Below are 113,098 nucleotides of genomic sequence, written 5' to 3' on the forward strand. Positions count from 1 at the left end.
GATTCTTATTTTATATCACGAAAATCTTTATGTATGTGAATAAGTAAAGTTTGAGCATAAGGAGGAAATCGTGTGAGTCTTTCCATGCAATTAGAAGTAAAACGTGACGTCCTATGTGTGAGACTAGAGGGTGAATTAGATCATCATACGGCTGAAGAGTTGCGAACGAAAGTAACAGATATGATTGAGACACATGGTGTTCATCATATTGTTTTGAGCCTAGAGAACTTATCGTTTATGGATAGTTCTGGTCTAGGTGTTATATTAGGCCGATATAAACACGTAAAGGGATTAGGTGGAGAAATGGTTGTTTGTGCAATTTCACCGCCTGTTAAGCGTTTATTTGAAATGTCGGGCTTATTCAAAATCGTTCGCTTAGAAGAAAGTGAAGCGCACGCGCTCGCGACGTTGGGGGTGGCATAGATGAGAAATGAAATGAACCTTCAATTTTCAGCATTAAGTCAAAATGAATCATTCGCTCGCGTTACAGTGGCGGCTTTCATTGCACAACTAGATCCAACGATGGAAGAATTAACGGAGATCAAAACAGTTGTGTCAGAAGCGGTTACAAATGCAATTATTCATGGATACGAAGGAAATGCAGAAGGTATTGTTTATATTTCTGTAATTTTGGAAGAAGCAATGGTGAAACTCACGATTCGAGATGAAGGGATTGGAATCTTTAACTTAGATGAAGCGAGACAACCCCTTTTTACAACTAAACCTGAATTAGAGCGTTCCGGAATGGGATTTACTATCATGGAAAATTTTATGGATGAAGTAGAAGTTATTTCAAACGAATCTTTCGGGACAACAATCCATTTGACAAAATACTTATCAAATAGTAACGCTCTATGCAATTAAGGAGAATAGCCTATGGACATAGAGGTCAAAAATGAGAAGAAGAAACCTCAGTTAAAGGACCACGAGCTAAAAGCGTTAATTCAAAAAAGTCAAGATGGAGATCAACAGGCGAGAGATACAATCGTTCAAAGTAATATGCGTCTCGTTTGGTCGGTTGTACAGCGGTTTCTTAATCGAGGATACGAACCAGACGATCTATTTCAAATTGGATGTATTGGGCTCTTGAAATCGGTAGATAAATTTGATTTATCTTTCGACGTGAAATTTTCAACATATGCAGTTCCAATGATTATTGGAGAAATACAACGTTTTTTACGTGATGATGGATCAGTGAAAGTTAGTAGGTCTTTAAAAGAAACAGGGAACAAAATTCGAAAGATGAGAGATGAGCTTTCGAAAGAGTTCGGAAGGGCTCCAACGATTAATGAGGTGGCAGAGGCGCTAGAACTAACGCCAGAGGAAGTTGTTCTAGCACAAGAAGCGAGCCGGGCGCCTTCATCTATACATGAAACTGTATATGAAAACGACGGTGATCCAATCACTATTTTAGATCAAATTGCAGATCAATCTGAAACGAAATGGTTCGATAAAATTGCTTTAAAAGAAGCGATTAGAGAACTAGATGAACGAGAGCGCTTAATTGTATACTTGCGTTACTATAAAGATCAAACACAGTCAGAAGTAGCAGAGCGCATAGGTATTTCGCAAGTACAAGTTTCAAGACTTGAAAAGAAAATATTAAAACAGATGAAAGATCGAATAGACGAATAATTGTCTATTCGATTTTTTTATGAAGTTAATAGGAGAGAGATGTTAATTTTCGAAAAAATTAACAGAATTTATTGATAATTTAGTTAATTTAAAATATAATCCAAGTATGAACTTGTCATAAAGGGGGGAAGGAAACATGGAAACGAGGCAACAATGGGGAACGAGAGCTGGATTTATTTTCGCAGCGGTCGGATCTGCCGTTGGATTAGGAAACATATGGCGTTTTCCTTATACAGCGTATGAAAATGGCGGCGGGGCATTCTTTTTACCGTACTTATTTGCATTATTAACGACGGGTATTTCATTGTTAGCATTTGAGTTTGCTCTTGGTCATCGTCATCGTGGCTCAGCACCACTTACATTTTTCCGTATTAGCCCGCGTGCCGAATTTATTGGATGGTGGCAAATGTGCGTAACATTTATCGTTTCAACATATTATGCAGTGATTATTGCTTGGTCTATATCGTATACATACTTTGCAATTACTGGAGCATGGGGAAAAGACACGCAATCATTTTTATTTAAAGAGTACTTACATGTTGCAGATAAGCCAGGACAATTTGGAGGACTTGTACCGGAAGTATTAATTCCGTTAGCTCTCGTTTGGATTATTGTGCTTGGCGTTGCATTTAAAGGAGTTAAAAAAGGAATCGAAGTTGTTAACCGTATATTTATTCCTTTATTAGTTGTTATGTTCCTTATTATCGTCGTTCGTGCAGTGACGATGGAAGGTGCTATGCAAGGACTAGATGCATTCTTTAAACCAGATTGGAGTCGTATTTTTGATGGGAAAGTATGGCTTGCTGCTTATGGTCAAATATTCTTTAGTTTATCTTTAGCATTTGGAATTATGATTACGTATTCTAGTTATTTACCGAAAAACTCTGATACAACAAATAATGCCTTTATTACTGGATTCGCAAACTCAGGATTTGAATTATTAGCAGGTATTGGAGTCTTTGCAGCTCTTGGATTTATGGCAAATAATATGGGAGTACCGGTTGATAAAGTAGCAAGTGCTGGCGTTGGACTTGCGTTCGTAGTATTTCCGCAAATTATTAATGAGTTGCCGATGTCACCGTTGTTTGGTGTATTATTTTTCTTATCGTTAACGGTTGCTGGAATCACATCACTTATTTCACTTGCGGAAGTATGCTTTGCCGCTGTATCTGAAAAATTCAGTTTAAGTCGTGAAAAAACCATTGGAATTATGGGAACCCTTCTCGTGTTAGTTTCTCTTGTTTTTGCAACACGTGGTGGACTTATGTTCTTAGATGTTGTCGACTATTTCGCTAATAATTTCGGATTAATTACAATTGCACTTGCGGAAGTAGTTACGATAGGGCTCATTTTACGTCGTTTACCAGTTTATCAAAATCATGCAAACTTTGTATCTGATATTAAATTAGGAACGTTTTGGAGAGTGAGTTTACTCGTTATTACTCCGCTTATGTTAGGGTATATGCTAATTGATGGTACAATCCAAAATATTAAAAAGAACTATGGAGATTATCCGACTGAGTTTGTTGTAACGTATGGTTGGTCGATAGCAGCAGCATTCCTCATAGTTGCAATAATCATTGGTCTGAAAAAATGGGATGCACAAATTCATTCGGACTCTGCCAAACTTGAAAAAGAATGGAAAGATCGAGGTGTTTCATAATGAGTGGATCAGCGATTATGATGATGGTTATTGGAATCGTAGTCATTTGGGGAGGGCTTGCATTAAGTATTGCAAACTTATTTAAGAAAAAGGCATAAGTAAAAAACATCTGCACCAAAATGGTGCAGATGTTTTTTTATGAAAAAATTGTATTAGAAAAAAATTCAATAACCATACTACAACTACGAGGAAGAGTGAAGGGGTGAATGAAAGTTGGAACAAACGATTTATATTAAAATGCGCAATCGTTTAAAAGTTTCTCCTACTTATGAAGTAAAGCTGGGCGATGTTGCTCAACTTGCCGGAGATTCTTCCGTAGTTGAGTTGTTACAAAATGAGATAGTTTACAAAATAACAGCGCATGATAAGACGCATGTTGTAATTGATGTTATGAAAGTAATTGAGATTATTCAACAGAAAGCATCTCATGTACAAATTAATTTACTCGGTTCTGGACAAACTCTTGTTGAAATTATATACGAAAAAAAGAAGGCGCATCCAGTTTTTTTCGGGCTTGTATGGCTGTTACTTTTCATTGGAGCGGCCCTTGCGATCATTTATTTCCATGAAGATGTAAGTATGCAACAAGTACATCAACGGTTATATTACATGATTACTGGAGAATTTAATGCGCAACCACTTTTATTTCAAATTCCTTATTCTTTAGGTCTTGGCTTAGGGATGGTTTTATTCTTTAATCATGTATTTCAAAAGCGAATTAATGAAGAGCCAAGTCCGCTAGAAGTTGAGATGTTTCAATACCAACAGTCGCTTGATCAATATGTAATCGTTAATGAAAACAAGGATAATATGAAACAACTTGCCGATGATTGAGTCTGGATTTGTTATTTTAATTGGTTTAGCTGGAGGGATTGCGGTAGGTAGCGGGTATGTCGCATTTTTAGCTGTACTTGGTATAATCCCCCGTTTAGCTCAATTAACGAGAAGTGGAAAGCATATTCAATATTTTGAGTGGGCAGTCATTGCAGGTACTTTAACAGGGGCTTGGTGTAGTTTGAAAAACATTACATTTCAAACATCGCAATATTGGCTCGTTATATTAGGGATATTTTGTGGCACGTTCATTGGAATGCTTGCTGCGGCATTAACAGAGGTGTTAAATGTTCTACCTATTTTAGCGAAACGAGTAGGGGTAGAGGGGAAGATTGTTGTTTTACTCATTGCTATTGTACTTGGGAAAGTAATAGGATCGTTGTTTCACTGGATTTATTTCGTAAAGTAGGAGGCAGTATATAAATGACAAGTCAGAAATTGAAGGATGATTACATAAATAAAGTGAAGGAGTATCATCCAAAGCCAAACTATTTACTAAATTGTATCAAAGCATTTCTTGTAGGTGGACTCATTTGTACAGTTGGAGAAGTATTGATGAAATTTTATATACATTATTTTCACTTCAGTGAACAAGAGGCAGGAAACCCAACTGTTGCAACGCTTGTTTTATTATCCGCGATTTTAACAGGATGTGGTGTATATGATAAAATCGGTCAATTTGCTGGAGCAGGATCAGCGGTGCCGGTGACAGGATTTGCAAATTCTATGGCGAGCGCTGCCTTAGAGCATAAGAGTGAAGGGATTGTTCTAGGGATTGCTACAAATATGTTTAAACTGGCAGGAAGTGTAATTGTATTTGGGGTTGTTGGTGCATATATCATTGGGTTAATAAGGTATACCTTTAAAGTTTTTATGTCTTAAAGGAGGGGCTAGTATGAGGTTGACCGGAAAACAAACGTGGGTATTTCAAAATGATATATATGTGAATGCAACGGGTACTGCTGTCGGTCCGAAAGAAGCTGAGGGCCCTCTTGGAAAAGATTTTGATATTTCATACGATGACTTGCATTGTGGAGAGGAAAATTGGGAGCTCGCCGAACGAAGATTAATGTCAGACTCAATTCAACAAGCAGTGCAAAAAGGGAATATAAAAACATCGCAAATTGATTTCTTTTTAGCGGGAGATTTATTAAATCAAACAGTGACAGCAAATTATGTTGCGCGTAAGTGGGGCATTCCTTTTTTAGGAATGTTTAGCGCTTGTGCGACGTCTATGGAGACTTTAGCAGTTGGCTCAGCTTTTATAGACGGTGGATTTGCAAATCGTGTCTTAGCTACAGTAAGTAGTCATAATGCAACGGCTGAAAGACAATTTCGCTATCCAACAGAGTATGGTGGGCAAAAGCCAGGGACAGCAAATTCAACTGTGACTGGTGCAGGATCTATATTAATTAGCAATGAAAAAAGTGCGATTAAAATTACGGCGGCTACAATCGGAAAAGTGCAAGATTTAGGAATCACAAATCCTTTGGATATGGGGGCAGCGATGGCTCCAGCAGCAGCTCATACAATTCAACAGCATTTTGAAGATTTAAGAAGAAGTGCCGATGATTATGATTTAATTGTTACGGGTGATTTATCAGCTGTTGGGACGCCGATTGCAAAACAACTTTTACTTGAGGAAGGTTACGATCTTGGGCATATATACAATGATTGCGGATTGATGATTTATGAATCAAGTCAAGAAGAAGTGTTTGCAGGTGGTAGTGGTTGCGCTTGTTCAGCAGTTGTCACATATGGCCATTTATTACACGAGATGCAAAAAGGGAATTTACAACGAATTTTTGTCGTTGCCACTGGCGCATTATTAAGCCCGATGATGATGCAACAGAAAGAAACGATTCCAACAATTGCACATGGTGTCGTATTTGAAAGAGTTAAAGGAGAGTGAATTGTGGATTTTATATATGCATTTCTTGTAGGTGGAGCTATTTGTGTAATTGGGCAACTATTGTTAGATTTCGCAAAGTTAACACCAGCTCATTTAATGGCAACTTTTGTAGTCATCGGAGCAATTTTAGATGGATTTGGATTGTACGATAAACTAATAAAGTTTGCAGGTGCTGGAGCAACAGTCCCTATTACAAGTTTTGGATATTCACTATTGCACGGAGCAATGCATGCAGCAGAAAAACATGGATATTTAGGAATTGGTATTGGCATGTTTAGTTTAACGTCTGCGGGCATTTCCGCAGCGATATTGTTTTCGTTTTTTATAGCACTTATATGTAAACCGAAAGGATAAATCAAATGAGACGAAGGGTTGTTTTGGTCACAGATGGAGATGAATATGCAAAGCGGACAATTGAGCTTTTAACAAAGGAATTTGGGGGAAGGTGTATTTCAGCATCACAAAGTAATCCAACCAAATTGACAGGGAAAAAAGTTGTTGAGCTTATTATGCAAACGCCATATGACCCTGTATTTGTCATGTTTGATGACAGTGGATTTATTGGAGAAGGATCTGGTGAGAAGGCTTTAAAATATGTGGCTACCCATAAACAAATTGATGTGCTCGGAATTTTAGCAGTAGCGTCTAATACGCATCATTGGGAATGGGCACGTGTAGATGTAAGTGTAGATCGGAATGGGAATTTAACCGAATACGGTGTTGATAAATTTGGACTTCCAGATGGTGAAATTGGCAGGATTAGTGGAGATACAATATATTGCTTAGACGATTTAAATGTTCCTGTCATTGTTGGAGTTGGTGATATTGGTAAAATGTGCGGGAATGATGAATGGGAGAGAGGGTCACCTATTACTAGAAAAGCGATTCAATTAATTTTGGAAAGGAGTGGTTTTTATGACGAAGCCTAAAAAGGTGGATATCCCTATATCAACTTTCATAAGTGACAATGAAAATTATTTAAAGCAGACAGTTGGACTAGGCGTTACATACGATGTTGGCATTCGTAAATTTCAAATTTTGAATAAAGAAATTGGTGTGTTATTTGTAAACGGACTTTGTGATACAAATTATATTATCCCTATTTTAGAAGAAGCGGTGGATACAAATGAGATAAGGGATGTAGAAGAAGATACAGTGAAGCTTTTAGAGAATCGCTTAATCCATCAACAAGTAAGCAAAGTGAAAACGATGGATGAGGTAATGCTCCAAGTATTATCAGGACTCATTGTGATATTTGTGGAAGGTGAAACGGAAGCGTTCGCGATCGATGTTCGTAGTTATCCAGGGCGAACACCGACAGAACCAGATACCGAAAAGGTAGTACGCGGTGCGAGGGATGGGTTTGTTGAAAATATCGTTGTAAATACAGCATTAATTCGTAGAAGAATTCGAGATCCACGTCTTCGAAATGAAATTATTCGAGTAGGAGATAGATCACAAACGGATATTTGTATTACATACGTTCAAGATGTTGCAAATCCAGACTTAGTAAAGATTATAAAACAAGAATTAAATAACATCGATGTAGATGGAATTACGATGGCGGATAAAACAGTAGAAGAATTTGTTGTAAAGCAAAGCTATAACCCATTCCCACTTATTCGATATACAGAAAGGCCAGATGTAGCAGCAAATCATCTACTAGAAGGGCATGTGTTAGTGCTCGTTGACACATCACCAAGTGCTATGATTACACCGACAACATATTTTCATCATTTACAGCATGCGGAAGAATTTAGACAAAATCCAGCTGTCGGTACATTTTTACGCTGGGTGCGCTTTTTAGGTGTTATATTCTCGTTATTTTTATTACCATTTTGGCTAGTGTTTGTATTTGATCCAACTCTTTTGCCAGCAAATCTTGCTTTTATTGGACCGACTAAGATGACGCATTTACCAATTTTATTACAGGTGTTAATGGCAGAGGTCGGACTTGAGTTTTTAAGGATGGCAGCCATTCATACTCCAACGCCGTTATCGTCTGCAGCAGGGTTGATTTCCGCTATATTAATTGGTCAAATTGCAATTGATGTAGGTTTGTTTGTGCCAGAAGTAATTTTGTATGTAGCGGTTTCGATGATTGGTGCATATGCAACACCGAGTTATGAATTAGGATTAGGGAATAAGGTTGGGAAATTGTTTGTTATTATTTTAACAGGTCTCTTCCATGAGATGGGATTTGTAATTGGTATGACGATATTAATTTTATTTTTAACGTCTATAAAAAGTTTACAAACACCTTATTTATGGCCGTTTTTACCATTTGATTGGGGCGCGTTAACAAAAATTTTACTCCGTCCAACAATGTCTAGTTTAAAAGTACGACCAAGTATTGTAAGACCTCAAAATGTAAAAAGACAAAAATAAACGGGATTATACACCCGTTTATTTTTTTTAGCAAAAATTTATTGTTTTTTAACAAAAATCACACATTTTTTGTGTACACTTAGAGTAGATATTGTGTATGGAAGGGGAAGAGGACATGATTAAATTATTTGTAAGTGATTTAGATGACACGCTCGTTTACGATGTGAATCATATGCAAAAAGAAGATGAACGTGCGCTGTGTTGGTTAGCTGAGAAAGGGACAAATATTTGTTTTGCCTCTGGCCGCTTTACACATAGAATTGATGAAGTTGTAAAAAGGTTTTCATTCCCATATTACACAACAGGCTTAAATGGAGCGACAATGTTACTTCCGGATGGGGATTTATTCCATGAATCGAGTTTTGAAAATACGGTTGCCCAGGAAATATATCGATATATACATAAAAAAGGACTAGCGGATATTGTTTGTGCAAATGAGCAGCGATATACAAAAAGGAAAAATGAACAACACCATAATTTTGAAGCGTATATGGGTGTGCATATCGCTGAAATTGAAGCGTTAGAAGAAGAGTTTGGTAAGACTGTGCACCCTGCAAAATTGTTTGTTTTTGGAGAAGAAGAGAAAATTGTGACGTTAGATCAAGAGCTACGAGATACGTTTCAAGGCGAAGCGGAAGTTTTTATATCAGGTAAACGCTATGTTGATATTATGCCAAGAGGCGTGAGTAAGGGTAGTGCTCTAAAGCGACTAATGGACCATTTGCAAATTGAAGCAAATGAAGTTGCTTGTATTGGAGATTCTTTCAATGATATTTCTATGTTTGAAGTAACCCCGCATTCATTTACTCTTCATCATGCCCATCCATATGTAAAGGAGAAAGCAAATCATATAGTGCGTTCGGTTGAAGAGGCTGTTATGAAATTACCGTTACTTGTATAAAAAAGAAGCCCGTCACTGGCGGGCTTCTTTTTTACTTGAATAAAGATTTAACAAAATCAATGATACTTGAGAAGAAATCTTTCACTTTATCTAGAAAACTTTGTCCTTCTTCAGATCCTAAAAAGGCAGAAACGTGTTCTTTTGCTTTGTTTAATTGACTACCAACTTGATTCCAATCGATATTAAGATTTTTCATTTTATCAAATAACGATACTAAGTTATCTAACTGTTCATCTGTTAATGTAATGCCTAATTGATCAGCAATTTTTTTAATTAATGAACGTAAATCTTCTGTTGTTTTTGGCTGTTCTTTTGCAATTTCTTCTTTAATTTTTGCAACAAGTTGAACTGCTTTTTCTTCACCAATTTTATCACCAAGCTGGGCTGTTTGTACCATTTCTTCATTCGCTACTTTTTTAACTTCTTCAGGAATTTGTTTATTGGACGCAGTTTCATATGCTTTCATTAATCCAGTTAAAGCTGCAGTTCCTGAAACTTTAAAAGGTGCGTTAATTTGAATTTCTGCATCTTTTACACCTGCTGTAATCAAAGCGTTAGTGTACATTGCATCTGTTACCCAGTTAATGTTCTTTGATCGTACAATAAGACCAGATCCTGGTTTAGTGTATGTAATCATAGAAGAAGAAATTGCTCTCGTACCAATTTGTGCTTTTGGAACAATGCCTTCTAGAAATTTATGTTCTTCCGCATTAGATACAGTAATAATTGTAGCATCTTTCGGTGCTTTCATTTCTTTTAACAGATCTTGTTTTTGTTGTTCGGATAAGTTCTCTCCTAGTGTAACAATTGATTCTCCCTCGATGATGTCTGCAAATGAAGCTGTTGGCATCATAAATACCGTTACAGCTAATAGCAGAGCTAATAATTTCGTTCTCACGAAAAATCGCTCCCTTTCTCTTTCTAAAATTTTCGGGCAACAAAGTTATTATAGTATATATTTCTTATTTGTCACCTAGCTTTTTCCACATTTCAAAAAAGAAGTATCTAGATTGTCGGATTCTTTTTGTTTCTAGTCATGAATGTGGTAATATAGTGCTGAGATAGTTGAAAGGAGACATATACATATGAAAACTTTAGGATACATATTAATGGAAAACGGTGAAAAAATCGACTTGGAATTTTTCCCAGAAGAAGCACCGAAAACAGTAGAAAACTTTAAAAAATTAGCAGAGCAAGGATTTTATGATGGTGTTACATTCCACCGTGTTATTCCTGGCTTCGTAAGCCAAGGTGGAGACCCAACAGGTACAGGTGCAGGTGGCCCAGGTTACTCTATTCCATGTGAAACTGATGGAAACCCTCATAGACACCTTGTCGGATCACTTTCTATGGCTCATGCTGGCCGTAACACAGGCGGTAGCCAATTCTTTGTTGTTCATGAGCCACAGCCACATTTAGATGGCGTTCATACTGTATTTGGTAAAGCAACAAGCGGTATTGAAACAGTATTAAAAATGCGTCAAGGCGATGTAATGAAAGAAGTTAAAGTTTGGGAAGAATAAGGTAAGGGAAAAGAGAGCTTTTGCTCTCTTTTTTTACTTTTAAATGGGACGGGGTACTTCTTCTGCAGCTCATCATACAAGTAGTATTGTTGCTAAAATATATTGCTTGTGAGAACAAACCTTTAACAAATTACATAGAATACATTACATTATATGTTTCAATAAATATTTTTTGTTATATTAATTTTGCTAGAAGTGTGCTGCTTTAGGGTAACTATTAATGAAGTGATATTGAATGATATGTTTCTTTCCATTCCATATAAAATTTTCTTTTTTTAACTCTATTTATTAAAGGAATAGTGCTGAAACATAGATTTGACTTTCTTCTTTTCGCTTTGTATGATTATCAAGTTGTTTTAGGCTCTTCTCACTCTGTTGAAAATATTGTAAAATGAATATGATATGAAAAGAGTGATTGAGGGGATTACTAGTTTGTAACTTTTGTAAGAAGGGATAAGGGTTATGTTAATTCGTTTTAAAAAAAGTTATGAAAAAATTGCAATGGGGCTTCTTTCGTTTATGCCAACTGAAAAAGATGTGAAAACATTACAATTGACAATGAAAGAATATGAAGCAAAAGATGATTGGCAATTGTATTTGTGGAAAGAGAATGAAGATTTTGTTGGAATAATGGGGATTGTAAAAAAAGAGAATCAAGTATTAGAAATTCAGCATTTGAGTGTCAACCCATCTCACCGTCATGTAGGGATTGGGACAAAGATGGTTCAAGAGTTAAAGAGTAAATTTCTTGAGTTTACAATTTGCGGAAATGAGCAAACAGCAAGTTTTTGCGAAAAATGTAAAGGGCTAGAACAAAATATACATTCGTGAAAGCAGGGATAAGTAGTTTATTATCTCTGCTTTCTTTTTTGTAATTGTTCATTTCGTTCAGTAATGACTTCTGTGCGATCACGCATAGTATGCTTGTTTATAATATATTCACTTGGGATAGCATTCAAATCTTTCCAAGGGAGGTTTTGTTTTTGACATAACTCTGTGCACTGCTTCTCTAACGATGGATCTGATAAGGGTAAAAATAAAGGTACAAAACGTTCTTTTTTATGGATAGATTGCAATCTTTCATTGAGCAAGGAAAGAAGTTGTACTTGATTAATTCCTAAACGTTGTAAAGACACACCGCTTTTTTCTAAAATTGTGATTGCGCTTTTCATCATTTTTGTAGAACCATTCCAGTTATCACGTCTTTGGTGGTATAAAGAAACTGCAATTTGAATGAGACCAACTAAGTAATGATCACGATTTCCTCGTGGTTTTGTCTTCCAGTACTCTTCTAGTATTTCGTGGCATTCAAAATAGTCGTAATCTCCTTGGAAATGAATTAAAAATTGTATGTATTCGGTAGGATACATGTTTTCTCGCCCCTATCTAACGGTTATACATATAAGTGTATCATAGAAATATGAACAATAAACGACTAGGAGATTTCCCCCTAGCCGTTATTGTTCATATTAGCAGAAGCAAGCTGCTCCTACAATAATTAGTAAAATAAACAGTACAACAAGTAATGCGAACCCACCGCTAAAACCACAATCAACGTGACCCATAGTTTTTTGACCTCCTACATTGTTCTTACTACACTGTTATCATATGAAGTGGTGGGCATGATGACATAGGCATCGGTCTATTTTTAATTAAATTTCTTAAAAAGGTTGGATAGAACATGAGTATGCTCTATACTTATGTTGTTATAGAAAAAATGTGGTGGGATGCTTTGTGCAATATAATTTTAAAGTAGAGGCTTTTGAAGGGCCTTTAGATCTATTGTTACATTTAATACATCGTTATGAAATTGATATATATAATATTCCTGTAGCAGATATTACAGAGCAATATTTATCTTATGTGCATACGATGAAAGAACTTCAATTAGATGTTGCAAGTGAGTATTTAGTAATGGCCGCAACGTTATTACAAATTAAAAGTAAAATGTTGTTGCCGAAACATGAAGAAGATGTACTTGATAACGGTGATGATTTTATAGATGATCCTCGTCAAGAATTGATGGAGAGGTTAATTGAATATAAGAAATATAAGCAAGTTGCTACTGAGTTAAAAGAAAGAGAACAAGAAAGAGCACAGCTATATACACGTCCACCAATTGACTTTACATCGTTGCAACAAGAAGAAGAGACAAGCTTGCCTCTTGATGTTACGTTATATGATATGCTAGCGGCATTTCAAAAATTAATGCGCCGTAAAAAGGCAAAAAAACCTGTAACAACACGTATTACTCGTCAAGAAATACCAATTGAACAGCGAATGACTGATATTTTAAAGCAGTTAAAAATAAAGGGTGGTCGCCAAAGTTTTTATGATTTATTTGTTGATGATGAACGTGAAATAATGGTCGTAACATTTTTAGCAGTTCTGGAACTTATGAAAAATCAACAAATCATAATTGAGCAAGAACATAATTTTGATGAAATTTTCGTATCAAGCTCTAATAAATCTGCATAGGGCAAGTATGTGAAATTGGGATAAAAACACTTTATCTCATGCTATGTTTTAATGTATCGTTTGGAACAAGAGAAAAAATATTGAACCGAACGCATTGATTGTGATTCGGTTTTTTGATGTGTATTTTTATGGGAAAATAGAAGGAAGGAGCTCGTGAAATGGATAGGAAAGAACAAAAGTCAATTATTGAAGGCCTTTTATTTGTTTCTGGTGATGAAGGGATTTATCCAGAACAAATAGCGAAAGTTCTTGAAATTGAAATGAATGAAGTAATGAATATTTTAGAAGAAATGCAACAAGAATGTGAAGGTGCAAACCGTGGTTTGCAAATTGTACAGTATGCAAAAGTATATCGTTTTGCTACAAAGAAAGAACATGCTTCATATTATCAAAAACTAATAGATACACCAACAGCTGCTTCGCTCTCACAAGCTGCCCTTGAAACGTTAGCGATTGTTGCATATCGTCAACCAATCACAAGGACTGAAATGGAAGAGATTAGAGGAGTTAAAACCGATAAGGCGTTACAAACGTTGGTTTCACATTTACTTATAAAAGAAATGGGAAGGGCGGAAGGACCAGGGCGTCCTATTTTATACGGAACAACAAAAGAATTTTTGGACACATTTGGATTGAAAACATTAGATGATTTACCGCCGCTTTCTGAAGAGAATGAACAAATGAATGAAGCAGATTTATTCTTCGGTTCCTTACAAGAGATATCGAAATAAAAGCTTAGCATTTTGCTAAGCTTTTTTTGTATATCAATTATTTACAGTGCCATACTAAATGAAAAAAGGAGACGAGTTATGAGAGGTATGCGGATTATTCTATTATTAGTTTCTGTTTTATTATGTTTTTCTTTAAATAGCGCATCAGCTAAAAGGTATATGATGTCCATTCATACTACGTCTCCTTTACATATGCATCGGCAACATCTTAGTAAAATGAAAGTGAGCTTTTTAAAAGTGGGACAAGGTGATGCAACACTTATCATAATGCCAAACGGACAAACAATGTTAATTGATGGAGGACCTTATGAAGCAGGAGAGGTTATTATTCAGAAATTAATTGAGAAAGGGATTAATCATTTAGATGTAATTGTCAGTACGCATCCCGATATGGATCATATAGGGGGGCTAATTCCAATTGTAGAGCAAATGCCGGTATCGCTTATATTAGATAGCGGAAAAACATATAGTTCTCTTACTTATCATACATATCGGAATAATATTAAAAAAAGAGGGATACCTTTCGTTTCAGTAAAGGAAGGGCAATATATACCGCTGGATCCACATGTTTCTATACAAGTATTAAACAATGGGAAATCAAAAGATGAAAATAATGAATCCTCAATTGTTTTGAAGGTACGATATGGAAAAGCGGATTTTTTATTAATGGGTGACGCGGATGTACGGACAGAACATGAAATATTAAAACAATTTGATGTACATGCAGATGTTTTAAAAGTGGGGCATCACGGCTCGTATACTTCAACAAGTGAAACGTTTATAAAAAAAGTGGAACCGCAGTTTGCTATTCTGTCTTATGGGAGTAGTAATCCGTATGGACATCCTCATCAAAGTGTAGTAAAACGCTTAAAAAGGCACGGTATAATGGTATATAGAACGAATAAACGTACAGTAGAAATAGAAACAGATGGTGAACATGTTATGTTAGAGTCTAGTGGGTTAATGCCATTGTTGAAGTGACTTCTATATTAGGGGTGGATACTGTCCCTTTTGGGAAAAATGAATACTATATATTATAATTATAATGGACGTAAGAAATTTCCTTTTTTGTTGAATAAAAAGGAAATTTCATTAGAATGTATAGACAACTACTCGTGCATATATTAAGATGGAACTAGGCGAATAAGGTAATAATAACAAGTAGGTATTTCATGGGAAAGGATCGATGAAAATGAAAACGCAAATTGTCATCAATGCCAAAATTTACACAGGTCAAGAAATAGTGGAAAACGGATTTATTCGTTACGCAGAAACCATTAAAGAAATTGGTTTGATGGCTCAATATGTACCACAAGAAAATGAAACTGTTTTTGATGCTACAGGGAAGATTGTAATTCCAGGTATGATCGATGTTCATATTCATGGTGGATACGATATTGATGCGATGGATGCAAATAGCGATGGGTTAGTAACTCTAGGTAAAGAAATGTTAAAAGAAGGGGTTACAACTTACTTCCCAACAACAATGACACAAGCTCCAGAGGCAATTGAAGCAGCGCTAACTGCTGCGAAAGAAGCAAAAGAAAAAGGAGCACATTTCGAATATATTCACTTAGAAGGACCTTATGTTTCAAAGAAACGTGCAGGTGCACAACCACTTGAACATATCGTTCCTGCAAATATTGAGCAATTTAAACAATGGCAAGAAGCAAGTGGGAATTTAATTAAATTAGTAACATATGCACCAGAAGAAGAGGGAGCGTTAGAGTTTGAACAATATCTTACTGAAACTGGTGTAGTTGGCACAATGGGGCATACAGATGCAATTGATGCGCAACTAAAAAATAGAAAGATTACACATGCGACACATTTATACAATCAAATGCGTGGATTACATCACCGTGAGCCAGGAGTTGTTGGTCATGTGTTATTAAATCCAGATGTAATGGTTGAAGTAATTACAGATGGTATTCATATTCACCCTGATATGGTGAAATTAGCATATAAGTTAAAAGGACCGAAAAAAGTAAGTGTTATTACTGACGCAATGCGCGCAAAAGGTCTTGAAGATGGATTATATGAGCTTGGCGGACAGCCGGTACATGTAAAAGATGGTAGTGCTCGATTAGAAGATGGAACGTTAGCTGGTAGTATTCTAAAAATGGATCAAGCTTTCCGAAATGTAATTGAATTTACAGGTTGTTCAATCGAAGATGCAGTACTGATGACATCAGTTAACCAAGCAGAAGAGTTTGGATTAAATAATAAAGGTGCATTAGCGGTAGGAAAAGATGCAGACTTTGTTGTGATGAATGAAGATTTACATGTATATGATACGGTTCGTTTAGGAATTCATATGAAGGAAGGGAAGTAATTAAATGAATATTCTTGTTGTAAAAACTCCAGAAGAACTAGCAGAAGCAGGTTATAAATTAATTGAAGAAGTTGTAAAAACAAAAGAAAATCCAACATTAGGAATGGCTACAGGAAGCTCTCCATTAGGTATTTATGCAGAAATGCGAAAAAATAAACTTGATACAAGCCGTGTAACCACTGTAAACTTAGATGAGTACGTAAATTTACCACATGAAGATAAAAACAGCTATCACTATTTCATGCAAGAACAGTTGTTTGATCATCTTCCATTTAAACAAACTTATGTACCAAACGGGATGGCAAGTGATTTAGAGGAAGAATGCAAACGTTACGAGGGCGTTCTAGTTGCTAACCCAGTTGACCTACAGATTCTTGGAATCGGTGAAAACGGTCACATCGGATTTAACGAGCCAGGAACACCGTTTAATTCTCCAACGAACATTGTTGAATTAACAGAATCTACACGCCAAGCAAACCTTCGCTTCTTCGAAAAAGAAGAAGATGTGCCAACTCATGCGATTACAATGGGAATTGGAAGCATTATGAAAGCGAAACAAGTTCTACTTGTAGCTATGGGTGCTAAAAAGGCAGAAGCTGTTAAAGAATTATTGCAAGGTGAATATAGTGAAGAGTGTCCGGCTACAGTTTTACAACGTCATCCGAATGTAACCGTAATCGCAGATCAAGAAGCTCTATCTTTATGCAGTGAGGCGATTGCTGATGAACATCGACAAGTATTCACCATTTCCGATCTATTATCAGATTCAAGAGTGGGTGAAACAGCTAATTGAGGACGGCGAATGGAAGCCGGGAGATAAAATCCCATCTGAGAATGAACTTTGTGATAAGTTCGAAGTGAGTCGTATGACAATCAGACAGGCGATTAATAATTTAGTGGAACAAGGCTATTTATATCGGAAGCGTGGAATTGGAACATTTGTCCAACTTCCGAAAGTGGAACAAAAATTGCAAGGAATGACGGGATTCACAGAAGACATGATTTCTCGTGGGATGAACCCAAGTAGTCAATTACTTAGTTTCCGCCTAGTTCCAGCTACTGCTAAAATAGCAGACCGGTTGAGAATACAGGAGGGGGAATCGGTTTATGAAGTGAGGCGTATTCGCTTAGCTGATGATGAACCGATTGCTTTTGAGACGACATATTTGTCGCCAGCTCTTGTAAAAGATATTAACGAAGAGATATTGCAACAATCTTTATATGAACATTTAGAGAAAAAACTGGGCTTTAAACTTGTTAGCGCTACTCAGTCAATTGAAGCTTCTGTTGCAACGGAAAATGAAGCTGAACATCTGCATATTCCTAAAAAGGCGCCTGTACTTGTAATGCGTCAATGGTCATATTCAGAAGGTGAGATACCGCTAGAGTACGTGAAATGTATTTATCGTGGAGATCGTTATAAATTTATTACGAATATTGCACGTAACAAATAGTATATTTCAGTTTGTGAAGTACAGTGGAAATGAAAATGGATAACATGTAAAGAAATAAAAATACGACTCATCCTTATAAGGAATGAGTCGTATTTTTATTATGAGCAATTACGTGGTTAACAGCATCTTTGACGTGATTTACTACATAGTGAGCGTGTTTTTTCACTGCATCATCGGCTTGCGACATAGCAAAACTGTGAGGAGTTAAAGAAAACATAGGAATATCATTGTAAGAATCCCCTATACAAGCAATTTCCTCAGGTTTTATTTGAAACTCATTTAATAAAACAGAAATGGCAGAGCCTTTACTAACATTCGGTGGCATTACATCTAAACATTGTTCTGCTGAGATGAAAGTACTAACTTTCCCGTGGAATTTTTCATCAATTTTTTTCTGAAGGAGTTGTAAGCTCTCCTTTGTTCCACCGACAGAAATTTTATTTGGGAAAATTGTATCATCAATCTTCTGTAGTAAGTTTGGTTCTTCAACAGAAGTCATTGTTACTTGTTGTTCAAGTTCTTGAATAAAAGGTGTTTTCTCTTCAATGTAATAATTATGCTCATCACTTACATAACGGAAATAAGGATTTTCATTCGTCATAGCTAACAAATCGGGAAGTATGCTGGAATCAAAAGTTGCAGATAATAGTTGTTTATTTTCATGTGTATATACAAAAACACCATTTACACTAATACGATGAAAATTTGTATTTACAGCTTTCATTAAGTCTGCAATTTCATTATCAAGTCTTCCGGAAGCGAAGCAAAGAATAACATTTTGCTCGGCGAGGCTGCGTAGTGCCGCAACATCTTGCTCATCAATAAGACCTCCGTGTTGCATCATTGTACCATCGATATCACTTACAAACATTTTAATCATGTTGTTATCTCCTTTCTATGTACAGTTGCTCTTACATTATACGCATCATATATAAACATGTCTAAAAAATGAATTTTTATTAAATGGCAGATGTTTTACATTGACGACAAAGAAGAATATTCTGTAACATAAAAGTAGGCTATTTAAGTACGAGGGTGGTGTTATATGAATAATTATCTAGAAATTAAAAAAGTTTTAAATAATAATGTCATCATTGCTAGCCATCCTGAACACGAGGAAGTAGTAGTGATTGGTAAAGGAATTGGATTTGGGAAAAAAGCGAAAGATGTATTGGAGCAAGAACAAATCGAAAAAATGTTTGTCTTAAAAAATGAACGTGATCGTGAACAATATAAATTATTAGTGCCGCATGTTAGTGAAAAATTAATTGAATTGATGAACGATATTATGCTGTACATTCAAGAAAAAGCAAAATCTCCACTAAATGAACATATTCATATTGCGTTAACAGATCATATTTCATTTGCAATTAAAAGGTTAAAACAAGGACTTACAATTGATAATCCTTTTTTAGTTGAAACAAAAATGCTGTATCCAGAGGAATATGAAATTGCTGAAGGTGTTGTAGAACTTTTAAATTCTCGTTTGCAAATTACATTGCCAGAAGGCGAAATTGGTTTTATTGCACTTCACATTTACAGTTCGCTTACAAATTCTGATTTATCTTCAGTTAATCAAAACTCCCGTCTCATTGCACAACTTGTATCTTTAATTGAGACAAACTTACAAATTACATTAGATCAAGAGAGCATTCATTATTTACGCCTTATTCGTCATCTTCAATATGCTATTGAGAGGGTGAAAAAAGGAGAAAAAGTAGAGGAATCGCAAAGTTTTGCTGATTTATTAAAGGCGGAGTATCCAGTTTGCTATAACGTGGCTTGGAAGCTAGTTAAGGTCATGCAAAAAGAGTTGCAACTACCTGTATATGAAGCTGAAAGTATTTATTTAACGATGCACTTGCAACGCTTAGTAAAGGCAGAGCATGTGTAAAAAGTCATATATTTTTGTCTAAAATGAAAACGTTAAAAAAAATGATTGAATCGCTTACAATAGTTATGTATAATAACTATTGCAAAGTTATACAAATTTCGACAAACAGATTAAGGAGAGTAACGAAAACGTTTGCCTTAATTATAGTGAACTTATACGTAAACCTATTTTTGACACGTGTTACTGATTCGATCAGGCATGAGTGGAGAAAAGTAAGGAATGTAAGCTAGAGAAAGGGATATACTACCCTTTGTATAGCTATCGTTCTATCTTTTTTTCCTCATGTCTTTTTGGCGTTTGTCGGAAGGTATCAATATAGATAAGAGAGGAAGGGTTTCCATGTTTAAGAAGATCTTTGGTGTTCTTCAAAAAGTCGGAAAAGCGTTAATGCTTCCAGTAGCGATTTTACCGGCGGCAGGTATTTTACTTGGATTTGGTAATGCATTTCAAAATCCACAGTTAACAAATGTTATTCCTGCTTTAAAAGCAGATTGGTTCGTAATGGTTGCAAAAATTATGGAACAATCTGGTGATATTATTTTCGCTAACCTTGCATTATTATTCGCAGTTGGGGTAGCAATTGGTTTAGCTGGTGGAGACGGAGTAGCTGGTTTAGCAGCATTCGTCGGCTACTTAATTATGAACAAAACGATGAGTGTGTTCTTAGAAGTAGATAAGCTAGTGAAAGTAACAAGTTCTGGAGCAGACCCAGTAAAAATTGGATTTGCAGATCCAGCGTATGCAAACGTATTAGGTATTCCGACGCTACAAACAGGGGTATTTGGTGGTATTATCGTCGGTATAGTAGCGGCATATTGCTATAATAAATACTTCAACATTGAATTACCATCATACTTAGGTTTCTTTGCAGGTAAGCGTTTCGTACCGATCGCAACTGCAACATTCTCTTTAATAGTAGGTATTATCATGTGCTTCGTTTGGCCATACATTCAAGGTGGCTTAAACACGTTCTCACATCAAATGATTGATGCGAATAGAACAATCGCAGCATTTATATTCGGTTTAATTGAACGTTCATTAATTCCATTTGGACTACACCACATTTTTTATTCACCGTTCTGGTTCGAATTCGGTCAGTATACAAATGCAGCTGGCGAATTAATCCGTGGTGACCAAAAAATCTTTATGGCACAGTTAAAAGACGGTGTAGAATTAACGGCAGGTACATTTACAACTGGTAAGTATCCGTTCATGATGTTCGGTCTTCCAGCAGCAGCTTTAGCAATGTATCATGAAGCACGTCCAGAAAATAAAAAATTAGCAGCAGGTATTTTAGGTTCTGCAGCATTAACATCTTTCTTAACAGGTATTACAGAGCCACTTGAATTTTCATTCTTATTCGTAGCGCCAGTATTATTCGGAATTCATGCTGTATTTGCTGGTCTATCATTTATGACAATGCAAATTTTAGGTGTTAAAATTGGTATGACATTCTCTGGTGGTTTAATTGACTTCCTATTATTCGGTGTACTACCAGGCCGTACAGCATGGTGGTGGGTAATTATTGTTGGTCTTGTACTAGCAGTTATTTACTACTTCGGATTCCGCTTTGCAATCCGTAAATGGAATCTAAAAACACCTGGTCGTGAAGAGGCAAATGCGAATGACGGTGCAGGAAAAGCAGAAGCAGGCGAACTTCCTCGTGAAGTATTAGTAGCACTTGGTGGTAAAGAAAACATTGCTTCTTTAGATGCTTGTATTACTCGTTTACGTGTTCAAGTTAACGAACAAAAGAATGTAAACAAAGACCGCTTAAAAGAACTTGGAGCAGCTGGTGTACTTGAAGTTGGAAATAACATTCAAGCTATTTTCGGACCGAAATCTGACACGTTAAAATCACAAATTCATGATATTATGTCAGGTCGTACACCTCATGCTGAAAAAGAAGAACCTGTAAAAGTGGAAGAAACTCCTCAAAAAGTTGATGAAAATGAAACAATTGTATCACCAATTGAAGGGAAAATCTTACCAATTACAGAAGTACCTGACCAAGTATTCTCAGGAAAAATGATGGGAGATGGATTTGCAATTGAGCCAACTGAAGGAACAGTAGTTTCTCCAGTTAACGGTGAGATCGTTAATGTATTCCCTACAAAACATGCGATTGGTATTCAATCTGAAGGCGGAAAAGAAATTTTGATCCACTTCGGTATTGATACTGTAAAATTAAATGGTGAAGGTTTTGAAGCGCTTGTAGCACAAGGCGACAAGGTGAAACAAGGCCAACCATTATTAAAAGTAGATCTTGCATTTGTAAAAGAAAATGCACCATCTATCATTACACCAATTGTCTTTACAAACTTACAACAAGGGCAACAAGTCGAATTGAAAAAAGATGGAAATGTTAAGAAGGGCGAAACCGCTATTATTGACATTCAGTAGGAATTTGACGCAAAATGTTTATAATTATAATAGGCGATGTGGTTGACCGAACATCGCCTATTATATACAATAGATGATGTAGTACTCACGTCTATACAACTAAAAAATACTGTAATTTAAAGGAGATAAATTATCATGGAAAAAATCTTTAAAGTAACTAGCGACTCAGGAATTCATGCTCGTCCAGCAACTCTACTTGTAAACACTGCAAGCAAATTCGGTTCTGACATTAACTTAGAGTATAACGGAAAGAACGTTAACTTAAAATCAATTATGGGCGTAATGTCTTTAGGTATTCAACAAAACGCAGAAATTAAAATCACTGCAAATGGTGATGATGCAGCTCAAGCACTAGCAGCTATCGAAGAAACTATGAAAAACGAAGGATTAGGAGAATAATGACTCTTAACATTCAAGGGATCGCTGCATCAAGTGGGATTGCTATTGCAAAGGCTTTCAGACTTGAAAATCCTGAGTTTAACATCGAAAAGAAATCAATTACAAACGAAGCTGCAGAAATTGCACGCTTAGACGCTGCGCTTGAGAAAGCAAAAACTGAATTAGAAGCTATTAAAGACCACGCATTTGCTGAGCTAGGAGCTGACAAAGCTGCGATCTTTGAAGCACATTTATTAGTGTTAAATGATCCAGAACTAGTAAACCCAGTAAAAGATAAAGTGAATAGCGAAAAAGTAAATGCTGAATTTGCAATGGATGAAGTTGCATCAATGTTTATTTCTATGTTTGAAAACATGGATAACGAATATATGAAAGAACGTGCTGCAGACATTCGTGACGTAACAAAACGCGTTCTTGCACATTTACTAGGAATTAACTTCTCAAATCCTGGTACAATTTCTGAAGAGGTAATCATCATTGCTGAAGATTTAACACCATCTGATACAGCTCAGTTAAACCGTAAGTATGCAAAAGGTTTCACTACTGATATCGGTGGACGTACATCTCACTCTGCAATTATGGCTCGTTCTATGGAAATTCCAGCTGTTGTTGGTACAAAAGTTGTTATGGAGAAAATCCAAAACGGCGATATCGTTATCATTGACGGTTTAGATGGAGAAGTAATTGTAAACCCATCAGAAGAAACTCTTCGTTCGTTTGAAGAAAAGAAAGCGAAATTTGAAGAGCAAAAAATTGAATGGGCAAAATTAAAAGACCAAGCTACTGTAACAAGTGATGGACATCACGTTGAGCTTGTTGCAAATATCGGAACACCAAATGATGTACAAGGTATTATCGATAATGGTGGAGAAGGCGTTGGTTTATACCGTACAGAATTCTTATACATGGGCCGTGACAATCTTCCAACAGAAGAAGAGCAGTTCGAAGCGTATAAAGCAGTTCTTGAAGGTGTAAAAGAAGGTCAACCAGTCGTTGTTCGTACACTTGACATCGGTGGAGATAAAGAGCTTCCATACTTACATTTACCAAAAGAAATGAACCCATTCTTAGGATACCGTGCAATTCGCTTATGTCTTGATGAGCAAGATGTGTTCCGTACACAACTTCGTGCATTACTTCGTGCTAGCGTATACGGCAACTTAAAAATTATGTTCCCAATGATTGCAACTCTTGATGAGTTCCGTCAAGCGAAAGCGATTTTATTAGAAGAGAAAGCGAAACTTGTAGAAGCGGGTACAACTGTTTCTGATTCTATTGAAGTTGGTATGATGGTTGAAATCCCAGCTTCAGCAGTATTAGCAGATCAATTCGCGAAAGAAGTTGATTTCTTCTCTATTGGAACGAATGATTTAATCCAATACACAATGGCTGCAGACCGTATGAACGAACAAGTATCATACTTATACCAACCATATAACCCATCTATTTTACGTCTTGTAAAAATGGTTATCGATGCTGCTCATAAAGAAGGCAAATGGGCTGGCATGTGTGGTGAGATGGCGGGAGATTCACTTGCTATCCCATTATTATTAGGATTAGGTTTAGATGAGTTCAGTATGAGTGCAACATCTATTCTTCCTGCAAGAACACAACTAAGCAAGTTGTCAAAAGCAGAAATGGAAACATTAGCAGAAAAAGCATTAATGATGTCAACTGCTGAAGAAGTTGTTGAACTAGTTAAAAGCATATAATTAATAAAAAAACCTGAGTCGATTTGAAATCGGTCTCAGGTTTTTTCTATGAGAAAAGTAAATCTTGTTTTCTTACTATAGAGGATAAGACACAGAACTAGATAGCGATAGCAACGATATCAGTTGGGCATACACGTAAAATACCATTAAAAGTATTACGTTGACGGTGCTTATCATCTTTGTTGTCGTCTTTATTATCTTTATCATTATTGTTACGAGCTAAAGCGGAGAAAAGAGCAACACCGTTAGCGAAACCTTCAAAAATTACATCGTTGAAAGATCCGATACCTTTAATGCTTAAAAGAGAAAGCTCTGTTCCAACTGAAATGCTAGCAAGTACGTTACATACAGCTGGTTGTTGTGGTTTTACCTCTCTCTCTTTCTCGCGATGGTCACGATGGTCGCACTCTCTTTCACGATGATGACAGTCTCTAAAGTTATCACAGCATCCAAATGATCCAAACATAATCCTCATCACCCCCTTCACACTTATAATCTATGTAAGTTCGGTAGTTAGTGACTGGACAGAGAGTGGAATTTTTTCTAGGGGATTTTCTCATTTTAAATGACTAGCTGGGTGTTTAGTATGGAATGATGTTTAAAATAGGGGTAATATAACAAAAAAATGTAAAAACCACCAAAATAAACGAAATGGGTAGCCTTTACACTTTTTTACTTTTATATAAAACGATGATATATACAGGAAGAGCTAGGAGTAGTGGTACGATGGATCGTGCAGTATGTTTTTCTGATTCTAATTGAAATGCTTCTTCTTTTGGGAATTGTAAAATGGAGATGTTTGCGGCATCACCAATAAAATATAGAAGCAGTACAGTTACTATGTAACATAAAAGTGCGATCAAGCTTCCGTATGAACTCAATGAAAATCCCTCTCTTGTTATCTATTTGTTATCATTGTATCACAATTGTAATAAAAACACACGGGTATATTTCAATACCTTAACAAAATTCGACACAAAACGTCACGTTTGTTTATGATAAAGGAATAGAATATACTTTTCTATAAGTATAAATGTCGAATGATTTGTAGTAATATTACAAAAGTATGACAGGAAATAAAAAACGAAGGTAATGTAGTTACCTTCGTTTTTTATTATTTTGCCCACTCACTCACTTGCTCTACGCTCATACGTGGTGCAGGGTGACCTTTTAAAGTTGATTCACCAATTGTAATAAGCATAATTGGAACGTAACGAGATGAAACGTTAAATTCGTCTGTCAGTGCTTGTGGATTGAAGCCACCAATAGCACAAGTATCCCAACCAGTTGCTTTAGCTGCAAGCATAAGTTGCATTGCTGCTAAAGATGCATTTGAAAAGGCAGCATCTCTCGGGAATTGTTCACGAGCATATGCAGATTCAATATTTTTAGCTAAGCGTTCTTTTGCTTCTTCTTTCATAAATCCTTGTTCTACAATTGGACCATATACTGGCTCAACATTTTTATAAGCTTCTAAATCACCTAAAATAGCGACTACTGCAGAAGCATCAAGAATTTGTTGTTGGTTATAAGCTATTGGGTGTAATCGTTTTTGTACATCTTCACCTTGAAAAACAAGGAATTTCCAGTGTTGTAAGTTCCAAGCGGAAGGTGCTTGTGCTGCGGCTTTTAAAATCTCATGCAATTCTGTAGATGAGATTTCTTTATTTGGGTTGAATGCACGTGTAGATGTGCGTTCATATAAAACGTTAAAAAAGTTGTCGTTTGTCATTATATATCCTCCAAATTGTATATAAAATTATCAAGAAAACGCAATGTATATTACTTACATTTTGTAAGTTGTCGAATTTAAGAATATAATATCTTTATTTTAATTGTCAAGTTTTAAGAAATAAGCTAGGGCATTCATACAAACGATATAATTCCTATAATCATACACTAAAAAAGGAATTTATAGAGTGAAAAGGGAAGATAACATTCTCAATTAGCTTGTTAATATGTATCTCTTGCAAATTAAAGTTTATTAGAGAACAGTCTTTTAAAAATGTTTGTGAGGAATTCAGTAGAACAAGATATATGAAGTGAGTGAAGACTAGTGATGAACATACTACATTTTTTATTAGAGAATACGGTTTTCCAAAATGTGTTACAAGATTTGCAGTTAAATGTCCTTTATATAGAAAATGGATGTAAGCATCAACAAACGATAGAAAATATCCATCCAAAATGTATGTTTATAGCAAATAATTTTGAAGAGGGCGAACTATTATTTCAAAGAACGAAACCGCACATTATAATTATGTATGTAACAGATTATTCTCAAATCAAATATATAAAGAATATGTATACCCCGCAAAGTACATTCATTGTCATTTGGGATCAACAAATAACAAAAGAATTTACAGATGTACTTGCATTAGGAATACGTAATATTGTAATAGCCCCTGTAACTCCACAAGCAGTATTAGAAGAAGTGAATAAGAGTTTGTATCAACTTTCTTTAGTAAGGCAAGTTAGTTTGCAACAGGAACTGCTTCAAACGATGTTTGATTTTCAAAATGATTTATTATTTATAGTAGAAGATGATGAAATTGTTGATTGTAATACAAATTTTTTAACTTTTTTCGGATATGAAAATTTGTTTGCCTATCGTGAGCAACATTTAGTATTTGCTGAACATTTTATTAGAGAAAATGGATACTACTCGACGACGCATGATATAACATGGCTAGACGATACTTTATCAAGTGGTAGAAGAATTAAGATGTCAAATTATGAAGGGGAAGTATCTACTTTTCTATTACGTGCGACACCATTGCCAGAAGATTTATCAAGATTTATTGTAAAATGCACGGAAATTACAGAATTAGATGAAATCTATCAAGAACAAGAAAGACTTGCTATGGTAGATTCATTGACAGAGATTTATAATCGTTTAAAGTTTCAACAAATACTAGAGGTAGAGTGGGAAAAGGTAATACGTAGTGATGAGAAAATAGCAATCATTTTATTTGATATAGATAATTTTAAAACAGTTAATGACACATATGGTCATGATTTTGGTGATTTGGCATTAATACAACTTGCAGAGCTTATGAAATCTAAAGTGGAGCAGCAACACGTATTTGCAAGATGGGGAGGAGAAGAATTCATTATATTAGTGACAAATACAGTAGAAAAGGAAGCATTTCAAGTTGCGGAGTCATTACGATTCTTCATTGAAACAAAGCAATTCACTGGAATTTCGAAGCTAACAGCTAGCTTTGGAGTTGCGTTATATGAACAAGGAACTACAAGAGAAGAATTAATGCAACGAGCGGACATTGCTTTATATGAAGCGAAAAAAAATGGAAAGAATCAAGTATGTGTGTACAGAAAAGAAAAAATGTAATTTTTCGCAACAAATTGTTGCGATTTTTTTTTATTGTTTGATAATAGAATAGGGGGACAATTTTTAGCGAAGGAATTATGGAGGATCGACATGATAAAAAAAGTAATGATAATGGCTTCACTGTCTGCTATAGTTGGCGGCGGAGTATACTATTTTCTTGTTAGCCCCAATATAAAGGAAAACACAGTATTAACAACTAAGGTGAACCCTACTATTGAACCAGAAGTGCAAGGGAATATAGAAGAAAAAGAAGAGCAACAAATTGATTATGCTAGCATATCTCAAAAATTAGATCAATATTTAGTCGGAAAGCAATTTAATGGAACAGTTTTGGTAACAGATAAAGAGCATGTTATATTGAATAAAGGATATGGCTATGCTGATGTTCAAAATAAAATTGAAAATACGCCTCAAACAAAATATCGTATCGGTTCTATTACGAAAACAGTTGTTGCCACATCTATTTTACAGCTGCAAGAACAAGGGAAATTGAATATTCAAGATAATGTAAATAAATATATTCCTTCATTTCCGGAGAATAAAAATATTACGCTATATCATTTATTAACACATACCTCTGGTTTACCTGAACACGCAAAAGGCAATGTTAATGCTGCTTCCCGTTTACAGTTAATTAATTGGATCGGACGTCAAAATTTAGAATTTCCTGCAGGAACAGGTTGGAGATATACAGATTATAATTATATGGTGCTTGCTTATATAATAGAACATATATCGAAAAAACCTTTAGGAGATTACATAAAAGAAAACATATTTGTAAAAGCAGATATGCATGAATCCGGTATGGGAAATATGGTACCTGGCGATAAAAATTTTACAAAGGGTTATGTGAAAAAAGATCAAGAGCTTGTACCAGCGCAGAAGTTAGGCATGGATTGGCTATATGGTTGTGGTGAGATGTATACGACAGTTGGAGATATGAAGAAGTTAGACGAAGCAATTATAAATGGAAAACTTCTTTCTGAACAAAGTATACAAGCAATGTTTTCACCTTCAGCAGAACGGAAATATGCATTTAGTTTTTATATATATGCAGATTATTTTCATAATCATGGTGTATTATCTGGTTGGAACACTTTTAATAATTTTAATAAAGAAAAAGGAACTTTTGTTATGTTATTTTCAAATGTGAAAAATAGTATGGATGATGACTTTAATAAAGAGTTCCGAAAGATGGTAAATGATTTATTAGAACAAAGGGGATGAGAAAATGGAACATAAAACTTTATCAATAGGTTTCATTGGTATTGGCGTAATGGGAAAAAGTATGGTTTATCACTTAATGCAAGATGGTCATAAAGTATATGTATATAATAGAACGAAAGCAAAAACAGATTCTTTAGTGCAAGATGGTGCACATTGGTGTGATACGCCAAAAGAGTTAGTGAAGCAAGTTGATATTGTAATGACAATGGTTGGATATCCACATGATGTAGAAGAAGTGTATTTTGGTATAGAAGGAATTATAGAACATGCAAAAGAAGGTACGATAGCAATTGACTTTACGACATCTACACCTACTTTAGCAAAACGCATTAATGAAGTTGCAAAAAGCAAAAATATATATACGTTAGATGCACCTGTCTCAGGAGGAGATGTTGGTGCGAAAGAAGCAAAACTCGCAATTATGGTAGGTGGAGAGAAAGAAATATATGATAGATGCTTACCTTTACTTGAAAAGTTAGGAACAAACATTCAATTACAAGGACCAGCTGGGAGTGGACAACATACAAAAATGTGCAATCAAATTGCGATTGCTTCCAATATGATTGGAGTATGTGAGGCTGTTGCTTACGCGAAGAAGGCTGGACTGAATCCAGATAAAGTTTTAGAGAGCATTTCAACAGGGGCAGCAGGTAGCTGGTCATTAAGTAATTTAGCTCCTCGAATGTTAAAAGGAGACTTTGAGCCGGGATTTTATGTAAAGCATTTTATGAAAGATATTAAAATTGCTTTAGAGGAAGCAGAAAAATTACAATTATCAGTCCCGGGCTTAAGTATGGCGAAAGAATTGTATGAAGAGTTAATTAAGGATGGAGAAGAAAATAGTGGAACACAAGTATTATATAAAAAATATATAAGGGGGTAAACGAGGTGAACCTTCAAAAGTTTGATGAGATGATTGATACTGTACAGCGAGCTACTTGTATGAAAATTAATGAAAAACAAAAAGAAGCTTTTAAACAAAAGTATGATTTTGAACCAGAATTTGAATATGGAAGAGATGAGAAGGGGCATTATGTAATTCGAACCTCAAAAAAGATGTTAGAAGAAATGGAGTTTTATTTGGCATTGAAATATGATCGTGATGGAGTGGATCTTTATATGCAAGCTGAGATTGACGGTATATTTCATGTATCTGTTAGCTATGGTGAAGATGCCCTACATCTACAAGAATTGTTTCAATTTCTAGAAGAAAATAAATAAAAGTCCTCATTTGAGGACTTTTATTTATTTAGTCATTATAAGTTAGAAGCTCGGCGACATCGTTCAACTGGGAATGGGATAATTTGTGCGATGTGATTAGGACCCAATTGTTTTGTACGAGCATGGCGTATTATATAAAAAGCACACAGAATTGAAACAGGAATAGCGCCGAATAAACCAAACAATAAAGCGCTTACACAAGATGCGACAAATCCTAAAACACCAATTTCTAACTCTTCCATAATAGCTCCTAAAATAACTGGAAATGCTCCACATGTAACCCCAAGTATAAGTGCGATAAGTAAGCTCATGATTATCCCCCTCTGTTTGCGATATTATTTTCCTTCTTAATTAATTGTAGTATATCATATACAAAACAGAATTTTCAGAAAAAATTCAATAAATATTCAAAAAATGTTCAAAAAATATACTTGAAAAATCAAGGTGTTAAATTTGTGATGAAGTGGTACTTTTGAGTAAATAAAAAATCAGGCTTATTTCAAAAATGAAATAAGCCTGTTCCATAGGAGGATGTATATATGTAGAGTGAATAAAAGTTTGGAAAAGGGGGTCCAAGTCCTTTTATTCAACTAACTACCTTAATAGATTGGAACCCAGCCTTCAGTTGTCACAAAAATACGAATAGCTACAACTTGACGATCATCTTGCAAGGTAAAATAATGTCTTGCATTTTCAGGAACAGATATGAGATCGCCTGGCTCAAGTTCAACATCAAAGAATTTCCCATCTTTGCCTTCAATAGCGAAAATGCCATGACCACTGACGATAAAGCGAACTTCGTCATCTGTATGATGATGTTCTTTTTGGAAATTAATTAATAATTCGTCAAGGTTAGGTGTGCTATTTGAAAGTGAAATTACATCATGTGCTTTATAACCTCGACTTGCTGAAACATCAGCGATTTCTTTTGAAAAAACAGCTAATATTTCAGCTTTGTTTTCATCTGTTAACGAATAATTTTCATTTAAATGAGTAGGAAGTTTAGAAATGTTCCATTTCTCATATAAAACGCCTTCCTCTTGTAGAAATTTAGATACTTCCACTTCATTTTCAATGCGAGTATTTACTTCATGAATACGAATTTGCGCCATTAGAAACGCCTCCTTGAATTGATAATAGTTTTATATGAAATTGGAATAAAAACTCATAAGCTTCTAATCTTTTCTTTGCATCAAAGCTATCTCGGCCCCATACGGTAATACCGTGGTTACGGATTAATACTGCTCCTGAATCACCTTTTATATGCTTTCGGAAGTTTTCTCCAAGCGTTGGGATATGGGCATGGTTTTCGATAATAGGAATGTGAATTGTTGCACCTTCTTCCCAAATATCGAGAGCTTTAATAATTTCTTGATTTTGAAGGGTGACTGCATCATTATATAAATTTGTGATGACATTGTTATCAGTTGTATGAACATGAAGTACGCACCCGGCATTTGTATTGTTATAAATATGTGTATGCAATACTGTTTCTGCTGACGGGCGTAATTCAGTCTCTAATACGGGACCCCCTAAATGATCTACTAATAGAAAATCATCTGGAGTAGTTTTTGTTTTATCTTTACCACTTGCTGTAATAAGAAAAGTAAGGGGCTCATGACTAACCTTTATAGAAATATTACCACTCGTTGCCGGAAACCAATTTCGTGTTGTTAATTCTTTTTTTATCTCGCTTAAGTCATACCATTGACGAAAAAGTTGTTTCATAATTTCACCTCCAACAAATGTTTTAATTCATTTTGAATATCATGGAATGTTTCAAACGGTGTATAAGCAATATAATTCTCTTCACACTTTGTAATAAGGAAGTCACGAGCAAATACTTTATCTGCTTGTTTCGCAGCTTGTAAATCAGTAATTGAATCTCCAATCACAATATGGAAGTCATTCGTATCACTCAATTTACGGATGAGTGATGATTTACATAATCCGCAATGATTTTGACAATGATGATCACAAGGATGAGGCCAATTCACCGTAATGTATTCATTTGAAAAATCTGTTTCATTACAGTAAATTTGCTCTTTTGGAATGAGTCCTTGTAAGAGTGGATAGACGAAGAAATCCATTCCACCTGATATAACGTAAAAAGAAATGTTATTTTCATTTATAAATTGTATAAATTCATGAAAACCATTACGAATTTCAGCAGTTTCTATTAAAAATTGAATAATTTCATCGTGCAGATGAGTAGGTATTAATTGAAATAATTGAGAAACACCTTCTTGAATAGATAGCTCTTGTGATAAAATTCTATTCTTTACTTCTTCAGCTTCTGGTGGTGCGAATTTTTCCATAATGGACATAATGTTATCATTATTTGTAATCGTGCCATCGAAATCACAAAATACTTGAATACTCATAATTTCACCTCATGAGAGGGATTTCCCCATATTTGTAGTGCACTATGCAAATTTGTGTCATCTACTTCATGGAGTGGTTTATTTTGCAAAGTAGCATCAATTGCAGTACGGAAAGCTTTACCACCGCCTTGCGCTCCATTTGGATGTCCATGTATCCCGCCGCCAGCATTAATAACAACATCTTTACCGAAATCTCGTACAATAAAGGGAACGAAACTAGGGTGAATACCAGCAGACGGAACAGAAAAGCTCTTCTTGAAAAATGCATCGTCTTCAGTTAAATATTTTGAGATAGCAAGAGCTTCCTCTTTTTCTAGCGCAACACTTCCGTATGGAGATGGGAATAATGAAAAGTCAGCCCCAGCATAGCGTAGTAGCTTTCCGAGTAATAATGGAGATGAAATTCCATATAACCTAGATGCTGAATAAGCACCACTTACAGCAGGGTGTGCCATAATAGGAACTGGGATTTCATCATCTTCTGCAAGTGATTGTAGTACATCTAGTCCGTAAGCAAATACGTTAAATAATAGAATATCAGCTCCAGCTTGCACTGCACGTTTCGCATTTTCTTTTAAATCAAAAGTTCGTCCTGTTAAATTTACGGCATATAACGTTTTATGTCCGTATGTTTCATATACGGATTGTAAAACTTCTTTTCCAGATACAATGCGTTTCGTAAGTGGTGTTAATGCATTTTCAAATAATATTTCATCATCTTTTACTATATCTACACCACCAATTGCTTGATCGCGTAATTGCGTTTTTAAATACCCAATATTTCGTCCAATCATTCCTTTAAAAATACTCATTAAAAGGGGACGATCATGCACTTGTAAAAGATTTCGAATACCATCTATCCCGAATTTTGGCCCAGGAAAATGTTTTTTTAACTCGTCTGAAAAAGTTAAGTCAATTAATTTTACTTCGCCATCAAGGGATAGCTTTCCAAATGTAGTCGTTAAAATTGCTGGTAAATCTGGACTGAAGTTTAATAACGGATATTCGATTTTAATAATTCCGCGTTTTACTTTTTTACGTAAATACGAATTTGTATGTTCATGTTCAGCTAATTCCACAATATGAATGACGTTGCCTTTATGTTGCTTTAATTGTTCTTGCAATAATTGTGGCAAATGAGTCCAAGAGCCAATTGTTAAACCAAGTGCAATTTGCTCAGCCTTTTTTTCTAAGTTATGTGAATCATCATGGATTAAATACGTCGCTATAATTCCGCTCATTGTTATAACCTCCTAGTTAAATAAAAAAACCTCTCAGCTAAGGAGAGGTTTTTTTACAACCAGCTCCTTATCTGTCAGCGTAATGCTGCGAGAATTAGCACCGTGTCTACAATTGTAGATCGGTTGCCGGGTTTCGTCGGGCTCGTCCCTCCACCTGCTCTTGATAAGAAGTATTTAGAAATGTTTAAATTTTTAAGATAACTGAATTTTGTCAGATATTTTTCATGTTGTCAATTACTTTTTGAAAAAATTTAATTTATCAATTCGATTAATGGCTTCCCGTAATCTATCTTCTGTATGCAAGAGACCAACACGGATATACCCTTCGCCATGTTCACCAAATCCAACACCAGGAGCAACTGCAACATGTGCTTTTTCTAGTAAAATATCAGCAAATTGCTCAGAGGTATATCCTTTTGGAACAGGAAGCCATGCAAAGAATGACCCTGTTGGAATGTCTACATTCCAACCAATTGATTGACAAGCCGAAATAAGAGTGTTTCGTCGAGATTCGTAACTATTTACAAGGTCTATTACGCAAGACTGTGAACTTAATAGTGCTTCGCGGGCAGCATCTTGAACTGCACCAAAAATACTAACATACATATGATCTTGTAATAAGTTAATGGTTTCAATGACACTTTCATTCCCTACTGCAAAAGCAATACGCCAGCCAGCCATATTGAAAGTTTTCGATAGAGTGTAAATTTCAATACCTGTATTTTTAGCACCGTCTGCTTGCAAGAAACTAACAGGTTTTTGACCATCGAATCCAATCGCACCGTAAGCAAAATCATGAACCACTAATATATTATGTTTATTAGCAAAATGAATAGTTGCATCAAAAAAATCTTTTGATGCAGTAGCACCTGTAGGATTATTTGGATAGTTTAAAAACATTAATTTTGCACGCTCGGCAATAGAGTTATTAATTTTTGTGTAATCTGGTAAAAAGTTATTTTCTGCAATAAGCGGCATTGTTTCAAATTGTGCTTTTGCTAAAGCAACTCCTGATAAATAATCTGGATAGCCTGGATCTGGAACGAGAATCGAATCACCAGGGTTTGTAAAACAAACTGGTAATTCTACTAATCCAGCCTTTCCACCAAACAATATAGCAACTTCAGTTTTCGGATTTATTATTACATCATATTCACGTTGATAGAATGTTGCCACGGCTTCTTTTAAACTTTCATGTCCGCGAAATGGCGGATATTTATGATGAATGGTCTTTTCTGCAGCATCTTGTAAAGCTTTTACGATATGCTGCGGTGTTGGTTGATCTGGATTACCTTGACCTAGATTAATAACATCGTGACCAGCTGCAACGAATTTGTTAACTTTTGCAACAAGTGAAGCGAAAAATTGTGTTGGCAATGATGTTACTATCTCAGAAGGTTGAAATAATTTCATACTTTCCACCTCTTTTGAAAGTTGTTACAATTCTAGTGACAAATGATATAATCTTTCCAGTATTTTGTAAAGAGAAAAATAAGAATGGGGCTGAAAAAATGAAAGTCGCATGTATTCAAATGGATATTGTTTTTGGGGATGTAGAAAAAAATATTGAGAATGCTAAAAATAAAATAAGCGAAGCGATGAAGGAGAGACCGGATGTTATTGTCTTACCAGAATTATGGACAACAGGATATGATTTAGCAAGACTTTCTGAAATTGCAGATAGGGATGGATTGGAAACGAAAGAAAAGTTGAAAGAATGGTCGAAACAATATGGTGTACATATTGTTGGTGGTTCCATAGCGAAGCAAACAGAGCAAGGTGTTACAAATACAATGTATGTGGTAAACAAGGAAGGAGAACTAGTCAATGAATATAGTAAAGTGCATTTATTTCAGCTTATGGATGAACATAAATATTTAATCGCTGGAAATAGTACAGGTGAATTTAAGTTAGATGATGTAGAGTGCGCCGGCACAATTTGTTATGACATTCGTTTTCCAGAGTGGATGCGCGTTCATACTGCAAAAGGTTCAAAAGTTTTATTTGTTGTAGCAGAATGGCCATTAGTTCGTTTAGCACATTGGCGTTTGCTATTGCAAGCAAGAGCAGTTGAAAATCAATGTTATGTTGTTGCCTGTAATAGGGCAGGAAAGGATCCGAATAATGAGTTTGCCGGTCATTCTTTAATTGTCGATCCTTGGGGCGAGGTTGTTGTAGAAGCAAATGAAGAAGAATCAATTTTATTTGGAGAGCTTGTATTCGAGAAAATTAAAGAAGTACGTAAAGGAATTCCAGTTTTTGCGGATCGTCGTCCAGAATTATACAAATAAAATGTTGACAAGTGATTTTTATTCTTGGTATAGTCTTCAACATAAAGTTAAAAATTCAAAAAATTATACAACTCTTATCAAGAGCAGGTGGAGGGATTTGGCCCGATGAAGCCCAGCAACCGACCGTAATACCATTGTGAAATGGGGCGTTTATTACGCCAAAAGGCACGGTGCTAATTCCAGCAGAAAGTAAAACTTTCTGGCAGATAAGAGGGGAGAAGATAAACTTCAAACCTCTTTCTTAGTGGAAAGAGGTTTTTCTATGTTAGAAAAACCTCTGAATTTAAAAAGGGGGAGAAGACGATGGGATATTATTCATTAACAGAAATAACAGCTGTACAATATGCGAAAGATCATGGCTATTTTGAAGCGAAGGCAAATGTCGTTTGTCATGAAATTGGAGACGGAAACTTAAATTACGTGTTCAAATTAGATGATGGAGAGAAATCAATTATAATAAAACAAGCACTGCCCTATGCGAAAGTAGTTGGTGAAAGCTGGCCATTGTCTATAAAAAGAGCGACGATTGAAAGTAAGGCCTTACAAATTTTTGCGCAGTATGTACCGGATTATGTTCCAGCAGTGTACAGTCATGATGAAGAGTTAGCGATAACGGTAATAGAAGACTTATCAAGACTAACAATTACAAGAAAAGGATTAATAGGCGGAGAAGAATATCCGCTTTTATCCCAGCATATCGGCCGTTTTCTAGCACATGTTTTATTTTACACTTCAGATTTTGGTTTACAATCAGAAGAGAAGAGGGTACTAGAAGGTACCTTTGTAAATCCGGATCTTTGTAAAATTACAGAGGATTTAGTGTTTACAGATCCGTTTGGACATTATGATACAAATGATTATGAGCCAGATTTACAGCTCGTGGTTGATGAACTTTGGAGTGATAAAACTTTAAAACTAAAAGTAGCACAATATAAATATAAGTTCTTAACAAGAAAAGAAACTCTTATTCATGGTGATTTACATACTGGTAGTATTTTTTCGTCACCTTCTGAAACGAAAGTGATTGATCCAGAATTTGCGACCTATGGCCCATTTGGATTTGACATAGGTCAATTTATTGCAAATCTATTATTAAATGCTTTATCTAGAGAAGAAGAGAAAAGAAGTGTACTATTTTTCCATATAGAAAAGACGTGGAGTTATTTTGTAGAAACTTTTACAAAGTTATGGATTGGAGAAGGTGTAGAAGCATATACGAAAGAAAAACAATGGTTACCAATTATTTTGCAAAATATCTTTACTGATGCAGTTGGATTTGCCGGATGTGAACTGATTCGTAGAACAATTGGTTTAGCTCATGTAGCAGATTTAGATGAAATAGAAAATAAAGAAACAAGAATTCAAGCTAAGAAACAAGCGCTATCCTTAGGTAAAGAACTAATAAAATATGAATCTAAAAGTGCTGATATTCAACTGTTTCGAACATTATTTCAACAGACAGTTTCAGGGGGCGTAAAAGCGTGAGTACAATTGTTACTGTTCCGAGATCTGTAAGCTGGAAAGGTGATGCAATTGCGGTATTAAATCAAACGAAATTGCCGCATAGCACAGAATACAAAACATTGACGACTATTGAAGAGGTTTGGAAAAGCATCATAATGTTAGAAGTACGAGGAGCGCCTGCAATTGGAATTGTAGCTGCATTTGGCTTAGCGCTTGCATCAAAAAAATATAACATTGTACATATTGAAGAATTTCAAAAGAAGTTTAATAGAGATTGTAATTATTTAGGAACGTCACGCCCGACAGCAGTAAATTTATTTTGGGCAATTGATCGTATGAGAGAATCTATTCGAGAGATTACTACAATAAAAGAAGCACAAAAAACATTAGAAGAAGAAGCGCTTCGCATTCAGCAGGAAGATGAAGAGGTGTGCCGAAATATTGGGGAATATGCGTTAACATGTTTTAAAGATGGCGATAATATTTTAACAATCTGTAACGCTGGAAGTATCGCAACTGCCAGATATGGAACTGCATTAGCTCCCTTTTATATTGGAAAAGAGAAAGGTGTGCGTTTACATGCATATGCGTGTGAAACGAGACCAGTTTTACAAGGTGGTCGCTTAACGACCTGGGAATTGAAGCAAGCAAATATTGATGTGACCCTTATTACAGATAATACTGCAGCTCATGCTATTCAAACGAAAGAAATAAATGCAATTATTGTAGGGGCGGATCGAATTGTCGCAAATGGAGATACGGCAAATAAAATAGGGACAATGAATTTAGCTATTTTAGCAAAGCACTTTGATATCCCATTTTATGTTGCTGCGCCACTGTCAACATTTGATGTTACGAAAGAAACTGGAGCCGAAATAATTATTGAAGAAAGAGATGAAACAGAAGTTACGAAAATCTTTGGAAAACAAGTAGCACCAATTGGAACGAATGTTTATAACCCTGCATTTGACGTAACACCGAACGAATTAATTACAGGAATTATTACTGAGAAAGGTATTATAAGCGGGGATTATAAACGAGAAATTGCATCATTATTTGAAAAACAGGCTAATACATAATAGCTTGTTTTTTTATGCCTAAATGCAGTGTTTTCTCTTACTTATATAATGAAAGGAGGAGAAGAGGATGGAAGAGTGGATCAAGATGATAGGTAATGTAGGGTTTCCAATTGTTGTAACATTATATTTACTCCACCGTATTGAAAGTAAATTAGAGGGGGTAATTGTTGCAATTGAGAAGCTCCCGCGGCAATTACTAAAGTACGAAGATCCTCGCAATAAAAAATAAAGTTTGCTCTTCTTGAGCAAACTTTATTTTTTATTGAGCAGTATAGCCACCATCGATAACGACAGCTTGACCAGTTATACCTTTCGCTTTTTCACTCGCTAAAAACATAGCATAATCAGCGATTTCTTGTACTTGTAGCAAACGCTTCTGTGGTACAAGTGGATAAATGACATCTTCTAAAACATTTTCAAGTGGTACATTTCGTGTAGTAGCTAAGTCTTGTAGTTGATTACGTACAAGAGGGGTATCGACATAACCAGGGCAAAGGGCATTAACAGTAATACCATGCGTAGCACCTTCTAAAGCGGCAACTTTTGTTAATCCAATTACGCCATGTTTTGCACTATTATAGGCAGCTTTTCCAGCAAACCCGACCAGGCCGTTAATAGAAGCGACATTAATAATACGACCATATTTTTGTTGTTTCATAATCGGAAAGGCATGCTTAATTGCGATAAACGGAGCAATTTGCATAATTTGAATTAGCAGCTCGAACTTTTCAGTTGGAAAGTCTTCAATGGGTGAAACGTGTTGCATTCCTGCGTTGTTAATTAATATATCTAATGAACCGAAATGATCAACTGTTTGAGAAATTGCTGCTGTAATTTCCTCTTCAGATGTAACGTCACATTTTAAACCGATAGCTTGAAAACCTTCATTTTGTAATTGTTCAGCAGCTTCTTTCGCACGTTCTTCAAGACGATCAGTAATCACAACTTTTGCACCTTCTTTTGCAAAAGTACTTCCCACTTCATATCCAATACCACTCGCAGCACCTGTTAAAAAGACAACTCGATTTGTAACCATGATGAAAAACATCCCTTCATAATAAAGTTTTCATAGTGCACTATTTAGAGAGGTTATAATGAAATTCCTGCAAACATTTGGAAAAAATATCGCTAGCTATCTTGTTTTGCAAAATAGTCTTTGCTATACTATTTTGTAAAGCAAGATACTTACGCTTATCTATCTTGTAAAACAAGATAGTAGGAGGATTTGAATTATGTCGACAAGTCAAATGCTGAAAGGGATCTTAGAAGGATGCTTACTTGCTATTATTTCTGAAGGCGAAATATACGGTTATGAAATGAGTGAGAAGCTAGCAAAGTATGGTTTTACAATGGCGAGTGAGGGAAGTATTTATCCGTTATTAATACGAATGCAAAAAGAAGGATTAATAACAAGCGTAATGAAGGAATCTCCATCTGGTCCAAAGAGAAAATATTACACATTAACAGAAAAAGGCGAGGAAGCACTTGATGAATTTATGGATCGCTGGGAAGCGATGCAAAGTAGTGTAGAACGTTTACTTGAAGGGAAGGGAAGGAGAAAATAATGTCATCAAGTGAAGCACAAAAGTTTTTGTTAGATATGAGATTATTTTTGACGGCAAAGAGTGTGAAAGAAAGTGATATTGAAAACTTTTTAGAAGACGCAGAACTTCATTTTATAGAAGGTGAGAGTGAGGGGAAGAGTGTAGAAGATATTTTCGGAAGCTCACCGAAAGAATATGCAAATGAACTTGTAAAAGTGATGGAAAGAGATAGACAGGAAACGTGGAAGCAAATTGGTTTTACAGTAATGAATATCGTATCTTTTTGGATTATTGCTTCTATCTTAATAGTGAGTAATGGAATGTTACAGATTTCACTTATTCAGTGTATCGGTTACAGTTTTTCATTGATTTTAGTTGTTATGGGTCCTAATTTTCTACTTCGCAAAATGACCTTCGTCACAAGCTTTACAAAAACATGGTTTTCTATGTGGTCTTTAGTTATGATTGCTCCATTGTTTTTATTAGGAGCTGTTACGATATTAGATGTGATATATCCTACAAAAATGCTCACATTCACCGAAGTCCAAAGTTATATATTAGCTGGTGGGATTTTTATCATCACAGTAGCTATAAATATATATTTTGAAGGATGGTTTAAAAACTTATATTTAATCATTCCGCTTTCTATTATGTTAATGTTTAAAACATTTACATCTGAAGATCTTATGCCAATGCTATTTCAAATTATATGTTTATACGGAAGTTTGTTTATTTTAATTTTCCTTGAAATTATGATGAAGACGAATAGAAGAGAAACGGTTAAATAAGGGAGTGATAAAAGTGCTATCGAATGAAGGACAAAAGTTTTTAGATGATACTCAAGGGTATTTACAAACGAAGGGCATTAGAGAAGCTGATATTATTTCCTTTATAGAAGATGCGGAAGTTCATTTAATAGAAGGAGAAAAGAGAGGGAAGAGTGTAAATGATATATTCGGTCATGCTCCAAAAGAGTATGCAAATCAACTTGCCAAAGAGATGGAAGTTGATAAAAAAGGGAATTATAAATTATTGCTTTACTTTATTATAAATTTATTAGCATTCACGATGATGAAGAGTGTATTTTTTAGTGAAGCCGACCATCGTTTGTCTTATTCTTTAATTGAATTAATCGGATATCCGATTATGATTTTTGTAGGAATTAGTGTATTAATATGGGGCATGAGAACAGCCTCATTTAAGCGTAAAAGAACTGAATTTTTAATTATGTATATAACAGGTGCGATATGGTTTTTATCAATTTTCAGTATTGCATTATTAAATAATTTTTATGGTACAACATTTATTAAATTTACTGCGACAGAAAGCTTCATTCTTGTTGGAATAGTAGTTCTATTTGCAGCTATTGTAAATATTAAATTTGGTGGTTGGTTTACTTTGGCGTATTTACTAGTTCCAATTGCATTGGAATATGTATTCGTAATGATAGATTTATCAAGTATTATTGGAATGTATGTACAACAAATAATTCTTTTCATTGTTATTCATATGCTTTTGAAAATTCATATAAAATTAGAAAAAGGAAAGTATACGAATAAAAAGAGAGACAGTATTATTTATAGGTAAATTGAGTAGTAGTTTTCTAAGGTTAACCTAACAATAACTCTTTTATAAAAAGGATATATGTTGACTATTTTATTAATATATTAGATTACACATCAGGATATATTCTGTTTTTCGGTTTAATAGGAAAGCGGCTGCTCTGGATATACAAAAAATTATTTCCAAAGAAATATTATATAGGGATTTTTAGAGGGATTACATTTACATTTAGTTGTCTATTTTTATTTCTAGCAGCCGGGATTTGGTTTGTTGATTGGAACAAGTTGTTTTAAACAGTAACATGAGGGTTACTGTTTTTTTCTTTGTAGTAAAGAGCTTTGTAAAGAGAGCGCTTTTTGTTCTGTTGTTAATAAGGAATGAATATGAACGTTTTCTGGACGAGGGACTATCGGATACATAAGATTTGTTGGAGAAGGGTGGTGCTCCGAGCCGGTTGGAGAATGAGGATCTGCATGAGTAAGTTTTCCATGAATACGTCTTGTAAATAAAATATGACCGATTTCGTGAGCGAGCGTATATATATTTTTCATAGGGGCAGCCGAATTTGTTAAAACGATATAGCCAGTAAGTTGCTGTTGTTTTGCTAAAGAATAAGCGCAGGCAATTACTGCTGTTTCTTTGAAATAATCACTGCCAATATAACAAATATAAAGGTCGCATTCAGGAGCTTCATTTACACATGTTTGGAAAAAGGATGCCAACTTTTCTTGACTTTGAATGGAATTTTTATAACTGATTTCACGGTCAAAAAAACGGAAAAGTTCATTTAATACAATTACTTCTTGAATTTGAAATGTAATGGGGTGCCAAATTGATTCTGCAACAGCTAAATCTTTTGCGATGCGGTCATCAGAAATATCGGCGCCGGGAGTAATGCAAATACATATATTGACGTATGGATCCATAAGGAACACCTCAAATGAAAAAAGTTCTTCCTATAATATATGTGGGGAAAAGATGTCATGTATGGATAAACGCCTTCTTTATTGAATATATAGATGACAAGTCGAAAAAATTTCATAGTTCTATAACATGGTATGGTCGTCTTTTTGATATAGTAAAGGAAAGGGGGAGAATATATGTATACATTAAAAATCGTTTCAGACAGAGAAGCACTTTATCAATTTGCGAGTTATGTAAGAGTTGTACGAGGGGTTGAAGATGTATATGTAGAGGTGGGAGAACCTTTATATGAACATCCTTTAATGAAGTTTTATGTACATATTAAGCTGAAAGAAACATATGAGCAGCATAAAGCGTTACAGGAAATAGCAAGATTAGTAGAATTGGGTCGTTTTACATATGTCCATTATCGTAATGATGAAATTGAGGAAGCTTTTGAAGCTGTAAAATATGAAAGTTTTAAGAAATAAAGATGAAAAAACGGAGGCGAAAGCTTCCTTTTTTTCTTTAAAATTACATGAACAAAAAGAGAGAAATTTTGTTATGATAAGGGAGGTTAGGGAAAGGGGAATTTACATATGGGGTATATTGAAGAGTTACGAAAAGTCGTTGGTACAAGACCGCTTATTCTCGTAGGATCAGCAATCATTATATTAAATGATAAACAAGAAGTATTGCTTCAATATCGTTCAGATACATATGATTGGGGTGTACCTGGCGGGGCGATGGAACTGGGTGAAACGACAGAAGAAACGGCACGTAGAGAGTTATTTGAGGAAACGGGGTTAACTGCAAAAATAATGCAATTTCTTGGTGTTCTATCAGGAAAAGAAGTATATTTCCGTTATCCGAATGGCGATGAAATTTTCAATGTCATTCATCTGTATCAGGCACATCATGTGAGCGGGGAATTAAAGCTCGATCATGAAGGGTTGAAACTTCAATATTTTCCAGTAGATAAGTTGCCAAAATTGAATGAAACGACAGAGAAAATTTTGCAAAAGTTTTTATATGCACTGACAGAATAGAAGGTTAATTCTTTCTATTTTTATTATATGAAATATTTTGATTTTTTAGTATGTTTATAGTATGATAGTTATAGATATACATCTTATGGAATTTCACCTAAAAACTTACTAGGGTACATAAGAGAGGGGCAAGTACAAAATGCATAATGTTGTTATTACAGCTGCAGTTCGTTCGCCAATTGGAACTTTTGGAGGAGCGCTAAAAAATGTAACGCCAGTAGAATTAGCTGTTCCTGTACTTCAGGAAGCTGTAAAACGAGGCGGGGTAGAACCACATGAAGTTGATGAAGTAATTTTAGGTCATTGTATTCAAAGAACTGATGAAGCAAATACGGCGAGAACAGCTGCATTAGCGGCAGGATTTCCTGACACAGTTACGGGATATACAATCCAACGTCAATGTTCTTCAGGTATGCAAGCAATTATGTCAGCTGCAATGCAAATCCAATTAGGTGTAAGTGATGTTGTTGTTGCAGGTGGAGTAGAAGCGATGAGTTCGAGCCCTTATGCATTGAAACAGCACCGCTGGGGACAACGTCTACAGCACGGAGAAATTCGTGATACGGTGTGGGAAGTGTTAGAAGATCCGATTCACCATATTATGATGGGTGAAACAGCGGAAAATTTAGTTGAACAATATGAAATTACAAGAGAGGAACAAGATGAAGTTGCTCTTCGCAGTCATACATTGGCACTGAAGGCAATCGAGTCTGGACACTTTGACGATCAAATTGTTCCTATTACAATAAAAGAACGTAGAAAAGAAGTAGTATTTTCGAAGGATGAGCATCCACGTGCAGATATTACAGCGGAAAAATTAGCAGGGTTAAAACCAGCATTCCGTAAAGATGGGTCTGTAACTGCAGGTAATGCATCTGGCCTGAATGACGGAAGTGCAGTTCTAGTATTAATGAGCGAAGAAAAAGCAAAAGAAAAAGGCTTACAACCGTTAGCTAGAATTGTTGGATATTCAGTAGCTGGAGTAGACCCGAAAATTATGGGTATTGGACCAGCACCAGCAATCCGAAAAGGATTAGAGAAAGTAGATTGGTCATTAGAAGATGCAGATTTACTGGAAATTAATGAAGCTTTCGCGGCTCAATATTTAGCTGTAGAGAAAGAGTTAGGTTTAGACCGTGAAAAAGTGAACGTAAACGGTAGTGGCGTAGGACTTGGGCATCCAATTGGTTGTACAGGGGCTCGTATTACAGTAAGTTTAATTCACGAATTAAAAAGACGTGGTTTAGAAAAAGGAATTGCCTCTTTATGCGTTGGTGGCGGTATCGGGGTTGCCTTATTTATAGAAGCACTATAAAAAAGAAGCAGCTATTGCTGCTTCTTTTTTTATGACTCAAATAGATGATGGAATAATCGATCGCGATTTTCAAAGAAAAGTTTCGTCGTTTGATAATGCTCGGTTTCTTCTAATGTGGATTCGTGAATCCCCTCTTGTGTTAAAGAGTATATAGTAGATTCAGGGTAAGCCATTAAAATAGGAGAATGCGTCGCAATAACAAATTGTGAACCTTGTTCAGCTAGTTCGTGCATTCGAATGAGCATGGAAAGTTGTCTCATCGGTGATAGAGCTGCCTCAGGCTCATCTAAAATGTATAAACCTTGTCCTGAAAAACGATTCATAAATAAGGAAAAGAATGATTCACCGTGTGATTGTTCGTGTAGTGAAACGCCGCCGTAAGATTTTATAGCATCTATTTCATCAATATAAGAAGCAACGTTATAAAATGATTCAGCGCGAAGAAAGAAACCGTCGTTTGGTGTATTGAAACTTTTTGAAATTCGAAGGTATTCATGTAAAGATGAATGTGAATCGTTTGTGCTAAAGCGGAAATTCTTCGTTCCACCTTCTGCATTAAAACCTAACGCAATTGCAATTCCTTCAAGTAATGTTGATTTACCCGTTCCGTTTTCTCCAATAATGAATGTTACATTTGGATGGAAAGCTAGTGATTGTAATGTTCGAATAGCGGGTAAGCAGTAAGGATATGCGGAAAAACTAGGGATATTTTCTTTTTTTAATGTGACATTTTGTAAAAAGGGTACGTCAATCAATATATAAACCTCAATTCATAACGGATTTTGAATCTAAAAAGGCAGCAAATACAAGTGTTAATAACACCTGAATCCCTTCTTGTTTTCTGAATATTTATGTGGATTATATCATTTAAACTATCATATTCCAATGTGAAAATAAATATTGCATGAAGATCCATTCTCTCGTTATGATATATGGTATTCTACTGAAAATGTGAGAAGGAGTTAAAGTATGCCGTTTACATTTGCACATCCAGCAGCAGTTCTTCCTTTTGCGAAAAAGCATTCTAAATATATGTCAGTAACGGCTCTTATATTAGGTAGTATGGCGCCTGACTTTGAATATTTTTTACACTTTAGACCGTATGGTGTTATTGGGCATACGTGGCTTGGGTTCTTATATTTAAATTTACCACTTGTCTTCTTATTAGCATACATATATCATTACATTTTAAAAAAGTCTTTTATAACACATTTACCTAAACCATTTGCTGGCTACTATACATATGCAGTAGACAAGGGGTGGGGTCTTCATACATGGAAGGATCTTTTTGTATTTTGTTATTCAGCATTATTCGGTATGTTAACGCATGTTGTTTGGGATGCATTCACTCATAAGACAGGCTATTTTGTTATGAAAATACCATTATTGCAAAGAGAATGGTACGGTATCTCTGTTTATAAATATATGCAACATGGAAGTACATGTATTGGTTTTCTATTATTAGCATACGTTTTATGGAAGCATAGAAATGAAATGGGTAAAGACTTTATTTTAGCTTCGGAAAAAAGAAAGTATTGGATTTCAGTAATTGTTGTGGCAACTATTATATTTATCGTGTATGTGTTCCTAGATCCCTATTTTCATATTTTCCAAATTGGAGGTATAATAGTATCTGGACTGACAAGTTCATTTTGTGGACTTTTCATTGTTTCTATAGTTTACAAAGCAAGGGACTAATTTTATATTCATGAATGATAGCGTTAGGAGAAATGAAATGATGAAAGCATGGAAAAGTATTTTTGTTTTATGTAGTTTTCTTCTTATGTTAAGTGGTTGCTTCCATCAAGAAGAAAAGAAAGCTGAACCGAAGAAGAAAGAATCTATTCCTGAAACAAAAGAATATGGTGGGCGTGAGCTGAAAAAAGTAGGACAAAAAGTGAAAGAAACAGGCTGGGGTACTTTCAAGTTAGAGCAGATGCATTCTGTGAATCAAACATTTGAAGTAGCGCCAATGAAAATTCACGTACAAGATGTGAAAGTAATCTCTTTATCACAGATGAGTGAAAAGGCAAAAAATACATTGAAAGTATACACGGCACTAACTCCTGAAGAAGTAAAACGTAGATTAGGGGATAAAGTAAGCCAAGAAGATGCAGAATTATATGCATCGCTAAGTGGAACAGAGATTAGTAATACAATTCGTTACGTTGAGATTACATATAAAGTGGAGAATAGCGGAAATAAAAATATGCAATTTTTCTCTATGAATGATGTTATAATTAATGGTAAGCAACATTTTAAAGTAGCGACTCAAAACTTTTTATATGACGAAGATACGTTAGTTGGTACAAAAAATGTATCAAGAGAAGACTATAAGCCTGGTGAAACAAGAGATGGGATTATTGGTTTAATACTTGACGATGGAAAAGACAAGGTAAAGGATATTCAGTTTATAACTGATGATTTACTTGCAGGAGATTCAGAAACACAAGATGTTGTAAAAGAGCCACAAACGTTTAATATCTCACTTTCGGAGTAATGTGTTTTTAAAATAATGTAAGACAAAACAGTCAGCACTCAAAAGATTATGCTGACTGTTTTTTTATTTCTTTTATGTATGAATCTACATTTTGAAAAGGTACCTTAATTTTAAACGCATCTTTTTGTTTATTAAATTGCTTTTCATTATAGGGACCGAAACGTTTATTGTGCTTTACGTCAATAATCCAATAATGTTCACTTTTTTTATTTGCAATTGCTGCGTCAGGGTTATTTGGATCTGATTTTTCCTCAGTTTGTTTTGCAATAATGTATTTATCATCCCAAGCAATGTCTGTAATTTTTGCAGGGATGTATTGTGTGGCATATACAGCATCTTGCGAGGGGAAAAGTTCAAATGCATTTCCAGAAGTACGTATGAGCTCGTATTCATCGTTAACCGTATAAGTTAAGTGACTTGTGTTTCCTGTACAACCAGTTAATAGGAAGGCGACGAATAGGATTATCCATTTTTTCAATATGGGAACCTCCTTTATAATGCTATTGTAACAAATTGTACAAGAAAAGTAAGAGAAACGCTAGTTTACAATGTTTTTTAGAAGTGGTACGATGAGACGGGTAAAGAAGGATATGAAGGAGTCGACATAAAATGAAGTTAAAGATGCATCGTCCAGCGCTTGTAATGAATCGCATAGGTGCTTCCCTAATTGACATGTTTTTAATCTCGGTTATGTATGGTGCAGTAGTAGCTATTATGACCGGAAACTATAGTGCTATGTTTAAGCGCTTTAATATAAGTTTAGGTGATTTTAGATATGATTTCGCAGTAGTTTTCATATTAATGGCGATATATTTTATTGTGTTACCCTTTATTTGGAACGGTGTTACACTTGGCAAAAAGGTAACGAGAATAAAATTAATTTCATTGAAGAGTGAAAAGCTAACGTTGCAAACATTAATTATAAGATTTTTTGTATTGTTATTGCCGAACGTATTGCTATTAGGAATTCCATTAATATGTAACGTATATATGATGTTGTTCCGCAAAGACAATTGCGGTTTTCAGGACTTAATTACAAAGACGAAAGTAATAAGTCTTGTATAATGAAAAAAGACCTTTTTATACATAAAATAAGAAGGTCTTTTTTGTTATACTACAATTTATGTAATAATATCATTTTGGGTTTTAATAGATTGAAAATTAAGAAAATGTTATAATGATTAAAATAATATCTTTATATAATAAGGGGGAAATTGAAATGACTGGAGGTAGTGTAATCTTTTGGGGGATTTTAATTTTCATCGGTTTAGTTTTCGATCAGCGTAATAGTAGGAAAAAAGAAGGAGTAAAAAAGTAATCGCTTACAAATGAATGAGCAATTTTTCTTGCTTGCAGATTAATCTTATAAAGGAGTATACTGAATGACGGTAAGACTTATAGAAGGGGTAATGAAAATGAAGCTTGCAGGAAAAGTTGCTATCGTAACTGGCGGTGGCATCGGTATTGGACGTAATACAGCTCTTTTGTTGGCTAAACAAGGCGCAAAAGTTATTGTGACGGACATTGATCAAGAGAGTGGACAAGCAACAGTGGAGGAAATTATGAATCTAGGCGGAGAGGCACTTTTTGTATCCTATGATATGGGAAAGCAAGGAGATTGGCAACGCGTTATTAGCATTACTTTGAATGCATTCAGTCGCATTGATATGCTTTTTCAAAATGGTGGTTTATATAAAATAGATTCTATTTTTTCTCGCCAACAAGAGAACGATTCCAATGTACTTTGTATTAATGACGTTTGGATAGAGATAAAACAATTAACGTCATCTTTTATGAAACAGCAAGAAGAAGTGGTGCTTAGTGATTTACCGATTTTCGGTATTATTAGCACGAAAGGACAATCATTTCATACAGTAGAAGCCCTAGTATAATAATGAAAACCGCCCTCAATATATGTGGACGGTTTTTTTGTATGTTATATAGAAGGAAATTTTTTTAGCGAATACGTTGTTCTGTTTGGCTGTCAAAGAAATGCGCTTTATTTAAATCAAATGCCAATTTAATTTGATCTCCAGGTGAGAATATATGTCGTGCATCAACACGTGCTGCAAAATCTTGATTTCCAAGTTTCATATATAAAATAGATTCAGCACCTAACAATTCAGCAACTTCAATTTTTGTTGTGAAAGTAGTAGATTGTGAAGCTTCTAAAAATAGTAGTTCATCATGAATGTCCTCCGGGCGAATACCTAAAACAATTTCCTTATTTACATAGCCTTGTTCACGTAGCATCTTCATTTTTCCTTCAGATACTTTGATTTTTATGGTATTGTCTATAACGAAATCGGTTTCAGTCAATTTACCACGAAAGAAGTTCATCGCTGGTGACCCGATAAATCCACCCACGAAAATGTTTTCTGGTGTTTCATATACTTCTTTTGGAGTTCCAATTTGTTGAATCTTTCCATCCTTCATAACGACAAGACGCGAAGCCATAGTCATTGCTTCTGTTTGGTCATGTGTTACATAAATTGTTGTTGTTCCAAGGCGATGATGTAGCTTAGAAATTTCTGAGCGCATTGCAACACGGAGTTTAGCATCTAAGTTTGATAATGGTTCATCCATTAAGAAAACTTTTGCATCTCGAACGATTGCTCTACCTAACGCAACACGTTGGCGTTGTCCACCTGATAATGCTTTCGGTTTTCTATCTAAATATTGTTCAAGCCCTAAAATTTTTGCTGCATCTTTCACACGACGATCGATTTCATCTTTTGGTATTTTTCGAAGTTTTAATCCGAATGCCATATTATCATATACACTCATATGTGGATAAAGAGCGTAGTTTTGGAAGACCATTGCGATATCTCGATCTTTTGGAGGAACATCATTCATTAGTTTACCATCAATTGAAAACTCGCCTTTTGAAATATCTTCGAGTCCAGCTACCATTCGTAATGTTGTAGATTTTCCGCATCCAGAAGGACCGACAAATACGATAAATTCTTTATCTTGAATGTGTAAATTAAAATCGGTTACAGCTGTTACGTTATTATCATATATCTTATAAATATTTTCTAATTTAAGTTCTGCCATGGTATTTCCCCCTAGAAATAATTATGCAAACGTTTTCTTTGAGTTCATTATAAACGAATAGATTCAAAAAATAAATAAAAAAATAAAACGTTTTCATTTATTGAAGAGTTATTAGTAATTTTCGTATGTTTTCTTAGAAAAAGAACAATAAAAATTGTAAGCGCTATTTTAAATTGAGATAAAATCTGTTATCATTCATTAATGAAAACGTTTGCGCCTTAAAAAAGAGAAAAATGAATTATGAATGAAATGGGGTAGCATAATGGAAAAACAATGGTGGAAAGAAAGCGTAGTATATCAAATTTATCCTCGTAGCTTTATGGATAGTAACGGTGATGGTATAGGAGATCTTCAAGGGATTATTTCAAAGCTAGATTATTTAAAAGAGTTAGGGATTGATGTGATTTGGTTATCACCAGTCTATGAATCTCCAAATGATGATAATGGTTATGATATAAGCGATTATTGTAAGATTATGAACGAGTTCGGAACAATGGAAGATTGGGATGAGCTATTACATGAAATGCATGAACGTAATATGAAATTGATGATGGATTTAGTTGTTAATCATACATCTGATGAACATAAGTGGTTTATTGAATCACGTAAATCAAAAGATAATAAATATAGAGATTACTATATATGGCGTCCTGGAAAAGAAGGGAAAGAACCGAACAACTGGGGAGCTGCTTTTAGTGGGTCTGCATGGAAGTACGATGAAATGACGGATGAATATTATTTACATCTGTTTTCTAAAAAACAGCCGGATTTAAACTGGGATAATGAAAAGGTAAGACAAGATGTTTATGAGATGATGAAGTTTTGGTTAGAAAAAGGAATTGATGGATTCCGCATGGATGTGATCAATTTTATTTCTAAAGAAGAAGGATTACCAACTGTTGAAACAGATGAAGATGGCTATGTTTCAGGTCATAAACATTTTATGAACGGTCCAAACATTCATAAATATTTGCATGAAATGAATGAGGAAGTATTATCGCATTATGATATTATGACGGTTGGTGAGATGCCAGGTGTAACGACAGAAGAAGCCAAATTGTATACTGGAGAAGAACGAAAAGAGTTGCAAATGGTATTCCAATTTGAACATATGGATTTAGATTCAGGAGAAGGTGGAAAGTGGGATGTAAAACCATGCTCACTTCTTACTTTAAAAGAGAATTTGACAAAGTGGCAAAAAGCATTAGAGCATACCGGATGGAATAGCCTTTATTGGAATAACCATGATCAGCCTCGCGTTGTATCTCGTTTTGGTAACGATGGAATGTATCGCATTGAATCAGCAAAAATGTTAGCGACAGTTCTTCATATGATGAAGGGAACGCCATATATTTATCAAGGTGAAGAAATCGGAATGACGAACGTTCGATTCCAATCAATTGATGAATATCGAGATATTGAAACGTTAAATATGTATAAAGAAAAAGTGATAGACCATGGTGAAGATATAGAAAAAGTAATGGAGTCTATTTATATAAAGGGTCGTGATAATGCTAGAACTCCGATGCAGTGGGATGATCAGAATCACGCTGGATTTACAACAGGTGAACCTTGGATTACTGTAAATCCTAACTATAAAGAGATTAATGTGAAACAAGCAATCCAAGATGAAGGTTCAATTTTTTATTACTATAAGAAATTAATTGAGCTACGCAAAAATAATGAAATAGTTGTATATGGATCATATGATTTAATATTAGAGAATAATCCTTCTGTTTTTGCTTATGTAAGAACATATGGAGACGAAAAACTACTTGTTATTGCAAACTTTACTGCGGATGAAAGTGTATTTGAAATGCCTGAGGATATTAGTTATAGTGAATCAGAATTATTTATACACAATTACGATGTAGAAATCGGATCGATAGATAACATTACATTACGTCCGTATGAAGCGATAGTATTCAAATTGAAATAAGAAAAATCCTTATGCCACCTTGGCATAAGGATTTTTTGGATTACCATTTTAATATGGAGAATCCATATGGAGGAAGTGTAACTTGTAATACACTTGCTTCCGCTGAAAATTCTTCATTTGTATAAATGTTAATTATTTTCTTACCAGTAACATGAAGAGGGAGTGAAACTGTAACTTCACTATTAGTAGGGTTTAAAACGAAAAAGATAGTTTCATCCTCATATGTTTTCGTATAAGAAATATAATTATGTTCATCATTTGCTTCGATGAATTGAAAAGTACCATGTCCTCCAAAAGCTTCATGTTGTTTTCGTAATGAAATCAATGTTTGTATATGTGTAAATAATGCATGATCTTGTTCTTTAGTATCCCAAATCATACATTTACGGCAATCGGGGTCCATACCACCATCCATGCCGATTTCATCTCCGTAATAAATGCATGGAGAGCCGATGAAAGAAAGATGGAATACATAGAGCAATTTCAACTTATTTTTATCTCCGTTGCATGTTGTTAAAATTCTTGGAGTATCATGGCTATCTAATAAATGAAAGGCTGCTTCATTTACATTCATAGAGTAGGAATGTAGAGATTCTGTAATTTGCTTCATGAACTCACTTGCTTTAATGGAATCGTTAGCAAAGTAAGAAAGTAGAGCGTTTGTAACAGGGTAGCTCATGACAGCATCAAATTGATCGCCTTGTAGCCATGGAAGGGCATCGTGCCAAATTTCTCCCAAAATATATACTTCAGGATTTAATGTCTTTATTTCAGTTCGGAATTCTCTCCAAAAATTGTGATCGACTTCATTTGCGACATCAAGGCGCCAGCCATCTATATTAAATTCTCGTACCCAATAACGTCCTACTTCAAGTAAGTATTCTTTTACATCTGGATGAGCTGTATTTAATTTAGGCATATACGGTGTAAAGGCGAAAGTATCATAATTTGGAAGTGGCTCGGTTATAATTGGGAATTCATGAATGTGGAACCACTCTTTATATGCGGACTTCTCACCGTTCTCTAGTACGTCTTGAAATTTCTCGAAAAAGTATCCACTATGATTAAACACAGCATCGAGCATTACTTTTATACCGTGCTTATGACATTCTTCAACGAGCTCTTTGAAAGTTTCTTTCGTCCCAAATTGTGGATCAATTTCCATATAGTCAATTGTGTCATATTTATGGTTTGAATGAGCTTTGAAAATAGGTGTGAAATATATTCCGGAAATGCCAAGCTTAACAAGGTAATCAAGGTTTTGAATAACACCAGCAAAATCTCCACCGAAAAAATTAGTTGGAGTTGGATTCGTACTTCCCCAGGGAAGAGTGTTTTCTGGATTCAGCGTACTATCGCCATTAGCAAATCGTTCAGGGAAAATCTGATACCAAATGGTGTCTTTAATCCAAGATGGTGCTTTGAATACATCATCTGCATGAATAAATGGAAAACAGAAAAAGTTACCAACATCATCATTTGGAATGTTAGAAAAGAATCCTCGCTCTGTATAAATAAGAGTGTCTGTTTCAGATTTTAATTCAAACCCATAACGTAAGCGCTTAAATTTGGGTTCGATTGAAATGGACCAATAATCAAATAATGCAGTAGAACCCGTTTTTTTCATGGGTGTACTTGATGATATCCATTTCCCGTCTTTCCATTCGTAAGGATCACCGTAAATAAGATCGGCGCTTTGAATATCATCTCTCTTAGTACGTACTCGGATGTGAATTGTTTGTTCATCATAAGCGTATGCATAATTATCTTTCGGCCTATGATAAATGGCTTCTTTAAACATATAGAAAATCCCCCTTCAATATCTCTATACATAGTATTCCCTTAAGTGTAATAATAAAGCCTATATTGCAAACGATTGCCTTTCTCGTAGCTTTAATATTGCTTATAAGAGTAGTATTCATTTCATATAAAGTCAATGTATAAAGAGTATAATGACATAATTTTTAAATTAATATTTGCAAAATGAATAAAAGAATGTATAATGATAGACAAATAGCGCAAACGTTTTCATAGACTTGAGATATTGTTTGCGCTTCAATTAAACTATTAAATGCAAACGTTTTCAGTTACTGAGGTACATAGACAATTTAGGGAGGTTTTTGGGATGAAGAAAGCATTATCATTATTAACGGTTTCAGCATTATCTATTGGTATGTTATCTGCATGTGGACCGAAAGATTCAGGGAAAAAAGAGGAAAGTAAAGCGAAAAAAGACTATGACCTTCTTGTTTGGGAAGATGAGAAAAAAGGTGTGGGTCTAGAGCCAGCGGTGAAAAGTTTTGAAAAGAAATATAATGTGAAAGTAAAAGTTGAAGAGGTTCAGATGACGAAACAAATAGAAAAACTTCGTCTCGACGGTCCAGCTGGCACAGGGCCAGATGTTGTAACATTGCCACATGATCATATTGGTAATGCGGTAACAGAAGGGCTACTTTCAGAAGTGAAAGTAGATGATACAGTAAAAAGTAAATTTACAGATTTATCAATAGAAGCACAAACATATAACGGAAAAATATACGGTTTACCAAAAGCGATTGAAACACCAATCTTTATTTATAATAAAAAAATGATGCAAAAAGCACCCGAAACGATGGATGAACTGTTTAACTTCTCAAAAGACTTTACGAAAGATGGAAAATACGGATTTTTAGCACTAGGAGATAACTTCTACTTCGCTAATGCATTTATGGCAGGTATGGGTGGTTATGTATTTGGTGAAAAAGATGGAAAGCCAAATGCAAATGATATTGGATTAAATAATAGCGGTGCGGTACAAGGTGCTGAATATATTCAAAAATGGTACAAAGAAAAGTTATTCCCGAAAGGTATTATCGGTGAATCTGGTGGTTCAGCTGCAGATGGATTGTTTAATGAAGGAAAAGCAGCATCTATTATGAATGGTCCATGGGCATTCCAAGCGATGGAAAAGGCTGGAATAGATTATGGTGTTGCTCCAATGCCGAAATTACCAAATGGTCAACCGATGAAAACGTTCGTTGGTGTAAAAGGATGGCATGTAACAAGCTTCTCTAAACAAAATGATTTAGCTACAAAATTTACTGAGTGGGTTACAAATGAAGAAAATGCTAAAATTCGCTTTGAGAAAACGAAAGAAATTCCACCAGTAAAATCAGTAATGGAAGATCCAATCATTAAAGAAAATGAGGCTGCAAAAGCGGTTGCGACGCAATCGGAAAATGGAATTCCAATGCCGAATATTCCAGAAATGCAGGAAGTTTGGAAACCAGCTGGGGATGCGCTTCAATTAGTTGTATCAGATAAAGAAGCACCAAAATCCGCACTTGATAGTGCAGTGAAACAAATTAAAGGTAATATTGAGGCAAATCATAGTAAGAAAAAATAAGGTGAAATTCGTGCCTCTAATATGAGGGGCACGAATTCTCTCCCTTCCATGTGGGAAGAAAAAAGGGGGAAGGAACATGCAAACATCTATGGAACCTGCAAAGGGGTTAAACCATTCAAAGCATAGGAAAATGGCAACCGTGTTATCAATCATTCCGGGCATGGGCCAAATATATAATAAACAATTTGTAAAAGGTCTTATTTTTCTAGTATTAACAGGTTCATTTATTGTAGCCTTTGCTGATTTATTAAATATGGGATTATGGGGCATTGTAACGCTCGGTACAGAAGTTCCACGTGACCATTCTGTCTTTCTATTAGTAGAAGGGATCTTGGCACTTATCGTTATCGCGTTTGGGCTCGGCATATATGCATTTAACTTATATGATGCATATCAAAATGGAAAGAAACGTGATATAGGAACACCGTTAAATTCTGTAAAAGAGCAATACCGTAATTTGTTAGATCAAGGCTTTCCTTATTTAATGGTTTCACCAGGTTTTCTACTACTTATCTTTGTTGTCGTATTTCCAATCATCTTCGTAATTTTAATTGGATTTACAAACTATGATTTATATCATTCTCCTCCAGCTAAATTAGTAGATTGGGTGGGTTTTAAAAACTTTATTGATATTTTCACATTACCGATGTGGAGAGATACATTTTTAAGTGTATTTTCTTGGACTGTCATTTGGACATTCGTTGCAACAACATTACAAGTTGCACTTGGTATTTTTTTAGCGATTATCGTAAATCAGCCTGGTATTAAAGGTAAGGCAATTATTCGAACAATCTTTATTTTACCGTGGGCTGTTCCAGCATTCGTATCTATTCTTGTATTTGCTGGTATGTTTAATGAAACATTTGGAGCAATTAATAACCAAGTATTAGCTTTATTCGGGATTGAAAAGATTGCTTGGATGACAGACCCGTTTTGGTCAAAGATTGCTTTAATTATGATTCAAACATGGCTTGGTTTCCCGTTCGTCTTTGCAATGACAACAGGTATATTGCAATCGATTCCAGGAGAATTATATGAAGCGGCTACAGTAGATGGAGCAACTGCTTGGCAACAGTTCCGCAAAATTACATTGCCACTTGTGTTATATGCAACAGCGCCAATATTAATTACGCAATATACGTTTAACTTTAATAATTTTAGTATTATTTATCTATTTAATAACGGAGGACCTGCTGTGTCTGGACAAAATGCAGGTGGAACGGATATTTTAATTTCATGGATCTATAAGTTAACGATGACTTCGGCTCAGTACGGCAAAGCAGCAGCTCTTACAATGATTTTATCGTTAATTGTTATTACAGTTGCGTTATGGCAATTTAAGAGAACAAAATCATTCCAAGAAGAGGATATGATGTAAATGAATATTAAACGACAAAAGATGCTACGTCTTTCATTAAGTTATTTAGTTATCTTCATAATGTGTGCGATTATTTTCTATCCATTACTATGGATAATTGGCTCATCGTTTAATCCAGGGGATAGTTTATCTGGGTCAAGTATTATTCCGAAAAATGCCACATTAGATCATTATCGCAAGCTACTTGATCTCGATTCAAGTAATTACTTACTTTGGTATAAAAATACTTTGAAAGTTAGCGTAATGACGATGATTTTCTCTGTACTAGCCATTAGTTTTACTGCTTATGCATTTTCGAGATATCGTTTTGTTGGAAGAAAGAATGGTTTATTAACATTTTTAATTTTGCAAATGATCCCGAATTTTGCAGCGTTAATCGCACTATATATATTAGCTCAGTTAACAGGATTACTTGATACACATCTTGCATTAATTTTAATTTATGTGGGCGGAGCAATTCCGATGAATACATGGCTTATGAAAGGGTATTTTGATACGATTCCGAAAGAGTTGGATGAATCAGCTCGAATGGATGGAGCAGGGCATTTCCGTATTTTCTGGCAAATCATTATGCCACTTGCAAAGCCAATCGTAGCGGTTGTAGCGTTATTTACTTTCATTGGTCCATTTACAGATTTCATTTTAGCGAGTATTATTTTGCGAACACCAGAAAATTATACTTTGGCAGTTGGATTATATGAAATGGTTGCGAAGAAATTCGGTAATGAATTTACAACGTTTGCAGCGGGTTCTGTGTTAATTGCGATCCCGATTTCAATTTTATTCCTATCACTACAAAAATATTTTGTTTCCGGTTTAACAGCTGGAGGTACGAAAGGATGAAAAATGGGACATTACGTCCCATTTTTCTTTTCATCTCCCCATAAATAACTTTATAGGGAGATGAAAAGAGATTTGACATCACATGCGAAAAGATGTCAAATAAATAGTATATTATAGTATAGGAAAAAATAGCTATATCCCTTACAATACATGAAGAGGGAGAATAGGATTAGTTTTGCAAGATATAAGAAATAAAAATTTATGACTTGCAATGAGTGCGAGATAAAATATATGAAAAATGGCAGAGAAATGAGAGGAGGGGGATTTTTATGACAGTTACAATTAAAGATGTGGCGAAGCAAGCGAATGTTGCACCATCAACAGTTTCTCGTGTAATTGCTGATAATCCAAGTATAAGTGAAAAGACAAAGCGCCGTGTTAGGAAAGTAATGAGTGAATTAGGGTATCATCCTAATTTAAATGCGAGAAATCTTGCGAACCAAACGACGAAAACACTTGGCCTTGTTATGCCAAGTTCTGCAAGTAAAGCTTTTCAAAATCCATTTTTCCCAGAAGTTATAAGAGGGATTAGTTCATTTGCACACGTAGAAGGTTATGCGCTTTACATGTCGACAGGTGAAACGGAAGAAGAAATTTTTAATGGTGTCGTAAAGATGGTACAGGGACGCCAAATTGGTGGCATTATTCTTTTATATTCAAGAGAGAATGATCGGATTATTCAATATTTACATGAACAAAATTTCCCGTTTGTTTTAATAGGAAAACCATATGATCGAAAAGATGAAATTACATATGTAGATAATGACAATTATACAGCTGCAAGAGAAGTGGCAGAATATTTAATTTCATTAGGGCATAAGCAAATCGCGTTCATTGGTGGTGGATCAGATTTACTTGTAACGAGAGATCGTTTAGCTGGTATGAGTGATGCCTTGAAATTAGCAGACATTGTATTACCAAAAGAATATATTTTACATTTTGATTTTTCGAGGGAAAGTGGTCAACAAGCGGTTGAGGAATTAATGGGACTGCAGCAACCGCCGACGGCAATTATGGCAACGGATGACTTAATTGGACTTGGTGTGTTAAGTGCTCTTTCTAAAAAAGGATTCGTTGTACCGAAGGATGTTTCTATTGTAAGCTTTAATAATGCTTTATTATCAGAAATTGCGAGCCCTCCACTTTCGACAGTTGATGTGAATATTTATCAGCTGGGATATGAGGGAGCAAAAGCTTTAGTTGATAAAGTAGAGAATGCAGAATCCACTGCAAAGTGTATCATTATTCCTCATAAATTACTAAAACGTCAAACTTGTGATCATTATGCATAAAAAAGCTAAGAGTTTAACTCTTAGCTTTTTTCTTTAGAAAGGCTTCTAATCGGTCGCAGCCTTCTTTTAAAGTTTCAATACTATACGCATAGGACAAGCGAAGGTAGCCTTCACCGTATTCAGAGAATGCTGTTCCAGGAACTACAGCTAGTCCAGCTTCTTTGACAAGATCAAGTGCAAAATCAAATGATGAAGATGTCAAATGACCAACATATGGGAATAAGTAAAATGCACCTGTTGGCTTTTCAACTGTTAATCCCATTTGAGTGAGTCTATTATATACGTAATCACGGCGTTTTTTATATTGGTGGCGCATCATTTTGGGTGCGTCTTTAGCTGCTGTTAATGCTTCAATTGCAGCGTATTGAGCGATTGAAGTAGCACACGTTACATTGTATTGATGAACTTTTAATATGTGTCCAGCTAAATAGCTTGGTGCAAATAAAAGTCCAACACGCCAGCCAGTCATAGAATGTGATTTAGATAAACCGTTAATGACAATTGTCTTTTCACGCATTTCTGGGAAATGAGCGATAGATGTGTGCTTTTGTTCATATACCAGCTCGCTATAAATTTCATCTGAAAGGACGAAAATATTTTTGTCTTTTAAAACATCTACAATATCTTTTAGTTCTTCTGTTGATAAAGTTACACCGGTCGGGTTAGAAGGATACGGTAGTACGATACATCTTGTTTTTTCTGTAATAGCATTTTTAAGCGCTTCAGCTGTTAAACGGAATCCAGTTTTACGAACATCTACAAAAATAGGTGTTGCACCGCATAATCGAATAATAGGTTCGTAACCTGGATAAATAGGAGCAGGTAAAATTACTTCTGTTCCTGGCTCTAAAATCGTTCGAAATGTAACATCAATTGCTTCGCTAGCACCGATTGTAACGATGGTTTCGTTTTCAGGTGAGTAGTGTAAATCGTAGTTATCTTTTACGAAGTTACAAGCTGCCTTGCGTAATTCTAGTAAACCAGCGTTATGTGTATAGCTTGTATAGTTTTCTGTAATAGCCCGTTTTGCAGCTTCTTTTACGAGAGAAGGTGTAGGGAAATCGGGTTGTCCGATTGTTAAAGAAATCAAATTATCATAGTTTTGAATCATGTTAGAGAATTGACGGATTCCAGAAATTTGGATGTCCTTCACTCTAGGGTTAATGAATTGTTCCATTGTATCTCCCTTTCTTCCGTTTGAAAATTAAGTTCATTTTATCATATTTTCTATGATCGCGCTTTGTATATGTAATTTAGAAAGAGAGAGAAAAGAGAAAAAAGCCGCTATAAGCGACTTTTTAATATCCGTATTCCCAATCTATTTCATCTTCATTCCAGAGTACAGAGGATACCTTGCCAAGGTGAACAACTGATTCGTTCACAGCACATGTGCAATTTTCATCTCCTGCTTTATGCTGTAATTCTTCATATACTGATTTTTCAACATTTTCTAGAACAACCAAATTTTCTTCTTTTAAAACAAGCGTAGTACCCGCCATATTTATCTTCCTCCTACTAAAGTAATGATCACTTATTTGTAAACATAGATAGTATGGATTATATGCTGTATTTTGCTATAGTTGTCCGTCTAAAAAAGTATTTTTATATTTTCTTTGTAATCCGTATTCATTGTATACTGCACGAAGGAAATTTGGTACAGGGTTTACAATCATTTCGAAAATCTGTAACAATTATGATGAGTTGTTAACAAAGAATTAACAAATATGTTAAGAAAAATCAAAATTTTAAAACAAATACACCTATAAAATGATATAATCATATCAAAATACATATAGGGGATGAGAGGTTATGGAGCTTATCCGTGATTTATTGATTCAAATTGCCATCATAATTTTGCCACTATTTTTATATGAAGCGATTCGTTTAAATCGCTATCAAGAAATGCCTCCGAAGCCAAATCGTTACTTTATTATGTTTTTATCTAGCGTTACGCTCGTTCTCTCCATGACATACTCTATTTGTTTTGGCAATGTGTGTGGGTATAACTTTCACCCCATTCCAATTGTCAGTGGTTTTTTATATGGTGGGATTGTTGGTTTAATCCCAGCGGTTATTTTTGTTGCATATGAATGGTTACTAAAGGGAATGAGCTTTCTTCCAGTTTTAGAAGTAATATTTCTATTGATAGTTCCGCTGTTTTTATCAAAGAAATGGTCTCTTTTTTCAAGGGATAAGAAATTAATTTTAGCATTTATGATTTCATCATTTTATGTGCTTGTTTCTTTAGTATTAGGCATGATTAATGTTCTTTTGGAAACAGGATTTACACCGTATATTTCGCAAATATATAGCGGATTTATATTTGCCTCGCTTATCATGGTCATGACAATGGTATTTCAGGTGTATTTAACTGAATATTTAAACGAAAATGCATTGCTACGTACAGAGATGCAAAAATCAGAAAAGCTTAATATTGTAAGTGAGTTAGCAGCAAGTGTGGCACATGAAGTTCGAAATCCACTTACTGTTGTTCGTGGATTTATCCAATTGTTAGAAAGTACGGAAGATGTGAAGAATAAGGATTATATGCGTCTCGTATTAGCTGAATTGGATCGGGCGGAACAAATTATTTCAGATTACTTGAATTTAGCAAGGCCGCAAATTGAGAAAAAAGAACACATTTGTTTATCAGCCCAATTAATAGAAATGACCACTCTCATGTCGTCATTTGCAGCGATGCAAGGTGTATATTTACAAGTTGAAATTTCAGAAAGTCTTTATACGATTGGTGATAAGACAAAGTTGAAGCAAGCTATTATGAATGTTGTTAAAAATGGTATTGAAGCAATTCAAGGAAATAAAGGATATTTAAAAGTAACAGCTATTCAAAAAGACGAAACAATCATAATAAGAGTTAAAGATAGTGGTGTTGGTATGACGAAAGAACAGTTAGCAAGGCTGGGGCAACCATATTATTCTTTAAAAGAAAAAGGGACAGGATTAGGGCTTATGGTAACATTTAGTATTTTACAAGCGCATAATGGTACATTGGAATATAAGAGTGAAAGTGGAAAAGGCACTGAAGCAATTATTATATTACCAGCTGTACAAAATAAGGAATAAAAGTTACCGATGGAAGGTAACTTTTTATTTTATATTGCTTATTCATTTGTTTTTTCTTGTTTTGCTCGGCTAAATAAACTTTTAAATGTTTGAAAGAAACTTTGCTCTTTTGAGGCAGCAACCATTCTTTTTGTTTCTTGAATTTCTCGAATAACTTGCATAAGCTGTGCATCACGATTACTGTCCTTGTTATAAATTTGACTAACAAGTTTATTCATTTTTTCTTCCTGTTTGGATTCTCGTTTATACATATGATTCATTAATAAGTCCATCTTTTCTTTTTGTAATGCATCTGTTTGAGCGGCGTGCTCGACTAACTCTTGAAGCATTTTTTCTTGAGAGCCTTCTTTTACATAAACTTGTTGCATCAATTCATCTAGTTTCTCATCCTTTAAACGATTTTGTGTAATTAGAGTAGAATTTTGATGAATAATTGCTTCATTTAATTGAGCTAGCATTTCAAGTTTCAACATGAATTCCTCAAAGTTACGTCCATCTTCCTTTTCTTTCGGTTGTATCTCTTGCTTATCTTGTATAACTGGTACAGGTGGGGCCTCTTTTTCTTTTAAAATAATCGGTATCGTTTCTGAAATATCTTCTTGTAATGTAGCAGCTCTTTCATGTATAGATTTCAATAGTTTTAAATCATCAAGTTTATAAATACGAGCATCAGCTGTTTTAGAAATCATATAGCCATGTTCCTCTAACAGTTGACTATATTTGCGGACTATATGTTTTGGGATGCCTGTTTTATTCGTGACATCTTTCGTTTTATAAGTAGCTTCCATGATATTTCCTCCCCAAAAAGTATCGTATATATCATTTCAATCTTTTATGAGGACTTCCTTTGAAAAAGAATGTCGGAAGGCTATTAGTTTTCTACAGCATTAGTGAAAAAATGAAAGTTTTTGGCGGAATGGCAAGGAATAACTAAAATAATGTCTGAAAACATATACAGGAGAAGTTTGTTATAATAACGGAGGAAAAAAGAAACTGGTAGAAACATGGAGGTATACATGAAGCAATTAAAAGGTATTATCATTTCAATTATCGCAATTCTGTCTATTTTAGTAGCAGTTTATGAAGTACTTGTGCCAGAGGAAACAAGTGTAAAGAAAACGAATACGTATGATCAAGTGTTAGAATTTCCGAAAGAACGTTATCCAGAGACAGGAAAACATATTACGGATGCTATAAAAGAAGGGCATTCAGAAGTTTGTACAATCGATCGTGGTGGTGCTGCAGATAGAAGGAAATTGTCGTTAGCACCATATCCTTCAAAAAAAGGGTATGATCGTGATGAATGGCCAATGGCGATGTGCAAGGAAGGCGGAAAAGGAGCACATATTGAATATATAAGTCCGGCGGATAACCGCGGAGCAGGCTCTTGGGTAGGGAATAAGTTAGATAAATATCCAGATGGTACGCGTGTGAAATTTGAAGTGAAGTAGTAGTTGTACATTTCATAATGAAGGAGAACGGGAACTATGGAGTTAACAATTTCTTATTCGCAATTAATGTTGATGAACTATGACGGTGAGCAGCCTTATGTAGACTGGACGGATGAAGATTTTGAAAGAGGTTATGCTGAGGCAGAGGGAACTGTTATTTTTGAAGCACTTTCTGATTATACTTGTGAAGTGAAAGTGACCCCAGGGAAACATATTGAAAAAGAAGAAGTGATTAGAACGATTACGGTTCCTTTTACAGTTGAAAATGAAAGTATCGTTATAACGAGTATTCTTTCAAATAAATTTCAAATACCTATTCCAAATGGTGAGTATACAGTGGTCTTACAAGCAATTCCTCTTGAAGAGCCAACGGATGATGAATTATATAAAATACAATACGAATTCTTTTTTGAAAGTAAAGAATAAAAAATGGGTTATCCTCAATAAGGATAACCCATTTTCGTTATGCGTTTGTTTTTAGCAGGGAGCGAGCATCTTTTGCTGCTTGCACCATGTGCTCTAAAGCTGGAATAACTTCTTCTGTTCTTCTCGTTTTTAAACCACAATCAGGATTAATCCAGAAATATTTAGGATCGCATACTTCTAAAGATTGTTCTACGATTTTATACATTTCATCTTTACTCGGTACACGTGGGCTATGAATATCATATACACCTAGACCGATGCCTTTTTCATATGTTGTATGTTTTAATGTATCAATAAATTCACCGTGACTTCTTGATGTTTCGATAGAAATCACATCTGCATCTAATGCGCGAATCGCATCAACAATATCTTCGAAGTTACTGTAACACATATGAGTATGAATTTGTGTTTCATTTGCTACAGAAGAAGTTGCTAAAAGGAAGGATTGAACTGCCCATGTAATATAAGCGTCCCAATCTTTTTCTTTTAGTGGCATTCCTTCACGAAGTGCTGGCTCATCGACTTGGATTACTCGAATTCCGGAAGATTCAAGTAGTTCAATTTCGTGACGAAGAGCTAATGCAATTTGATACGAAACTTCTTTTCTTGGAATGTCATTTCGAACGAAGGACCAATTTAAAATTGTAACAGGTCCAGTTAACATTCCTTTTACAACTTTCTCTGTTAAGCTTTGTGCATAAACAGTTTCCTTAATAGTCATTCCGTTAATAAAGGCTACATCACCATAAATAACAGGTGGTTTTACGCAGCGGGAACCGTATGATTGTACCCAACCGTTTTTAGTGAATGAGAAACCAGCAAGACGCTCACCGAAATATTCGACCATGTCAGTTCTTTCAAACTCACCATGTACAAGGACATCAAGACCAATTTCTTCTTGGTAACGAATCCATTTTTCTGTCTCTTTTTCAATAAATTTTTCATATTGTTCATTTGAAATAACACCGTTACGCCATTCTTTTCGCGTTTGACGAACTTCAGTTGTTTGCGGGAAGCTACCGATAGTTGTTGTTGGTAACAATGGTAACTCTAGGGCAACTTGTTGTAATTCGTATCGCTTTTCAAATGGAAGAGGACGTGAAAAATCTTCTTCTTTTAGTGCTGTTCGTGCTGCTTTGACATCTTCACGGTTACGTACAGCAGATGAACGAATTGTATGATGTACATTTCGATATGTTTCCAGCTCATTACTAATACTTTCTGTACCTTTAGTGAGAGCAGAATGAATAAGAACTAACTCTTCTAATTTTTGATTTGCAAATGCTAACGCATCAAATAGCTCAGTCGATAAGTGAGTTTCTTCTGTTTTATCGATTGGTGTATGCAATAAGCTACAAGAAGGCTGAACAATGAAGTCTTTCGTTTGGACTTGTTTTTGTAGCGTTGTAAATAACGTAAGAACTTCATCAAGGTCAGCTCTCCAAATGTTACGGCCATCTATACAACCGACAGCTAAAGTTTTATCAGCTGGGAATCCATATTTTGAAATAGCATGTAGATTACCTTCTTTACCATGAACGAAATCTAATCCAATACCGGATACAGGGAATGTAATAATTTCTTCATAGTTTTCTTCTACACTATCAAAATATGTTTGTAAAAGAAGGTTCGCATTTGGAACTTCTTTACGAATAGCTTCATAAATTTCTTTTGCTTGTTGAACTTCTTCTTTCGTTAAAGAAGCGAAAATCGGTTCATCAACTTGAATGACTTGTGCACCAGCTGCATGTAGTTCTGAAAGCAGTTGTACGTATGGTGCAACTAATTGTTTTAAAATCGTAGCGAATTGTTCTTGTGTATAACCTTTAGCTAATTTTAAGAAAGTATATGGTCCTAAAATAACAGGTTTTCCATCTACTCCTAATTCTTGTTTTGCCTCTTCGTATAAGCGAAGTGGACGATTATCTTTTAAAGAGATTTGTAATCCCTCTTCATATTCAGGAACGATATAATGATAGTTTGTGTTAAACCATTTTGTCATTTCAGAAGCTACGTGATCTTTAGAGCCACGCGCCATTGCGAAATATACATCAAGGTAAGATGTAAACTCAGAAAAACGTGATGGGATAAATCCTAGCATATAAGCAGTATCCAAAACGTGATCATAATATGTAAAGTCGCCAATTGGAATGAGTTCAATCCCTTTTTCTTGCTGTACTTTTACGTGTTGAAGGCGAATTTCTTTCATTGTTGTTAAAAATTGTTCTTCATCGATTTTATTGGACCAAAAAGCTTCCAATGTTTTTTTCCACTCTCGTTGTAGTCCGATACGTGGATAACCTAAGTTACTTGTTTGAATTGCCATTTTAAATTCCTCCCTAATTGAAAGTAAGCATTTCCGTTTACTAGGAAATACCTATAACAAAAAGTACAAAGACATAGAAAATAAGCCTTCCTTTTTGTTTTAACACCTCATCATCATCCGTGAATCTATCAGTGTTGTTAAAACAGGCAGGTCTCCTGACTTATGCTTCATATAATTTCGTTCACCTTCCCGTTTTCACAGTGGCACTAAAAAGAAATCTCAGCATTTACAGTGGCGGGACCGTGTTGGAGTTTCACCAAGCTTCCCTTTTAAACACGAAACGAAACTTTCGTGTACCTATTTTCCTTTTGAAAGGAATTTAACAAGCGATATGATATTGAAACAAATTCTAACACAATTTTTGGAATTTTGTCTACTGTTTTAAAATAAGAAAATTCCAAAGTTTTTATTTCTTATTATTCTGACTTTTACATTCTGAAGTAACTAATAATATTACATTATAAAAAGAGAAATTGAGCTATGAAAGAAGTAGGGATGTCTTCTTTCATAGCTCAATTTTCATCTATAGCAACTTCTGAAAGCCGGCCTGCTATAGCATCTTTAAGGAGGGTGTTTAGCCATTGTAGTTCAACTGTAATATGCTCAATTACACTTTGTAAAATATATAGTTGTGCACGTGGAACCTTTCCTTTATTACAATCATATATCGTTTGCATAGTATATAAATATTGAAGAGTATCGTTTTTCTTTTTTTCTAAAATAGGAACTAATTCGTGATCATTGCTAAAGTGAGCGAAAGATAAGGCTGAATAAATAGGTTTATATATTTGGTTTTTTGCTTCGAATTGTTTTAATAGTAAAGTGTGGAATAGTTTTTTGCCTTCTTCTGTTATATGAAAAATCGTTTTGTCAGGTCGATTTGTGTCTCTAATTACATTTGTAATATGAATTGCGCCTTGCTTTTCTAATTGCTCGAAGGCGTAATAAAGTGATCCTTTAGCATATTTAATGTAACAATCCATTTGTCGTTCTTTCATAATATGCTGCACTTCATATGGATGTTTATCTCCTTCGAGTAGCAAGCCGAGAATGACTAATTTCATGCTCATGCTGTCTCAACTCCTGTATATAAAAACTTTATCCGGCATTAACGGGCAGTAAGACACCCATCCAAAAATTCAGCGGAACCAAAGAAGTTAGGTGGGGGGCGGGCTGTCCGTAAAAGCCCGATTGGTTCAATTAATAATCAGTGGGGGATGAACAAAACCGCCACTGATTAAAGATTAACTTTATACATATTATAAACGGCATATCCTTTTTCATAAAGGGATATGCCGCTTCTTTTTTATATTAACTGACTTGCTTTTGTTTTTCTTTCTTTTTAGGGCCTGTAAAGAGGCGTTCATTTCCCATAAGTAAAATACAAATAATACTTAGTACAGCCGGAATAAGTGCCCAGAAGAATGTGTTCGCAATAGATGTAGCGAGAGCTTCTTTAATACCCGCTAATATTTCAGCAGGAATTTTTGCGGTAGCGCCTGGTGATAATAAGAAACTTGTGTCTCCACCTTTTGGAGCTAATTTTGCTAGTTCAGGGGGGAACACAGAGTTTAGTTTATCTGTAAAAATATGATTTTGAATTGTACCGAAAATCGTTACACCAAGAGTCATACCGAGTGATCGGAAGAATGAGTTTGTTGATGTTGCCGAACCACGGTCTCGCATTTCTAATTTGTGAATAGAAGACATACTTAATACTGAGAATGAGAAGCCAACACCAAGCCCAGCGAGAATCATAAATAGTGTTACGAGTAAACGAGGTGTATCCATTGTTAAAGTACTTAATAAATAAATACCAAGAACGAAGAAGACGCCAGATACCATCATAATGTTACGATAGCTTGTTCGAGAAGCTAATTGTCCTCCTGTTTGACTTCCAATTACAGAACCAACCATCATTGGTGTTAAAATTAATCCGGCATTAGAGGCGGAACCTCCAAGAACGCCTTGAATGAAGATTGGAATATAAACTGTACAGATAATAAAAGCGGCACCATAGAAAAAGGCAACTCCTTGACTAGCTGCGAATAAAGGTTTTTTAAATAGATGGAACGAAATAATAGGCTCGGTTGCTTTTCGTTCTACAAAGAAGAAAATAATAAGCGTAATAACTACTGTTGTAAATAAGCCAATAATTACAGTGGAATTCCAGGCATATTCCTTACCACCAAGTTCTAATGCGAACATTAAGCAAACGATACTTATGACAAGTGTAATAGCACCAGCCCAATCAATTTTTTGTTTTCTAAATTCTAGAGACTCACTGTAGTATTTAGTAATGAAGAAAAAGGAGATAAGTCCTAATGGAATATTGATATAGAAGACCCAATGCCAACTTATATAGTCTGTAATATAAGCGCCTAATAAAGGACCGAATACACTAGAGGTCCCGAAAACAGCACCGAATAGTCCTGTCATCTTCCCACGTTTTTCTGGTGGGAAGATATCGTACATAATTGTGAAGGCGATAGGCATAAGGGCACCACCACCGATACCTTGAATAGCTCTATAAATACTTAATTGCTCAATACTTGAAGCTGTTCCGCAGAGCGCAGAACCGAATAAGAAAAGAATGAGGCCACCAATATAAAAACGTTTCCGCCCGTACATATCAGAAAGTTTCCCGAAGATAGGCATCCCTGCCATTGTTGCTACCATATAAGCTGATGTGACCCAAACAAACTTATCAAATCCTCCTAAGTCTCCAACAATTGTTGCCATTGCGGTTGCAACGATTGTATTGTCCATTGCGGCCATTAATATACCAAGCAGTAAACCAGCAACAACAAATTTTGTCTTGTTGGCGTCTTTTTTTAATGGTTGAGTTTCCAAATATAACCCTCCTTTAGAAATAAGTAAACTATATTAAGTTTTGAGTGCAGTGGATAAAAAATTTAAATGTATAGGTGATTTTAATTTCTTTTCCATAAGTGCACTGATATGCCATAAAGAATATTATAGTCAAATTTGACTATAAGGCAAACTTTTTCTTCCGTCAAAATATTCTTTCGTATGAGTAGAGAACGAGTGAGCCATATTGAATATTGCCATAAAGTAAATTGTAAAAAAATTTCATTAAGAACACCTTCTGTTAATAGATGAAAAATGGTTTTTTCTTCATATTGTCGAATAGGATAAAAGGAAGAGAAATATTAAACATTGCTTGTAGTAAGCTTTAGTAATTTGGGGAATTCATTGTGTGTATGATACATCTGAAATGAGGTGAATATATATTATGAAAATATGGGGACGAATTTCGGATACAGGAAAGTATTCAATACCGCTACAACCAGTATTGTGGATTGACGGATCGAAAAAGGAAAATGAATTTCCTCAAGTAGCCGTTACATTAAAAATTGGTAGTATGTATACAGAACAATTTTCGTATGAATTGACCTACGATGTAAACGACATACTTATTATGAGAATTGAAGTGGAAAATAAAGGGGTAGAAATGATTTCGAGAGTTGTTGTAAGTCATATGATTCGAGATTACTTTGCTTATATTCCTAATTCTTTAAAAGTTGATAAGGGGATAAGTGAGTTTTTATTCCAGCTTGTAAGGTGGCGAATTGATGATTTGTTACCGAATGAAAAGGTGGAACTACGTTGTAAAATAAAAGCTAATAAAGATAAAGCTCTTAAACAAGCATTCTTTCAGGCTACATATACATTTCAAGATAAAGAGATATCATATGGTCCACTGCAAACAAATGAAGTTGTTGTGCGTCAATAATAAAAAGGAACCTGTACAAAAGGTTCCTTTTTTTAGTGAAGGTTGTGTTTTTTGAGTATTTTCTTTTGCTCCATTCCTTTTTTTCCTACATAGTTATTTTTGTAGCCAAAGTATAGAATAAATAAAAATGAAACAACATTAACAATAGCGTCAATTTGATCGTTTGTAATAAAGTGTATGCCGAAAGAGGTAAATAATAATTTTAATGATAATAGAAAACCAGCTAGTAACCGCATAGCATCTGATAGATTCTCTTTTTGTAGCATATAGATTACTCCTTTCTATAAAAGTTATATATTATATATATGAAATAGAGTAGAAAAGGTATACAAGCTTAAGCAGAAATGTACATTGGATATGTACATTTTTTATTTGGTAGAAAAACATTATTGATATAGAAACATATATTGGTATAAAAGGGGGAGAAGTATGAAACATAAAGGGAAAATTAGTGGATTATTACTTGGAAATACAGTGGCAGTTACAGAATGGATTGCACTTCAGGATGTAATTGCAAAACTGGATTCACGATCATTTTATACCGTCTTTATTATTTATATATTGCAAATGATACTAAGTTATTATTTTGGACATTGGTACGATAAAAGAGCGAACAAGCGTATGAATGAAGAAGTAGGAGGAATGGCAAGCAACGATTTTGTTGTTGATTTTTTTGGGAAAGTAGCCGCTTTATCTGAAAGAGCTTCCCGTAATATTACAGTTTACATTCTTTCTGTAAAAGAATGGGAAGGATTAAAAGACACGTTGCAAGAAAAAAAATTGGGAGTGTTAGTACAAAAATTAGAGAGTACCATTGTAAAGTCAATTCGGAAGGGAGATGTTGTTACAAAGTGGGATGAAAATAAGTATGTTATTGTAGCAATTGATAATGGTCATGAAACATCAACAATAACAAACAGATTAATGAAAAATATTGAAAGTGAAATAGAAGGTGATTTACTCAGTGTCACTCTTTTATTTGGAGCAGCTAGCTATCCAGTAGAAGGAAAAACGTTTGAAGAACTGTTGAGAAAGTCGCAAAATCAATTGTACCAGTATAGAAATTTGCAAGAAAATGAGTGAAGCTTTGATTTGAAGATATTTGATAGGAAGAAGTTTTATTTGTAACATTTTTTTGACTTTTATTACAAAAAAACGCTGCGTTTGTAATAAAAGTCTTTAAAAATATATGAAATAAGCATATAATTATGATGGTAGTGTCAATGCAATTTGCACAATGTGTTTTATTTTAAAAGTGTAGAGGAAAGCAAGCTCTACACTTTTCCTTTTTAGGAAATGAAAAGAATATTTGTAAGTTGTTGCGAGATATCGATTGTACTGTGTAAAATGAACAAAGAGATTATTTGATAGAAAGCTGGAAAGGGAATGATAGACGTGAGAGCGGAACAATCACCTTTTATCAGGTGAACTATTATAGTCTTATTAAGACTGAGGTGAAATTCTGTGGCCATTAAGGTAATACATAGTGTGAACAGATTTTAAAGAACACGAAGTACTATACTTAAAGATGGATATGGAACTGCTAAATACTTCAAAAAGAATAATGTAATATTAAGTAATAATTTGTACAAACAATATTAATGATCTTCGTAAAAAAGATGCGAGTGTATAGAACAATTACATATTTTATAACTTTTTTATATTACACGATGGTCGTTTATAAGTAGGAGGAAGAGATGTTGAAATATAGTAAATTAGCAATTATAACTGCATTATCAATGACTTTATTAGCCGGTTGTTTTGGACCGAAACCAGAAGAAGAATTATATGTAGCGTTTGAAAACGCTGCTAAACAAGAAAAAACAATGTTTGAAGATGCAAAAAAACTTGAGACTTTAGAGAAAGAAGGACAAGAATTATATAACCAGATTGTGCAAGAAGGAAAAGATAATAATCAAACTGTTAAAGAAAAACTGAATCAAGCAGCAAAGAATACAACTGAACGAGAAAAAGTACTTACAAAAGAAAAAGAGGCCTTAAATAAAGCGCAAGAAGAAGTGAAGTCAGCTGATAAGTATGTGAAGAAAATTGAAGATAATAAGTTGAAAGATCAAGCTGATAAAGTGAAAAGCATGTATGAGAAACGACACGATTCATTTAATAAAATGTATGACAGCTATAATAAATCTTTAAAACAAGAAAAAGAGTTATATACAATGTTACAAGATAAAGGTACTAAATTAAAAGATATTAGTGAAAAAGTAAAAGTAGTAAATCAATCTTATAAGGATATTGAGTCAGAAAAAGATAAATTTAATGAATTCACAAAGTCTTATAATACAGAAAAAGTAGCTTTTTATAAACAAGCAAATATTAAAATTAAAGAAGAGAAAAAATAAAACAGTTTGGCCTACACTTGGCCAAACTGTTTTATTTTTTTGTATAAGTACGACTATACCATGGAACCGGTTCACTTAATTTTTTTTCTTGTTTCAATGCTTCAGGCCCAATATAATCTTGAAGTGTTTTTTTTGCTACTGTTAAAGATAAGGTTGTTTTCGGATTTCGATAGGAGGATTCAAGATGACCAAGATGCGGTAGAATTCGAAAATCTTCTTTCGTAGGAGGGATGTGGAAAAAATAATCGCCTAAACGTATAAGGACATCAGATTGTTGTTGGCTAAAACGTGGGTTTCTAGAAAAGTGTAATCCTTCTTTAATTGCTTTTTTTTCGGCAATCAAACGCTCTAAAGCTGTCTTTTTTAACCAGTATAAATATTTAGGATTAGTAGCTGCTTTAGCATGACGATTCACAACGAAAATAGATTGAGCTAGTCGATTAATAGAATGTTGGTTTTGTAATTGAGATTGTGGTTGTGAAGGTTTCATATTGAATCTCCTTTCAATTTTTCATTATTATAGCATAAATAAAATAGGTTTTTATTATATGCAAAAAGTGATTGTATATATTTTCAATATTAAAGCAATATTGTTACAAAAAACAACTATTTTGTATAATAGTAATAGAATATGTTTTTGAAATTTGATAATGAAAGAGTGAGAAGTTTGAAAGAAATATTAAAACAACAGTATGCCATTATAGATATTGGATCTAATACAATGCGTTTAGTTATTTATGAAAAGCAAAATGGAGGTTTTTATAAAGAGATTGAAAATACGAAAGTGGTTGCTAGGTTAAGGAATTACTTAATTGATGGTGTGTTGAATGAAGAGGGAATAGAAGTATTATTACAGACATTATTTCAATTTCAAGAAAGTACAAGGTTCCATCAGTTGCATCATGTACTTTGTGTTGCAACAGCAACAATTAGACAGTCTGAGAATCAAGAGGAAATTAAAAAGCTTATTGAAGGACAAACGGACTTTACTCTTAGAGTATTATCAGAATATGAGGAAGCGCGTTACGGATACTTGGCGGTTATGAATTCTACATCGTTTTCAGAAGGAATAACGGTAGATATTGGTGGGGGAAGTACGGAAGTTACATACTTTAGAAATAGAGAGATTTTAGAGTACCATAGTTTTCCTTTTGGGGCACTTTCTTTAAAGCAACAATTTATTAAAGGTGATATTCCTACTAAAGATGAGTTAGAGGGAATGCAACAGTATTTAGAATTTCAATTTCAAACGTTACCATGGTTCATCAATAAGAAATTGCCTCTTATTGCAATTGGTGGTAGTGCGAGGAACTTAGTAAAAATCCATCAAAATTTAATATGTTATCCTATAGCAGGATTACATTTATACAAGATGAAAGAAGAAGATATTGAAAATGTAAAAGATGAGTTGGAAAAATTGTCGTTCATAGAACTTCAGAAATTGGAAGGATTGGCAAAAGATCGAGCGGATACGATTATTCCAGCGGTTGAAGTATTTCATACACTTGTTAATGTTATAGAGGCACCGGCATTTGTATTAAGTAGAAAAGGATTAAGAGAAGGTGTTTTCTATGAAGAGTTGACAAAAAATTTGGGGATTTCATATTATCCGAACGTAGTTGAAGAAAGTTTGCATTTACTATCACATGAATACGAAATGGACATGGAATTTGTTATTCAACTTATTAAACATGGAAGACTAATTTGCAAACAACTTGAGGAAATAGGGCTTATTTCTATGTCAGTAAAAGACTGGGAAGTATTCCATCAAGCAGCGAAAGTATTTAATATAGGCAAATATATAGACGAAGAAGCGAGCCGTTTACATACGTTTTATTTATTGGCGAATAAGACAATTGATGGCATGATGCATAAAGATAGAGTGAGGTTAGCGCTTATTGCATCTTATAAATCAAAAATGCTATTTAAACAACATTTATCTCCATTTGAAGGTTGGTTTGATAAAAGTGAACAAAAAAAAATCCGCCTATTAGGAGCTGTTTTACAATTTTCAGCTGCTTTAAATGCAAGGCAACGATCGCTTGTTGAAACCATATCTATAACAGAAAGCAAAGAGGCATTAACGTTTAAAGTTTTATGTGAACAGTCTGCATTAGCAGAAAAAGTGCAAGCTGAAAAACAAAAAAAACAGTTAGAAAGAGTATTAAAAACGAATATTAACTTGTTATTTGAACTAAAACATTAGGTCGTACGGATGTCTTTACGAAAAATTTACACTTTGTAATATTGTAATTTGATAAAATAAAATTAACTAAATTATAGTAAAAAAGTTTCAAGGGGAAGTGTGAAGAGAATGGAATTATCGAAGGGGAATGCAGTAAATTTAAATGATACAGCTTATTACAATAATCGAGAGTTAAGCTGGCTAGCATTTAATGAACGTGTACTACAAGAAGCGCAAGATGGAAAAAATCCACTTTTGGAAAGATTGAAATTTATTAGTATTTTTAGTTCGAATTTAGATGAATTCTTTATGGTACGTGTAGCGGGATTAAAGGATCAAGTGAGTGCTGGATTTAATCAGCCAGAAAATAAAGCTGGCTTAACACCAAAAAAGCAACTAAATAAAATTGCGATAAAAGCCCATGAACTAATGACAGTACAATATGATACATTTAAAAATTATGTATTGCCAGCGCTTGAGTTAGAGGGAATTGAACGTTTAACATTCCATGATTTGACGAAAGAGCAGCGAGAATTTATAGAAGAGTATTTTGATGAGCAAATTTTTCCGGTGTTAACCCCTGTAGCTATTGATGCATATCGCCCATTTCCAATGTTATTAAATAAAAGTTTGAATTTAGCTACTCTTTTATATGATGAGAAGCAAGCGGAGGAAGAGAATCGGACGAAGCTAGGAATTGTACAAGTTCCTTCATTACTTGAGCGCTTCATATTTTTACCGAGCGAAGGGCAAAAGCATAAATTTATTTTATTAGAAGACGTAATTAGTAGCTTTACTCATAAATTATTTACGGGATATACAGTATCATCTGTTACTCGTTTCCGTATTACACGCAATGCAGATTTAACGATTCATGAAGAAGGTGCGAGAGATTTATTAAAGGTAATTGAAAAAGAATTAAAAAAACGTAAGTGGGGGGGGGCTGTACGTTTAGAAGTTGGGAAAGAACACATTGATGAAAGAGTATTAGCGTTATTATATGAGGTTCTGGAAGTAAAAGATGAAGATGTATATATAATGGATGGGCCATTAGATTTAACATGTTTGTTTTCTTTATATAAAAAACTAGCTCCTTTATATGAACATCTTGTATATCCGGCTCTTATTCCGCAACCGCCTCAAGATTTAGGTGATGAAGAAGATGTATTTGAAAAAGCAATTGAGCATGATATTTTATTACATCATCCTTTTGAATCATTTCAGCCGGTAGTTGATTTTGTCCGTGATGCGGCAGACGATCCGAATGTACTTGCGATTAAACAAACGTTATATCGAGTAAGTGGTGATTCACCAATTATTCAGGCGTTAAAGATAGCGGCTGAAAAGGGAAAACAAGTGACGGTATTAGTTGAATTAAAGGCAAGATTTGATGAAGAAAACAATGTTCATTGGGCTAAAGAATTGGAACAGGCAGGCTGTCATGTTATTTACGGTGTAAGTCACTTGAAAACACATAGTAAAATTACGTTAGTTGTAAGAAGAAAAAACGGAAAAATTGAAAGGTTCGTACATCTTGGAACTGGAAACTATAATGATGCAACAGCGAAGTTATATACTGATTTTGGATATATTACATCAAGAAAAGACTTTGGGGTTGATGCAACCAATTTCTTTAATTATTTAAGTGGTTATACAACAAAGCCACATTTTCATCATTTATCTGTTGCTCCATTTGATATAAGAGAACAATTTATGGATTTAATAGATGAAGAAATCCGTTATCATAGGCAATATGGAAATGGATATATTATCGCTAAGATGAATTCATTAACAGATAAACCATTAATTAAAAAAATGTACGAAGCATCACAAGCTGGAGTAAAGGTAGAGCTCATTGTTCGAGGAACATGTTGCCTACGACCTGGTATTCTAAATGTAAGTGAAAATATTCGTGTAGTTAGTGTTGTTGGAAGATATTTAGAACATAGCCGTATTTATTATTTCCATCATAATGGGGAGGAGAAAATATATTTATCTTCAGCTGATTGGATGACGCGAAATATGGAGAAGCGAGTGGAAATATCTTTTCCCATATTAGATATTGAAATGAAGGCACGAATTAAGGCGATTTTACAGCTTACATTAGCTGATAATGTGAAAACACGGGAACAAAATAAAGATGGTGATTACTATTATGTTATTAATGGTAGTACAGAAGAAATTGATAGCCAAGTGAAGTTGTTTAAGATGGCGTATCAAAATACAGATGCTGAATAATGAAAAAAGTAAAAACCTCTTATGTCTATAAGAGGTTTTTACTTTTTTCTACTCATATGCTCCCAAAATGGGAGGATGAGTAGAAACAATAGTTTTATTATAAGCGTGTAATAAGGTGGCTCGTTGAGAGAATAACATTTGAAAGAATCGTTATTTTAACTTAGTAATAGTATGGTTGTTGACATGGTCCACCGTAACAAGGATAAGGTGCTGGCGGCGGGAAAGGTGGTGGATAAGGTGGGTAAAATGGTCGAGGGCCGAAAGCTAATGCTCCGCCGAGTAATCCACCAGCAATTCCAGCTAGAAAGGGAACGCCAAAAAACGGGAAGAAGCGTGAGTCGCCTACTGGACCAATAGGTGCTGAACGGACTGGGATTGGTTGATAATATGGATACATGAACATACCTCCTTTATTGGACTCACTTTCATCATATGGTAAATGAAACGTGGATGAGCGCGTACAAGAAAGGATATGCAAGAAAATAGGCGAATTATTACGAATGTTGGAGTGTAAAAAGTGTAATTTCAGGTTTTGACATAAAACGGAATGGAACACGTGTTCTTCCTAGACCTCGATTAACATAGAGAGTTAAATCTTGAATTGTATAGAAGCCTTCAATATAGTCTTTGGCGAGTGATGGTGTAATAATAGCTCCTAAAAAAGGAATTTGTACTTGTCCGCCGTGGCTATGACCAGAAAGTTGCAAGTTGATTGGATATCTGGAAACTTGGGGCGCGATATCTGGTTCGTGAACAAGAACAATGTTATAAGTATTTTGTCGTGCATGCTCTAATGTTTTCTCTATTTTGGGTTTGCCTAGTAGTATATCATCGAGACCGAAAATAGAAATCTCACTATTATCCATTAGACGAATTCTTTTTTCATTATTTAGCAATAGTTCAAATCCAGATTCACGCATGATGTGCTCATAGTATTCAGTTCCATATCCACCGTGATCATGGTTACCATAAATAGCGAATTTACCGAAGGGGGCTTGTATATTTTTTAAAATGGATGCAACGAAAGGAGTGTCAGTATACGTTTGGTAATTATCAATGAGATCTCCAGTAAAAAGGACAATATCTGGATTTACAGCATTAATTTTAGAAACAACTTGAGATAAATGTTGAAGCGAGAAATAGTATCCAAGATGCAAATCGCTGAATTGAAGAATTTTCATACCATGAAAACTTTTTGGGATGAGTTGTGATTTTAATGTGTGCTGTGTAAAAGAAATGAAATGGGGTTCTATATATTTAGCATAGTAGTATCCAATGCCACTGGTTATAAATGAATAGAGACAAGTGCGCATACCAATTTTTAGAAAATTTCTTCTTGTAATGTGCTTCATAAAAATATGAGTATACCTCAATGTTTTTATTCCATTTATAGGCTACTCGAATCTCCTTTCAGTTTATTTAAAATATACTTTACATAATAAAAATTTAGTATAGATTACGAAAAAAAATGAATGAAAAGAAAATTCTTTACATTAAAATATCAGAAAAGTTTAAAAATATAAAGATTTCTATTAAATAAAGTGATAAAATGAATGTGTATTCATTTTTTGGAGGGGATGTATGTGAAAGAAAAGGTAGTTATTATAACAGGTGGATCGAGTGGAATGGGAAAAGGAATGGCGACTCGTTTTGCAAAAGAAGGGGCACGAGTTGTTATTACAGGACGTACAAAGGAAAAACTAGAGGAAACAAAGTTGGAAATTGAACAATTTCCGGGGCAAGTATTACCTGTACAAATGGATGTAAGAAATACGGATGACATTCAGAAAATGATTGAACAGATTGATGAGAAGTTTGGTCGAATTGATGTTTTAATAAATAATGCAGCTGGAAACTTTATTTGTCCAGCAGAAGATTTATCTGTGAATGGTTGGAATTCAGTCATTAATATTGTGTTAAACGGTACATTTTACTGTAGCCATGCTGTCGGAAAATATTGGATTGAAAAAGGTATAAAAGGGAATATCATTAACATGGTAGCAACATATGCATGGGATGCAGGTCCAGGAGTTATTCATTCGGCTGCAGCGAAGGCAGGGGTATTAGCGATGACGAAGACGCTCGCTGTTGAGTGGGGACGTAAATATGGAATACGAGTTAACGCTATCGCGCCAGGACCAATTGAACGTACGGGCGGTGCTGATAAATTATGGATTTCAGAAGAAATGGCTAAGCGTACGATACAAAGTGTTCCGCTTGGAAGGCTGGGTACGCCAGAAGAAATCGCTGGTCTAGCTTATTATTTATGCTCAGATGAAGCTGCGTACATAAATGGAACTTGCATGACAATGGATGGAGGACAACATTTACATCAATATCCATTTTAAAAGGGATAAAAAAATGAATGTTTGATTCATTTTTTTATGGTTAAATGTGACGGAATTGTGACATATGAAAGAAAAGTGTTTACAAGAGGTCATATATACGTTATATTTAAGACCTCTTTTTTCTTCATAGTAGAATTGCTAATTCCCCTTAGCATTTTACCCCTCTAATCCCTTCAGGAAAACTGAAGGGATTTTTTATTATTTTTCCGTAAATATCATGTTATAATTTTTGAAAAGTAAAGGGAGGGAAGCACGTTGATAGATGCATTAGATGTAATGAGTAACTTGGATAAAGTCCTTCCTTATTATCAAGCTATTTTTAGTGCTGATGAGCATACTGTAATTGGATATGAAGTAGTAGGACGTATTCAAACAGAAGAGGGCATACAAAGTTTAGCTTCTTTCTTTCACGATGATTCGATTCCAAGTGAATTTCAACTGGAAGCGGATAATATTATAGTAGAAAAAGCTTTAAATCGTTATTTAGAAAGCGATCAAAAATTATTATTATTTATACATCGGAATGCTAATGTATTAATGAATGATGATGATGAAAGCTTGCTTCAACTTTTATTGAGGTATGAAGAACAAGGTTTAAATTTAAAACAAATTGTTTTAGAGATTACAGAACATGAATGTAAAGAAGATATAGAGCAATTTAATCATTTGCTTATGTATTATCGTACATATGGTATTCAAATTTCGATTAATAAAGTCGGAACGGGCACAAGTAATTTAGAGCGTATTAGCGTGTTAGCACCTGATATTTTAAAAGTAGATTTAACGAATTTAAGGCAAACAGCACTTTTACAATCTTATCAAGATATTTTATATTCTTTATCATTACTTGCTAGAAGAATTGGTGCAACTTTGTTATATGAAGAAATAGATGCTTTTTATCAACTGCAATATGCTTGGAAGAACGGCGGAAGATATTATCAAGGTAATTATTTGAAAGAATGTTTACCTGATTTTATTGAAACGAATGTTTTGAAAGAGCGACTTGGTAATGAATGTCATCAGTTTATTCAGCATGAAAAGAAGAAGTTACAAAAAATTTATAATTTGACAGAGATGTTACGCGATCGCATTGGCGATGTTTTATCAAAACAAAAAAAGAATGAAGATATAAATGATTGGTTATTACAATTTAGTCAAAGTGTATCACAGTGTAGTTTTCGTATATTTATTTGTAATGAAGATGGTTTCCAACAATCAGGAAATGTTATGAAAAAAGATGGAGAATGGATTGTGATGCCGGATTATTATATGAAGAACTGGAGTTGGCGCCCGTATTTTCTCGAGAATATCATGAAAATGCGTTTTGAGAATAAGGCAAGGCTTTCAGATTTATATGCAGATATCGAAACGGGCGAAATGGTACGAACATTTTCTTTCCCAATAGATGATGACAACTTTTTATTTATAGATTTATCTTATGAATATTTATATGAAGAAGATGTTTTATTTTAATGCACGAAGAGATTCGTGCATTTTTTGTTTGTTTTTATCATAAATTGGTAATAGTGAAAATGGTGATGAAAATGCTGTCTATCGTTGTAAAGATTTTACGAACGAAATCTGTCCTTTCTTTGCATAATCATTGTTACAATGAATACTACAAAGACAAGTTCTTTTAAAAGGAAGGTGAAAAAATGAGGAAATATGGAATATGGCTTGTTCTATTTGTATGTGTTGCCTTTCTAGTTGGTTATAGTGTTACGACTGTTTTAGGGAAAGAGGAAGTGAAAGTTGATCGGAAAGAAGTATTTACAACGATACAAAAAGGCTATGAAACCCAGTTTTCAATTCGTGGGAAGCATTTGCCGATGAATAAGATGATAGAGACGTTATCACCGTATTTTACAGATAATTTCCTTCAAGTGTTTACAGATGAAAATAGCAGAAGTGATAAACAAAGTGGTGAATATTTACTTCCGGCAAAAGAAGCACCGTTTTCTTTTAATTCAGAAACGAAAATATCGTATGATGAAGAACATAAAAATTTATATGTATATGAGCGGACAAAAAGTGGACAATATCAAATTGTAACATTGAAAAGGGATCAAGATAAATGGAAGTTAGCAGGATATCATGAAAGTCAGGAACTCTTAACTGAAATAAAAAGGTTGCAACAATTATAAAGTGAAACTTTTAATCAGTGGGAGGGATTACTAGCCCATCTAACTCCTTTGCTTTAGCTAAATTTTTGGGGTTTTACTACCTACAAATAGCGGGATAAGAATAGGAATAGGTATTTACCTATTCCTATTCTATATTGAGTAGTTTTTGTAACTTTTCAATTTGAAAACCTGCAACTACTTCGCCATCAATTACGACTGTTGGAGTTGAATAAGAATCATAGTCGTTTAAAAGACGATTGCGAGCAGCAGCGTCTTTTTTTACGTCAAATTCTTCATATGCAACGTTATTATGCTTCAAAAATTCTTTAACAATAACACATGGCGGACAATCAGGTTGTGTATAAACCTCAATTTTTTTCATTGTAATTCCTCCTTTTTTCTGTTTTTTATTATATTCTTCCAGTATAAAAACCGCAATAAAGAAGGGGAAATATGTTCTTTCTGTTTTTTCCTTCGCATTTCGACAAATTTTTAGTTGAGTTTCTGGCCAATAACCTTTATCCTAGAGTGTGGAACATTTTTTCTGTTATGACGGATAGAATGAGTATAGCTGTAAAACCTATTGGTAGGAAGATCAGAGAAAGGAGAGATTTCATGTCTCTACTCCAAGGAATTTTAACTCGACTTGTTAGTCTACAAGAACAAGCTGAAAGCGGTGAAGTAGCACAACGCTATTTTGAAGTGAACGGTGAGCGCAAATGTAGCGTGAAATTTTTCGATAAAAGTGAAATGTATGAGTTAGAAGTGTATCAACAAGGTGAAAAACCTCAAGTGTACCAATTCGATAATATCGACATGGTTGCAATTGAGATTTACGATATCATTTCTTGATACATATAAAAAAGGTACTGCCATATGGCAGTACCTTTTTTAGTTCTATTACTTTCCAGCGTAATGTATAGAATTTTTTTATTTTTCCTACAATGGTATTAAAATGAAAATTTAATCTGTGTAAGTTTGCCTATCCATGTGGATAAGTAGTCCCGCCAACCGGATGAATATGTGAAGCTAAACTTCTCACAATTGCTGGGTTCTGCAAATAGTGGGAGAAATATAACTAGGAGGTTATCGTATGGAACATTTACCAGTTGTGATTTGTCCTAATTGTCAAAGCTCTGCTGAGATTACTCATGTATTAACGGCTCAATCTAATCAAAATGTAATTTATACGTGCCAAGTTTGTCACTTTGTAATTCGAAATATTGAAACGAATAAAGGATAGGAAGTTATAATTTTAGTTTTTGTCCCATACAATGAGAATACGAAAAGTCTGTCTAATTGAAAGGACGTGACTCTGTGGACGGTGCACATAAATTTTACAATGTTTCAGAGAGACATTTAAATTTTGATATGGTCTTTAGCCGTATTTGTAGTTTCATTGAAAAGGATCCACGAAATTTATATCGATTATCCATTGGGACAGACTCGCAAGCACATCAAAAGGATACGAGGTTTATTACAGCAATCCATATTCATCGTGTTGGAAAAGGTGCCTGGGGTTGTTTACACCATAGATCAGTAAAAGATAAGCCAGCAACCTTACGTGAGAAAATATATTTAGAAACGCAGTTTAGTCAAGAAATCGCATGTCTATTTACACCTACTCATATACAAACAATATGGGAGTTATTGCATCCTTATGCTCAAGATGGGGCTGGATTCATAATGGAAATTCATTTAGACATTGGGAATGATGGTTTAACAAAGGAATTTATTTTAGATATGACAGAAAAAATTCGAGCGATGGGATTAACTGCAAAAATTAAGCCGGATGCTTATGCGGCGTTTAGCTATGCAAATCGATATACGAAATGACTTTTTGTATGTTTACAATTGCTACATATCTTTTGGTAAAAACTGAATATTACATCTATTAAATAGGTTAAATTTTTTATATAATAAGAGTAACGATGCGATTGTAAGGAGAGGGGTATATGCAAAGGGAAGTTGTTTTAACGAAGGAAGAAGAAAGTTTACTACTAGATATTTTATTTCAGCAAAATTATGCAAGTGAAATTTTAGCTGTGGAACTTACAGATATTGAGAATGGTTTGAAACAGACGGATGTGATGCAATATAAAAAAATCACAAGGTTATTTTACAGATTAAAAAATAAAGGGTATTAAGCGCTACCGGAATGGTAGTCTTTTTTTTGTGCTGTATGCTAAAATAGCTGTGTGATTGTATTTTTATTGAAATAAATTTAGGACAAAATAATAATATGAAAACGCTGTCATAAAATGTGAATAGAGTTATGAACATAAGCAGGAAAAAGGGAAAATGGGGGATGTAATATGATTAGTATTCCGAAAGACGAATTTCAACAAATTCTTGTGAAGGATTTAATGATTTCATCGGAAAAAGTAGCTCATGTCCAAATTGGAAATGGTTTAGAACATGCTTTACTCGTTCTTGTGAAATCTGGATATTCGGCGATACCTGTCTTAGATCCAATGTATAAATTACATGGTTTGATTAGTACTGCCATGATATTAGATGGTATGTTAGGATTAGAGCGTATTGAGTTTGAAAGACTTGATGATATGAAAGTAGAGCAGGTGATGAAGGAAGATATACCTTTTCTTAAATTAGAAGATTCATTTGCAAAAGCTTTAGAAATGACAATTGATCATCCTTTTATTTGTGCTGTTAATGAAGAAGGCTATTTTGAGGGGATTTTAACACGTCGTGCTATTTTAAAATTGTTGAATAAGAAAGTAAGGCAACATAATCGATAACGTGAGAAAAGTGACTTCATAGAAACGAAGAAGTCACTTTTTTTCGTGCATATCACTTGTGTATGTATTATATTTAAAAAGACATAAAACATAAGGAAAGTTTGCGCTGGAAAATTGTATTTTCTGAATGAAAGCTTGTTGAAATAAGGTGTATGGAAGCTAAGGAAAGAGGGAGAAAGTTGCAAATTGATGATTTTCAAATGATGGTTGTGTTAGCTCAGGAATCAAATATGAGAAAAGCGGCGGAACGTTTATTTGTTTCCCAACCTGCGCTGAGTCAACGATTACAATCTATGGAGAAACAATGGGGAATGAAGTTTTTTATTCGCTCACAAAAAGGATTGACAATTACACCTGAAGGGGAAAAAGTTGCAAATTATGCCAAAGAAATGTTGCAAAAGGAAGAGGATATAAAAAGTGAGCTAGCTGTTTTTAGAACGGAAACTCATGGAACGTTAAAAATAGCTGTTGCATCAGTTATTGGTCAATATTGGCTTCCTCCTGTTTTGAAAAAGTTTGTGCATAAATATCCTTCTGTAAAGATATCGCTGTTTACTGGATGGAGTAGTGAAGTGCAAAAGCAGTTTTATGAAGGAGACGTTCATGTTGCTATACTGAGGGGAACACAAGAATATAAAGGTCAAAAGCAAAAATTATTTGAAGATGAACTGTATTTAGTTGATAAAGAAATAAAAGATATTTCGATGCTAAAAGAAACAAATAGGCCGTTCATTCAATTTAAAAGTGACTCGACTTATTATGGACAAATACAAAATTGGTGGTATGGTTTATTTTCTAATCCGCCTAAGCGAACGATTGTAGTTGACCAAATTGAAACATGCAAACAACTTGTTTTAAATGGTATAGGTTATGCCCTTTTACCTTCTACTGTTTTAAAGGAAGTACAGGAAAATATGTATAAAACACCTGTTCAATTGACGAGAGAAACATGGTTGTTAACAAGTGACTCAGCAAGGCAGTTGAAGCAAGTACAAGCATTTTTAGAAATTATAGAAGAAATTCAAAGGGAAAAATAAGATTATTATCTTGCTACTCGCTCTTTCGTTTGGTAGAGTAACATTATAAATGGATTTAGGAGGCAACAAGAATGAAAATGATGGACGCTAACGAAATTATTTCGTTTATTCAAAAAAGTGAAAAGAAAACTCCTGTAAAGGTATACATAAAAGGGGATTTAAAAGAAGTAACATTCCCTGAAACAGTACAAGCATTTGTGAATAAAAAATCAGGTGTATTATTCGGAGAATGGTCTGAAATTAAGACAATTCTTGATGAGAATAATAAGCACATCGTTGACTACGTTGTAGAAAACGATCGTCGTAATTCTGCAATCCCAATGCTTGATTTAAAAGGTATTAAAGCTCGCATCGAGCCCGGTGCTATTATTCGTGACCATGTTGAAATTGGTGACAACGCTGTAATTATGATGAATGCAACAATTAACATTGGTGCTGTAATTGGTGAAGGTTCTATGATCGACATGAACGCAGTACTTGGTGGACGTGCAACAGTCGGTAAAAACTGTCACGTAGGTGCAGGTGCTGTACTTGCAGGTGTTATTGAGCCACCTTCTGCAAAACCAGTTATCGTTGAAGATGATGTAGTAATCGGTGCAAACGTAGTTGTTTTAGAGGGTGTTACAGTAGGTAAAGGTGCAGTTGTAGCAGCGGGAGCTGTTGTAACAGAAGATGTGCCTCCATACACAGTTGTTGCAGGTACTCCAGCACGTGTAATTAAAGAAATTGATGAGAAGACAAAAGCAAAAACAGAAATTAAACAAGAGCTTCGTCAATTAAACCCAGAGAAATAAAAAGAAAAAAAAGCGTAAGAGCGTAAATGGGCTCTTACGCTTTTTATAGATAGAGGTGCAAAAATGACAGTAAGCAAATTTGTCCAAATTCGTAGAGATCTACATAGAATTCCAGAAATCGGATTTAAGGAATGGAAAACACAACAGTATATTTTAGATTATATAGGAACGCTTTCTCATGAATTTGTGGAAGTGAAGACATGGAAAACGGGTGTAATCGTTAAAGTAAATGGAAAAAATCCAGAAAAAATAATAGGTTATCGTGCAGATATAGACGGTTTACCAATTACAGAGGAAACTGGATATGAGTTTGCTTCTATTCATGAAGGAATGATGCATGCATGTGGCCATGATGTACATACAACAATCGGTTTAGGCCTTCTAACGAAAGCTGTGAGCGAAAGAATAGATGATGACCTTGTATTTCTATTCCAGCCAGCAGAAGAAGGACCAGGCGGTGCTCTTCCTATGTTAGAAAGTGAAGAGTTAAAAGAATGGAAACCAAATATAATTCTTGGTCTTCATATTGCACCAGAATACGCTGTAGGGACAATTGCAACGAAAGAAGGACTGTTATTTGCCAATACTTCAGAATTATATATCGATTTAAAAGGGAAAGGTGGCCATGCTGCCTATCCGCATACTGCAAATGATATGATTGTTGCAGCGAGTCATCTTGTTACACAGCTTCAATCCGTTATTAGTCGCAATGTAAATCCTCTTGATAGTGCAGTAATTACAATCGGAAAAATTACAGGTGGTACGGTTCAAAATATTATTGCAGAAAAATCTCGTTTAGAAGGAACGATTCGAACATTATCAGTAGAATCAATGAAGCGTGTGAAAAGCAGAATTGAGGCAATTGTTGCAGGTATCGAAGCTTCTTTCCAGTGTGAGGCGATTATAGATTACGGAGCAATGTATCATCAAGTATATAACCATGAAGAGTTAACGAGAGAGTTTATGCAATTTGTACATAAACAAACAGATATGAATGTTATTACATGTACTGAGGCAATGACAGGTGAAGATTTTGGTTATATGCTTCGAGAAATCCCTGGATTTATGTTTTGGCTTGGAGTAAATTCAGAATATGGTTTACATCATGCGAAATTAAAGCCAGACGAAGAAGTGATTGAAAAGGCAATTACATTTTTAAGCCAATATGTAAAGTGGAAAGGGAATAGAAAATAAAACTTCCGCTTTCTTGAAGTTTCCAAAAAAAATTTTGTTCTGAGGTGTAAGTAACGTTCGTATAGATTGGTTTTAGGCGTTTACATACAAATGAAAGAATAAAGTTAATTGGACTGTTTTAATAATGAGCAGGGGGTTTTTAGCCACTGCTCATTATTAATTATTTGACTAACTTATATATGTTTACTTTTAGTATGAAAAGTGTGTAAAATCAATGTGAAACATAGAAAAAAGGGTGGGGAATTACGTGCAAATTAGCAGTGCGATTTTATGTTTCGTCTTATATGCGTATGTTATTATTGCGGCGGTTTATTTTGGGATAAGTTTTTATGCCTATCGTCTAGTAGATAATAATGAATATGACGAAACATACAAATGGGTGAAGAGATATTTATCACCTGTACTAGAAATTATGAATGGGTTTGTGCTCTTTTTATTTATTGGATTAATTGCTTTCTCAACGAGTTTAGTAGGGAATAAAACTACGTTATTTGTATTGGGTATCATTATTTTTATGCTGTTAGGAATAAGGATTGGTAATACGGTCTTTTGGAATGAAAGAAAAGTAGATGGTTGGACGGGAATGTTAATTCCGTGTATGTTAGCTGCAATCGTGACAAATATAGAACATGAATATTATCAATTACATTTTTGGCTCATTATCGTTTTAACAATTCTTTCTGTTTTGTATATAAGCACAGTAGTACTAACATATATTGCACATGAAAAAGGAGATGTTAAAGGCACTCGTTTCTTTAGAGGACGGGCATTATTTTGGAGTGTGCCGACGATGGCAGTTATCGCGCTTATTGCGATATTAGTAAATGGATATCAATTTTCTAATTGGCAACTATTTTTAGAAAATTGGTGGATCTTTATCTTTTCGTTTATTGCTTTTTTAGGTGCAACGCATTATTTATTTCATCAACATCATTACATATGGGCGTTGTTATTTGCATTCATACAGCTGCTATTTGCCTTTTTTGGTCAAGAAACATTATTATTCGTTTTTGAAACATTTAGTTCGTTTGGAAATATATTTGTATTTGCTATGTTACTTGTTGGTATCGCTTTTTACTTGCAACAATATTTTTATATACAAAAACAAAAATAAGAGCTAATTACAGTTTTTGTGACGCATATAAAGTGTGTTACACTGAAAATAAATAGTACTTGAAGTTATTGGAGGAATTCCTGTGGGTGAGAAAGAAAAAGAGTTTGCTGTCATTGGACTTGGTCGCTTTGGTGGAAGTATTTGCCGAGAACTAGCTCAATTAGGTATGGAAGTAATGGCAATCGATTCAGATGAGGATAAAATTAATGAATTTGCAAATATAGCTTCGCATGCTGTAATTGCAGATTCAACAGATGAGATGGTATTAAAAAGCCTTGGTATTCGAAATTTTGATCACGTAGTCGTTGCTATTGGAGATAATTTAAATTCAAGTATTTTAACGACTTTGATTTTGAAAGAGTTGGGTGTAAAAAATATTACTGTAAAAGCTCAAAATGATTATCATGAAAAAGTGTTAAGTAAAATAGGTGCAGATCATATTGTGCATCCAGAACGTGATATGGGAAAAAGGATTGCTAATAATATTGCATCAAGCAATGTGTTAGATTACCTTGAGCTTTCAGATGAGCATAGTATTGTAGAGATTATTGCGAATAAAAAAATTGATGGGCACTCTTTAATTGAATTAGATATTCGTGCGAAGTTTGGATTGAATATTGTAGCAATTAAACGAGGTAAAGAAGTTATCGTATCCCCTCGGGCTACGGAGAATATTCAAGCAGGAGATATATTAATTGTCATTGGTCATGACGATGAAGTGGATCGATTTAAACACTTTTTAAGATAAGAGAAAAGGACAATGCCTTCATAGCATTGTCCTTTTTCTTATATTTCCATAATGATTGGTAAAATCATTGGACGGCGTTTCGTTTTCTCATATAGGAATGGAGCTAATGTGTCTGTAATTTCATTTTTAATTTCAGACCATTGTGTTGTTTTACGCTCCATTACTTTTTCTAAATGAGTTGTAATTAATGTTTGTGCATCATTGATTAAATCACTGCTTTCACGCATGTAAACGAAACCGCGTGAGATGATATCAGGTCCTGCTGCAACTTTAAATTCTTTCATATCAATGCTTACAACTACAATTACAAGTCCTTCTTCAGAAAGGATACGACGATCTCGTAATACGATATTGCCGATATCTCCAATACCGTTTCCATCAATGTAGACCGAACCAGATGGGATTTTTCCAGCTACGCTAGCTTCATCCGAACGTAAAGCAAGAACATCGCCATTATCCATAATGAAGCAATTTTCTTCAGGGATACCACAATCATTTGCTATGTTCATGTGCATACGCTGCATACGATATTCACCATGAATTGGCATGAAGTACTTCGGTTTAATTAGACGTAACATTAACTTTTGTTCTTCTTGCCCACCGTGTCCACTTGTATGGATATTTGAAAGTTTCCCGTGAATTACATCAGCGCCAGCGCGGTACAACATGTTAATTGTACGACTTACGCTAATTGTATTTCCTGGAATTGGTGAAGAAGAGAAAACAACTGTATCTCCAGGAATAATTTGAATTTGGCGGTGTGTACCGTTTGCAATACGTGAAAGTGCTGCCATCGGTTCACCTTGACTACCTGTACATAAAATAACAACTTTATTAGCTGGTAAGCGGTTTAGTTGAGATGCATCTATGAATGTATCTTTCGGGCAACGAATATAACCAAGGTTTTGTCCGATTTCAATCGCTGCTTCCATACTTCGACCAAACACAGCTACTTTACGGTTGTTTTCAACAGCAGCTTCAATAACTTGTTGTAAGCGGTGAATATTTGATGCAAAGGTTGCGAATATAATCCGTCCGTCTACTTTACGGAAAATGTCTTGAATGCTATCACCAACGCGACGCTCAGACATAGTAAAGTTTGGAACTTCACTGTTCGTACTATCAGATAATAGACATAGCACGCCATCTTTACCGATTTCAGCCATTTTTGTTAAATCAGCTGGTTCACCAACTGGTGTGAAATCAAATTTGAAATCACCTGTATGAACAACTTGACCTTGAGGTGTTTTCACAACAACGCCGTACGAATCTGGAATACTGTGAGTTGTACGGAAGAAGGATACAGACGTTTTTTTGAATTTAATAACGTCATCTTCTTGAATTTCGTAAAGTTTTGCTTTACGAAGTAAGCCGTGTTCTTCTAATTTATTTTTGATGAGTGCAATTGCTAATTTTCCGCCGTAAATCGGAATGTTCACTTGACGTAATAGATAAGGAATTCCGCCGATATGATCTTCGTGACCATGTGTAATGAATAACCCTTTAATTTTATCTTCGTTTCGCACAAAATAAGTGTAGTCTGGTATTACATAATCGATTCCGAGGAGTTCGTCCTCTGGAAATTTAATTCCAGCATCAATTATAATAATTTCATCTTGAAATTGAACAGCGTATGTATTTTTACCGATTTCACCAAGCCCACCGAGAGCAAATACAGCAACTTGGTCGTTTTTTAGAAATTTCATATCGCTATACGATTTCCGCTAATGTTAAATCAGCGTTTTCTTTTTCATATTCAAGATGAGCGCCAGTAACAGACTGAACAAACTCGATATTATATGCGAACTTATTTAATTTTGTACGAACATCTTTTTCAGACGTAGCCTCTAAATATAAAACTTTTGTATTTTCACGTACTGGAACCTCAGTTAATTTTTCTTGATAAAATACTTTAAAAATCATTTGGAAAACCTCTCCTTGTCTATGTTTTGCATTATCTGTTACTTATTATAAAGCAAACAGTCCCGATTTTCATGTTTTTTCGAATGAGAATGAAGAAAAAGCCCGAAATGGGCACAATTTAAGCGATTGTCTTTTTACGGACTAGACCGTTTAAATAACGCTTGAGCTTTTTCTTCAGCTTCTTCAGCATGATTACTCCTTCCTTTCCTTATTTTAAACATGCATATTAATAGTGAAAATTCTATCTCTGATATAAGAGATAGGACAAAAGTGAATGGTGAGTCTTGTCCTCTCCCATACAGTGAAAGTTATTCTATAGTAACGATTAGTAGCCGTTAGTTATAGGTATAGTATGAGGAAGAATGGAAAAGAAAATTCATCCGAACAAGTATCCACATGTTTTACTAATATATATATGCAAAGTTTGTAAATAAGGTCAGAAAGGGAACGCTTTCTTCACAGATGTTTAATATGTTATACTTTTTTTTAGAATTTGAAAAGTGATATTCAAAATAGGAATATAGAGTGCCAGAAAGGATTTTGACAAATGAATGATAAAATTGTTTTTTTTGATATTGATGGAACATTATTAGATCATGATAAAAAAATTCCGCAATCTACACGAGATGCAGTAAAACAGTTACAAGAAAAAGGTGTACATGTAGCAATTGCGACAGGGCGCGCGCCATTTATGTTCGAAGATATTCGCAAGGAACTTGATATACATAATTATGTTAGTTTTAATGGACAATATGTTGTCTTTGAAGATGAGGTAATATTTAATAATCCGTTACATCCAGATGCTTTACATAAGTTTACTCAGTTTGCAAAACAAGAAGGATATCCACTTGTATATCTTGACCATCAAGATATGAGAGCATCAGTGGAATATCATGATTATGTGAAAGAAGGCTTTGGAAGCTTAAACTTTGAGCATCCAGCATATGAGCCTAATTTTTATGAGGAACGTAATATTTATCAAACACTACTTTTTTGTGAAGTAAATGAAGAGGAAAAGTTTATTAATCATTATCCAGATTTTCATTTTATTCGTTGGCATGCATATTCAATGGATATCATTCCGAATGGTGGTTCTAAGGCAAAAGGAATTGAGAAATATATTGAAAAGTTAGGTTTTAATCGTGATCAAGTATATGCATTTGGAGATGGCTTAAATGATTTAGAAATGATCGAAGCCGTTGGCACAGGTATTGTGATGGGAAATGGCCATGAAGACTTGAAAAAACTTGCAAATCATGTGACAAAGGACGTTAGTGAAGACGGTATATATCATGGACTAAAGTGGGCTGGATTGCTGTAAGTGAATATGGAACCCATTTCATAATAAAAAGGCGGAAGATTAACTTCCGCCTTTTTATCACGCTATTTGCCGGGTAGTAAGACCCCCACCTCAAAATTCAGCAAAAGCAAAGAAGTTAGGTGGGGGCCTGCTGCCCGATTGGTGAGGGCTAATAATCAGTGGGGGATGAACAAAACCCCCACTGATTAAAGTTTCACTTTATTATTATCGCTCTAGAGGTTTGGAATCATCAGGAGCGGCAAATGGATTTTCTTTATTAATATGGTCATAGAACATAACGCCATTTAAATGGTCAATCTCGTGCTGGAATACGATTGCTGGTAAACCTTTTAAACGTAATTTTACTTCTTCCCCGTTAATAGAAGTTGCTTTTACTGTAATTCTTGTATAACGAGGAACATAACCAGGTACTTCGCGGTCTACAGATAGACAGCCTTCACCGCCCTGTAAATATGTACGTTCAACAGAATGGCTAATGATTTTTGGATTGAATAATGCATGGCTATATAATGTACCGTCCGCATCGGTTACATGAACTGCAATCATTTTTTTTGAAACACCGATTTGCGGAGCCGCTAATCCGATTCCAGGGCGTAAACTATATTTTTCAGCCATTTCAGGATCTTGGCTATTTATTACAAATTCAATCATTTCTTTTAGGGTAGTTGTATCTTTTTCGCTTGCCGGTAATGAAACATCTTCTGCAACGTTGCGCAAAATAGGATCTCCTTCGCGAATAACATCTTTCATTGTAAGCATATGTAATCTCTCCTTTCCTCTTTAGTCTACCAAAGGAGATGGAAAAAGTCATCGGCAAGAAAGGGAAGGTATTTTGGAAATCGTTCTATTATAGAGTGTTTATGTATGTGATAAACAGAAAAAGACGGCAAAGCCGTCTTTTTCTTTCCATAGTTGTTTCGTTTTACATTAGCGAATGCAAGCAGCACCAACGATAATTAAAAGAATAAACAACACAACGATTAAGGCGAAGCCGCGTCCAGACCCGCCACAAGAACCGCCATAACCGTAGGAAGGATATGAACAAGTTGGATAGCAATATGAGTATCCGTACATGAGATGACCTCCTTTATCATTTCCCGCTAATACTGCGGTTACTATAATGTATGGAAGAGAGGGTAGAAATGTATAGGTATTTACCTAAAAAAGGAAGGATAGTTTGTATATTTTTGTTACGAAGAGAGAAAAACTAAAGAGAATTAAATCGTTTACATATTATTCTAAGAGAAAAAATAAGTGAAAAAGGGAATAATATAACAGTAGGTCAATGCTTACTAATACAGATGTAAAAAATAAAAACACGTTTGTGTAGTAGAAACCTGCATATTATTTATAAAAAAACGTATTCAAAGTAATTGACATCGTAATTAGAATAGTTGTAAACTAAAAAACGTGATCAAGATTGTATTAATATGTTTCTGAAAAAACATTAGTACAGATTGTTAGGTACACAAAATTATTCTCAACCGACAGATAAACATGTTGGTTTACATCGTTGCGCTTTTTAAACTGGAAAATAGCCAGTGAAAGCGTTTCAGAATATGGTTCAAGAGAGGAAGAGGTGAACGGAATGGGTACTAAAACAAAAAAGACCCTATTTAATGTTGATGAGCAAATGAAAGCTATCGCAGCTCAATTTGAAACATTACAAATTTTAAATGAAAACGGTGAAGTTGTGAATGAAGCAGCTATGCCTGAATTATCTGATGATCAATTAAAAGAATTAATGCGTCGTATGGTGTATACTCGCGTATTAGATCAACGTTCTATTTCTTTAAACCGTCAAGGACGTTTAGGTTTCTACGCACCTACAGCTGGACAAGAAGCTTCTCAATTAGCGAGTCATTTCGCACTTGAAGCAGAAGACTTCATCTTACCAGGATACCGTGATGTACCACAATTAGTATGGCACGGACTTCCATTATATCAAGCATTCTTATTCTCTCGTGGACACTTCATGGGTAACCAAATGCCTGAGAATGTAAATGCATTAGCTCCACAAATCATTATCGGTGCGCAAATCATCCAAACTGCTGGTGTTGCGTTAGGTATGAAACTACGTGGTAAAAAATCTGTTGCAATTACTTACACTGGTGACGGTGGTGCTTCACAAGGTGACTTCTACGAAGGTATGAACTTTGCAGGTGCATTCAAAGCTCCAGCAATCTTCGTTGTTCAAAACAACCGTTATGCAATCTCTACTCCAGTAGAAAAGCAATCTGCAGCTAAAACTGTAGCACAAAAAGCAGTAGCAGCAGGTATTTACGGAATTCAAGTAGACGGTATGGATCCATTAGCTGTATACGCAGCAACTGCTTTCGCTCGTGAGCGCGCAGTAAATGGCGAAGGTCCTACTTTAATCGAGACTTTAACATTCCGTTACGGTCCACATACAATGGCTGGTGATGACCCAACTCGTTACCGTACAAAAGATATCGAAAACGAATGGGAACAAAAAGACCCAATCGTACGCTTCCGTAAGTTCTTAGAAGCTAAAGGCCTATGGTCTCAAGAAGTTGAAGAGACAGTAATCGAAGAAGCAAAAGAAGATATCAAACAAGCAATTGCTAAGGCTGACCAAGCTCCAAAACAAAAAGTAACTGATTTAATGGAAATCATGTACGAAAAAATGCCTTACAACTTAGCTGAACAATATGAAATCTACAAAGAAAAGGAGTCGAAGTAAGCCATGGCTCAAATGACAATGATTCAAGCAATCACTGATGCTTTACGCGTTGAAATGAAAAATGATCCTAACGTACTTGTATTTGGTGAAGACGTTGGTGTAAACGGCGGTGTATTCCGTGCTACTGAAGGTTTACAAGCTGAATTTGGTGAAGATCGTGTAATGGATACTCCACTTGCAGAGTCTGGTATTGGTGGACTTGCAGTTGGTCTTGCACTTGAAGGATTCCGTCCAGTTCCAGAAATCCAATTCTTCGGTTTCGTTTTTGAGGTAATGGATTCAATTTCTGGTCAATTGGCTCGTATGCGTTACCGTTCTGGTGGACGTTGGACTGCTCCAGTAACAGTTCGTTCTCCATTCGGTGGTGGTGTTCATACTCCTGAACTACATGCTGATAGCTTAGAAGGATTAGTGGCTCAACAACCTGGTCTAAAAGTTGTTATTCCATCTACTCCATACGATGCTAAAGGTCTTTTAATCTCTGCGATTCGTGACAACGATCCAGTTATCTACTTAGAGCATATGAAATTGTATCGTTCATTCCGCCAAGATGTACCAGAAGGCGAATACACAATTGATTTAGGCAAAGCTGATATCAAACGTGAAGGTACAGATGTATCTGTTATCGCTTACGGTGCTATGGTTCACGCTGCATTAAAAGCTGCTGAAGAACTTGAAAAAGAAGGTATCTCTTTAGAGGTTGTTGACTTACGTACAGTTCAACCATTAGATATCGAAACAATCATCGCTTCTGTTGAAAAAACAGGTCGCGTAGTTGTAGTTCAAGAAGCTCAAAAACAAGCTGGTATTGCAGCTAACGTTGTAGCGGAAATTAACGACCGTGCAATCTTAAACTTAGAAGCTCCAGTTGTACGTGTTGCAGCTGCTGATACAGTATTCCCATTCTCTCAAGCAGAGAGCGTATGGTTACCAAACCACAAGGATATTGTTGAAGCTGTAAACAAAGTAATGAACTTCTAATTTTTAGTTTTTCATGTGCAAAAGAAATCAGCACATGCTGGTTTCTTTTGTACATATTCCATAATAATGAAATGAATCAGGGGGCTGAATTCCGTGGCATTTGAATTTAAACTACCAGATATCGGTGAAGGTATCCACGAAGGTGAAATCGTAAAATGGTTTATTAAACCAGGCGATGAAGTAAATGAAGACGATGTACTTCTTGAAGTACAAAATGATAAAGCAGTAGTAGAAATCCCTTCTCCTGTTAAAGGTAAAGTACTTGAAGTACTTGTAGAAGAAGGAACAGTTGCAATCGTAGGAGATACATTAATTAAATTTGATGCTCCTGGATACGAAAACCTTAAATTTAAAGGTGACGATCATGATGAAGCTCCAAAAGCTGAAGAAGCAGCAGTAGAAGCTCCAGCAGCGGAAGCTACTCCAGCAGCAACTGCAGAAGTAGTAAATGAGCGCGTAATCGCTATGCCATCTGTTCGTAAATACGCTCGTGAAAAAGGTGTAGACATTCATAAAGTAGCTGGTACTGGTAAGAATGGCCGTATCGTAAAAGCTGACATCGATGCATTTGCAAATGGTGGACAAACTGTAGCAGCAACTGAGGCTCCAGCAGCAGTAGAAGCTACTCCAGCAGCAGCGAAAGAAGAAGCACCAAAAGCACAACCAATTCCAGCTGGAGAATATCCAGAAACTCGTGAGAAAATGAGTGGTATCCGTAAAGCGATTGCGAAAGCAATGGTTAACTCTAAGCATACAGCTCCTCACGTAACATTAATGGATGAAGTTGATGTAACTGAGCTTGTTGCTCACCGTAAGAAGTTCAAAGCAGTAGCAGCTGACAAAGGTATTAAATTAACTTACCTTCCGTACGTTGTTAAAGCTTTAACATCTGCATTACGTGAATACCCAATGTTAAACACTTCTTTAGACGATGCATCTCAAGAAGTAGTTCATAAACATTACTTCAACATCGGTATCGCAGCTGATACAGACAAAGGTCTATTAGTACCAGTTGTTAAAGATACAGATCGTAAGTCTATCTTCACTATTTCTAACGAGATCAACGATCTTGCTGGTAAAGCACGTGAAGGTCGTCTAGCTCCAACTGAAATGAAAGGTGCTTCTTGCACAATTACAAACATTGGTTCTGCAGGTGGACAATGGTTCACTCCAGTTATCAATCACCCAGAAGTAGCAATCCTTGGTATCGGCCGTATCGCTGAAAAACCAGTTGTGAAAAATGGCGAGATCGTTGCAGCTCCAGTATTAGCATTATCTCTAAGCTTTGACCATCGTTTAATTGACGGCGCAACAGCTCAAAAAGCGTTAAACCAAATTAAACGTCTATTGAATGACCCACAATTATTAGTAATGGAGGCGTAATAACAATGGTAGTAGGAGATTTCCCAATTGAATTAGATACAGTCGTTGTTGGTGCAGGTCCTGGTGGATACGTTGCGGCAATTCGTGCAGCACAATTAGGTCAAAAGGTAGCAATTATTGAAAAAGCTAACCTTGGTGGCGTATGCTTAAACGTTGGATGTATTCCTTCAAAAGCGTTAATCAATGCAGGTCATCGTTATGAGAATGCAATGCATTCTGATGACATGGGTATCACTGCAGAGAACGTAAAAGTTGACTTTACAAAAGTTCAAGAATGGAAAAACGGCGTAGTTAAGAAATTAACTGGCGGTGTTGAAGGCCTTCTTAAAGGTAACAAAGTTGAAATCATTCGCGGTGAAGCTTACTTCGTAGATGCTAACACATTACGCGTTATGACTGAAGATGCAGCTCAAACTTATACGTTTAAAAATGCTGTTCTTGCAACTGGTTCTACACCAATCGAAATTCCAGGATTCAAATACTCTAAACGTGTTATCAACTCTACAGGTGCTTTAAGCTTACCTGAAATTCCTAAAAAACTTGTTGTAATCGGCGGCGGTTACATCGGTATGGAATTAGGTACTGCATATGCTAACTTCGGTACAGAAGTTACTGTAGTAGAAGCTGGCGACGAAATCTTAGCTGGTTTCGAAAAAGCTATGAGCTCTGTTGTTAAACGTGCTCTACAGAAAAAAGGTAACGTAAATATCCATACAAAAGCTATGGCTAAAGGCGTTGAAGAAACAGAAACTGGCGTAAAAGTTAGCTTTGAAGTTAAAGGTGAAATCCAAACTGTAGAAGCAGATTACGTATTAGTAACTGTAGGTCGTCGTCCAAACACTCAAGAAATCGGTCTTGAGCAAGTTGGAGTTAAAATGACTGACCGCGGCATCATCGAAATCGATGAGCAATGTCGTACAAATGTACCGAACATCTATGCAATCGGTGATATCGTTCCTGGACCACCATTAGCTCACAAAGCTTCTTACGAAGGTAAAGTAGCTGTAGAAGCAATTAGTGGCCATGCATCAGCTATCGATTACATCGGAATTCCTGCAGTATGCTTCACTGATCCAGAATTAGCATCTGTTGGTTACACTAAAAAACAAGCTGAAGAAGCTGGAATGACTGTAACTGTATCTAAGTTCCCATTCGCTGCTAACGGTCGTGCATTATCATTAAACAGCACTGACGGTTTCCTACAACTTGTAACACGTAAAGAAGATGGTCTTCTTGTAGGTGCTCAAGTTGCAGGTGCAGGTGCTTCTGATATTATCTCTGAGATTGGTTTAGCTATCGAAGCTGGAATGACAGCTGAAGATATCGCTCAAACAATCCATGCTCACCCAACATTAGGTGAAATCACAATGGAAGCAGCTGAAGTTGCTCTTGGAATGCCAATTCACATTGTAAAATAATTTAAGTAATGTAAATAGCCCCTCTCTTATTGTAAGAGAGGGGCTATTTTTATTTTCATCAAATGACTTGCAAGGTCTTTAAACGTACTTGTCGAATGAATATATAATACTTTAACAAATGATTTAGGCGTAACTTACTTCAAAGGTAATATATATCATCCTATAATATGTAATTGATTCAAACTTAACCCCATATATTAATAAAATAGAGCATGTCAAAGGAGAAGGTTCCATGAAAATATTACATGTTATATTTTATCATTTACTACTATGGAGTGGCTTTTCCACTGTATTAACATTATCGAATGGTGATAAGTTTCATTATAAAGTTATTCTTTTTTTCGTATTCCTGTATTTAGCCTATGTAATAGCATATTTTGTATTACACGTAAGAAAGCAAGCTTTATTTCTTACATGTTCGAATTGTATACTATTTTTAATCATATTATCTATTTTTTAAATTAACGTTTATAAAAATACATTGTTCTTCCATTAAATAATTGTAACTCTCCTTCTAATTTCTTCGCTAAAAAACGGCAAAATTCATTCGCTTTCCCTTTGTCACCATATGTTGCATTAGGTGGTAAAGAAACTTGGATGAAAGATTGTTCATTTTCTATACCAACACCAATATAAATTGAGTCATACCGGTCGTGATTGGATTGAAGTTTTAATGTTGTTGCTGATGTATCTAAAATTTCATAAGGAAAAGCGGTATTTGTATACGGGTAATTAATTTGGGCACCAGTTTTAGAAGTAACTGTTTTATAATAATGAAAAAGTTGTTTTATATCATCTATTGAAACAGATTGTTGATTGGATTTAGGTACAAGCGTAATAAAGGCATGTTGCATATAAGTTCCCCCTAACTTAGTAGAATACTATTATTCTACATCCTACTGAATTTTTTGACAATTAAAAGGAGTATTACATGTTTTGTTTAATATACTAGTAATGAAACGTGATGTAGAAAGGTGGAAACCAATGTTTGAAAAATTGTATGATGAGCATGAAAGTGTGAAGGTACGATTTTTAGGGTTTATGACACATGATACACGTTATGATTTTGGTGTTATTTATACAAATATGTTTTTTGGAAAACCGCTCATTGTTTGTATGCAAACAGGAAGGTCTACTTTACTCGGAAGAGATGATGTAGAGAATGTTCAATATATACAGGAGATTTTTAAATTAGGGTCAGAAGAGGAAGCGAAGGAGTTAGCTCAGTTTTTCAAATTTCTAGTTCCGTCAACTTCTTTACATGCGGAATATGAAGAATAATTAATGTGAAACAGTCGTACTTATAAATATGGCTGTTTTTTATTTGAATATCGCATACTAATTAAAATTTAAAATATTTAATGTGTTATACTAAAAACCTATTGACGTAAAAAGTATAACATATTAAAATAAAGACAGAAAGTTAAGCGGTTACAAAAAAGTTTTTGGGATTATAAACTTAGGGGGAAATGAAAAATGGGAACAATCGTATGTCAAGATTGTGAAGGTACAATTGCACACTTCGAAGATGAGAAAGTAACGGTACTTTACGGGAAATGTGGATCTTGCGGATGTGATCACACAGAGCATACAAAAGCCCAATAATTGATAGGAAATGGACAGCTAAAAGTTTTTAGGACCATAAACTTAGGGGGAAATAAAAAATGGGAACAATCGTATGCCAAGTATGTGAAGGAACAATCGGACATTTTGAAGATGAGAAAACGACGGTACTTTACGGAAAATGTGGAACAAATTGTGACTGTGCTAGAAAAGATAATGCGAAAGCTTAATGATAAATAAATAGATTACTATTAAAACTCAGGGGGAAATGAAAATGGGAACAATCGTATGCCAAGTATGTGAAGGAACAATTGGACATTTTGAAGATGAAAAATCAACAGTACTATACGGGAAATGTGGATCTCATTGCGAATGTGACCATAAAGAACATACAAAAGCTTAATAATAAGAAAAAGCGCCTACATGTGTAGGCGCTTTTTTAATAAATTGTAGTTGTATGGCCAACTGTTGCAACGATTGCATCATCTCTAATTGGAATAAAGCTTATGGATGTCTGTGGTGTACTAGAAGAAGCGTATTGGCTCATTATACGGCTATCGATACGGGTAATAGTATCGGTCAAGAAAGCTGAAATAAAAGCGTAAGGGACTCGTCGTTCATTTAATGAATAAATAATTTCTTCTTTTGTTTTTACACCTACGCCATGTCCGTAAAAAAAGAAATTTCCTAAATAGATTGTGTTTTCTCCTTGCCACTCAATCGTAGCTGGATTCACTTGTGGGTTTTTAAAGTAAACGAGGTCACCTGGAACAAGATCGCCACCGGTTTTTGTTATGAGCCTTAGATCTTGATCGTAGTCCCATGTATAAAGTAAAAGGTTTGCAAATAGACGATTGAAAGTTTCTTCCTCATACAATGATAATAAAGCTTTATAAAAAATAATGATCATAGCGGTTGCACATTCAGTTCCATATAGTTTTCCGTTTTTGAAAATATCTTGTATGGCAATAGAAGGTGGTATGTTTGGAAGAAGCTCGAATCCTCCAAGGGATGTTCTTTTCCAATACTGGGGGTTGCAAAAGGATTGTTGAAATGTGCGAAACTGAAATCCACTTTGAAAAAGTTCTAGTGCAGAGATAATAATATTAACTCGTAAATTGAGATCAAAGCTGAGTTCATCAGCTGTTCGGAAGGAATAAACTTCTTGATTTCCTGCCATTATTGATAAAATTTGTTGTTTCTCTGCTGCAAATGGCTCATATTCATTTGTAATATAAGGATGTACAATAGAACGGCCTATTACAATCATAATAGTATCCCCACCTATACGTTACATTCTTTAGTATCGTATGAAGAATAGGAAAAAAGGTGAAAAAAAAGCCTATCAACTGATAGGCTTGTACTCTTTAATAACACGTAATGTTTGTAATGTCATATCTTCAGGACCTTGTACAGGTAAACCTGCTTCTAAGTTTTTACGAATATACTCTAAGTTTTCTTGTGTAATAATTTCCCCCGGAGTAAAGATTGGAATCCCTGGCGGATAAACCATAACAAAATCAGCTATAATACGACCCGCTGCATTTTCAAATGGAATGACTTCTGTTTCCGAATAAAAAGCATCTCGAGGAGAAAGTGCTAGCACTGGAATTTCTGGAATCTCTACTTGTACTTGAACACCTTTATCTGCCCTATTTCTAAATGTTGCTGCTAAATCTTGTAATGCTGCAATAAGTGTATTTGTATCACTTTCTGTATCTCCCAAAGTGATAAGACATAGTATGTTGTATAAATCTGAGAGTTCTACTTCAATGTTATATTTCTCTCTAAGCCATACTTCAGCTTGGTGGCCGGTAATACCTAAATCTTTTACAGATACAATTATCTTTGTAGGATCATAGTTAAAGGTAGCATCTGTACCTAACATTTCTTTTCCAGGACAGTAAAGATGCTCAATAGAATTTATAGCATCACGAACATGTTCAGCTAATTGTATTGTTTGTTCTATGAGTGCTGTTCCTTCTGTGGCAAGACGTTTTCTGGCAACATCAAGTGATGCTAACAAGATGTAAGAAGTTGATGTAGTCGTAAGCATGCTAATAATAGATTGGACATGCTTTACATTCACCAAGCCTTCTTTCACATTAAGAATAGAACTTTGAGTTAAAGAGCCTCCTAATTTGTGGACACTTGTTGCTGCCATGTCTGCACCAGCTTGCATCGCCGACATCGGCAATTTATCGTGAAAATGAATATGAACACCATGAGCCTCGTCGACTAGTACAGGGATGTCATAAGAATGTGCTAATTGTACAATCTGTTCTAAGTCTGCAGCAAACCCAAAGTACGTTGGATTAATAACAAGTAAGCCCTTTGCATCTGAGTGCTCTTCAAGTGCTTTTTTGACAGATTGAATTGTGATTCCATGAGAAATACCGAGCTTCGGATCGATTTCAGGATGCATGAAAATCGGTTTTGCACCTGAGAAAATAATAGCTGACATTACTGATTTATGCACGTTTCGTGGTACTAGGATTTTGTCACCAGGACCGCAAACGCTCATCACCATTGTCATAATAGCGCCACTTGTACCTTGAATAGAAAAGAAAGTATGATCTGCACCGAATGCAGCGGCTGCTAAATCCTGTGCTTCTTTAATCATACCTTTTGGATGATGTAAATCATCGAGTGGCGCAATATTAATTAAGTCAATTGCTAATGCATTATGCCCAATAAATTCGCGAAATGTAGGATCCATGCCCTGTCCTTTTTTATGACCAGGAATATGGAATTGAATTGGATTTCGCTTACTGTGCTCAACTAAAGCGGTAAACAATGGTGTTTCGTATTGGGACAATCTATACACCCCTTCTTCTTCATAATATTTAGTATAATTTGTTTTATATAATCCTGCTCTAAAAAAGGTAAGTCTTTTTTTAGAATGAGGCTTGTTTTTCTGCCATTCAAAAAATCGTTTTTGAGATGGTAGCTTCACTTTATTTTCTATAAAACAAAAGCATTATATCACCAATAATTATAGATGTATAGAAAAAATGTTTTTAAGGTGAGTATGTTTAATAGTTAGCCTCAACTAATGAATAGAGGAAGACAATTCCATTAAAATGAATAAATAGTGTATAATGCAGAGTGGCTATAATGAATAATAAAATATTCTCTTTAAGATAGCATAATGAAACAAGAAGAAATGATAAATGAGGTGCGAAATGGAATATCAATATCCGTTAGATTATGATTGGTCAAATGAGGAAATGGTTACAATTGTGAAGTTTTATGAAGCGATTGAGAAAGCTTATGAAAAAGGAATTATAAGAGAAGAATTAATGGGTTTATATCGTCGTTTTAAAGAGATTGTTCCATCGAAAGCAGAAGAAAAGAAAATTGATAAAGAGTTTCAAGAAGTAAGTGGATACTCTATATATCGTGCTATTCAAAGGGCAAAGGAAGTTGAAGAACAAAAGGTTGTAAAAATATAAAAATATTTTGAAAAATAAAAACTGAAGTGATATAATGTGATAACAACTAAAAACGGACAATATAAATTGTCCGTTTTCTACTATCGATTACAAAGTGCATATAAAGGAAGGAGTGGTTGCATCGTAGATTCAATCTTAGCAAGGAATTGTTCGTTGGTCATTGCTGAAAACTCCTCTGGTGATATATGAATACCAACTAATAATTCTGCTTTTTTTACAGTAGCTAGTCGTTCAATCATCTTTTGTAAGTCTTCGGTTTCAAGTGTTTTATGTAATTTCACACTTGGTTTAGTATGGTCAATGGACCAAACGAAGTCATTTGGAATATTTGTTTTTAAATCATTTAAATGTTCTAAGAAGGCATGAGCCGTCTCAACTTTTTGTGGACACTCATAGATTAAACCAAAGTATATGAAGGCATGAGTACCCCATAAGCCGATTTGGAAATGCGGTAGCATTTTATATCCTCGTTTATTTGTTGAAAAAGCAACCCAAGTATCGTTTGGTGGATTGACTTTCCGTCGTGCGTGTTTTGCAACATGATAAAAAAAGTTCTCATCAGTGTGTTTGGATAAGTATTCTGCAAATTGTTCCCCTAAAGCTTCTAGCTTAGGATGAATGTTCGTTTTAATTGCACTCATTCGTTCTTCGAGACCATCAACTGTAAAGACATCAAAATCAGTTGACTTGAATGTTTGTATTGTCATGATTGTTCCTCCAACTCCTATTTTGCTTTTATTTTAGCATAGCTTGTACTATTCATAAAAAAAACAGCACAAAAAAATTAAAATAAAAAATATAATTTTGTTGCATAGATGATTTATCCAACATAGTATAGTATAAAACAAAAAATCAGAAAATTGAATTAATTCTAGTCCGAGGGCAGACGAATATTGGGAGGAGGCAAATAATATGAGACAGGTGATTAATGCGTTAAAGAGAACAGATGCCGAAAAGAGAATACCGGTGCTACGTTTGGAGCTAGATTATGAATTAGCAACTTTATATGATGCGATGATGGAAGATGATAAACAGAAAAAAGAAGAGTGTGTACAAAAGTTAGAAGTGTTAAGACTTGAAATGATTCGTTTAGAAGCGTAATAATAGTATATGTATAAAAAATTAGTTGGTGCGAACCTTATAAAGGGTTCGTTTTTTCTGTGAACAGTATAGATCGGAGTGTTTAAACATGCAAGAAGTATGGAAAGACATCGATGCACACGCCAAACGGTGGATTCGGGATGCAGGAGAGCATTTAATGGCATCAATGAAAAAAGCACTTATTATAGAAACAAAATCAAATGCAGCTGACTTAGTTACAAATATGGACCGAGAGATAGAACAGTTTTTAATTGGGAAAATTAAAGAAACATTCCCGAATCATAATATTTTAGGAGAAGAGGGTTATGGAGACGAGATAACGTCTTCTGGCGGGGTTGTTTGGTTAATTGATCCAATTGACGGCACGATGAACTTTGTTCATCAAAAAAGAAATTTTGCGATTTCAATTGGTATTTATGAGAACGGTATCGGAAAGATTGGACTTATTTATGATCCAGTGCACGATGAACTATATCATGCAGTCAAGGGATCCGGAGCTTTTTGTAATGATATATCAATTCCTCCATTGGAAAAAGGAACTGTAGAGCAAGGTATTGTAGCTTTAAATGCGATATGGCTTACAGATAATCCATTGCTTAATATGGAAAGTATGATGGCACTTGTTAAGAAAGCAAGGGGCACGAGATCATATGGCTGTGCAGCACTAGAGATGATATACGTTGCAACAGGAAGAATAGATGCATATGTAACGCCGAGATTATCACCATGGGATTTTGGCGGAGGGCAGATAATTGTAGAAGAAGTTGGAGGTAAGGTGACGACATTCTCTGGAGCGCCACTTTCTATCATAGAGAAGAGCAGTGTGTTAGTTGCAAAACCAGGAGTGTATGAAGAAGTGTTATCGTTTATATTAGAGCAACAAAAAAAGTAAGAGGCTGTGTATAAGCTTCTTACTTTTTAGCGTTATTGTGATTTGCGCATTTTTCTTTTTGTTACAAAACCGTACCCAACTGCAACAAATGTGCCGATAATGCAAATAATAATACCGATTGGACTATTTTCAGCAATCATAATGCCGATACCGATTAAGAAAATAACACCGATAATTGCGGTTAATAAAAAGCGATATTGAATGTGTTCCATTTCTTCACCCTCCAATCTCATTTTACTTTCACAAAAGTAAGAATACAACTATATTTTCATTCTTGCTTTTATTTTAATTGCTATTGTATCCCCTTCGCTCTTATAATAGAGAAGGATTAAAAAGACATTAGGAGTTGGACATGTTGAAAAAACGACAAGATTTACGTAATATAGCAATTATTGCCCACGTTGACCATGGTAAAACAACACTTGTTGACCAGTTATTACGTCAAGCGGGGACTTTCCGTGCGAACGAACACGTTGAAGAACGCGCAATGGATTCAAATGATCTAGAAAGAGAACGCGGTATTACAATTTTAGCGAAAAATACAGCGATTCACTATGAAGATAAAAGAATTAACATTTTAGATACACCAGGTCACGCTGACTTCGGTGGAGAAGTAGAACGTATCATGAAAATGGTTGATGGTGTTTTACTTGTTGTTGATGCATATGAAGGTTGTATGCCACAAACACGATTTGTTTTAAAGAAAGCTCTTGAGCAAAACTTAACTCCAATCGTAGTTGTAAACAAAATTGACCGTGACTTCGCTCGTCCTGATGAAGTAGTTGATGAAGTAATCGACTTATTCATTGAGCTTGGTGCAAACGAAGATCAATTAGAGTTCCCAGTTGTATTTGCATCAGCAATGAACGGAACAGCAAGCTTAGATTCAAACCCAGCAAATCAAGAAGAGAATATGAAATCATTATTTGATACAATTATCGAACATATTCCAGCACCGATTGATAACAGTGAAGAGCCACTTCAATTCCAAGTAGCACTTCTTGATTACAACGACTATGTTGGACGTATTGGAGTTGGACGCGTATTCCGCGGTACAATGAAGGTTGGACAACAAGTTGCTTTAATGAAAGTTGACGGAAGTGTAAAACAATTCCGCGTAACGAAATTATTCGGTTACATTGGATTAAAACGTCAAGAAATCGAAGAAGCAAAAGCTGGGGACTTAGTAGCCGTTTCTGGTATGGAAGACATTAACGTTGGTGAAACGGTATGTCCGGTTGAGCATGAAGATGCGTTACCATTACTACGTATTGATGAGCCAACACTACAAATGACGTTCCTTGTAAATAACAGCCCATTTGCAGGTCGTGAAGGTAAATACATTACATCTCGTAAAATTGAAGAGCGTCTTCGTTCACAATTAGAAACAGATGTAAGTTTACGTGTAGATAATACAGAGTCTCCTGATGCGTGGATCGTATCTGGACGTGGGGAACTACATTTATCTATCTTAATCGAAAACATGCGTCGTGAAGGTTATGAATTACAAGTATCTAAGCCAGAGGTAATCATTAAAGAAGTTGATGGCGTAAGATGTGAACCTGTAGAGCGCGTACAAATCGATGTACCTGAAGAATACACTGGTTCTATTATGGAATCTATGGGTGCACGTAAAGGTGAAATGTTAGATATGGTGAATAACGGAAACGGTCAAGTGCGCCTTACTTTCATGGTTCCAGCACGTGGTTTAATTGGTTACACAACAGAATTCTTAACATTAACTCGTGGTTACGGTATTTTAAACCATACATTCGATTGCTACCAACCAGTACACGCTGGACAAGTTGGTGGACGTCGCCAAGGTGTTCTAGTTTCACTTGAAACAGGAAAAGCATCACAATACGGTATTATGCAAGTTGAAGACCGTGGTGTAATCTTCGTTGAACCAGGTACAGAAGTATATGCTGGTATGATTGTTGGAGAACACACTCGTGAGAACGACTTAACAGTTAACGTTGTGAAAATGAAACAACAAACTAACATTCGTTCTGCGACGAAAGATCAAACTTCAACAATGAAGAAACCACGCCTAATGACTTTAGAAGAATCATTAGAGTACTTAAACGATGATGAGTTCTGTGAAGTAACTCCAGAATCAATTCGTCTGCGTAAAAAGATTCTTGATAAGAGTGAGCGCGAAAGAGCTGCTAAGAAAAAGAAATCGGTTGAAGCGTAAAAACAAAAAAACAACGACCTTTATAAAAGGTCGTTGTTTTTTATTTTGTTTATTTTTTAGAATATTTACTCTTTTTTGTGGACAGTATTTTTTTTGCGAGTTACTCTTGTATTAAGTGTATAAAGAAAATTGTATTTTACTGCTAGGGGGGAAGAGTGTGTTAGAAAGGATGTCTTTTTTTGCAAAATTGTGTAAGGTAGATGAAAATCCAGAGTTAGGAATGTGGTTACTTTATGGGACGATTATTATATTAAGTGCTCTCGTCTATAATTTAGGGTTTGCTAGAAAGTTGTCTGTACTTAAAAATATTGTGATATACATATCATTAGCAATTGGATGTACAGTATTAACCTTTTTTGCTGTATTTTTACCCGTTGGAGAAGGACTTGTTGTAGCAGCAATTGTACTTGGGATTTATAGATTACGTTTGCGTCAAGCGAAACAACAAAAAGCAGGATGAGGAAGGGGGAGTTTTTATGCGTTCAGTACAAGATGCACTATATAATTGGTTAACAATTAAAACAGTTGCTGAAGCACGTCCAGATGATAGTGCTGCAAAAGAAACGTATTTGTTATTTCAAAATATGATATATGAAGAACATAAATTAAAAAATGTGGAAGTCGAAAAGAACGAGGAGATGTATTTAATTACATACGAAATGAATGGGGAAAGGAAATCTGCAAGGTTTCCGCTAGAAGCCATTGATTGTTTTTTGGATCAGATGAATCGTGAACCAGAAAAATATAAATAAGTCCTTATCTATATGAGTAAGGACTTATTTACATTTTACCAATCGTCTTCGATTTTTTTATCACGATATAATCGGAAATTACCACTTGCATGACGTTCCATTGTACGCTCTGCAATTCGTTCCGAACATTCCATGCACATATATGTATGAATAGGGCGATTACGCAGTTTTTTTGCCATAGGATTTTCATCATCTAACATATCTTTTTTATCACAAATCATACATTTGACTCTCATTTCGTCACCTCAATACGAATTCTATCAGTATAAGTATATCATGGAAGTATAATGTTTTTGAATAATAGTGGGAAAAAATAATATTTTCGCAATTCAAAAAATAAGTTATGATAAGGATATACCAAGTATGTTTGGAGGTGAAAATATGGCGAATGTAGTAGAGCCTACCTTAACAGAGGGTTTAGTACAAACGTTGCGTAAAGAGTGTATTGTTATGATAGCAACGACAGATTTCGAAAAACAAGTTCCTAACGTAAGTGCTATTTCTTGGGTGTATGCAGTGAGTAAAACTAGTATTCGATTTGCAGTAGATCAACGTTCACGTATTGTGGAAAATATACGGCATAATACAGGTGTGGTATTGACTATAATGGCGAATGAATCCGTATTTTCCATAAGTGGTGCAGGTGAAATTTTGACAGATAGAATGGAAGGCATTTCTTTAAAATTAACTGTAATAGAAGTAAATGTGCAAGAAGTGCGTGATGTTATGTTTTATGGAGCGAAACTTGCAATTGAACCAACATATGAAAAAACATATGATCTTCGGGCAGCGAAAAAGCTGGATAACGAAGTGCTAGTAGGGATAAGAGAATTATAAAGATGCTAAATAAGAAATTCGTTTATTCACTTTTGTAATCGGTTATTGTGATTTAACGTTAATAATTATAATAAAAGGTAATATATTGAATAGAAATGAATAAAGAATAAATAAAAGGTTTAATGACTATGATTTTCGATTCTACCTCGTTTACACGGTACATATAATTATAACAATGGTTCGTCCATATTTTATGGATGAAACCCTTGTTCTACAAATTTAAAAGTGGAGTCAGGGGGTAACAGGTTGGATAAAATTTATGTGTTAGATACGAATGTACTTTTGCAGGATCCTTTATCTATTTTTTCATTTGAAACCAATGAAGTAGTGATTCCAGCAGTTGTATTAGAAGAGGTTGATTCGAAAAAACGTTATATGGATGAAGTAGGAAGAAACGCTCGTTATGTATCTAAGTTAATAGATAAATTTCGTGAAATAGGAAAGCTGCATGAAAGTATCCCGCTAGAAAACGGCGGAACATTTCGTATTGAATTGAACCATCGTTCATTTGTGCAACTACAAGATATTTTTGTAGAAAAAACAAATGATAATCGAATTTTAGCTGTAGCAAAAAATCTATCTTTAGAAGAACAGGAAAAAGAGGACGGGAAGTCTGTTATTTTAGTAAGTAAAGATGTACTCGTAAGGGTAAAAGCTGATGCAATTGGTTTGAAGGCTGAAGATTATTTAAGTGATCGCGTAATTGAAGTAGAAAATATATATTCTGGTTTTTTAGAAGGATATATATCAAAAGAACAATTGGATTATTTTTATGAGAAAGGTGAATTGCCTCTATCTGAAATTGCGAATCACCCTTTTTACCCAAATCAATTTGTAGTAATGAAAGATGCATTGGGGGGCTCTAGTTCTGCGCTTGGCATCGTGGATCACTTAGGTAAGAAGGTAAAGAAACTTATTTTTCACAATGAACAAGTGTGGGGGATACGACCACGAAACGTGCAGCAAATCATGGGATTAGAATTGTTGCTTCGTGAAGATATTCCGCTTGTAACGTTAACAGGGAAAGCCGGCACAGGAAAAACGTTACTTGCATTAGCTTCGGGACTTATGCAAACAGAAGACTTAGGGTTATATAAAAAATTACTCGTTGCAAGACCAATTGTCCCAGTCGGAAAAGATATCGGTTATTTACCAGGAGAAAAAGAAGAAAAGTTAAGACCATGGATGCAGCCAATTTTTGATAACCTAGAGTATTTATTTAATACGAAAAAGCCAGGAGAGTTAGATGCTATTTTAGCTGGAATGGGTTCAATTGAAGTAGAAGCCCTTACTTATATACGCGGGAGAAGTATTCCAGATCAGTTCATTATCATTGACGAAGCACAAAATTTAACAAAGCATGAAGTGAAAACGATACTAACTAGGGTAGGGGAAAAGAGTAAGATTGTATTGATGGGAGATCCTCAGCAAATTGATCACCCATACTTAGATGAATATAATAATGGCTTAACGTATGTTGTAGAGAAGTTTAAAGAACAGCGCATTAGTGGTCATGTGAAGTTTGTTAAAGGGGAGCGATCTAATTTAGCTCAACTAGCAGCAGATTTATTGTAAAAAGGAGTGAGCTTAAGCTCACTCCTTTTCTTTAAATAATTGTAAATTTACGGATGTTCCGGATTGGATTTTGTCGATTAGATCCATCATTGAAATAGAGATGAACAGGTCCGTCTTCTTTTAATGGTTTTCCTTCTTTTGAAAAGCCTAGTATAGCATTTTTGACAGTTTCTAATGGAAGTGTCATTGTATGATCTACCGTTTCAATTTCAACTTGCGTAGTGCCCTCTAAAATTTCAGCGTTAGCAAGGAATGGATGAAATGGTATACCAAATGTTCCAGTAATCAGCTGTTCTTTTTTATATTTCTTCACACTTTGTTGTATTGGAGGAAAAGCGGCACCATCACGGATTTCGCGATCCCAATGTTCTGAAGTGTTTTTTAAATAAGTTTCTAGTTCAGACGTGTTTTCTCTAGTTTCATCAAAGTAAGTTGTCAAATCTACTTTTCGATCATCAAAGATCCAAACAGTTGGATCAATAGTGATTGGAAAACGTACTTTTCCGTTAATAAATAAAATTTCGCTCATTGTTCTTCCCCCATTTGTGTTATACTCCCACTTTTCAGTATAATAGTATTAGACACTGTTGTCACAAAAAATGTTTCTATTGCAATTTATGAAAACTATCGCTAATATTAATAGATAGGATAGAGGAGAGTAGGACGGAAACGGAGGGAATCAATTTGGCGTCTGAGACAGTAGCAAATCATCAGGAAAAGGCACTAGCCCTTCTACAAGCGGATGCAGAGAAGATTTTAAGACTTATTAAGGTGCAAATGGACCATCTTACAATGCCGCAATGTCCATTATATGAAGAAGTGTTAGACACACAAATGTTTGGACTATCCCGCGAGGTCGATTTTGCAGTTCGCCTTGGTCTTATTGCAGAAGAACAAGGGAAAGCAATGTTAGGTGAGCTCGAACGTGAGTTATCTGCACTTCATGAAGCGTTTACAAACAAACAACAATAACGGGTTCAAATAAGGGGGCTCAAACTAAATTAGTTTGAGCTTTTTATTTGTATAATAAAGCAGGAAGAATCAATGTACATATGGAATACAACAATAATTAAATTGAAACAGAAAGAGGAAATGAAATGAAAAAAGTATGGAAATCAATGGATTATTCATTGGTACTTCCTCTTGTTATCTTATGTGTGCTGGGAGTTATAATGGTATATAGTTCGAGTTCCATTGTTGCGATTTCGAGGCATAACTGGCCAGCAAATTACTTTTTTAAAAAACAATTAATAACTTTAGCTATTGGAACGGTATTGTTAGCAATTGTGGCTTCATTACCTTATAAGTTTTGGAGGAAACGAATAATTTTATCGGCAATGGGGCTAGGAAGTATTGCTTTACTAGCAGCAGCCTTGATTTTTGGTAAGGAAATAAATGGTGCAAAAGGTTGGATATTAGGTATACAGCCGGCTGAATTTGTTAAATTATCAATTATTATTATATTAGCTCGCTTTTTTGCAAGAAGACAAGAGACAAATACACCTGTTTTTAAAGGATCGGGACTTACACTTGGTTTTGTTGGAATGGCAATGTTTTTAATTTTAAAGCAAAATGATTTAGGTACCGATTTGTTAATTGCAGGAACAGTCGGGATTATGTTTCTTTGTTCAGGGGTACGGATTAACTTATGGATTAAACGAATTGTTTTAACTTCTATAGTATGGATTCCGGCGCTATATTTTCTGGCTAATTATAAATTAAGTGGTTACCAAAAGGCACGTTTTTCAGTTTTCCTTGATCCA

At 35.0% G+C, this 113,098-nt stretch carries 132 protein-coding genes and 3 riboswitches (1 of these 135 cut by a window edge); of the genes, 91 read left to right on the forward strand and 41 right to left on the reverse strand.

What is annotated here, in order from left to right:
- The first annotated feature begins 72 nt into the window (after positions 1 to 72).
- The 13 genes from spoIIAA to N2V92_RS14540 all read left to right on the forward strand — a co-directional run bounded on the left by spoIIAA (position 73) and on the right by N2V92_RS14540 (position 9,333).
- The gene (gene spoIIAA / locus N2V92_RS14480; RefSeq protein ID WP_000059135.1) at positions 73 to 423 is read left to right on the forward strand and encodes an anti-sigma F factor antagonist; all 351 of its coding nucleotides are present in this window, start codon (positions 73 to 75) and stop codon (positions 421 to 423) included.
- Positions 424 to 864: an anti-sigma F factor gene (spoIIAB, locus tag N2V92_RS14485; RefSeq protein ID WP_001243398.1), complete on the forward strand. Its 441-nt coding sequence runs from the start codon at positions 424 to 426 to the stop codon at positions 862 to 864. It begins immediately after the preceding gene.
- Between the two features lie 12 nt (positions 865 to 876).
- Positions 877 to 1,635: an RNA polymerase sporulation sigma factor SigF gene (gene sigF / locus N2V92_RS14490; protein ID WP_000350729.1), complete on the forward strand. Its 759-nt coding sequence runs from the start codon at positions 877 to 879 to the stop codon at positions 1,633 to 1,635.
- 136 nt (positions 1,636 to 1,771) lie between these two features.
- Complete coding sequence (locus tag N2V92_RS14495; protein WP_000450088.1) at positions 1,772 to 3,298, forward strand: sodium-dependent transporter; 1,527 nt, start codon at positions 1,772 to 1,774, stop codon at positions 3,296 to 3,298.
- Positions 3,298 to 3,396 carry a methionine/alanine import family NSS transporter small subunit gene (locus tag N2V92_RS14500; protein ID WP_000016826.1) on the forward strand — a complete coding sequence of 33 codons (99 nt, stop codon included), beginning with the start codon at positions 3,298 to 3,300 and terminating at the stop codon, positions 3,394 to 3,396. Before N2V92_RS14495 ends, N2V92_RS14500 begins: the two co-directional genes overlap by 1 nt.
- Positions 3,397 to 3,511: 115 nt before the next feature.
- Positions 3,512 to 4,132: a stage V sporulation protein AA gene (locus N2V92_RS14505; RefSeq protein WP_000438368.1), complete on the forward strand. Its 621-nt coding sequence runs from the start codon at positions 3,512 to 3,514 to the stop codon at positions 4,130 to 4,132.
- Complete coding sequence (spoVAB, locus tag N2V92_RS14510) at positions 4,125 to 4,541, forward strand: stage V sporulation protein SpoVAB (protein ID WP_000572938.1); 417 nt, start codon at positions 4,125 to 4,127, stop codon at positions 4,539 to 4,541. Before N2V92_RS14505 ends, spoVAB begins: the two co-directional genes overlap by 8 nt.
- A 14-nt stretch (positions 4,542 to 4,555) precedes the next feature.
- Positions 4,556 to 5,014, forward strand: a complete 459-nt coding sequence (spoVAC, locus tag N2V92_RS14515; RefSeq protein ID WP_000203809.1) for a stage V sporulation protein AC — start codon at positions 4,556 to 4,558, stop codon at positions 5,012 to 5,014.
- 13 nt (positions 5,015 to 5,027) lie between these two features.
- Positions 5,028 to 6,044 (forward strand): stage V sporulation protein AD, encoded by a 1,017-nt coding sequence (spoVAD, locus tag N2V92_RS14520; protein WP_001241139.1) that lies wholly within the window; start codon positions 5,028 to 5,030, stop codon positions 6,042 to 6,044.
- A gap of 3 nt (positions 6,045 to 6,047) precedes the next feature.
- Positions 6,048 to 6,398 (forward strand): stage V sporulation protein AE, encoded by a 351-nt coding sequence (gene spoVAE / locus N2V92_RS14525; RefSeq protein ID WP_042595612.1) that lies wholly within the window; start codon positions 6,048 to 6,050, stop codon positions 6,396 to 6,398.
- Between the two features lie 5 nt (positions 6,399 to 6,403).
- Complete coding sequence (locus tag N2V92_RS14530) at positions 6,404 to 6,973, forward strand: stage V sporulation protein AE (RefSeq protein WP_001254416.1); 570 nt, start codon at positions 6,404 to 6,406, stop codon at positions 6,971 to 6,973.
- Entirely contained in the window at positions 6,960 to 8,432 is a 1,473-nt protein-coding gene (spoVAF, locus tag N2V92_RS14535) for a spore germination protein SpoVAF (RefSeq protein ID WP_000165593.1), read from the forward strand. The genes N2V92_RS14530 and spoVAF overlap by 14 nt, the downstream gene beginning before the upstream one ends.
- A gap of 97 nt (positions 8,433 to 8,529) precedes the next feature.
- The gene (locus N2V92_RS14540) at positions 8,530 to 9,333 is read left to right on the forward strand and encodes a Cof-type HAD-IIB family hydrolase (protein WP_002082221.1); all 804 of its coding nucleotides are present in this window, start codon (positions 8,530 to 8,532) and stop codon (positions 9,331 to 9,333) included.
- 31 nt (positions 9,334 to 9,364) lie between these two features.
- Here the strand turns inward: N2V92_RS14540 and N2V92_RS14545 are convergent, their stop codons facing one another.
- Positions 9,365 to 10,231, reverse strand: coding sequence for a DUF1002 domain-containing protein (locus N2V92_RS14545; protein ID WP_001259343.1), 867 nt, complete (start codon positions 10,229 to 10,231; stop codon positions 9,365 to 9,367).
- A 187-nt stretch (positions 10,232 to 10,418) separates the two neighbouring features.
- On the opposite strand from N2V92_RS14545, the gene N2V92_RS14550 reads away from it, so the two are divergent.
- Together N2V92_RS14550 and ribT are read left to right on the forward strand one after the other, a co-directional pair.
- Positions 10,419 to 10,856 carry a peptidylprolyl isomerase gene (locus N2V92_RS14550; protein WP_000853784.1) on the forward strand — a complete coding sequence of 146 codons (438 nt, stop codon included), beginning with the start codon at positions 10,419 to 10,421 and terminating at the stop codon, positions 10,854 to 10,856.
- A 462-nt stretch (positions 10,857 to 11,318) separates the two neighbouring features.
- Entirely contained in the window at positions 11,319 to 11,687 is a 369-nt protein-coding gene (gene ribT, locus N2V92_RS14555) for a GNAT family N-acetyltransferase RibT (RefSeq protein ID WP_000908401.1), read from the forward strand.
- Positions 11,688 to 11,707: 20 nt separating this feature from the next.
- On the opposite strand, the gene N2V92_RS14560 is transcribed toward ribT, so the two are convergent.
- Together N2V92_RS14560 and N2V92_RS14565 are read right to left on the reverse strand one after the other, a co-directional pair.
- Complete coding sequence (locus tag N2V92_RS14560; RefSeq protein WP_000283612.1) at positions 11,708 to 12,226, reverse strand: DUF309 domain-containing protein; 519 nt, start codon at positions 12,224 to 12,226, stop codon at positions 11,708 to 11,710.
- Between the two features lie 99 nt (positions 12,227 to 12,325).
- Positions 12,326 to 12,421 carry a YjcZ family sporulation protein gene (locus tag N2V92_RS14565; RefSeq protein WP_000510194.1) on the reverse strand — a complete coding sequence of 32 codons (96 nt, stop codon included), beginning with the start codon at positions 12,419 to 12,421 and terminating at the stop codon, positions 12,326 to 12,328.
- 169 nt (positions 12,422 to 12,590) lie between these two features.
- Between N2V92_RS14565 and scpA the strand changes: the two genes are divergently transcribed.
- The 6 genes from scpA to N2V92_RS14595 all read left to right on the forward strand — a co-directional run bounded on the left by scpA (position 12,591) and on the right by N2V92_RS14595 (position 17,854).
- On the forward strand, positions 12,591 to 13,334 hold the full coding sequence (scpA, locus tag N2V92_RS14570; protein WP_001199753.1) for a segregation/condensation protein A: 744 nt from the start codon (positions 12,591 to 12,593) through the stop codon (positions 13,332 to 13,334).
- A gap of 158 nt (positions 13,335 to 13,492) precedes the next feature.
- Complete coding sequence (gene scpB, locus N2V92_RS14575; RefSeq protein WP_000375173.1) at positions 13,493 to 14,065, forward strand: segregation/condensation protein ScpB; 573 nt, start codon at positions 13,493 to 13,495, stop codon at positions 14,063 to 14,065.
- Positions 14,066 to 14,143: 78 nt separating this feature from the next.
- Positions 14,144 to 15,046, forward strand: a complete 903-nt coding sequence (locus N2V92_RS14580; RefSeq protein WP_001214828.1) for a ComEC/Rec2 family competence protein — start codon at positions 14,144 to 14,146, stop codon at positions 15,044 to 15,046.
- A gap of 211 nt (positions 15,047 to 15,257) precedes the next feature.
- On the forward strand, positions 15,258 to 16,400 hold the full coding sequence (nagA, locus tag N2V92_RS14585; protein WP_002082222.1) for an N-acetylglucosamine-6-phosphate deacetylase: 1,143 nt from the start codon (positions 15,258 to 15,260) through the stop codon (positions 16,398 to 16,400).
- 4 nt (positions 16,401 to 16,404) lie between these two features.
- A complete protein-coding gene (gene nagB / locus N2V92_RS14590) occupies positions 16,405 to 17,193 on the forward strand; it encodes a glucosamine-6-phosphate deaminase (RefSeq protein ID WP_042595608.1) in 789 nt (262 codons plus the stop codon).
- Positions 17,123 to 17,854 (forward strand): GntR family transcriptional regulator, encoded by a 732-nt coding sequence (locus N2V92_RS14595; RefSeq protein WP_014894892.1) that lies wholly within the window; start codon positions 17,123 to 17,125, stop codon positions 17,852 to 17,854. The genes nagB and N2V92_RS14595 overlap by 71 nt, the downstream gene beginning before the upstream one ends.
- A 73-nt stretch (positions 17,855 to 17,927) precedes the next feature.
- On the opposite strand, the gene N2V92_RS14600 is transcribed toward N2V92_RS14595, so the two are convergent.
- Positions 17,928 to 18,734, reverse strand: coding sequence for a Cof-type HAD-IIB family hydrolase (locus N2V92_RS14600; protein WP_000594250.1), 807 nt, complete (start codon positions 18,732 to 18,734; stop codon positions 17,928 to 17,930).
- Between the two features lie 165 nt (positions 18,735 to 18,899).
- Between N2V92_RS14600 and glcT the strand changes: the two genes are divergently transcribed.
- From glcT to ptsP, 4 genes are all read left to right on the forward strand, one after another.
- Entirely contained in the window at positions 18,900 to 19,748 is an 849-nt protein-coding gene (glcT, locus tag N2V92_RS14605; protein WP_001067323.1) for a glucose PTS transporter transcription antiterminator GlcT, read from the forward strand.
- Between the two features lie 339 nt (positions 19,749 to 20,087).
- A complete protein-coding gene (gene ptsG, locus N2V92_RS14610; protein ID WP_000473175.1) occupies positions 20,088 to 22,151 on the forward strand; it encodes a PTS glucose transporter subunit IIABC in 2,064 nt (687 codons plus the stop codon).
- 135 nt (positions 22,152 to 22,286) lie between these two features.
- Entirely contained in the window at positions 22,287 to 22,550 is a 264-nt protein-coding gene (ptsH, locus tag N2V92_RS14615) for a phosphocarrier protein HPr (RefSeq protein ID WP_000411080.1), read from the forward strand.
- The gene (gene ptsP, locus N2V92_RS14620) at positions 22,550 to 24,262 is read left to right on the forward strand and encodes a phosphoenolpyruvate--protein phosphotransferase (RefSeq protein ID WP_000174211.1); all 1,713 of its coding nucleotides are present in this window, start codon (positions 22,550 to 22,552) and stop codon (positions 24,260 to 24,262) included. The genes ptsH and ptsP overlap by 1 nt, the downstream gene beginning before the upstream one ends.
- Before the next feature lie 97 nt (positions 24,263 to 24,359).
- Here the strand turns inward: ptsP and N2V92_RS14625 are convergent, their stop codons facing one another.
- The 3 genes from N2V92_RS14625 to N2V92_RS14635 all read right to left on the reverse strand — a co-directional run bounded on the left by N2V92_RS14625 (position 24,360) and on the right by N2V92_RS14635 (position 25,994).
- Positions 24,360 to 24,728: a DUF3915 domain-containing protein gene (locus N2V92_RS14625; protein WP_000468030.1), complete on the reverse strand. Its 369-nt coding sequence runs from the start codon at positions 24,726 to 24,728 to the stop codon at positions 24,360 to 24,362.
- A 196-nt stretch (positions 24,729 to 24,924) separates the two neighbouring features.
- Positions 24,925 to 25,143, reverse strand: coding sequence for a hypothetical protein (locus N2V92_RS14630; protein ID WP_000100493.1), 219 nt, complete (start codon positions 25,141 to 25,143; stop codon positions 24,925 to 24,927).
- A gap of 233 nt (positions 25,144 to 25,376) precedes the next feature.
- Positions 25,377 to 25,994, reverse strand: coding sequence for a nitroreductase family protein (locus tag N2V92_RS14635; RefSeq protein ID WP_000180387.1), 618 nt, complete (start codon positions 25,992 to 25,994; stop codon positions 25,377 to 25,379).
- A gap of 327 nt (positions 25,995 to 26,321) precedes the next feature.
- Here N2V92_RS14635 and N2V92_RS14640 point away from each other — a divergent pair, with 327 nt between their 5' ends.
- The 4 genes from N2V92_RS14640 (at position 26,322) to N2V92_RS14655 (ending at position 30,062) form a co-directional block, all read left to right on the forward strand.
- On the forward strand, positions 26,322 to 27,614 hold the full coding sequence (locus N2V92_RS14640) for a GGDEF domain-containing protein (protein ID WP_001023182.1): 1,293 nt from the start codon (positions 26,322 to 26,324) through the stop codon (positions 27,612 to 27,614).
- 90 nt (positions 27,615 to 27,704) lie between these two features.
- Positions 27,705 to 28,841: a serine hydrolase domain-containing protein gene (locus N2V92_RS14645; RefSeq protein ID WP_000592890.1), complete on the forward strand. Its 1,137-nt coding sequence runs from the start codon at positions 27,705 to 27,707 to the stop codon at positions 28,839 to 28,841.
- 4 nt (positions 28,842 to 28,845) lie between these two features.
- Positions 28,846 to 29,724 (forward strand): NAD(P)-dependent oxidoreductase, encoded by an 879-nt coding sequence (locus N2V92_RS14650; protein WP_000400426.1) that lies wholly within the window; start codon positions 28,846 to 28,848, stop codon positions 29,722 to 29,724.
- Between the two features lie 5 nt (positions 29,725 to 29,729).
- A complete protein-coding gene (locus N2V92_RS14655) occupies positions 29,730 to 30,062 on the forward strand; it encodes a DUF3909 family protein (RefSeq protein ID WP_016098937.1) in 333 nt (110 codons plus the stop codon).
- Between the two features lie 35 nt (positions 30,063 to 30,097).
- Here N2V92_RS14655 and N2V92_RS14660 read toward each other — a convergent pair whose 3' ends face one another.
- The 6 genes from N2V92_RS14660 to N2V92_RS14685 all read right to left on the reverse strand — a co-directional run bounded on the left by N2V92_RS14660 (position 30,098) and on the right by N2V92_RS14685 (position 35,100).
- Complete coding sequence (locus N2V92_RS14660; RefSeq protein ID WP_000054662.1) at positions 30,098 to 30,373, reverse strand: hypothetical protein; 276 nt, start codon at positions 30,371 to 30,373, stop codon at positions 30,098 to 30,100.
- Between the two features lie 288 nt (positions 30,374 to 30,661).
- Positions 30,662 to 31,174, reverse strand: a complete 513-nt coding sequence (locus tag N2V92_RS14665; RefSeq protein ID WP_000057322.1) for a 1,2-dihydroxy-3-keto-5-methylthiopentene dioxygenase — start codon at positions 31,172 to 31,174, stop codon at positions 30,662 to 30,664.
- Entirely contained in the window at positions 31,152 to 31,790 is a 639-nt protein-coding gene (locus N2V92_RS14670) for a methylthioribulose 1-phosphate dehydratase (protein WP_000811319.1), read from the reverse strand. Before N2V92_RS14670 ends, N2V92_RS14665 begins: the two co-directional genes overlap by 23 nt.
- Positions 31,787 to 32,446 (reverse strand): 2-hydroxy-3-keto-5-methylthiopentenyl-1-phosphate phosphatase, encoded by a 660-nt coding sequence (gene mtnX, locus N2V92_RS14675; protein WP_000027470.1) that lies wholly within the window; start codon positions 32,444 to 32,446, stop codon positions 31,787 to 31,789. Before mtnX ends, N2V92_RS14670 begins: the two co-directional genes overlap by 4 nt.
- Entirely contained in the window at positions 32,443 to 33,687 is a 1,245-nt protein-coding gene (gene mtnW / locus N2V92_RS14680) for a 2,3-diketo-5-methylthiopentyl-1-phosphate enolase (RefSeq protein WP_170264797.1), read from the reverse strand. The genes mtnX and mtnW overlap by 4 nt, the downstream gene beginning before the upstream one ends.
- Positions 33,688 to 33,751: 64 nt before the next feature.
- Positions 33,752 to 33,857: riboswitch (SAM riboswitch) on the reverse strand.
- Between the two features lie 64 nt (positions 33,858 to 33,921).
- Positions 33,922 to 35,100: a pyridoxal phosphate-dependent aminotransferase gene (locus tag N2V92_RS14685; protein ID WP_042595598.1), complete on the reverse strand. Its 1,179-nt coding sequence runs from the start codon at positions 35,098 to 35,100 to the stop codon at positions 33,922 to 33,924.
- A 14-nt stretch (positions 35,101 to 35,114) separates the two neighbouring features.
- Between N2V92_RS14685 and N2V92_RS14690 the strand changes: the two genes are divergently transcribed.
- The 4 genes from N2V92_RS14690 to N2V92_RS14705 all read left to right on the forward strand — a co-directional run bounded on the left by N2V92_RS14690 (position 35,115) and on the right by N2V92_RS14705 (position 38,750).
- Positions 35,115 to 35,978 (forward strand): carbon-nitrogen family hydrolase, encoded by an 864-nt coding sequence (locus tag N2V92_RS14690; protein ID WP_002162505.1) that lies wholly within the window; start codon positions 35,115 to 35,117, stop codon positions 35,976 to 35,978.
- Positions 35,979 to 36,049: 71 nt separating this feature from the next.
- A riboswitch (SAM riboswitch) is annotated at positions 36,050 to 36,191 on the forward strand.
- 90 nt (positions 36,192 to 36,281) lie between these two features.
- Complete coding sequence (gene mtnK / locus N2V92_RS14695) at positions 36,282 to 37,463, forward strand: S-methyl-5-thioribose kinase (protein WP_000542670.1); 1,182 nt, start codon at positions 36,282 to 36,284, stop codon at positions 37,461 to 37,463.
- Positions 37,460 to 38,521: an S-methyl-5-thioribose-1-phosphate isomerase gene (gene mtnA / locus N2V92_RS14700; RefSeq protein ID WP_000104607.1), complete on the forward strand. Its 1,062-nt coding sequence runs from the start codon at positions 37,460 to 37,462 to the stop codon at positions 38,519 to 38,521. Before mtnK ends, mtnA begins: the two co-directional genes overlap by 4 nt.
- Positions 38,522 to 38,588: 67 nt before the next feature.
- Positions 38,589 to 38,750 (forward strand): YvrJ family protein, encoded by a 162-nt coding sequence (locus tag N2V92_RS14705; protein ID WP_000393338.1) that lies wholly within the window; start codon positions 38,589 to 38,591, stop codon positions 38,748 to 38,750.
- A gap of 30 nt (positions 38,751 to 38,780) precedes the next feature.
- On the opposite strand, the gene N2V92_RS14710 is transcribed toward N2V92_RS14705, so the two are convergent.
- Positions 38,781 to 39,557, reverse strand: a complete 777-nt coding sequence (locus N2V92_RS14710; protein WP_000258453.1) for a 3-hydroxybutyrate dehydrogenase — start codon at positions 39,555 to 39,557, stop codon at positions 38,781 to 38,783.
- A gap of 196 nt (positions 39,558 to 39,753) precedes the next feature.
- On the opposite strand from N2V92_RS14710, the gene N2V92_RS14715 reads away from it, so the two are divergent.
- The 4 genes from N2V92_RS14715 to N2V92_RS14730 are packed head-to-tail and all read left to right on the forward strand — an operon-like array spanning position 39,754 to position 41,921.
- The gene (locus N2V92_RS14715; RefSeq protein WP_000107977.1) at positions 39,754 to 40,086 is read left to right on the forward strand and encodes a PadR family transcriptional regulator; all 333 of its coding nucleotides are present in this window, start codon (positions 39,754 to 39,756) and stop codon (positions 40,084 to 40,086) included.
- Positions 40,086 to 40,853: a DUF1129 domain-containing protein gene (locus N2V92_RS14720; RefSeq protein ID WP_042595595.1), complete on the forward strand. Its 768-nt coding sequence runs from the start codon at positions 40,086 to 40,088 to the stop codon at positions 40,851 to 40,853. Before N2V92_RS14715 ends, N2V92_RS14720 begins: the two co-directional genes overlap by 1 nt.
- 13 nt (positions 40,854 to 40,866) lie before the next feature.
- A complete protein-coding gene (locus N2V92_RS14725; RefSeq protein WP_000950456.1) occupies positions 40,867 to 41,652 on the forward strand; it encodes a DUF1129 domain-containing protein in 786 nt (261 codons plus the stop codon).
- A 44-nt stretch (positions 41,653 to 41,696) separates the two neighbouring features.
- Positions 41,697 to 41,921 (forward strand): DNA-binding protein, encoded by a 225-nt coding sequence (locus N2V92_RS14730; RefSeq protein WP_370541918.1) that lies wholly within the window; start codon positions 41,697 to 41,699, stop codon positions 41,919 to 41,921.
- Between the two features lie 15 nt (positions 41,922 to 41,936).
- Here N2V92_RS14730 and N2V92_RS14735 read toward each other — a convergent pair whose 3' ends face one another.
- Positions 41,937 to 42,554 carry an ImmA/IrrE family metallo-endopeptidase gene (locus N2V92_RS14735; protein WP_000371606.1) on the reverse strand — a complete coding sequence of 206 codons (618 nt, stop codon included), beginning with the start codon at positions 42,552 to 42,554 and terminating at the stop codon, positions 41,937 to 41,939.
- 174 nt (positions 42,555 to 42,728) lie between these two features.
- Between N2V92_RS14735 and N2V92_RS14740 the strand changes: the two genes are divergently transcribed.
- The 3 genes from N2V92_RS14740 (at position 42,729) to N2V92_RS14750 (ending at position 44,895) form a co-directional block, all read left to right on the forward strand.
- Positions 42,729 to 43,022, forward strand: coding sequence for a DUF3928 family protein (locus N2V92_RS14740; RefSeq protein ID WP_000288335.1), 294 nt, complete (start codon positions 42,729 to 42,731; stop codon positions 43,020 to 43,022).
- Positions 43,023 to 43,130: 108 nt separating this feature from the next.
- Entirely contained in the window at positions 43,131 to 43,580 is a 450-nt protein-coding gene (locus tag N2V92_RS14745) for an NUDIX hydrolase (RefSeq protein WP_002005651.1), read from the forward strand.
- Between the two features lie 139 nt (positions 43,581 to 43,719).
- Positions 43,720 to 44,895, forward strand: coding sequence for an acetyl-CoA C-acetyltransferase (locus N2V92_RS14750; protein ID WP_000552075.1), 1,176 nt, complete (start codon positions 43,720 to 43,722; stop codon positions 44,893 to 44,895).
- Positions 44,896 to 44,924: 29 nt separating this feature from the next.
- On the opposite strand, the gene N2V92_RS14755 is transcribed toward N2V92_RS14750, so the two are convergent.
- Positions 44,925 to 45,650, reverse strand: a complete 726-nt coding sequence (locus N2V92_RS14755; protein ID WP_000568001.1) for an AAA family ATPase — start codon at positions 45,648 to 45,650, stop codon at positions 44,925 to 44,927.
- Between the two features lie 214 nt (positions 45,651 to 45,864).
- Here N2V92_RS14755 and N2V92_RS14760 point away from each other — a divergent pair, with 214 nt between their 5' ends.
- Positions 45,865 to 46,593, forward strand: coding sequence for a DUF4184 family protein (locus N2V92_RS14760; RefSeq protein ID WP_001116870.1), 729 nt, complete (start codon positions 45,865 to 45,867; stop codon positions 46,591 to 46,593).
- A gap of 37 nt (positions 46,594 to 46,630) precedes the next feature.
- Complete coding sequence (locus N2V92_RS14765; RefSeq protein ID WP_000973897.1) at positions 46,631 to 47,395, forward strand: hypothetical protein; 765 nt, start codon at positions 46,631 to 46,633, stop codon at positions 47,393 to 47,395.
- 46 nt (positions 47,396 to 47,441) lie between these two features.
- On the opposite strand, the gene N2V92_RS14770 is transcribed toward N2V92_RS14765, so the two are convergent.
- Complete coding sequence (locus tag N2V92_RS14770) at positions 47,442 to 47,873, reverse strand: DUF3997 domain-containing protein (protein ID WP_000758794.1); 432 nt, start codon at positions 47,871 to 47,873, stop codon at positions 47,442 to 47,444.
- A 131-nt stretch (positions 47,874 to 48,004) separates the two neighbouring features.
- Between N2V92_RS14770 and N2V92_RS14775 the strand changes: the two genes are divergently transcribed.
- The 3 genes from N2V92_RS14775 (at position 48,005) to N2V92_RS14785 (ending at position 49,287) form a co-directional block, all read left to right on the forward strand.
- Positions 48,005 to 48,460, forward strand: a complete 456-nt coding sequence (locus N2V92_RS14775; RefSeq protein ID WP_000769078.1) for an RDD family protein — start codon at positions 48,005 to 48,007, stop codon at positions 48,458 to 48,460.
- A 154-nt stretch (positions 48,461 to 48,614) separates the two neighbouring features.
- Complete coding sequence (locus N2V92_RS14780) at positions 48,615 to 48,713, forward strand: hypothetical protein (protein ID WP_000145659.1); 99 nt, start codon at positions 48,615 to 48,617, stop codon at positions 48,711 to 48,713.
- Positions 48,714 to 48,777: 64 nt separating this feature from the next.
- The gene (locus N2V92_RS14785) at positions 48,778 to 49,287 is read left to right on the forward strand and encodes an SDR family NAD(P)-dependent oxidoreductase (protein WP_000218411.1); all 510 of its coding nucleotides are present in this window, start codon (positions 48,778 to 48,780) and stop codon (positions 49,285 to 49,287) included.
- A 64-nt stretch (positions 49,288 to 49,351) separates the two neighbouring features.
- Here the strand turns inward: N2V92_RS14785 and N2V92_RS14790 are convergent, their stop codons facing one another.
- Positions 49,352 to 50,452: an ABC transporter ATP-binding protein gene (locus N2V92_RS14790; protein ID WP_000818934.1), complete on the reverse strand. Its 1,101-nt coding sequence runs from the start codon at positions 50,450 to 50,452 to the stop codon at positions 49,352 to 49,354.
- Positions 50,453 to 50,714: 262 nt separating this feature from the next.
- Between N2V92_RS14790 and malL the strand changes: the two genes are divergently transcribed.
- A complete protein-coding gene (malL, locus tag N2V92_RS14795) occupies positions 50,715 to 52,391 on the forward strand; it encodes an oligo-1,6-glucosidase (RefSeq protein ID WP_000415168.1) in 1,677 nt (558 codons plus the stop codon).
- Positions 52,392 to 52,431: 40 nt separating this feature from the next.
- On the opposite strand, the gene N2V92_RS14800 is transcribed toward malL, so the two are convergent.
- Positions 52,432 to 54,192, reverse strand: coding sequence for an alpha-glycosidase (locus N2V92_RS14800; RefSeq protein ID WP_000471787.1), 1,761 nt, complete (start codon positions 54,190 to 54,192; stop codon positions 52,432 to 52,434).
- Positions 54,193 to 54,516: 324 nt separating this feature from the next.
- Here N2V92_RS14800 and N2V92_RS14805 point away from each other — a divergent pair, with 324 nt between their 5' ends.
- From N2V92_RS14805 to malR, 4 genes are all read left to right on the forward strand, one after another.
- Positions 54,517 to 55,776 carry an extracellular solute-binding protein gene (locus N2V92_RS14805; RefSeq protein WP_000709931.1) on the forward strand — a complete coding sequence of 420 codons (1,260 nt, stop codon included), beginning with the start codon at positions 54,517 to 54,519 and terminating at the stop codon, positions 55,774 to 55,776.
- 76 nt (positions 55,777 to 55,852) lie between these two features.
- Positions 55,853 to 57,154, forward strand: a complete 1,302-nt coding sequence (gene malC, locus N2V92_RS14810; RefSeq protein WP_001194983.1) for a maltosaccharide ABC transporter permease MalC — start codon at positions 55,853 to 55,855, stop codon at positions 57,152 to 57,154.
- On the forward strand, positions 57,155 to 57,997 hold the full coding sequence (gene malD, locus N2V92_RS14815; RefSeq protein WP_001022600.1) for a maltosaccharide ABC transporter permease MalD: 843 nt from the start codon (positions 57,155 to 57,157) through the stop codon (positions 57,995 to 57,997). It abuts the gene before it with no gap.
- Positions 57,998 to 58,266: 269 nt separating this feature from the next.
- Positions 58,267 to 59,289 carry a maltose operon transcriptional repressor MalR gene (gene malR / locus N2V92_RS14820; protein ID WP_000219054.1) on the forward strand — a complete coding sequence of 341 codons (1,023 nt, stop codon included), beginning with the start codon at positions 58,267 to 58,269 and terminating at the stop codon, positions 59,287 to 59,289.
- Between the two features lie 13 nt (positions 59,290 to 59,302).
- Here malR and N2V92_RS14825 read toward each other — a convergent pair whose 3' ends face one another.
- Positions 59,303 to 60,466, reverse strand: a complete 1,164-nt coding sequence (locus tag N2V92_RS14825) for an aminotransferase A (protein WP_000434586.1) — start codon at positions 60,464 to 60,466, stop codon at positions 59,303 to 59,305.
- 121 nt (positions 60,467 to 60,587) lie between these two features.
- On the reverse strand, positions 60,588 to 60,788 hold the full coding sequence (locus N2V92_RS14830; RefSeq protein WP_000929277.1) for a hypothetical protein: 201 nt from the start codon (positions 60,786 to 60,788) through the stop codon (positions 60,588 to 60,590).
- A 310-nt stretch (positions 60,789 to 61,098) separates the two neighbouring features.
- Here N2V92_RS14830 and kinB point away from each other — a divergent pair, with 310 nt between their 5' ends.
- On the forward strand, positions 61,099 to 62,373 hold the full coding sequence (gene kinB / locus N2V92_RS14835; RefSeq protein ID WP_000420369.1) for a sporulation sensor histidine kinase KinB: 1,275 nt from the start codon (positions 61,099 to 61,101) through the stop codon (positions 62,371 to 62,373).
- Between the two features lie 38 nt (positions 62,374 to 62,411).
- Here kinB and N2V92_RS14840 read toward each other — a convergent pair whose 3' ends face one another.
- Positions 62,412 to 63,161, reverse strand: coding sequence for a DUF3967 domain-containing protein (locus N2V92_RS14840; protein WP_000388468.1), 750 nt, complete (start codon positions 63,159 to 63,161; stop codon positions 62,412 to 62,414).
- 228 nt (positions 63,162 to 63,389) lie between these two features.
- Between N2V92_RS14840 and nucA the strand changes: the two genes are divergently transcribed.
- Complete coding sequence (nucA, locus tag N2V92_RS14845) at positions 63,390 to 63,824, forward strand: DNA-entry nuclease (protein WP_000811494.1); 435 nt, start codon at positions 63,390 to 63,392, stop codon at positions 63,822 to 63,824.
- Between the two features lie 36 nt (positions 63,825 to 63,860).
- Positions 63,861 to 64,250, forward strand: a complete 390-nt coding sequence (locus N2V92_RS14850) for a competence protein ComJ (protein ID WP_000424022.1) — start codon at positions 63,861 to 63,863, stop codon at positions 64,248 to 64,250.
- Between the two features lie 37 nt (positions 64,251 to 64,287).
- Here the strand turns inward: N2V92_RS14850 and metE are convergent, their stop codons facing one another.
- From metE to N2V92_RS14865, 3 genes are all read right to left on the reverse strand, one after another.
- Positions 64,288 to 66,576, reverse strand: a complete 2,289-nt coding sequence (gene metE / locus N2V92_RS14855) for a 5-methyltetrahydropteroyltriglutamate--homocysteine S-methyltransferase (RefSeq protein WP_001007602.1) — start codon at positions 66,574 to 66,576, stop codon at positions 64,288 to 64,290.
- A 128-nt stretch (positions 66,577 to 66,704) separates the two neighbouring features.
- Positions 66,705 to 66,892: riboswitch (cobalamin riboswitch) on the reverse strand.
- A gap of 196 nt (positions 66,893 to 67,088) precedes the next feature.
- Positions 67,089 to 67,646, reverse strand: coding sequence for a PadR family transcriptional regulator (locus N2V92_RS14860; RefSeq protein ID WP_000062064.1), 558 nt, complete (start codon positions 67,644 to 67,646; stop codon positions 67,089 to 67,091).
- A 241-nt stretch (positions 67,647 to 67,887) separates the two neighbouring features.
- On the reverse strand, positions 67,888 to 69,429 hold the full coding sequence (locus tag N2V92_RS14865) for an MDR family MFS transporter (RefSeq protein WP_000449901.1): 1,542 nt from the start codon (positions 69,427 to 69,429) through the stop codon (positions 67,888 to 67,890).
- A gap of 403 nt (positions 69,430 to 69,832) precedes the next feature.
- Here N2V92_RS14865 and N2V92_RS14870 point away from each other — a divergent pair, with 403 nt between their 5' ends.
- The gene (locus N2V92_RS14870) at positions 69,833 to 70,333 is read left to right on the forward strand and encodes a hypothetical protein (protein WP_000708116.1); all 501 of its coding nucleotides are present in this window, start codon (positions 69,833 to 69,835) and stop codon (positions 70,331 to 70,333) included.
- 32 nt (positions 70,334 to 70,365) lie between these two features.
- Here N2V92_RS14870 and N2V92_RS14875 read toward each other — a convergent pair whose 3' ends face one another.
- The gene (locus N2V92_RS14875) at positions 70,366 to 70,599 is read right to left on the reverse strand and encodes an SPP1 phage holin family protein (RefSeq protein WP_000939448.1); all 234 of its coding nucleotides are present in this window, start codon (positions 70,597 to 70,599) and stop codon (positions 70,366 to 70,368) included.
- Positions 70,600 to 70,762: 163 nt separating this feature from the next.
- Between N2V92_RS14875 and N2V92_RS14880 the strand changes: the two genes are divergently transcribed.
- Both N2V92_RS14880 and N2V92_RS14885 read left to right on the forward strand, forming a co-directional pair.
- The gene (locus tag N2V92_RS14880; protein WP_000680815.1) at positions 70,763 to 71,416 is read left to right on the forward strand and encodes a diguanylate cyclase domain-containing protein; all 654 of its coding nucleotides are present in this window, start codon (positions 70,763 to 70,765) and stop codon (positions 71,414 to 71,416) included.
- A gap of 614 nt (positions 71,417 to 72,030) precedes the next feature.
- Positions 72,031 to 72,693, forward strand: a complete 663-nt coding sequence (locus N2V92_RS14885; RefSeq protein WP_000922470.1) for a YkyA family protein — start codon at positions 72,031 to 72,033, stop codon at positions 72,691 to 72,693.
- 31 nt (positions 72,694 to 72,724) lie between these two features.
- On the opposite strand, the gene N2V92_RS14890 is transcribed toward N2V92_RS14885, so the two are convergent.
- Positions 72,725 to 73,183, reverse strand: a complete 459-nt coding sequence (locus N2V92_RS14890) for a YkyB family protein (RefSeq protein ID WP_000804864.1) — start codon at positions 73,181 to 73,183, stop codon at positions 72,725 to 72,727.
- A 141-nt stretch (positions 73,184 to 73,324) separates the two neighbouring features.
- On the opposite strand from N2V92_RS14890, the gene N2V92_RS14895 reads away from it, so the two are divergent.
- Together N2V92_RS14895 and N2V92_RS14900 are read left to right on the forward strand one after the other, a co-directional pair.
- Complete coding sequence (locus tag N2V92_RS14895; protein WP_017763557.1) at positions 73,325 to 74,899, forward strand: Ppx/GppA family phosphatase; 1,575 nt, start codon at positions 73,325 to 73,327, stop codon at positions 74,897 to 74,899.
- 108 nt (positions 74,900 to 75,007) lie between these two features.
- A complete protein-coding gene (locus N2V92_RS14900; protein WP_000423552.1) occupies positions 75,008 to 77,116 on the forward strand; it encodes a polyphosphate kinase in 2,109 nt (702 codons plus the stop codon).
- A gap of 160 nt (positions 77,117 to 77,276) precedes the next feature.
- On the opposite strand, the gene N2V92_RS14905 is transcribed toward N2V92_RS14900, so the two are convergent.
- Positions 77,277 to 77,513, reverse strand: coding sequence for a hypothetical protein (locus tag N2V92_RS14905; RefSeq protein WP_000283738.1), 237 nt, complete (start codon positions 77,511 to 77,513; stop codon positions 77,277 to 77,279).
- Positions 77,514 to 77,610: 97 nt separating this feature from the next.
- The gene (locus N2V92_RS14910) at positions 77,611 to 78,468 is read right to left on the reverse strand and encodes a metallophosphoesterase (protein ID WP_002082238.1); all 858 of its coding nucleotides are present in this window, start codon (positions 78,466 to 78,468) and stop codon (positions 77,611 to 77,613) included.
- A gap of 231 nt (positions 78,469 to 78,699) precedes the next feature.
- On the opposite strand from N2V92_RS14910, the gene fadH reads away from it, so the two are divergent.
- The 3 genes from fadH to N2V92_RS14925 all read left to right on the forward strand — a co-directional run bounded on the left by fadH (position 78,700) and on the right by N2V92_RS14925 (position 81,608).
- Positions 78,700 to 79,464 carry a 2,4-dienoyl-CoA reductase gene (fadH, locus tag N2V92_RS14915; protein WP_000660913.1) on the forward strand — a complete coding sequence of 255 codons (765 nt, stop codon included), beginning with the start codon at positions 78,700 to 78,702 and terminating at the stop codon, positions 79,462 to 79,464.
- Positions 79,465 to 79,719: 255 nt separating this feature from the next.
- On the forward strand, positions 79,720 to 80,937 hold the full coding sequence (locus tag N2V92_RS14920; RefSeq protein WP_000564306.1) for an EAL domain-containing protein: 1,218 nt from the start codon (positions 79,720 to 79,722) through the stop codon (positions 80,935 to 80,937).
- A gap of 182 nt (positions 80,938 to 81,119) precedes the next feature.
- The gene (locus N2V92_RS14925) at positions 81,120 to 81,608 is read left to right on the forward strand and encodes a DUF3993 domain-containing protein (protein ID WP_001233816.1); all 489 of its coding nucleotides are present in this window, start codon (positions 81,120 to 81,122) and stop codon (positions 81,606 to 81,608) included.
- 124 nt (positions 81,609 to 81,732) lie between these two features.
- On the opposite strand, the gene N2V92_RS14930 is transcribed toward N2V92_RS14925, so the two are convergent.
- Positions 81,733 to 81,969 carry a glutaredoxin family protein gene (locus tag N2V92_RS14930; protein WP_000717872.1) on the reverse strand — a complete coding sequence of 79 codons (237 nt, stop codon included), beginning with the start codon at positions 81,967 to 81,969 and terminating at the stop codon, positions 81,733 to 81,735.
- Between the two features lie 233 nt (positions 81,970 to 82,202).
- On the opposite strand from N2V92_RS14930, the gene N2V92_RS14935 reads away from it, so the two are divergent.
- From N2V92_RS14935 to N2V92_RS14980, 10 genes are all read left to right on the forward strand, one after another.
- Positions 82,203 to 82,439, forward strand: a complete 237-nt coding sequence (locus tag N2V92_RS14935) for a YkuJ family protein (RefSeq protein ID WP_000055151.1) — start codon at positions 82,203 to 82,205, stop codon at positions 82,437 to 82,439.
- A 241-nt stretch (positions 82,440 to 82,680) separates the two neighbouring features.
- A complete protein-coding gene (locus N2V92_RS14940; RefSeq protein ID WP_000400650.1) occupies positions 82,681 to 82,830 on the forward strand; it encodes a hypothetical protein in 150 nt (49 codons plus the stop codon).
- A gap of 74 nt (positions 82,831 to 82,904) precedes the next feature.
- Positions 82,905 to 83,423, forward strand: a complete 519-nt coding sequence (locus N2V92_RS14945; RefSeq protein WP_000348492.1) for a ribonuclease H-like YkuK family protein — start codon at positions 82,905 to 82,907, stop codon at positions 83,421 to 83,423.
- Positions 83,424 to 83,542: 119 nt separating this feature from the next.
- The gene (gene abbA / locus N2V92_RS14950; RefSeq protein ID WP_001188692.1) at positions 83,543 to 83,734 is read left to right on the forward strand and encodes an antirepressor AbbA; all 192 of its coding nucleotides are present in this window, start codon (positions 83,543 to 83,545) and stop codon (positions 83,732 to 83,734) included.
- A 168-nt stretch (positions 83,735 to 83,902) separates the two neighbouring features.
- Positions 83,903 to 84,346: a cyclic-di-AMP-binding protein CbpB gene (gene cbpB, locus N2V92_RS14955; RefSeq protein ID WP_000623573.1), complete on the forward strand. Its 444-nt coding sequence runs from the start codon at positions 83,903 to 83,905 to the stop codon at positions 84,344 to 84,346.
- Positions 84,347 to 84,498: 152 nt separating this feature from the next.
- Positions 84,499 to 85,383: a LysR family transcriptional regulator gene (locus N2V92_RS14960; RefSeq protein WP_003261853.1), complete on the forward strand. Its 885-nt coding sequence runs from the start codon at positions 84,499 to 84,501 to the stop codon at positions 85,381 to 85,383.
- A 71-nt stretch (positions 85,384 to 85,454) separates the two neighbouring features.
- Positions 85,455 to 86,177 (forward strand): 2,3,4,5-tetrahydropyridine-2,6-dicarboxylate N-acetyltransferase, encoded by a 723-nt coding sequence (gene dapD, locus N2V92_RS14965; RefSeq protein ID WP_000783241.1) that lies wholly within the window; start codon positions 85,455 to 85,457, stop codon positions 86,175 to 86,177.
- A 63-nt stretch (positions 86,178 to 86,240) separates the two neighbouring features.
- The gene (locus N2V92_RS14970) at positions 86,241 to 87,371 is read left to right on the forward strand and encodes an N-acetyldiaminopimelate deacetylase (protein ID WP_000218671.1); all 1,131 of its coding nucleotides are present in this window, start codon (positions 86,241 to 86,243) and stop codon (positions 87,369 to 87,371) included.
- Between the two features lie 247 nt (positions 87,372 to 87,618).
- A complete protein-coding gene (locus tag N2V92_RS14975) occupies positions 87,619 to 88,485 on the forward strand; it encodes a hypothetical protein (RefSeq protein WP_001167320.1) in 867 nt (288 codons plus the stop codon).
- An 82-nt stretch (positions 88,486 to 88,567) separates the two neighbouring features.
- On the forward strand, positions 88,568 to 89,233 hold the full coding sequence (locus N2V92_RS14980) for a potassium channel family protein (RefSeq protein WP_000504032.1): 666 nt from the start codon (positions 88,568 to 88,570) through the stop codon (positions 89,231 to 89,233).
- A gap of 38 nt (positions 89,234 to 89,271) precedes the next feature.
- Here the strand turns inward: N2V92_RS14980 and rnjA are convergent, their stop codons facing one another.
- Positions 89,272 to 90,939 (reverse strand): ribonuclease J1, encoded by a 1,668-nt coding sequence (gene rnjA / locus N2V92_RS14985; RefSeq protein ID WP_000670375.1) that lies wholly within the window; start codon positions 90,937 to 90,939, stop codon positions 89,272 to 89,274.
- 4 nt (positions 90,940 to 90,943) lie between these two features.
- Entirely contained in the window at positions 90,944 to 91,156 is a 213-nt protein-coding gene (locus N2V92_RS14990) for a DNA-dependent RNA polymerase subunit epsilon (protein ID WP_000576435.1), read from the reverse strand.
- Between the two features lie 547 nt (positions 91,157 to 91,703).
- On the opposite strand from N2V92_RS14990, the gene N2V92_RS14995 reads away from it, so the two are divergent.
- Positions 91,704 to 92,477, forward strand: coding sequence for a Cof-type HAD-IIB family hydrolase (locus tag N2V92_RS14995; protein ID WP_000998269.1), 774 nt, complete (start codon positions 91,704 to 91,706; stop codon positions 92,475 to 92,477).
- A 204-nt stretch (positions 92,478 to 92,681) separates the two neighbouring features.
- Here the strand turns inward: N2V92_RS14995 and def are convergent, their stop codons facing one another.
- Positions 92,682 to 93,236 carry a peptide deformylase gene (gene def, locus N2V92_RS15000; protein ID WP_000957043.1) on the reverse strand — a complete coding sequence of 185 codons (555 nt, stop codon included), beginning with the start codon at positions 93,234 to 93,236 and terminating at the stop codon, positions 92,682 to 92,684.
- Positions 93,237 to 93,404: 168 nt separating this feature from the next.
- Positions 93,405 to 93,551 carry a YjcZ family sporulation protein gene (locus tag N2V92_RS15005; RefSeq protein ID WP_000274562.1) on the reverse strand — a complete coding sequence of 49 codons (147 nt, stop codon included), beginning with the start codon at positions 93,549 to 93,551 and terminating at the stop codon, positions 93,405 to 93,407.
- A 514-nt stretch (positions 93,552 to 94,065) separates the two neighbouring features.
- On the opposite strand from N2V92_RS15005, the gene pdhA reads away from it, so the two are divergent.
- The 5 genes from pdhA to N2V92_RS15030 all read left to right on the forward strand — a co-directional run bounded on the left by pdhA (position 94,066) and on the right by N2V92_RS15030 (position 99,423).
- On the forward strand, positions 94,066 to 95,181 hold the full coding sequence (gene pdhA / locus N2V92_RS15010) for a pyruvate dehydrogenase E1 component subunit alpha (RefSeq protein WP_000536895.1): 1,116 nt from the start codon (positions 94,066 to 94,068) through the stop codon (positions 95,179 to 95,181).
- 3 nt (positions 95,182 to 95,184) lie between these two features.
- Positions 95,185 to 96,162, forward strand: coding sequence for a pyruvate dehydrogenase complex E1 component subunit beta (gene pdhB / locus N2V92_RS15015; protein WP_000068163.1), 978 nt, complete (start codon positions 95,185 to 95,187; stop codon positions 96,160 to 96,162).
- A gap of 93 nt (positions 96,163 to 96,255) precedes the next feature.
- On the forward strand, positions 96,256 to 97,545 hold the full coding sequence (gene pdhC, locus N2V92_RS15020) for a pyruvate dehydrogenase complex dihydrolipoyllysine-residue acetyltransferase (RefSeq protein WP_000863420.1): 1,290 nt from the start codon (positions 96,256 to 96,258) through the stop codon (positions 97,543 to 97,545).
- Between the two features lie 5 nt (positions 97,546 to 97,550).
- Complete coding sequence (lpdA, locus tag N2V92_RS15025) at positions 97,551 to 98,963, forward strand: dihydrolipoyl dehydrogenase (RefSeq protein ID WP_000260104.1); 1,413 nt, start codon at positions 97,551 to 97,553, stop codon at positions 98,961 to 98,963.
- Between the two features lie 232 nt (positions 98,964 to 99,195).
- Complete coding sequence (locus N2V92_RS15030) at positions 99,196 to 99,423, forward strand: hypothetical protein (protein WP_000697469.1); 228 nt, start codon at positions 99,196 to 99,198, stop codon at positions 99,421 to 99,423.
- Between the two features lies 1 nt (position 99,424).
- Here the strand turns inward: N2V92_RS15030 and N2V92_RS15035 are convergent, their stop codons facing one another.
- Positions 99,425 to 99,817 (reverse strand): DUF1885 family protein, encoded by a 393-nt coding sequence (locus tag N2V92_RS15035; RefSeq protein ID WP_001163295.1) that lies wholly within the window; start codon positions 99,815 to 99,817, stop codon positions 99,425 to 99,427.
- A 130-nt stretch (positions 99,818 to 99,947) separates the two neighbouring features.
- Here N2V92_RS15035 and N2V92_RS15040 point away from each other — a divergent pair, with 130 nt between their 5' ends.
- The 4 genes from N2V92_RS15040 to N2V92_RS15055 all read left to right on the forward strand — a co-directional run bounded on the left by N2V92_RS15040 (position 99,948) and on the right by N2V92_RS15055 (position 100,929).
- Complete coding sequence (locus tag N2V92_RS15040; RefSeq protein WP_000462038.1) at positions 99,948 to 100,244, forward strand: DUF3055 domain-containing protein; 297 nt, start codon at positions 99,948 to 99,950, stop codon at positions 100,242 to 100,244.
- A gap of 195 nt (positions 100,245 to 100,439) precedes the next feature.
- Entirely contained in the window at positions 100,440 to 100,568 is a 129-nt protein-coding gene (locus N2V92_RS15045) for a GapA-binding peptide SR1P (RefSeq protein ID WP_000536778.1), read from the forward strand.
- Positions 100,569 to 100,627: 59 nt separating this feature from the next.
- A complete protein-coding gene (locus N2V92_RS15050) occupies positions 100,628 to 100,756 on the forward strand; it encodes a GapA-binding peptide SR1P (protein ID WP_000536803.1) in 129 nt (42 codons plus the stop codon).
- Between the two features lie 44 nt (positions 100,757 to 100,800).
- Positions 100,801 to 100,929, forward strand: coding sequence for a GapA-binding peptide SR1P (locus N2V92_RS15055; protein ID WP_000536796.1), 129 nt, complete (start codon positions 100,801 to 100,803; stop codon positions 100,927 to 100,929).
- A gap of 36 nt (positions 100,930 to 100,965) precedes the next feature.
- On the opposite strand, the gene N2V92_RS15060 is transcribed toward N2V92_RS15055, so the two are convergent.
- Positions 100,966 to 101,796 carry a protein-glutamine gamma-glutamyltransferase gene (locus N2V92_RS15060; RefSeq protein WP_000635339.1) on the reverse strand — a complete coding sequence of 277 codons (831 nt, stop codon included), beginning with the start codon at positions 101,794 to 101,796 and terminating at the stop codon, positions 100,966 to 100,968.
- 75 nt (positions 101,797 to 101,871) lie between these two features.
- Complete coding sequence (gene speA, locus N2V92_RS15065) at positions 101,872 to 103,344, reverse strand: arginine decarboxylase (protein ID WP_000084903.1); 1,473 nt, start codon at positions 103,342 to 103,344, stop codon at positions 101,872 to 101,874.
- Between the two features lie 367 nt (positions 103,345 to 103,711).
- Here speA and N2V92_RS15070 point away from each other — a divergent pair, with 367 nt between their 5' ends.
- Entirely contained in the window at positions 103,712 to 103,981 is a 270-nt protein-coding gene (locus N2V92_RS15070; RefSeq protein ID WP_000456553.1) for a UPF0223 family protein, read from the forward strand.
- Between the two features lie 80 nt (positions 103,982 to 104,061).
- On the opposite strand, the gene N2V92_RS15075 is transcribed toward N2V92_RS15070, so the two are convergent.
- Complete coding sequence (locus N2V92_RS15075; protein WP_000155316.1) at positions 104,062 to 104,688, reverse strand: YktB family protein; 627 nt, start codon at positions 104,686 to 104,688, stop codon at positions 104,062 to 104,064.
- Positions 104,689 to 104,893: 205 nt separating this feature from the next.
- Between N2V92_RS15075 and N2V92_RS15080 the strand changes: the two genes are divergently transcribed.
- Positions 104,894 to 105,082, forward strand: a complete 189-nt coding sequence (locus N2V92_RS15080; protein ID WP_001250164.1) for a hypothetical protein — start codon at positions 104,894 to 104,896, stop codon at positions 105,080 to 105,082.
- Between the two features lie 88 nt (positions 105,083 to 105,170).
- The gene (locus N2V92_RS15085) at positions 105,171 to 105,974 is read left to right on the forward strand and encodes an inositol monophosphatase family protein (RefSeq protein ID WP_016077288.1); all 804 of its coding nucleotides are present in this window, start codon (positions 105,171 to 105,173) and stop codon (positions 105,972 to 105,974) included.
- A gap of 32 nt (positions 105,975 to 106,006) precedes the next feature.
- On the opposite strand, the gene N2V92_RS15090 is transcribed toward N2V92_RS15085, so the two are convergent.
- A complete protein-coding gene (locus tag N2V92_RS15090) occupies positions 106,007 to 106,186 on the reverse strand; it encodes a DUF5325 family protein (RefSeq protein WP_000400123.1) in 180 nt (59 codons plus the stop codon).
- Between the two features lie 140 nt (positions 106,187 to 106,326).
- Here N2V92_RS15090 and typA point away from each other — a divergent pair, with 140 nt between their 5' ends.
- From typA to N2V92_RS15105, 3 genes are all read left to right on the forward strand, one after another.
- Complete coding sequence (gene typA, locus N2V92_RS15095; protein WP_000914761.1) at positions 106,327 to 108,171, forward strand: translational GTPase TypA; 1,845 nt, start codon at positions 106,327 to 106,329, stop codon at positions 108,169 to 108,171.
- Positions 108,172 to 108,328: 157 nt separating this feature from the next.
- Complete coding sequence (locus N2V92_RS15100; RefSeq protein ID WP_000893662.1) at positions 108,329 to 108,631, forward strand: YlaH-like family protein; 303 nt, start codon at positions 108,329 to 108,331, stop codon at positions 108,629 to 108,631.
- Positions 108,632 to 108,647: 16 nt separating this feature from the next.
- Positions 108,648 to 108,923, forward strand: coding sequence for a hypothetical protein (locus N2V92_RS15105; RefSeq protein WP_001258140.1), 276 nt, complete (start codon positions 108,648 to 108,650; stop codon positions 108,921 to 108,923).
- 35 nt (positions 108,924 to 108,958) lie between these two features.
- Here N2V92_RS15105 and N2V92_RS15110 read toward each other — a convergent pair whose 3' ends face one another.
- Complete coding sequence (locus tag N2V92_RS15110; protein ID WP_002082250.1) at positions 108,959 to 109,159, reverse strand: YlaI family protein; 201 nt, start codon at positions 109,157 to 109,159, stop codon at positions 108,959 to 108,961.
- Between the two features lie 145 nt (positions 109,160 to 109,304).
- Between N2V92_RS15110 and N2V92_RS15115 the strand changes: the two genes are divergently transcribed.
- Both N2V92_RS15115 and N2V92_RS15120 read left to right on the forward strand, forming a co-directional pair.
- Complete coding sequence (locus N2V92_RS15115; protein ID WP_000024600.1) at positions 109,305 to 109,760, forward strand: pyridoxamine 5'-phosphate oxidase family protein; 456 nt, start codon at positions 109,305 to 109,307, stop codon at positions 109,758 to 109,760.
- A 246-nt stretch (positions 109,761 to 110,006) separates the two neighbouring features.
- Entirely contained in the window at positions 110,007 to 111,335 is a 1,329-nt protein-coding gene (locus N2V92_RS15120) for a PhoH family protein (protein ID WP_000358083.1), read from the forward strand.
- A 31-nt stretch (positions 111,336 to 111,366) separates the two neighbouring features.
- Here N2V92_RS15120 and N2V92_RS15125 read toward each other — a convergent pair whose 3' ends face one another.
- Positions 111,367 to 111,864 carry a hypothetical protein gene (locus tag N2V92_RS15125; RefSeq protein ID WP_016077289.1) on the reverse strand — a complete coding sequence of 166 codons (498 nt, stop codon included), beginning with the start codon at positions 111,862 to 111,864 and terminating at the stop codon, positions 111,367 to 111,369.
- A 155-nt stretch (positions 111,865 to 112,019) separates the two neighbouring features.
- On the opposite strand from N2V92_RS15125, the gene N2V92_RS15130 reads away from it, so the two are divergent.
- Positions 112,020 to 112,307: a YlaN family protein gene (locus N2V92_RS15130; protein ID WP_000135694.1), complete on the forward strand. Its 288-nt coding sequence runs from the start codon at positions 112,020 to 112,022 to the stop codon at positions 112,305 to 112,307.
- A 125-nt stretch (positions 112,308 to 112,432) separates the two neighbouring features.
- On the forward strand, positions 112,433 to 113,098 hold the 5' portion of the coding sequence (locus N2V92_RS15135; protein WP_016077290.1) for an FtsW/RodA/SpoVE family cell cycle protein. Its footprint extends 513 nt past the window's final position; 666 of the gene's 1,179 nt are visible here — the first part of the coding sequence; the start codon lies at positions 112,433 to 112,435; the stop codon falls past the right edge of the window.

This window comes from Bacillus sp. CH_48 (assembly GCF_038008465.1).
Lineage (GTDB): Bacteria > Bacillota > Bacilli > Bacillales > Bacillaceae_G > Bacillus_A > Bacillus_A thuringiensis_S.

Bases quoted from the DNA above. Each gene is read 5' to 3' on its own strand.
- N2V92_RS15035 (WP_001163295.1), bottom strand. From the start codon at position 99,817: ATGCAACATGCCTTTATTACGCTTGTACCTAAATCCAATCAACAATCT.
- N2V92_RS15085 (WP_016077288.1), top strand. From the start codon at position 105,171: ATGCAAGAAGTATGGAAAGACATCGATGCACACGCCAAACGGTGGATT.
- N2V92_RS14650 (WP_000400426.1), top strand. From the start codon at position 28,846: ATGGAACATAAAACTTTATCAATAGGTTTCATTGGTATTGGCGTAATG.
- N2V92_RS14600 (WP_000594250.1), bottom strand. From the start codon at position 18,734: ATGATTAAAATGTTTGTAAGTGATATCGATGGTACAATGATGCAACAC.
- ribT (WP_000908401.1), top strand. From the start codon at position 11,319: ATGTTAATTCGTTTTAAAAAAAGTTATGAAAAAATTGCAATGGGGCTT.
- N2V92_RS15080 (WP_001250164.1), top strand. From the start codon at position 104,894: ATGAGACAGGTGATTAATGCGTTAAAGAGAACAGATGCCGAAAAGAGA.
- N2V92_RS15070 (WP_000456553.1), top strand. From the start codon at position 103,712: ATGGAATATCAATATCCGTTAGATTATGATTGGTCAAATGAGGAAATG.
- N2V92_RS14785 (WP_000218411.1), top strand. From the start codon at position 48,778: ATGACGGTAAGACTTATAGAAGGGGTAATGAAAATGAAGCTTGCAGGA.
- N2V92_RS14735 (WP_000371606.1), bottom strand. From the start codon at position 42,554: ATGGATCCATACGTCAATATATGTATTTGCATTACTCCCGGCGCCGAT.
- spoVAC (WP_000203809.1), top strand. From the start codon at position 4,556: ATGACAAGTCAGAAATTGAAGGATGATTACATAAATAAAGTGAAGGAG.
- spoIIAB (WP_001243398.1), top strand. From the start codon at position 424: ATGAGAAATGAAATGAACCTTCAATTTTCAGCATTAAGTCAAAATGAA.
- N2V92_RS15090 (WP_000400123.1), bottom strand. From the start codon at position 106,186: ATGGAACACATTCAATATCGCTTTTTATTAACCGCAATTATCGGTGTT.
- N2V92_RS14550 (WP_000853784.1), top strand. From the start codon at position 10,419: ATGAAAACTTTAGGATACATATTAATGGAAAACGGTGAAAAAATCGAC.
- malD (WP_001022600.1), top strand. From the start codon at position 57,155: ATGAATATTAAACGACAAAAGATGCTACGTCTTTCATTAAGTTATTTA.
- N2V92_RS14640 (WP_001023182.1), top strand. From the start codon at position 26,322: ATGAACATACTACATTTTTTATTAGAGAATACGGTTTTCCAAAATGTG.
- N2V92_RS14905 (WP_000283738.1), bottom strand. From the start codon at position 77,513: ATGTATCCATATTATCAACCAATCCCAGTCCGTTCAGCACCTATTGGT.
- rnjA (WP_000670375.1), bottom strand. From the start codon at position 90,939: ATGAAATTTCTAAAAAACGACCAAGTTGCTGTATTTGCTCTCGGTGGG.
- dapD (WP_000783241.1), top strand. From the start codon at position 85,455: ATGAAAATGATGGACGCTAACGAAATTATTTCGTTTATTCAAAAAAGT.
- N2V92_RS14765 (WP_000973897.1), top strand. From the start codon at position 46,631: ATGATGAAAGCATGGAAAAGTATTTTTGTTTTATGTAGTTTTCTTCTT.
- N2V92_RS15110 (WP_002082250.1), bottom strand. From the start codon at position 109,159: ATGAGAGTCAAATGTATGATTTGTGATAAAAAAGATATGTTAGATGAT.
- N2V92_RS15040 (WP_000462038.1), top strand. From the start codon at position 99,948: ATGTTTGAAAAATTGTATGATGAGCATGAAAGTGTGAAGGTACGATTT.
- N2V92_RS14705 (WP_000393338.1), top strand. From the start codon at position 38,589: ATGGAAGAGTGGATCAAGATGATAGGTAATGTAGGGTTTCCAATTGTT.
- N2V92_RS14805 (WP_000709931.1), top strand. From the start codon at position 54,517: ATGAAGAAAGCATTATCATTATTAACGGTTTCAGCATTATCTATTGGT.
- N2V92_RS14800 (WP_000471787.1), bottom strand. From the start codon at position 54,192: ATGTTTAAAGAAGCCATTTATCATAGGCCGAAAGATAATTATGCATAC.
- abbA (WP_001188692.1), top strand. From the start codon at position 83,543: ATGCAAAGGGAAGTTGTTTTAACGAAGGAAGAAGAAAGTTTACTACTA.
- N2V92_RS14910 (WP_002082238.1), bottom strand. From the start codon at position 78,468: ATGAAGCACATTACAAGAAGAAATTTTCTAAAAATTGGTATGCGCACT.
- N2V92_RS14900 (WP_000423552.1), top strand. From the start codon at position 75,008: ATGGAATTATCGAAGGGGAATGCAGTAAATTTAAATGATACAGCTTAT.
- N2V92_RS14990 (WP_000576435.1), bottom strand. From the start codon at position 91,156: ATGATTTTTAAAGTATTTTATCAAGAAAAATTAACTGAGGTTCCAGTA.
- nucA (WP_000811494.1), top strand. From the start codon at position 63,390: ATGAAGCAATTAAAAGGTATTATCATTTCAATTATCGCAATTCTGTCT.
- N2V92_RS14500 (WP_000016826.1), top strand. From the start codon at position 3,298: ATGAGTGGATCAGCGATTATGATGATGGTTATTGGAATCGTAGTCATT.
- N2V92_RS14830 (WP_000929277.1), bottom strand. From the start codon at position 60,788: ATGGCGGGTACTACGCTTGTTTTAAAAGAAGAAAATTTGGTTGTTCTA.
- N2V92_RS14870 (WP_000708116.1), top strand. From the start codon at position 69,833: ATGAAAATATGGGGACGAATTTCGGATACAGGAAAGTATTCAATACCG.
- N2V92_RS14685 (WP_042595598.1), bottom strand. From the start codon at position 35,100: ATGAAATTATTTCAACCTTCTGAGATAGTAACATCATTGCCAACACAA.
- nagB (WP_042595608.1), top strand. From the start codon at position 16,405: ATGAATATTCTTGTTGTAAAAACTCCAGAAGAACTAGCAGAAGCAGGT.
- cbpB (WP_000623573.1), top strand. From the start codon at position 83,903: ATGATTAGTATTCCGAAAGACGAATTTCAACAAATTCTTGTGAAGGAT.
- mtnW (WP_170264797.1), bottom strand. From the start codon at position 33,687: ATGAGCGGAATTATAGCGACGTATTTAATCCATGATGATTCACATAAC.
- N2V92_RS15055 (WP_000536796.1), top strand. From the start codon at position 100,801: ATGGGAACAATCGTATGCCAAGTATGTGAAGGAACAATTGGACATTTT.
- N2V92_RS14720 (WP_042595595.1), top strand. From the start codon at position 40,086: ATGTCATCAAGTGAAGCACAAAAGTTTTTGTTAGATATGAGATTATTT.
- N2V92_RS14750 (WP_000552075.1), top strand. From the start codon at position 43,720: ATGCATAATGTTGTTATTACAGCTGCAGTTCGTTCGCCAATTGGAACT.
- N2V92_RS14890 (WP_000804864.1), bottom strand. From the start codon at position 73,183: ATGAAACCTTCACAACCACAATCTCAATTACAAAACCAACATTCTATT.
- N2V92_RS14925 (WP_001233816.1), top strand. From the start codon at position 81,120: ATGAGGAAATATGGAATATGGCTTGTTCTATTTGTATGTGTTGCCTTT.
- glcT (WP_001067323.1), top strand. From the start codon at position 18,900: ATGAATAATTATCTAGAAATTAAAAAAGTTTTAAATAATAATGTCATC.
- kinB (WP_000420369.1), top strand. From the start codon at position 61,099: ATGGAGCTTATCCGTGATTTATTGATTCAAATTGCCATCATAATTTTG.
- pdhA (WP_000536895.1), top strand. From the start codon at position 94,066: ATGGGTACTAAAACAAAAAAGACCCTATTTAATGTTGATGAGCAAATG.
- malC (WP_001194983.1), top strand. From the start codon at position 55,853: ATGCAAACATCTATGGAACCTGCAAAGGGGTTAAACCATTCAAAGCAT.
- typA (WP_000914761.1), top strand. From the start codon at position 106,327: ATGTTGAAAAAACGACAAGATTTACGTAATATAGCAATTATTGCCCAC.
- N2V92_RS14740 (WP_000288335.1), top strand. From the start codon at position 42,729: ATGTATACATTAAAAATCGTTTCAGACAGAGAAGCACTTTATCAATTT.
- N2V92_RS14635 (WP_000180387.1), bottom strand. From the start codon at position 25,994: ATGACAAACGACAACTTTTTTAACGTTTTATATGAACGCACATCTACA.
- N2V92_RS14775 (WP_000769078.1), top strand. From the start codon at position 48,005: ATGAAGTTAAAGATGCATCGTCCAGCGCTTGTAATGAATCGCATAGGT.
- scpB (WP_000375173.1), top strand. From the start codon at position 13,493: ATGGATAGGAAAGAACAAAAGTCAATTATTGAAGGCCTTTTATTTGTT.
- N2V92_RS14710 (WP_000258453.1), bottom strand. From the start codon at position 39,557: ATGGTTACAAATCGAGTTGTCTTTTTAACAGGTGCTGCGAGTGGTATT.
- spoVAF (WP_000165593.1), top strand. From the start codon at position 6,960: ATGACGAAGCCTAAAAAGGTGGATATCCCTATATCAACTTTCATAAGT.
- N2V92_RS14670 (WP_000811319.1), bottom strand. From the start codon at position 31,790: ATGAAACAACTTTTTCGTCAATGGTATGACTTAAGCGAGATAAAAAAA.
- N2V92_RS14970 (WP_000218671.1), top strand. From the start codon at position 86,241: ATGACAGTAAGCAAATTTGTCCAAATTCGTAGAGATCTACATAGAATT.
- metE (WP_001007602.1), bottom strand. From the start codon at position 66,576: ATGGCAATTCAAACAAGTAACTTAGGTTATCCACGTATCGGACTACAA.
- N2V92_RS14935 (WP_000055151.1), top strand. From the start codon at position 82,203: ATGTCTCTACTCCAAGGAATTTTAACTCGACTTGTTAGTCTACAAGAA.
- N2V92_RS14715 (WP_000107977.1), top strand. From the start codon at position 39,754: ATGTCGACAAGTCAAATGCTGAAAGGGATCTTAGAAGGATGCTTACTT.
- def (WP_000957043.1), bottom strand. From the start codon at position 93,236: ATGCTTACAATGAAAGATGTTATTCGCGAAGGAGATCCTATTTTGCGC.
- spoVAB (WP_000572938.1), top strand. From the start codon at position 4,125: ATGATTGAGTCTGGATTTGTTATTTTAATTGGTTTAGCTGGAGGGATT.
- N2V92_RS14780 (WP_000145659.1), top strand. From the start codon at position 48,615: ATGACTGGAGGTAGTGTAATCTTTTGGGGGATTTTAATTTTCATCGGT.
- N2V92_RS14960 (WP_003261853.1), top strand. From the start codon at position 84,499: ATGGAAGCTAAGGAAAGAGGGAGAAAGTTGCAAATTGATGATTTTCAA.
- pdhB (WP_000068163.1), top strand. From the start codon at position 95,185: ATGGCTCAAATGACAATGATTCAAGCAATCACTGATGCTTTACGCGTT.
- N2V92_RS15005 (WP_000274562.1), bottom strand. From the start codon at position 93,551: ATGTACGGATACTCATATTGCTATCCAACTTGTTCATATCCTTCCTAC.
- N2V92_RS14580 (WP_001214828.1), top strand. From the start codon at position 14,144: ATGAGAGGTATGCGGATTATTCTATTATTAGTTTCTGTTTTATTATGT.
- N2V92_RS14530 (WP_001254416.1), top strand. From the start codon at position 6,404: ATGAGACGAAGGGTTGTTTTGGTCACAGATGGAGATGAATATGCAAAG.
- N2V92_RS14880 (WP_000680815.1), top strand. From the start codon at position 70,763: ATGAAACATAAAGGGAAAATTAGTGGATTATTACTTGGAAATACAGTG.
- N2V92_RS14995 (WP_000998269.1), top strand. From the start codon at position 91,704: ATGAATGATAAAATTGTTTTTTTTGATATTGATGGAACATTATTAGAT.
- N2V92_RS15125 (WP_016077289.1), bottom strand. From the start codon at position 111,864: ATGAGCGAAATTTTATTTATTAACGGAAAAGTACGTTTTCCAATCACT.
- N2V92_RS15045 (WP_000536778.1), top strand. From the start codon at position 100,440: ATGGGAACAATCGTATGTCAAGATTGTGAAGGTACAATTGCACACTTC.
- nagA (WP_002082222.1), top strand. From the start codon at position 15,258: ATGAAAACGCAAATTGTCATCAATGCCAAAATTTACACAGGTCAAGAA.
- N2V92_RS14565 (WP_000510194.1), bottom strand. From the start codon at position 12,421: ATGGGTCACGTTGATTGTGGTTTTAGCGGTGGGTTCGCATTACTTGTT.
- N2V92_RS14495 (WP_000450088.1), top strand. From the start codon at position 1,772: ATGGAAACGAGGCAACAATGGGGAACGAGAGCTGGATTTATTTTCGCA.
- ptsP (WP_000174211.1), top strand. From the start codon at position 22,550: ATGACTCTTAACATTCAAGGGATCGCTGCATCAAGTGGGATTGCTATT.
- N2V92_RS14595 (WP_014894892.1), top strand. From the start codon at position 17,123: ATGAACATCGACAAGTATTCACCATTTCCGATCTATTATCAGATTCAA.
- N2V92_RS14625 (WP_000468030.1), bottom strand. From the start codon at position 24,728: ATGTTTGGATCATTTGGATGCTGTGATAACTTTAGAGACTGTCATCAT.
- N2V92_RS14930 (WP_000717872.1), bottom strand. From the start codon at position 81,969: ATGAAAAAAATTGAGGTTTATACACAACCTGATTGTCCGCCATGTGTT.
- N2V92_RS14860 (WP_000062064.1), bottom strand. From the start codon at position 67,646: ATGAGCATGAAATTAGTCATTCTCGGCTTGCTACTCGAAGGAGATAAA.
- malR (WP_000219054.1), top strand. From the start codon at position 58,267: ATGACAGTTACAATTAAAGATGTGGCGAAGCAAGCGAATGTTGCACCA.
- N2V92_RS14825 (WP_000434586.1), bottom strand. From the start codon at position 60,466: ATGGAACAATTCATTAACCCTAGAGTGAAGGACATCCAAATTTCTGGA.
- lpdA (WP_000260104.1), top strand. From the start codon at position 97,551: ATGGTAGTAGGAGATTTCCCAATTGAATTAGATACAGTCGTTGTTGGT.
- N2V92_RS14560 (WP_000283612.1), bottom strand. From the start codon at position 12,226: ATGTATCCTACCGAATACATACAATTTTTAATTCATTTCCAAGGAGAT.
- N2V92_RS15115 (WP_000024600.1), top strand. From the start codon at position 109,305: ATGGCGAATGTAGTAGAGCCTACCTTAACAGAGGGTTTAGTACAAACG.
- ptsG (WP_000473175.1), top strand. From the start codon at position 20,088: ATGTTTAAGAAGATCTTTGGTGTTCTTCAAAAAGTCGGAAAAGCGTTA.
- N2V92_RS14875 (WP_000939448.1), bottom strand. From the start codon at position 70,599: ATGCTACAAAAAGAGAATCTATCAGATGCTATGCGGTTACTAGCTGGT.
- spoVAD (WP_001241139.1), top strand. From the start codon at position 5,028: ATGAGGTTGACCGGAAAACAAACGTGGGTATTTCAAAATGATATATAT.
- malL (WP_000415168.1), top strand. From the start codon at position 50,715: ATGGAAAAACAATGGTGGAAAGAAAGCGTAGTATATCAAATTTATCCT.
- N2V92_RS15030 (WP_000697469.1), top strand. From the start codon at position 99,196: ATGAAAATATTACATGTTATATTTTATCATTTACTACTATGGAGTGGC.
- N2V92_RS14645 (WP_000592890.1), top strand. From the start codon at position 27,705: ATGATAAAAAAAGTAATGATAATGGCTTCACTGTCTGCTATAGTTGGC.
- N2V92_RS14885 (WP_000922470.1), top strand. From the start codon at position 72,031: ATGTTGAAATATAGTAAATTAGCAATTATAACTGCATTATCAATGACT.
- N2V92_RS14540 (WP_002082221.1), top strand. From the start codon at position 8,530: ATGGAAGGGGAAGAGGACATGATTAAATTATTTGTAAGTGATTTAGAT.
- N2V92_RS14665 (WP_000057322.1), bottom strand. From the start codon at position 31,174: ATGGCGCAAATTCGTATTCATGAAGTAAATACTCGCATTGAAAATGAA.
- N2V92_RS15075 (WP_000155316.1), bottom strand. From the start codon at position 104,688: ATGACAATACAAACATTCAAGTCAACTGATTTTGATGTCTTTACAGTT.
- N2V92_RS14760 (WP_001116870.1), top strand. From the start codon at position 45,865: ATGCCGTTTACATTTGCACATCCAGCAGCAGTTCTTCCTTTTGCGAAA.
- N2V92_RS14940 (WP_000400650.1), top strand. From the start codon at position 82,681: ATGGAACATTTACCAGTTGTGATTTGTCCTAATTGTCAAAGCTCTGCT.
- N2V92_RS14840 (WP_000388468.1), bottom strand. From the start codon at position 63,161: ATGGAAGCTACTTATAAAACGAAAGATGTCACGAATAAAACAGGCATC.
- N2V92_RS15105 (WP_001258140.1), top strand. From the start codon at position 108,648: ATGCGTTCAGTACAAGATGCACTATATAATTGGTTAACAATTAAAACA.
- N2V92_RS14660 (WP_000054662.1), bottom strand. From the start codon at position 30,373: ATGAGCTTACTTATCGCACTTATACTTGGGGTTACATGTGGAGCATTT.
- mtnX (WP_000027470.1), bottom strand. From the start codon at position 32,446: ATGAGTATTCAAGTATTTTGTGATTTCGATGGCACGATTACAAATAAT.
- sigF (WP_000350729.1), top strand. From the start codon at position 877: ATGGACATAGAGGTCAAAAATGAGAAGAAGAAACCTCAGTTAAAGGAC.
- N2V92_RS15050 (WP_000536803.1), top strand. From the start codon at position 100,628: ATGGGAACAATCGTATGCCAAGTATGTGAAGGAACAATCGGACATTTT.
- N2V92_RS14850 (WP_000424022.1), top strand. From the start codon at position 63,861: ATGGAGTTAACAATTTCTTATTCGCAATTAATGTTGATGAACTATGAC.
- N2V92_RS14745 (WP_002005651.1), top strand. From the start codon at position 43,131: ATGGGGTATATTGAAGAGTTACGAAAAGTCGTTGGTACAAGACCGCTT.
- ptsH (WP_000411080.1), top strand. From the start codon at position 22,287: ATGGAAAAAATCTTTAAAGTAACTAGCGACTCAGGAATTCATGCTCGT.
- N2V92_RS14895 (WP_017763557.1), top strand. From the start codon at position 73,325: ATGTTTTTGAAATTTGATAATGAAAGAGTGAGAAGTTTGAAAGAAATA.
- N2V92_RS14790 (WP_000818934.1), bottom strand. From the start codon at position 50,452: ATGGCAGAACTTAAATTAGAAAATATTTATAAGATATATGATAATAAC.
- mtnK (WP_000542670.1), top strand. From the start codon at position 36,282: ATGGGATATTATTCATTAACAGAAATAACAGCTGTACAATATGCGAAA.
- N2V92_RS15060 (WP_000635339.1), bottom strand. From the start codon at position 101,796: ATGATTGTAATAGGCCGTTCTATTGTACATCCTTATATTACAAATGAA.